This is a genomic window from Paraburkholderia lycopersici (genome assembly GCF_900096975.1).
Lineage (GTDB): Bacteria > Pseudomonadota > Gammaproteobacteria > Burkholderiales > Burkholderiaceae > Paraburkholderia > Paraburkholderia lycopersici.
Genome location: NZ_FMYQ01000024.1, coordinates 1 through 112,755 on the forward strand (window position 1 = coordinate 1; position 112,755 = coordinate 112,755).

The 112,755-nt window shown below is 64.7% G+C and carries 107 protein-coding genes, 2 tRNA genes and 2 pseudogenes (1 of these 111 only partly in view); 86 read left to right on the forward strand and 25 right to left on the reverse strand.

All coding sequences use genetic code 11. From position 1 onward, the window contains the following. Positions 1–139 precede the first annotated feature (139 nt). From hpnI to BLU17_RS22785, 3 genes are read left to right on the forward strand one after another with little or no spacing between them, the layout of a single operon-like run. Positions 140–1,348: a bacteriohopanetetrol glucosamine biosynthesis glycosyltransferase HpnI gene (gene hpnI, locus BLU17_RS22775; RefSeq protein WP_425434134.1), complete on the forward strand. Its 1,209-nt coding sequence runs from the start codon at positions 140–142 to the stop codon at positions 1,346–1,348. A 59-nt stretch (positions 1,349–1,407) separates the two neighbouring features. After that, positions 1,408–2,400: a lysylphosphatidylglycerol synthase domain-containing protein gene (locus tag BLU17_RS22780; RefSeq protein WP_092001667.1), complete on the forward strand. Its 993-nt coding sequence runs from the start codon at positions 1,408–1,410 to the stop codon at positions 2,398–2,400. 26 nt (positions 2,401–2,426) lie between these two features. Continuing rightward, positions 2,427–3,215, forward strand: coding sequence for a metallophosphoesterase (locus BLU17_RS22785; protein ID WP_092001965.1), 789 nt, complete (start codon positions 2,427–2,429; stop codon positions 3,213–3,215). A gap of 25 nt (positions 3,216–3,240) precedes the next feature. On the opposite strand, the gene BLU17_RS22790 is transcribed toward BLU17_RS22785, so the two are convergent. Both BLU17_RS22790 and BLU17_RS22795 read right to left on the reverse strand, forming a co-directional pair. Continuing rightward, a tRNA-Gly gene (locus BLU17_RS22790) sits at positions 3,241–3,316 on the reverse strand. Between the two features lie 5 nt (positions 3,317–3,321). Beyond that, positions 3,322–3,397: transfer RNA gene (locus BLU17_RS22795), tRNA-Asn, on the reverse strand. Positions 3,398–3,938: 541 nt separating this feature from the next. On the opposite strand from BLU17_RS22795, the gene BLU17_RS22800 reads away from it, so the two are divergent. Further along, positions 3,939–5,192: a serine hydrolase domain-containing protein gene (locus BLU17_RS22800; RefSeq protein ID WP_092001670.1), complete on the forward strand. Its 1,254-nt coding sequence runs from the start codon at positions 3,939–3,941 to the stop codon at positions 5,190–5,192. Between the two features lie 21 nt (positions 5,193–5,213). Here the strand turns inward: BLU17_RS22800 and BLU17_RS22805 are convergent, their stop codons facing one another. Continuing rightward, a complete protein-coding gene (locus tag BLU17_RS22805) occupies positions 5,214–6,677 on the reverse strand; it encodes an esterase-like activity of phytase family protein (protein ID WP_092001673.1) in 1,464 nt (487 codons plus the stop codon). 423 nt (positions 6,678–7,100) lie between these two features. After that, positions 7,101–7,424 carry a hypothetical protein gene (locus tag BLU17_RS22810; RefSeq protein ID WP_092001676.1) on the reverse strand — a complete coding sequence of 108 codons (324 nt, stop codon included), beginning with the start codon at positions 7,422–7,424 and terminating at the stop codon, positions 7,101–7,103. Between the two features lie 380 nt (positions 7,425–7,804). On the opposite strand from BLU17_RS22810, the pseudogene BLU17_RS33915 reads away from it, so the two are divergent. The 4 genes and pseudogenes from BLU17_RS33915 to BLU17_RS22825 form a co-directional block, all read left to right on the forward strand. Beyond that, positions 7,805–7,928 (forward strand): annotated as a pseudogene (locus tag BLU17_RS33915) (polyphosphate kinase 2); the annotation flags it as partial. 272 nt (positions 7,929–8,200) lie between these two features. Then, positions 8,201–8,404 carry a DUF3562 domain-containing protein gene (locus BLU17_RS22815; RefSeq protein ID WP_092001679.1) on the forward strand — a complete coding sequence of 68 codons (204 nt, stop codon included), beginning with the start codon at positions 8,201–8,203 and terminating at the stop codon, positions 8,402–8,404. 624 nt (positions 8,405–9,028) lie between these two features. Further along, positions 9,029–10,573, forward strand: coding sequence for a methyl-accepting chemotaxis protein (locus tag BLU17_RS22820; protein ID WP_092001682.1), 1,545 nt, complete (start codon positions 9,029–9,031; stop codon positions 10,571–10,573). A gap of 106 nt (positions 10,574–10,679) precedes the next feature. Beyond that, positions 10,680–10,895 carry a DUF3820 family protein gene (locus tag BLU17_RS22825; RefSeq protein ID WP_092001968.1) on the forward strand — a complete coding sequence of 72 codons (216 nt, stop codon included), beginning with the start codon at positions 10,680–10,682 and terminating at the stop codon, positions 10,893–10,895. A 6-nt stretch (positions 10,896–10,901) separates the two neighbouring features. Here BLU17_RS22825 and BLU17_RS33285 read toward each other — a convergent pair whose 3' ends face one another. Then, positions 10,902–11,048: a hypothetical protein gene (locus BLU17_RS33285; RefSeq protein WP_176929173.1), complete on the reverse strand. Its 147-nt coding sequence runs from the start codon at positions 11,046–11,048 to the stop codon at positions 10,902–10,904. Positions 11,049–11,055: 7 nt separating this feature from the next. After that, on the reverse strand, positions 11,056–12,351 hold the full coding sequence (locus tag BLU17_RS22830; protein WP_092001685.1) for a sensor domain-containing diguanylate cyclase: 1,296 nt from the start codon (positions 12,349–12,351) through the stop codon (positions 11,056–11,058). Between the two features lie 524 nt (positions 12,352–12,875). Here BLU17_RS22830 and BLU17_RS22835 point away from each other — a divergent pair. Continuing rightward, entirely contained in the window at positions 12,876–13,418 is a 543-nt protein-coding gene (locus BLU17_RS22835) for a hemerythrin domain-containing protein (RefSeq protein ID WP_176929174.1), read from the forward strand. 112 nt (positions 13,419–13,530) lie between these two features. Here the strand turns inward: BLU17_RS22835 and BLU17_RS22840 are convergent, their stop codons facing one another. Then, positions 13,531–13,740 (reverse strand): carboxymuconolactone decarboxylase family protein, encoded by a 210-nt coding sequence (locus BLU17_RS22840; protein WP_092001687.1) that lies wholly within the window; start codon positions 13,738–13,740, stop codon positions 13,531–13,533. A 360-nt stretch (positions 13,741–14,100) separates the two neighbouring features. Between BLU17_RS22840 and BLU17_RS22845 the strand changes: the two genes are divergently transcribed. The 3 genes from BLU17_RS22845 (at position 14,101) to BLU17_RS22855 (ending at position 16,984) form a co-directional block, all read left to right on the forward strand. Continuing rightward, on the forward strand, positions 14,101–14,766 hold the full coding sequence (locus tag BLU17_RS22845; protein ID WP_092001690.1) for a dienelactone hydrolase family protein: 666 nt from the start codon (positions 14,101–14,103) through the stop codon (positions 14,764–14,766). 87 nt (positions 14,767–14,853) lie between these two features. Continuing rightward, a complete protein-coding gene (locus tag BLU17_RS22850) occupies positions 14,854–15,567 on the forward strand; it encodes a phosphoribosyltransferase (RefSeq protein WP_092001693.1) in 714 nt (237 codons plus the stop codon). A 94-nt stretch (positions 15,568–15,661) separates the two neighbouring features. Beyond that, positions 15,662–16,984 (forward strand): erythromycin esterase family protein, encoded by a 1,323-nt coding sequence (locus BLU17_RS22855; RefSeq protein WP_092001696.1) that lies wholly within the window; start codon positions 15,662–15,664, stop codon positions 16,982–16,984. A 209-nt stretch (positions 16,985–17,193) separates the two neighbouring features. On the opposite strand, the gene groL is transcribed toward BLU17_RS22855, so the two are convergent. From groL to BLU17_RS22875, 4 genes are all read right to left on the reverse strand, one after another. Beyond that, positions 17,194–18,792 carry a chaperonin GroEL gene (gene groL / locus BLU17_RS22860; RefSeq protein WP_092001700.1) on the reverse strand — a complete coding sequence of 533 codons (1,599 nt, stop codon included), beginning with the start codon at positions 18,790–18,792 and terminating at the stop codon, positions 17,194–17,196. Between the two features lie 169 nt (positions 18,793–18,961). Continuing rightward, on the reverse strand, positions 18,962–21,403 hold the full coding sequence (locus tag BLU17_RS22865; RefSeq protein WP_092001703.1) for a serine hydrolase: 2,442 nt from the start codon (positions 21,401–21,403) through the stop codon (positions 18,962–18,964). Next, complete coding sequence (locus BLU17_RS22870; RefSeq protein WP_245746977.1) at positions 21,358–22,638, reverse strand: putative glycoside hydrolase; 1,281 nt, start codon at positions 22,636–22,638, stop codon at positions 21,358–21,360. Before BLU17_RS22870 ends, BLU17_RS22865 begins: the two co-directional genes overlap by 46 nt. 41 nt (positions 22,639–22,679) lie before the next feature. Further along, positions 22,680–23,498, reverse strand: a complete 819-nt coding sequence (locus BLU17_RS22875) for a polysaccharide deacetylase family protein (protein ID WP_245746978.1) — start codon at positions 23,496–23,498, stop codon at positions 22,680–22,682. A 344-nt stretch (positions 23,499–23,842) separates the two neighbouring features. Between BLU17_RS22875 and BLU17_RS22880 the strand changes: the two genes are divergently transcribed. The 7 genes from BLU17_RS22880 (at position 23,843) to hutG (ending at position 29,804) form a co-directional block, all read left to right on the forward strand. After that, positions 23,843–24,592 (forward strand): IclR family transcriptional regulator, encoded by a 750-nt coding sequence (locus tag BLU17_RS22880; protein WP_092001978.1) that lies wholly within the window; start codon positions 23,843–23,845, stop codon positions 24,590–24,592. A gap of 81 nt (positions 24,593–24,673) precedes the next feature. Beyond that, on the forward strand, positions 24,674–25,429 hold the full coding sequence (locus tag BLU17_RS22885) for a transporter substrate-binding domain-containing protein (protein ID WP_092001709.1): 756 nt from the start codon (positions 24,674–24,676) through the stop codon (positions 25,427–25,429). A gap of 17 nt (positions 25,430–25,446) precedes the next feature. After that, positions 25,447–26,115 carry an amino acid ABC transporter permease gene (locus BLU17_RS22890; protein WP_092001712.1) on the forward strand — a complete coding sequence of 223 codons (669 nt, stop codon included), beginning with the start codon at positions 25,447–25,449 and terminating at the stop codon, positions 26,113–26,115. Continuing rightward, positions 26,112–26,879, forward strand: a complete 768-nt coding sequence (locus BLU17_RS22895) for an amino acid ABC transporter ATP-binding protein (protein WP_092001715.1) — start codon at positions 26,112–26,114, stop codon at positions 26,877–26,879. The genes BLU17_RS22890 and BLU17_RS22895 overlap by 4 nt, the downstream gene beginning before the upstream one ends. Next, a complete protein-coding gene (locus tag BLU17_RS22900; RefSeq protein WP_092001717.1) occupies positions 26,876–27,547 on the forward strand; it encodes a HutD/Ves family protein in 672 nt (223 codons plus the stop codon). Before BLU17_RS22895 ends, BLU17_RS22900 begins: the two co-directional genes overlap by 4 nt. Before the next feature lie 4 nt (positions 27,548–27,551). Beyond that, the gene (locus tag BLU17_RS22905) at positions 27,552–28,970 is read left to right on the forward strand and encodes a formimidoylglutamate deiminase (RefSeq protein ID WP_092001720.1); all 1,419 of its coding nucleotides are present in this window, start codon (positions 27,552–27,554) and stop codon (positions 28,968–28,970) included. A gap of 27 nt (positions 28,971–28,997) precedes the next feature. After that, a complete protein-coding gene (gene hutG / locus BLU17_RS22910; RefSeq protein ID WP_092001723.1) occupies positions 28,998–29,804 on the forward strand; it encodes an N-formylglutamate deformylase in 807 nt (268 codons plus the stop codon). 617 nt (positions 29,805–30,421) lie between these two features. Here hutG and BLU17_RS22915 read toward each other — a convergent pair. Both BLU17_RS22915 and BLU17_RS22920 read right to left on the reverse strand, forming a co-directional pair. Next, the gene (locus tag BLU17_RS22915; RefSeq protein WP_143189322.1) at positions 30,422–31,327 is read right to left on the reverse strand and encodes a hypothetical protein; all 906 of its coding nucleotides are present in this window, start codon (positions 31,325–31,327) and stop codon (positions 30,422–30,424) included. 463 nt (positions 31,328–31,790) lie between these two features. After that, positions 31,791–32,690 (reverse strand): LysR substrate-binding domain-containing protein, encoded by a 900-nt coding sequence (locus BLU17_RS22920; RefSeq protein ID WP_092001729.1) that lies wholly within the window; start codon positions 32,688–32,690, stop codon positions 31,791–31,793. Between the two features lie 112 nt (positions 32,691–32,802). Here BLU17_RS22920 and BLU17_RS22925 point away from each other — a divergent pair, with 112 nt between their 5' ends. The 7 genes from BLU17_RS22925 (at position 32,803) to BLU17_RS22955 (ending at position 40,796) form a co-directional block, all read left to right on the forward strand. Next, positions 32,803–34,050 (forward strand): acyl-CoA dehydrogenase family protein, encoded by a 1,248-nt coding sequence (locus tag BLU17_RS22925; protein ID WP_092001731.1) that lies wholly within the window; start codon positions 32,803–32,805, stop codon positions 34,048–34,050. Between the two features lie 45 nt (positions 34,051–34,095). Then, positions 34,096–34,668 carry a flavin reductase family protein gene (locus tag BLU17_RS22930; RefSeq protein ID WP_176929175.1) on the forward strand — a complete coding sequence of 191 codons (573 nt, stop codon included), beginning with the start codon at positions 34,096–34,098 and terminating at the stop codon, positions 34,666–34,668. A 66-nt stretch (positions 34,669–34,734) separates the two neighbouring features. After that, positions 34,735–35,706, forward strand: coding sequence for a VOC family protein (locus BLU17_RS22935; RefSeq protein ID WP_092001737.1), 972 nt, complete (start codon positions 34,735–34,737; stop codon positions 35,704–35,706). A 199-nt stretch (positions 35,707–35,905) separates the two neighbouring features. Further along, positions 35,906–37,291, forward strand: coding sequence for an MFS transporter (locus tag BLU17_RS22940; protein ID WP_143189323.1), 1,386 nt, complete (start codon positions 35,906–35,908; stop codon positions 37,289–37,291). Positions 37,292–37,364: 73 nt separating this feature from the next. Next, positions 37,365–38,222, forward strand: coding sequence for an alpha/beta fold hydrolase (locus BLU17_RS22945; protein WP_092001743.1), 858 nt, complete (start codon positions 37,365–37,367; stop codon positions 38,220–38,222). Further along, a complete protein-coding gene (locus BLU17_RS22950; protein WP_092001745.1) occupies positions 38,219–39,082 on the forward strand; it encodes an alpha/beta fold hydrolase in 864 nt (287 codons plus the stop codon). Before BLU17_RS22945 ends, BLU17_RS22950 begins: the two co-directional genes overlap by 4 nt. Before the next feature lie 556 nt (positions 39,083–39,638). Beyond that, positions 39,639–40,796, forward strand: coding sequence for a porin (locus BLU17_RS22955; RefSeq protein ID WP_092001748.1), 1,158 nt, complete (start codon positions 39,639–39,641; stop codon positions 40,794–40,796). A 97-nt stretch (positions 40,797–40,893) separates the two neighbouring features. Here BLU17_RS22955 and BLU17_RS22960 read toward each other — a convergent pair. Then, positions 40,894–41,495 (reverse strand): annotated as a pseudogene (locus BLU17_RS22960) (transposase). A 237-nt stretch (positions 41,496–41,732) separates the two neighbouring features. Here BLU17_RS22960 and BLU17_RS22965 point away from each other — a divergent pair. The 17 genes from BLU17_RS22965 to BLU17_RS23045 all read left to right on the forward strand — a co-directional run bounded on the left by BLU17_RS22965 (position 41,733) and on the right by BLU17_RS23045 (position 58,711). Next, a complete protein-coding gene (locus BLU17_RS22965) occupies positions 41,733–43,139 on the forward strand; it encodes an MFS transporter (RefSeq protein WP_092001751.1) in 1,407 nt (468 codons plus the stop codon). A 53-nt stretch (positions 43,140–43,192) separates the two neighbouring features. Further along, complete coding sequence (locus BLU17_RS22970; RefSeq protein ID WP_092001754.1) at positions 43,193–43,993, forward strand: N-acyl homoserine lactonase family protein; 801 nt, start codon at positions 43,193–43,195, stop codon at positions 43,991–43,993. A gap of 13 nt (positions 43,994–44,006) precedes the next feature. Further along, on the forward strand, positions 44,007–44,792 hold the full coding sequence (locus BLU17_RS22975) for an SDR family oxidoreductase (protein ID WP_092001757.1): 786 nt from the start codon (positions 44,007–44,009) through the stop codon (positions 44,790–44,792). Further along, positions 44,782–46,167 (forward strand): MmgE/PrpD family protein, encoded by a 1,386-nt coding sequence (locus BLU17_RS22980; protein ID WP_092001760.1) that lies wholly within the window; start codon positions 44,782–44,784, stop codon positions 46,165–46,167. The genes BLU17_RS22975 and BLU17_RS22980 overlap by 11 nt, the downstream gene beginning before the upstream one ends. A gap of 31 nt (positions 46,168–46,198) precedes the next feature. Further along, positions 46,199–47,122 carry an NAD(P)-dependent oxidoreductase gene (locus BLU17_RS22985; RefSeq protein WP_092001762.1) on the forward strand — a complete coding sequence of 308 codons (924 nt, stop codon included), beginning with the start codon at positions 46,199–46,201 and terminating at the stop codon, positions 47,120–47,122. A gap of 51 nt (positions 47,123–47,173) precedes the next feature. Continuing rightward, positions 47,174–47,500: an NIPSNAP family protein gene (locus BLU17_RS22990; RefSeq protein WP_092001765.1), complete on the forward strand. Its 327-nt coding sequence runs from the start codon at positions 47,174–47,176 to the stop codon at positions 47,498–47,500. Between the two features lie 12 nt (positions 47,501–47,512). Beyond that, positions 47,513–48,400, forward strand: a complete 888-nt coding sequence (locus tag BLU17_RS22995) for an NAD(P)-dependent oxidoreductase (protein WP_092001767.1) — start codon at positions 47,513–47,515, stop codon at positions 48,398–48,400. 22 nt (positions 48,401–48,422) lie between these two features. Further along, the gene (locus BLU17_RS23000; RefSeq protein WP_092001770.1) at positions 48,423–49,853 is read left to right on the forward strand and encodes an aldehyde dehydrogenase family protein; all 1,431 of its coding nucleotides are present in this window, start codon (positions 48,423–48,425) and stop codon (positions 49,851–49,853) included. A gap of 141 nt (positions 49,854–49,994) precedes the next feature. After that, on the forward strand, positions 49,995–50,390 hold the full coding sequence (locus tag BLU17_RS23005) for a carboxymuconolactone decarboxylase family protein (protein ID WP_092001773.1): 396 nt from the start codon (positions 49,995–49,997) through the stop codon (positions 50,388–50,390). A 164-nt stretch (positions 50,391–50,554) separates the two neighbouring features. Then, positions 50,555–51,904 carry an MFS transporter gene (locus BLU17_RS23010; RefSeq protein ID WP_092001775.1) on the forward strand — a complete coding sequence of 450 codons (1,350 nt, stop codon included), beginning with the start codon at positions 50,555–50,557 and terminating at the stop codon, positions 51,902–51,904. 31 nt (positions 51,905–51,935) lie between these two features. Then, the gene (locus tag BLU17_RS23015) at positions 51,936–52,841 is read left to right on the forward strand and encodes an NAD(P)-dependent oxidoreductase (RefSeq protein ID WP_092001777.1); all 906 of its coding nucleotides are present in this window, start codon (positions 51,936–51,938) and stop codon (positions 52,839–52,841) included. Between the two features lie 20 nt (positions 52,842–52,861). Further along, entirely contained in the window at positions 52,862–53,257 is a 396-nt protein-coding gene (locus BLU17_RS23020) for a cupin domain-containing protein (RefSeq protein ID WP_092001780.1), read from the forward strand. 78 nt (positions 53,258–53,335) lie between these two features. Next, positions 53,336–54,127, forward strand: coding sequence for a carboxymuconolactone decarboxylase family protein (locus BLU17_RS23025; protein WP_092001981.1), 792 nt, complete (start codon positions 53,336–53,338; stop codon positions 54,125–54,127). Between the two features lies 1 nt (position 54,128). Beyond that, on the forward strand, positions 54,129–54,323 hold the full coding sequence (locus tag BLU17_RS23030) for a hypothetical protein (protein ID WP_092001784.1): 195 nt from the start codon (positions 54,129–54,131) through the stop codon (positions 54,321–54,323). 11 nt (positions 54,324–54,334) lie between these two features. Further along, positions 54,335–55,048, forward strand: coding sequence for a 2,3-bisphosphoglycerate-dependent phosphoglycerate mutase (locus tag BLU17_RS23035; RefSeq protein ID WP_092001787.1), 714 nt, complete (start codon positions 54,335–54,337; stop codon positions 55,046–55,048). A 110-nt stretch (positions 55,049–55,158) separates the two neighbouring features. Next, positions 55,159–55,845 carry a GntR family transcriptional regulator gene (locus BLU17_RS23040; RefSeq protein ID WP_092001791.1) on the forward strand — a complete coding sequence of 229 codons (687 nt, stop codon included), beginning with the start codon at positions 55,159–55,161 and terminating at the stop codon, positions 55,843–55,845. Positions 55,846–56,164: 319 nt separating this feature from the next. Further along, positions 56,165–58,711 carry a Lon protease family protein gene (locus BLU17_RS23045; RefSeq protein WP_245746979.1) on the forward strand — a complete coding sequence of 849 codons (2,547 nt, stop codon included), beginning with the start codon at positions 56,165–56,167 and terminating at the stop codon, positions 58,709–58,711. Between the two features lie 222 nt (positions 58,712–58,933). Here the strand turns inward: BLU17_RS23045 and BLU17_RS23050 are convergent, their stop codons facing one another. After that, positions 58,934–59,449, reverse strand: coding sequence for a BCAM0308 family protein (locus BLU17_RS23050; protein WP_342713850.1), 516 nt, complete (start codon positions 59,447–59,449; stop codon positions 58,934–58,936). Positions 59,450–59,623: 174 nt separating this feature from the next. Between BLU17_RS23050 and BLU17_RS23055 the strand changes: the two genes are divergently transcribed. The 3 genes from BLU17_RS23055 to BLU17_RS23065 all read left to right on the forward strand — a co-directional run bounded on the left by BLU17_RS23055 (position 59,624) and on the right by BLU17_RS23065 (position 61,570). Then, positions 59,624–59,863: a hypothetical protein gene (locus BLU17_RS23055; RefSeq protein WP_092001986.1), complete on the forward strand. Its 240-nt coding sequence runs from the start codon at positions 59,624–59,626 to the stop codon at positions 59,861–59,863. Between the two features lie 140 nt (positions 59,864–60,003). Continuing rightward, positions 60,004–60,195 (forward strand): DUF2964 family protein, encoded by a 192-nt coding sequence (locus BLU17_RS23060; RefSeq protein ID WP_092001797.1) that lies wholly within the window; start codon positions 60,004–60,006, stop codon positions 60,193–60,195. 34 nt (positions 60,196–60,229) lie between these two features. After that, positions 60,230–61,570, forward strand: coding sequence for a nicotinate phosphoribosyltransferase (locus BLU17_RS23065; RefSeq protein WP_092001800.1), 1,341 nt, complete (start codon positions 60,230–60,232; stop codon positions 61,568–61,570). A gap of 9 nt (positions 61,571–61,579) precedes the next feature. Here the strand turns inward: BLU17_RS23065 and BLU17_RS23070 are convergent, their stop codons facing one another. Continuing rightward, entirely contained in the window at positions 61,580–62,068 is a 489-nt protein-coding gene (locus tag BLU17_RS23070) for a lipocalin family protein (RefSeq protein ID WP_245746981.1), read from the reverse strand. 790 nt (positions 62,069–62,858) lie between these two features. Beyond that, complete coding sequence (locus BLU17_RS23075) at positions 62,859–63,824, reverse strand: ribose-phosphate diphosphokinase (RefSeq protein WP_092001806.1); 966 nt, start codon at positions 63,822–63,824, stop codon at positions 62,859–62,861. Between the two features lie 356 nt (positions 63,825–64,180). Here BLU17_RS23075 and BLU17_RS23080 point away from each other — a divergent pair, with 356 nt between their 5' ends. The 6 genes from BLU17_RS23080 (at position 64,181) to BLU17_RS23105 (ending at position 69,263) form a co-directional block, all read left to right on the forward strand. Beyond that, complete coding sequence (locus tag BLU17_RS23080) at positions 64,181–65,236, forward strand: hypothetical protein (protein WP_245746982.1); 1,056 nt, start codon at positions 64,181–64,183, stop codon at positions 65,234–65,236. Between the two features lie 140 nt (positions 65,237–65,376). After that, positions 65,377–65,805 (forward strand): hypothetical protein, encoded by a 429-nt coding sequence (locus tag BLU17_RS23085; RefSeq protein ID WP_245746983.1) that lies wholly within the window; start codon positions 65,377–65,379, stop codon positions 65,803–65,805. Between the two features lie 168 nt (positions 65,806–65,973). Beyond that, entirely contained in the window at positions 65,974–66,423 is a 450-nt protein-coding gene (locus BLU17_RS23090; protein ID WP_092001813.1) for a CBS domain-containing protein, read from the forward strand. Between the two features lie 140 nt (positions 66,424–66,563). Further along, on the forward strand, positions 66,564–67,853 hold the full coding sequence (locus BLU17_RS23095) for an NAD(P)/FAD-dependent oxidoreductase (protein ID WP_092001816.1): 1,290 nt from the start codon (positions 66,564–66,566) through the stop codon (positions 67,851–67,853). A gap of 13 nt (positions 67,854–67,866) precedes the next feature. Beyond that, positions 67,867–68,424, forward strand: coding sequence for a helix-turn-helix domain-containing protein (locus BLU17_RS23100; protein WP_092001819.1), 558 nt, complete (start codon positions 67,867–67,869; stop codon positions 68,422–68,424). A gap of 560 nt (positions 68,425–68,984) precedes the next feature. Next, positions 68,985–69,263: an HU family DNA-binding protein gene (locus tag BLU17_RS23105; protein WP_092001822.1), complete on the forward strand. Its 279-nt coding sequence runs from the start codon at positions 68,985–68,987 to the stop codon at positions 69,261–69,263. Here BLU17_RS23105 and BLU17_RS23110 read toward each other — a convergent pair. The 3 genes from BLU17_RS23110 to BLU17_RS23120 all read right to left on the reverse strand — a co-directional run bounded on the left by BLU17_RS23110 (position 69,250) and on the right by BLU17_RS23120 (position 71,866). Next, the gene (locus tag BLU17_RS23110; protein ID WP_092001825.1) at positions 69,250–69,450 is read right to left on the reverse strand and encodes a hypothetical protein; all 201 of its coding nucleotides are present in this window, start codon (positions 69,448–69,450) and stop codon (positions 69,250–69,252) included. The genes BLU17_RS23105 and BLU17_RS23110 overlap by 14 nt on opposite strands. Positions 69,451–69,506: 56 nt before the next feature. Next, positions 69,507–71,009, reverse strand: a complete 1,503-nt coding sequence (locus BLU17_RS23115; protein WP_245746984.1) for a sensor domain-containing diguanylate cyclase — start codon at positions 71,007–71,009, stop codon at positions 69,507–69,509. A 479-nt stretch (positions 71,010–71,488) separates the two neighbouring features. After that, on the reverse strand, positions 71,489–71,866 hold the full coding sequence (locus BLU17_RS23120; RefSeq protein WP_092001830.1) for a DUF427 domain-containing protein: 378 nt from the start codon (positions 71,864–71,866) through the stop codon (positions 71,489–71,491). Positions 71,867–72,121: 255 nt separating this feature from the next. On the opposite strand from BLU17_RS23120, the gene ssuD reads away from it, so the two are divergent. The 9 genes from ssuD to BLU17_RS23165 all read left to right on the forward strand — a co-directional run bounded on the left by ssuD (position 72,122) and on the right by BLU17_RS23165 (position 81,093). Beyond that, positions 72,122–73,237: an FMNH2-dependent alkanesulfonate monooxygenase gene (gene ssuD / locus BLU17_RS23125; protein ID WP_092001833.1), complete on the forward strand. Its 1,116-nt coding sequence runs from the start codon at positions 72,122–72,124 to the stop codon at positions 73,235–73,237. Positions 73,238–73,448: 211 nt separating this feature from the next. Then, on the forward strand, positions 73,449–73,721 hold the full coding sequence (locus tag BLU17_RS23130) for a helix-turn-helix domain-containing protein (protein WP_092001836.1): 273 nt from the start codon (positions 73,449–73,451) through the stop codon (positions 73,719–73,721). A gap of 2 nt (positions 73,722–73,723) precedes the next feature. Then, positions 73,724–75,049, forward strand: a complete 1,326-nt coding sequence (locus tag BLU17_RS23135) for a type II toxin-antitoxin system HipA family toxin (RefSeq protein WP_092001840.1) — start codon at positions 73,724–73,726, stop codon at positions 75,047–75,049. 203 nt (positions 75,050–75,252) lie between these two features. Beyond that, a complete protein-coding gene (locus BLU17_RS23140) occupies positions 75,253–76,152 on the forward strand; it encodes a TauD/TfdA dioxygenase family protein (protein ID WP_092001843.1) in 900 nt (299 codons plus the stop codon). Between the two features lie 63 nt (positions 76,153–76,215). Beyond that, a complete protein-coding gene (locus tag BLU17_RS23145; RefSeq protein ID WP_092001848.1) occupies positions 76,216–77,271 on the forward strand; it encodes an ABC transporter substrate-binding protein in 1,056 nt (351 codons plus the stop codon). Between the two features lie 64 nt (positions 77,272–77,335). After that, positions 77,336–78,340 carry an ABC transporter ATP-binding protein gene (locus tag BLU17_RS23150; RefSeq protein ID WP_425434132.1) on the forward strand — a complete coding sequence of 335 codons (1,005 nt, stop codon included), beginning with the start codon at positions 77,336–77,338 and terminating at the stop codon, positions 78,338–78,340. Next, the gene (locus BLU17_RS23155; RefSeq protein WP_092001855.1) at positions 78,337–79,224 is read left to right on the forward strand and encodes an ABC transporter permease; all 888 of its coding nucleotides are present in this window, start codon (positions 78,337–78,339) and stop codon (positions 79,222–79,224) included. The genes BLU17_RS23150 and BLU17_RS23155 overlap by 4 nt, the downstream gene beginning before the upstream one ends. A 217-nt stretch (positions 79,225–79,441) precedes the next feature. After that, a complete protein-coding gene (locus BLU17_RS23160; protein WP_092001858.1) occupies positions 79,442–80,854 on the forward strand; it encodes a YeiH family protein in 1,413 nt (470 codons plus the stop codon). Further along, positions 80,851–81,093 carry a hypothetical protein gene (locus BLU17_RS23165; RefSeq protein ID WP_092001862.1) on the forward strand — a complete coding sequence of 81 codons (243 nt, stop codon included), beginning with the start codon at positions 80,851–80,853 and terminating at the stop codon, positions 81,091–81,093. Before BLU17_RS23160 ends, BLU17_RS23165 begins: the two co-directional genes overlap by 4 nt. Positions 81,094–81,205: 112 nt before the next feature. Here BLU17_RS23165 and BLU17_RS23170 read toward each other — a convergent pair whose 3' ends face one another. After that, positions 81,206–82,126, reverse strand: coding sequence for a LysR family transcriptional regulator (locus tag BLU17_RS23170; RefSeq protein ID WP_092001865.1), 921 nt, complete (start codon positions 82,124–82,126; stop codon positions 81,206–81,208). Positions 82,127–82,320: 194 nt separating this feature from the next. Between BLU17_RS23170 and BLU17_RS23175 the strand changes: the two genes are divergently transcribed. The 17 genes from BLU17_RS23175 (at position 82,321) to BLU17_RS23255 (ending at position 99,502) form a co-directional block, all read left to right on the forward strand. Further along, on the forward strand, positions 82,321–83,457 hold the full coding sequence (locus BLU17_RS23175; RefSeq protein ID WP_092001867.1) for a muconate/chloromuconate family cycloisomerase: 1,137 nt from the start codon (positions 82,321–82,323) through the stop codon (positions 83,455–83,457). Positions 83,458–83,486: 29 nt separating this feature from the next. Further along, positions 83,487–83,777 carry a muconolactone Delta-isomerase gene (catC, locus tag BLU17_RS23180; protein ID WP_092001872.1) on the forward strand — a complete coding sequence of 97 codons (291 nt, stop codon included), beginning with the start codon at positions 83,487–83,489 and terminating at the stop codon, positions 83,775–83,777. Positions 83,778–83,809: 32 nt separating this feature from the next. Then, positions 83,810–84,745, forward strand: a complete 936-nt coding sequence (gene catA / locus BLU17_RS23185; RefSeq protein WP_092001875.1) for a catechol 1,2-dioxygenase — start codon at positions 83,810–83,812, stop codon at positions 84,743–84,745. Between the two features lie 111 nt (positions 84,746–84,856). Continuing rightward, on the forward strand, positions 84,857–86,215 hold the full coding sequence (locus BLU17_RS23190; protein ID WP_092001878.1) for a Rieske 2Fe-2S domain-containing protein: 1,359 nt from the start codon (positions 84,857–84,859) through the stop codon (positions 86,213–86,215). Then, entirely contained in the window at positions 86,212–86,700 is a 489-nt protein-coding gene (benB, locus tag BLU17_RS23195; RefSeq protein ID WP_092001881.1) for a benzoate 1,2-dioxygenase small subunit, read from the forward strand. Before BLU17_RS23190 ends, benB begins: the two co-directional genes overlap by 4 nt. A 40-nt stretch (positions 86,701–86,740) precedes the next feature. After that, a complete protein-coding gene (gene benC, locus BLU17_RS23200; RefSeq protein WP_092001884.1) occupies positions 86,741–87,763 on the forward strand; it encodes a benzoate 1,2-dioxygenase electron transfer component BenC in 1,023 nt (340 codons plus the stop codon). After that, positions 87,760–88,536 carry a benzoate diol dehydrogenase BenD gene (benD, locus tag BLU17_RS23205; protein ID WP_092001888.1) on the forward strand — a complete coding sequence of 259 codons (777 nt, stop codon included), beginning with the start codon at positions 87,760–87,762 and terminating at the stop codon, positions 88,534–88,536. Before benC ends, benD begins: the two co-directional genes overlap by 4 nt. A gap of 3 nt (positions 88,537–88,539) precedes the next feature. Continuing rightward, positions 88,540–89,760, forward strand: coding sequence for a benzoate/H(+) symporter BenE family transporter (locus BLU17_RS23210; protein WP_092001892.1), 1,221 nt, complete (start codon positions 88,540–88,542; stop codon positions 89,758–89,760). Between the two features lie 146 nt (positions 89,761–89,906). Next, a complete protein-coding gene (locus tag BLU17_RS23215) occupies positions 89,907–90,641 on the forward strand; it encodes an ABC transporter substrate-binding protein (RefSeq protein WP_092001895.1) in 735 nt (244 codons plus the stop codon). Between the two features lie 487 nt (positions 90,642–91,128). Further along, positions 91,129–92,289, forward strand: coding sequence for a porin (locus BLU17_RS23220; protein ID WP_092001898.1), 1,161 nt, complete (start codon positions 91,129–91,131; stop codon positions 92,287–92,289). Between the two features lie 222 nt (positions 92,290–92,511). After that, entirely contained in the window at positions 92,512–92,946 is a 435-nt protein-coding gene (locus BLU17_RS23225) for a MarR family winged helix-turn-helix transcriptional regulator (RefSeq protein WP_425434133.1), read from the forward strand. Between the two features lie 51 nt (positions 92,947–92,997). After that, positions 92,998–93,300 (forward strand): hypothetical protein, encoded by a 303-nt coding sequence (locus tag BLU17_RS23230; protein ID WP_092001905.1) that lies wholly within the window; start codon positions 92,998–93,000, stop codon positions 93,298–93,300. Positions 93,301–93,332: 32 nt separating this feature from the next. Next, positions 93,333–94,031, forward strand: coding sequence for a trimeric intracellular cation channel family protein (locus BLU17_RS23235; RefSeq protein WP_092001989.1), 699 nt, complete (start codon positions 93,333–93,335; stop codon positions 94,029–94,031). 41 nt (positions 94,032–94,072) lie between these two features. Then, a complete protein-coding gene (locus tag BLU17_RS23240; protein ID WP_092001908.1) occupies positions 94,073–94,555 on the forward strand; it encodes a hypothetical protein in 483 nt (160 codons plus the stop codon). Between the two features lie 132 nt (positions 94,556–94,687). After that, entirely contained in the window at positions 94,688–95,791 is a 1,104-nt protein-coding gene (locus BLU17_RS23245; protein ID WP_245746986.1) for a porin, read from the forward strand. A 54-nt stretch (positions 95,792–95,845) separates the two neighbouring features. Further along, positions 95,846–98,347 (forward strand): glucose/quinate/shikimate family membrane-bound PQQ-dependent dehydrogenase, encoded by a 2,502-nt coding sequence (locus BLU17_RS23250; RefSeq protein ID WP_092001911.1) that lies wholly within the window; start codon positions 95,846–95,848, stop codon positions 98,345–98,347. Positions 98,348–98,473: 126 nt separating this feature from the next. Then, positions 98,474–99,502 carry a porin gene (locus tag BLU17_RS23255; protein WP_092001993.1) on the forward strand — a complete coding sequence of 343 codons (1,029 nt, stop codon included), beginning with the start codon at positions 98,474–98,476 and terminating at the stop codon, positions 99,500–99,502. A gap of 323 nt (positions 99,503–99,825) precedes the next feature. Here the strand turns inward: BLU17_RS23255 and BLU17_RS23260 are convergent, their stop codons facing one another. Together BLU17_RS23260 and BLU17_RS23265 are read right to left on the reverse strand one after the other, a co-directional pair. Further along, positions 99,826–100,140 carry a hypothetical protein gene (locus tag BLU17_RS23260; protein WP_143189324.1) on the reverse strand — a complete coding sequence of 105 codons (315 nt, stop codon included), beginning with the start codon at positions 100,138–100,140 and terminating at the stop codon, positions 99,826–99,828. Positions 100,141–100,674: 534 nt separating this feature from the next. After that, the gene (locus BLU17_RS23265; protein ID WP_092001917.1) at positions 100,675–101,424 is read right to left on the reverse strand and encodes an IclR family transcriptional regulator; all 750 of its coding nucleotides are present in this window, start codon (positions 101,422–101,424) and stop codon (positions 100,675–100,677) included. Between the two features lie 261 nt (positions 101,425–101,685). Between BLU17_RS23265 and BLU17_RS23270 the strand changes: the two genes are divergently transcribed. Genes BLU17_RS23270 through BLU17_RS23280 form a run of 3 tightly spaced genes read left to right on the forward strand, consistent with a single transcriptional unit; the run spans position 101,686 to position 104,462 of the window. After that, positions 101,686–102,966, forward strand: coding sequence for an MFS transporter (locus tag BLU17_RS23270; RefSeq protein WP_092001920.1), 1,281 nt, complete (start codon positions 101,686–101,688; stop codon positions 102,964–102,966). Further along, positions 102,963–103,922, forward strand: a complete 960-nt coding sequence (locus tag BLU17_RS23275; RefSeq protein ID WP_092001923.1) for an amidohydrolase family protein — start codon at positions 102,963–102,965, stop codon at positions 103,920–103,922. Before BLU17_RS23270 ends, BLU17_RS23275 begins: the two co-directional genes overlap by 4 nt. A 21-nt stretch (positions 103,923–103,943) precedes the next feature. Next, positions 103,944–104,462, forward strand: coding sequence for a cupin domain-containing protein (locus BLU17_RS23280; RefSeq protein WP_092001925.1), 519 nt, complete (start codon positions 103,944–103,946; stop codon positions 104,460–104,462). Between the two features lie 17 nt (positions 104,463–104,479). Here BLU17_RS23280 and BLU17_RS23285 read toward each other — a convergent pair whose 3' ends face one another. Together BLU17_RS23285 and BLU17_RS23290 are read right to left on the reverse strand one after the other, a co-directional pair. Further along, positions 104,480–105,301: a GntR family transcriptional regulator gene (locus tag BLU17_RS23285; protein WP_176929176.1), complete on the reverse strand. Its 822-nt coding sequence runs from the start codon at positions 105,299–105,301 to the stop codon at positions 104,480–104,482. A 152-nt stretch (positions 105,302–105,453) separates the two neighbouring features. Further along, positions 105,454–106,698: an alpha-hydroxy acid oxidase gene (locus BLU17_RS23290; RefSeq protein WP_092001931.1), complete on the reverse strand. Its 1,245-nt coding sequence runs from the start codon at positions 106,696–106,698 to the stop codon at positions 105,454–105,456. Between the two features lie 235 nt (positions 106,699–106,933). On the opposite strand from BLU17_RS23290, the gene BLU17_RS23295 reads away from it, so the two are divergent. The 5 genes from BLU17_RS23295 to BLU17_RS23315 all read left to right on the forward strand — a co-directional run. Next, a complete protein-coding gene (locus tag BLU17_RS23295; protein WP_092001934.1) occupies positions 106,934–107,872 on the forward strand; it encodes an SMP-30/gluconolactonase/LRE family protein in 939 nt (312 codons plus the stop codon). 71 nt (positions 107,873–107,943) lie between these two features. Then, positions 107,944–109,575 (forward strand): thiamine pyrophosphate-binding protein, encoded by a 1,632-nt coding sequence (locus BLU17_RS23300; protein WP_092001938.1) that lies wholly within the window; start codon positions 107,944–107,946, stop codon positions 109,573–109,575. Positions 109,576–109,630: 55 nt separating this feature from the next. Beyond that, a complete protein-coding gene (locus BLU17_RS23305; RefSeq protein WP_092001941.1) occupies positions 109,631–109,873 on the forward strand; it encodes a DUF3311 domain-containing protein in 243 nt (80 codons plus the stop codon). Next, a complete protein-coding gene (mctP, locus tag BLU17_RS23310) occupies positions 109,870–111,426 on the forward strand; it encodes a monocarboxylate uptake permease MctP (protein ID WP_245746987.1) in 1,557 nt (518 codons plus the stop codon). The genes BLU17_RS23305 and mctP overlap by 4 nt, the downstream gene beginning before the upstream one ends. Continuing rightward, on the forward strand, positions 111,423–112,755 hold the 5' portion of the coding sequence (locus BLU17_RS23315) for an aldehyde dehydrogenase (protein ID WP_092001944.1). 170 nt of this gene lie beyond the right edge of the window; 1,333 of the gene's 1,503 nt are visible here — the first part of the coding sequence; it begins with the start codon at positions 111,423–111,425; its stop codon lies beyond the right edge, outside the window. The genes mctP and BLU17_RS23315 overlap by 4 nt, the downstream gene beginning before the upstream one ends.

Here is a 112,755-nt window from a genome sequence, read left to right on the forward strand (position 1 = left end):
TGCTCATGAGCTGGGACATGATGAAGCGGCGTCTGCGCGAAGGCGTGGAGTTCTTCCGCTTCCTGCGCGCGCACGAGGCATGATGGATCGCTTGCGTGCGAGGGGGCGAACGGGCGGCATCGTGGCGATGGCCGTGGTGATGATCGTCGTTGCGTTGGCGGCGGCCGGGTTCGTTCACGCGGAGCTGCCCGGCTTCGCGCGTGTGCTGTTCGAATCGCTCGCGATTCTATGCGGCCTTTGTGCCGTGTTCGGCATCGTCTATACGTGCACGGCGAGCGTGCTGGTCGGCCGCTTCTTCGCGCGCGACGTGGCTGCGCCGCAGCACTTTCCCGCGGTCACGCTCGCCAAGCCGCTGCACGGCGACGAATGGCAGCTCGAGCAGCATCTCGCCAGTTTTTTCGAGCAGGACTATCCGGGGCAAATCCAGTTTCTCTTCGGCGTTCACGATTCGCGCGACGAAGCGCTCGGCGTCGTCGAACGTTTGCGCGCGCGTTATCCCGATGCGCATATCACCGTGGTCGCCGACTCGCGCCTCTACGGGCCTAACCGCAAGATCGCCAATCTCGTCAACATGCTCGAACAGGCGGAGCACGACGTGCTGTGCTTCGCGGATAGCGACGTGCGCGTCGGCCGCAACTATCTTCGCGATGTGGTCGGAGCGCTCCAGCAGCCGGGGGTCGGACTCGTCACAGCGGTTTATCGCGGCCTCTGCGCGCCCGGTTTCTGGCCTCGCGTGGCGGCGGCCCTGACCAACTATCATTTCCTGCCCGGCGTGGTCACGGGACTCGCGATCGGGCGCGCGCGCCCGTGCTTCGGCCAGTCCATCGCCATGACGCGGGAGATGCTCGAACGCATCGGCGGCCTTGCGCAGTTCTCCCATCACCTCGCCGAAGACCACGCGCTCGGCGAAGCCGTGCGGCGCGCAGGCGCCGAAGTCTCCATTCCCTCCATTCTGGTGCGGCACGCCTGCGTGGAAAATACGTTCACCAAGCTCTTCGCGCACGAACTGCGCTGGAGCCGCACCGTGCGCGCGGCCGATCGCTCGGGCCATCTGGGCGCGGTGCTGATGCATCCGTTTGCGCTCGCAATGCTTGCCGTGGCGTTGTCGGGCGGCGCGGCGGCGGCGTGGACCGTGGCCGCCGTGGCGCTGCTCGCCCGCGCGTGGCTCATCTGGAGGATGGATCGCGCCACCGGCGACAAGCCCAGCGGACTGCTATGCTTGCCCCTTTGGGAATTGGTCCAGTTCGCGATTTATGTTGCGAGCTTTTGCTCGTCGGGCGTCGTCTGGCGGGGCACGCGCTTTCGCGTCGACAGGAACGGCATGCTGTCGCCTGTTCAAGAGACCTGAGATTCACGGTAGATGGGGGACACAATGAGACGGGAGCATCCATCAGAGAGCACCCGCAGATGAAGCACATCGGACGTATCGCAGCACTGTTCGGTCTCGCGATCGCCGTGTGGCTCGTGTGGCGCGACCATCCCGCGGCCGTGCTGCAACTGCTCAGAGGCGCGGGTATGGGCCTTTTGCTCGCGGCCGGCGTGCACATCCTGCCGATGTGCGCGAACGCCTGGGACTGGCGCAGCCTCATCCGCACGGCTCAGCGTCCGACGTTCGCGACGATGCTGAAGCTCGTCTGGATTCGCGAGTCGATCAACGGTTTGCTGCCCGTTGCACGCATTGGCGGCGAGATCGTTTCGTTCCGGCTGCTTGGGCGCGCCGGCGTGCGGCCGGCTACCGCGGTGGCGAGCCTTGTCGTCGACCTTCAGCTCACGCTCATCAGCCAGCTCGTCTTTGCGCTGATCGCCGCTGGCTGGCTGCTCGAACATTCGTCTTCCGATACGGCGCGGTTCGTGGGGCGGCTCGCCTGGGGGATCGTGGGCTTCGCGCCGCTGCTGGTGCTCTTCTCGCTCGTGCAGCATGCGCGGCCGTTCGAGCGCGCGGCCCAGGTGCTCGAGCGCGTTACGAGCGGCAAGGTCGTCAATCTCGTGGGCAAGTCCGCGCGTGTCGATCTCTCCGTCAAGCTGATCTGGCGGCAGACCGGCGTGGTCGTGCGCTATCTGCTCATCTGGCAGACGCTGCAGTGTCTCGGATTTGCGCTGGAAATCTGGATCGCGTTGCGCGTGCTCGGCACGGACGCGACGTTCATGCAGGCGTTCGTGATCGAAGCGCTGATCCAGATCGTGAGCAGCGTCGCGTTCCTGGTTCCGGCGAGCCTCGGCGTACAGGAGGGCGGCTTCGTGGTGATAGGCGGCCTGTTAGGCTTCGACGCGCCCACCTGCCTCGCGCTCGCGGGGGCGCGGCGCATACGCGATCTGCTTTTTTATTTGCCGGGGCTGCTTGCATGGCAGGCCGCCGAATACGGATGGCCGTCAAGGCGCCGGGCTGGCGACATTCGCTGAAAGCGCCGCGGGTCTCCCGAATCGACATGCTCATACAGATTGCGTCCGATCTGCATCTCGATGCACTTCAGCACCGGTTTCCCGGCGAGTCATTGCTTGCGGCCGCAGCCGGGGCCGATCTGCTCGTTCTGGCCGGCGACATTCATCTCGGCGCGCACGCCGTGGATATCTTTTCGGACTGGCCCACGCCGGTCGTTTATGTAAGCGGGAATCACGAGGCGTACGGAAGCGAATATGCCGAGGTCGTTGCCGACATTCGACGGCGCTCGGCGGGCACGCGGGTCCATTACCTCGAACGTCGATCGATCGAATTCGGCACCACGCGTTTTCTTGGCTGCTGCCTGTGGACCGATTACGCGCTTTATGGCGATCTCGTTTGCAGCATGGACTACGCACGCGAGGCCAATACCGATCATGCCGCGATTCGCGCCCAGGGCGGTGCGCCGTTCGGCCCCGAGGAGGCGCTGGCCGAGCACCGGCGCGCGGTGACCTGGCTGGAGGCGGAACTGGCGAGGCCCTTCGATGGCAAGACCGTGGTGGTGACGCACCATGGCGTGTCGCCCGAATCGATTCATCCGCGATTTCACGACCATCCGGTCAATGCGGGCTTTCTTAGCGATCTGCGTTACCTTCTGCCGCGCGCCGATCTCTGGATTCACGGCCACGTGCACGATTCGTTCGATTACTGCTTTGGCAATGCGCGCGTGGTCGCCAATCCGCGTGGTTATCCGTTGAATCTCGCCACAGCGCAGAGCGCGGCGCAATTGCAGTGGGAAAACGCAGCGTTCGATCCGGCGTGCGTCGTGGAGGTTTGAACGTGAGCCCCATGGGCTGACGTGCTGGAGCGGGAGACGAGTCTCGAACTCGCGACCTCAACCTTGGCAAGGTTGCGCTCTACCAACTGAGCTACTCCCGCATGTCTGGCTCCCCGACCTGGGCTCGAACCAGGGACCTACGGATTAACAGTCCGGCGCTCTACCGACTGAGCTATCGGGGAATCAAAGGAGGCCGGATTGTACCGGAGAATTTTCGGCTTTGCAGCGATGTCGCGGCGAATCTCGCGGGCGCGGTTCGCACGTGCGCGCTCGAGGTCATTTCGCGGCGATGCGTCGTAGCGTGCGTGCCCCGGTGCGTTGCGCCGCGCACCGTTAGGTTTCGAATGGGCGTGTTTGAAGTCTGCCTTTTCGACCTGGATCGGGTCTGCACCGACTTGCGCGCGGGTCCTCGGCTGGTTCGACTGAGCGAGCAAGGGCGGCGGCGATCACTACAGTTTGAACGAGCGATTTCATGACAATTACCAGGAGGGCTGGGGATCAGGGTAAATATCTGCGAGGCGAATCCATCGTTTCCGCAATGAAAACAATCCAGGCTTCGGGGAACCCGGGTTTAGAGACGGAACAGGCGCCCGAGCGGGGCAGCGCCTGCACAATGCGCGATTCCCGTGAGGTGGCGCCGCGCGGTATCGCGCCGGATAGCCGATACTGAACCCCGCGTTGAATGAAAATCCATCGAAATTCCGAACACGGTAAGGAGGCGTCATGGGTGGGGAAGGCCGGGAAAAGCAGGGCATGTCGTGTGAACGTCTCGCGCGGATCGAGCGTTTTCTCGACGAGAACTACATCGCCACCGGCAAGCTGGCCGGCACCGTTACGCAGATATGGCGGCGCGGCGAACTCACGCTGAACTCGGTGCTCGGCTTCGCGGACCGCGAGCGGCAGACGCCGATGGCCGAAGATTCGATTTTCCGCATCTACTCGATGACCAAACCCGTCACGTCGGTGGCGATCATGATGTTGGTCGAGACGTGCGGGATCGCCCTCGACGACCCCGTCAGCAAGTATATTCCGCAGTGGGAAAAGCTCGGCGTTCACGCGGGCGGTTTCATGGACAGCTTTCAGACGCGCGCCCCGTCACGCCCGATGCGCGTGGTCGATCTGCTGCGCCATACCTCCGGCTTGACCTATGGCTTTCAGCAGAACACCAACGTCGACGCGGCCTATCGCAAGCTGAAGCTGGGGGATATCGCGGCCGAAGGCACGCTGGGCGAGATGATCGAAAAGCTGGCCACGTTGCCGCTCGAATTCTCGCCCGGCGATGCCTGGAACTATTCGGTTTCCACGGACGTGCTCGGCTACATCGTCGGCAAAGTCAGCGGCATGGCGTTCGAAGACTTTCTCAAGGAGCAGATCTTCGATCCGCTGGGCATGGCCGACACCGCATTTTACGTACCGGACGACAAGCTATCCCGCTTCTGTGCCTGCTATGCCATTGGCGCGCTCGGTTCGAAGGTCGTGTCCGCGCAAGGCCCGGCATTGCAGGACGATCCCCGCGTCAGCACTTTTCGCAGGCCGCCCGCCCTGGTTTCGGGCGGCGGCGGCCTGGTCTCCACAGCCGCCGACTACATGCGCTTCGCGCGCATGCTGCTCCGGGGCGGTGAGCTGGACGGCGTGCGGCTGCTGGGGCCGAAGACCGTGCAACTGATGACCGCCAATCATCTGCCGGGCGGCGTCGATCTGCCGCGCCTGTCGCGCTCGATGTTCAGCGAAGCCAACTATGACGGCGTAGGCTTTGGCCTCGGCTTCGCCACGACCATCAACCCATCGGCGACGCTGACGCCTGGCAGCGCAGGCGACTTCTTCTGGGGCGGGGCGGCCAGTACCTTCTTCTGGGTCGATCCGCGCGAAGACCTGGTTGTGGTGTTTCTCACCCAGCTCCTGCCTTCGACCGCGCACCCGGTTCGACGGCAGTTGCGCACACTGGTCTATAGCGCGATCACCGCTGGCGGGGCCTGAAACCCCGCCCGGCGCGCCCCCTCAGTGGCCGCGGCCCTGGCCGTCGTCGTGGTCGTGATGGCGAGGATCGTCGCGGTCGTCATCGCACTGCGTGCGCAGGTTCTGCGGCGTGAATCCCGGCAAGTCAGCCGATGAAAACGCGAACACGAAGAACTGGTTCGGATTCGCGATGCCGTTCGGGTGATGCGTATCGGTAATCGTGCCGAGAAAATCGTTGTCGTTCGCGATCACGAGCGTATGCCTGCGCTGACCGTTCACGATCACGTCCTCGCCGAATGCGAGGCTTTCCAGCTTCGCCGGGATATCGGCCGTCGCAAAGCCGTGTGCGCCCAGCACAGCGACGACGTCGAGGAACAGCGTCTTGCTCAGCGCATAGGGCGCCAGTCCCGCCTCGCCGCTCGTCTGGCTCACGTCCTGCGCATGATCGAGATCGACGAGAAAGATCTTCTTGAACGAGGCTGTCGAGTCGTCGCCGAGGCCGTTGCCGTCGCGTTCGTCCATCAGCAGTTCGTGATCGTTTACGGCGACCACGTCGCTGATGGTCGGATACTTCGGCTTCGCCGTGGTGCCGATGTTGCTGAGCGGATAGGCGAACTGCTGCGACTTGCCCGTACGAAGATCGATGCGCAGGATGCGCGTATAGGCGCCGTTGGTTCCGCCATCCTGCAGCAGGGGGCTTTGCATCGCGCCGAACAGCGTTTTGCCGTCCGGCGAGATGGCGAGCCCTTCCATGCCCTTGTTCGCGACGCGGCCCGAGGTATTCGCGCTGATTTCCGCATTGCCTACCGGGCTCAGCGCGGAGACGGCGAACGAATCGGGCACCTTGACGACATCGATCCGGCGGCCGGTGCGGCGGTCGAAGTGATAGATGTACGGGCCGTACTCGTCGGAGATGTAGACGCTCTCGCCGTCGTTGCTTACGCGGATGCTTTCGGGGTCGAGGCGCGCGTCGAGCGGCCATGTCGAGAGGTGCGCCGGCGCGAAGTTGTCCGAACGGCCCGTAAAGTAATGCGTGTGCTCGCGGGCGTTGAGCGCGGGCACGCCGTTGGGCAGCCCCTGCGCCGCGCCGCTTCCGTAGACGAGGGGATCGTCCGTATGCAGGAGCGTGGTGGCGCGCAGCTCGGGCGTGAGCGAATACGGCAGCGCGGCGCCCGTGGCTGCGGGTCGCAGGCGCAGGCGCAAGGTCTGGAAGCGGTTGATATAAGAGACGGTGTCGTCGACGGCGGCGTTGAACGGGACGGCGTTGGGCCCGCGATCGGGCAGGGCGAGGAACGTTTCGCAACCTGCATAGGCCACGCCCGAGCCGATGCCGCCGAGCAGGTTGCCCGCCACGCCGTTTTCGAGCGGGGCGGCTGTTTGCGTGGCGCGGTCGCCGATCGTCCCGCTCAACTGGCCGGTTGCGATCAGGTCGGCGGCGGCGTGTGCGTAATTCGTCAGCGCGAAAGCGACGATTCCTGAAGTCATCAGACGGTGTATCTGCAGCATGGTCGATCTCCATTCGTTGTTGATCATTCTCGAAGGACGATCCCCGCAGTACTGTCGTGCCCGTCACCCTGCGCATATCGGTGCGAGCCTTCTCCTGTGGCCAAACCCAAAGATAGTCGGCCTCTCTGATGACGCAGGCATGACGCCTGTGCAAGGCGCTGTTCGATCGGTTACGGCTCGTCTGCCGTCGTGATCTACGAGAACGGCGAGAACGGCTGCATCATCCGCCGCAGGGACTGCGAACGCCTGGGTGGATGGGGACCGGCGCGTGGCCGTATGAAGCGCGCCGAGATGAGGCGCCGCCGAACCGATCCCGGCCGGCGCGAGCCTGCCGGCGACGGAGAGAACGAAACGCCGCCCGGACGGCCGCAAGTTCAGGCCGCAGCCGCGCCCCGGTCGCAGCGGAACATCCGCCTCCCCGCTCTATGGCTTGTCGCCTGAAGCGGCGTCAGCCTCCCGCAGCGCCGCTTGTGCGCTGACGAGCAACTTGGCGTCGCAAGCGCGTAATGCATCGTCCAGCGCCTCGAATGCCTTGTCGATTGCATTGCGTGAAGACTTCGACAGACCTCGGGCGTCGATGACGACTTCCGACTCTTTCCTTAAGCGCTTACCCAGTTTCGCTGCGCAGCGACTGTCGAGCGTTCCAGCCGCAACGAAGTTCGCAAGCTGTTCAATCAGTGCCATCAACGTCGCTTCAGTCGTTACGTTGAGGTTTTCTGCTTCTGTTTCGGTCGATCGTTTGCTCATCGTATTCCCCGGTTGGCAATGCGAGGCGGATATGATTGCACACCCATCGTGAATTGTCCGTGGCCGGGCGCAGTCACGGCCGTTCCGTTTTCGGCGTGCGGCGCACGTATCCCCTGCCGCGGATGGGCGTTCGAGCGCGAACCCGGCACCGGTCGGTACGCGGGGCGCGCGTGTCATAAAAACGTCGAGTAGCGGATGCACGCTTGACGTTACGTCAAAAGTTCCAGGTGGCGCACGGCCCCGGACGGCCTGCGCGCCTGTTCGCATGCCGGCACGGCCAATCCGCGGAATGCGACGAAAGAGCATCAGATGGACAGCGACGCCGTCGCGAGGGTCGAATGCGAGTGGTGTACGAGCGAGGCCTATCGATGCGTATGACGGTCAGTCCGATGGATCTGAAAAGCCGCTGGCGGTGGAAACAGTACGCGGGCAAGGGAAGTCATGCTCCAGCGTATGAATATTCCCCAGGCGCCCTGGTGGGTGGTTCAGTCTGTCGACAAGAAGGCGCGGAGCAGCACGAAATGGCGCGCGTTGCGCGGCGCACGCAAGGCGAGAGAGCGTTAGCGACCCTGCGCCGCACGGGAATTTCCTGCTCCGGCTCCTATACTTTTCCCGTTGACACACGTCAAATTTCAAGGCGGTTGGCGACCACCGGATGTGGCGTATCCGCTCCAGCCCGTTAGCCCGTTAGCCCGTTAGCCAGTTTGGCACGGCTCGATGAGTGTTGTTTGACCCAGGCTTGGTCAAACGACAGGACGTAACCCAGGGAGGTTGTTATGGCCAGGAATGACGACACGATGACAATTGTTCGGGAACTCGCCTCTTCAACGAATCAACCGGAGCAACTGGTGTCCCGTATGTACGCCGAAGCCTTGGCCGATTTCAGGCACGATGCAATAATATTGGATTATGTGCCACTCCTGGCGGCGCGACGGGTTCGTGAAAACCTCAAGAGCGCTTCATCGAAATCATCTGAATAAATGGCACGAATCAGTCGGTCAGGCGTTCTGCCGAAGATATTGCGGGCGACTCGCGAAGCTATTGGCTTCCCGGGTACCGCTTCCGGCTGTCCTCCGGGAAACTTCGCGCCGGCCCGGTTTTCGGGCCAGCGCGATCGACTCCCGTCTTTTCTTCTCCCATCCCCGCGCGCTGACATCGGGCGAACACAATCCGCCGTGAATTGACCGGACTGACCGGTGCGATACGCTGTGATTCCGCCGTCCTGGCCGCGTCGGGAATTCACGGTTCCTTTACTCGCATATACGTGCCGTTGCGTAACCATGTCGTGCAAATCATGTTAAACGTCCAGGCGTTACCGGGAAGCATGCATATGCCTGGTGAATGGCGCGATGGTGATTGACAGGCATGCGTTGTCTTCTGTGAAGATGCTCAGGCAGTCTTTCATCAAGCGGCGTTGAAATTATCTACTTTGAAAGGAATACTCATTAATAGCGGATTGGACACAGATAAGGCCGTGGGACCATAAAGAATATTCGCGTGCGGACGATATACGAACAAGTGGGGCGACAAAAAAATCCAGTGTGCCGATAACGTGCGCAAAGTGATATGCAATGCGGCCCGCATTGATCTTTTCGGGGAGGAGTATGCGCAACAACCAGCCAGTCACGCAACGCGAATTCGAAATTCCGGACGATGCAACGTTGATGTCGACGACCGACACACAGAGTTACATCAGCTATGCCAACGCAGCGTTCATTCATGCGAGCGGGTTCTCTCACGACGAGATCCAAGGCCAGCCGCATAACCTCGTTCGGCACCCCGACATGCCTCAGGAGGCGTTTGCCGACATGTGGGCGACGCTCAAAGCGGGCGAGCCCTGGACGGCGCTGGTCAAGAACAGGCGAAAGAACGGCGACTACTACTGGGTGCGCGCGAATGCGATTCCGGTCGTGCGTAACGGACAGACGTCGGGCTACATGTCGGTGCGAACCAAGCCGTCGCGCGAAGAAGTCGAGGCCGCCGAGTCTCTTTACCGGAAATTCCGCGAGCATACGGCGGGCAAGCAAGGCTTCCATAAGGGTTTGATCGTTCGCACCGGCCTGATGGCATGGACGTCGACACTGAAGACTCTGTCCGTGCGTTGGCGTATCCGGCTGGCGCTGTTGACGGCGGCACCGGTCATCGCAGGCGCCGCGGCTTTTGCGGGGCTTGGAGGCGTTCCGTTTGCCGTGTTTGCCGGGCTTGAACTGCTGTGCCTGCTTTTTGCGTCGCTGTGGCTCGAAAAGCAGATTTCCCGGCCGTTGGAACAAGTGCTGGCGCAAGCCCTTCGAGTGGCCTCGGGAGAAAGCCAGAAAGCGGTTCACATCGATCGTGTCGACGAGATCGGGATGACGCTGCGCACGATCAGTCAGCTCGGCCTCATGTTCAGATGGCTTATCGATGACGTGAGCGAGCAGGTCATTACCGTTCAGCGCGCAATCAACGAAATTGCCCAAGGCAACGTCGATCTGAGCCAGCGCACCGAGCAGGCCGCATCAAATGTGCAGCAGACCGCGTCATCGATGGCGCAAATGACCGCCACCGTGAAGAGCAACGCGGAAACCGCCATGCAGGCGAACACGTTGTCCGGCTCGGCGAGCAATGCGGCGGCAAAGGGCGGGAAAGCAGTAGCGGAAGTCGTTAGTACGATGACTGAAATCACTGCGAGTTCGCACAGGATCTCGGACATTATCGGCGTGATCGACGGGATTGCCTTTCAGACGAATATCCTTGCTTTGAACGCGGCCGTCGAGGCTGCACGCGCGGGCGAACATGGCCGCGGTTTTGCCGTCGTCGCCGGAGAGGTGCGGGCGCTCGCGCAGCGTAGCGCAAATGCGGCGAAGGAGATCAAGAACCTGATCTCCGCCAGCGTGGAAAAGGTCGAGACCGGATCGAGCCTCGTCGACGAAGCGGGAAAGACGATGGACGAAATCGTCGCGCAGGTAATGCAGGTGTCGGATCTCATCGCGGAGATCCGGTCGGCGACCGAGGAGCAAAGCGGTGGTGTCGCCCAGATCGACCACGCTGTGAGCGACCTCGATAACATCACGCAGCAGAATGCCGCATTGGTGGAGCAGAGCACGGCTGCGTCGGACAGTCTAAAGCAGCAAGCGATGCGGCTGGTGGAGGCCGTGAGCGTTTTTCGCTGATGCCGGGCAATTGTCGGGGTTCGCAGCTTCCAGTCGTGCTGGATCAGTTGGCCCCATGAGCGTCGTGCCAGGCGTACGGGATCGGAAAGTCGTGCAAAATGTCGCCATGCAAGTCCCAGACCTCGAACGCCTTGTCACCGTCGCCATGCCCTTCGGCAAATACAAAGGCCGGCTCATCGCCGACCTGCCCGGGCACTACCTTAACTGGTTGGCCCGGGAAGGGTTTCCGCGTGGCGATATCGGCCGGCTGCTCGCGCTGATGCACGAGATGGACCATAACGGTTTGCGGGGCTTGCTCGAGCCGCTGCGCAAACGCGGCTAGCGCCAATCAGGTGTCGTTGACCCGGCGCACAAATTCAGCCTCGGCATTGATTTCGCAGTTTTCGCCGATCGTGACGTGCCTGATTTTCAAATTACGATCCTCGATGCCGATCGCCTGGTTCGTCTTTCGAAAGCGCCCCGTCCAGCGAACCACACCGCGCTCATCCAACCTCTACGCGGTTGCGGCCCGATTCCTTCGCCCGGTAAAGCGCCCGGTCCGCGCGCCGCATCAAGGCGTCGACATCGCGCTCGCCAGCCTCACGCGTGACCACGCCAATGCTTACCGTAAAGGGAATTGCCTTGACACGCCATTCATGCTCGAAGTCCTGTTGCTCGAAGCGCTGGCGCAGCTTGTCCGCGGTCAGCCGGGCGAGACTGGCATCCGCGCCCGGCAGCGCCGCGACAAATTCCTCGCCGCCCCAGCGCGCGAACAGCTTGGTCTCGTGCGGAATCGACATGCCGACTTCTGCAAGCACGCGCAGCACTTCGTCGCCGATATCGTGGCCGTAGCTATCGTTGATATTCTTGAAAAAATCGATGTCGAGAATGAACACGGACAGAACATCGTCGGTGTGGAGCACTCTTTCCACGAAGTCCAGAAACTCGCGGCGGTTCGGCAAGCCGGTCAGGGCGTCGGTCACGGCTTGCTTCTTCAGTAAATCCATGAGCTGGGCCCGCTCGGTAATGTCGCGGATGACCGCCGTGAACTCGATCACACCGTCCACCTTGATCTTGGAAATCGCTATTTCGACGGGAATGATCGTGCCGTCCCGGTGCCGCCCATACACGCTGTTGCTTTCGTCCATGCGAGGCGGGGTGACCGACCGCAGGCTCATCTGCACCGAGGCTGCGAACTGCTCCACGTTTCGCGAATGATTGGCGCGGAATTTTTCCGGCAAGAGGATCTCGATCCGCTGCCCAAGCACCTCGGACGATTGATAGCCGAACAGATTTTCTGCCGCGCGATTGAACAGCGTGATGTTGTGCTGCTCATCGATCGTGACGATCGCGTCGTACGCCGAGTCGACCACCGCGCGAAAGCGCGAGGCGCTGACCTCCAGTTCGTGCGTCAGATGCATCTTCGGCGTGTTGTCGAAACCCGTCACGAGGATTTCATGCGCGGTCACGCTGTTCGTGTGTCGCAGCGGTTTGAGCGAGAGGCGCCATCGGTGCACGCCTTCACGAAACTCGTAGCTCTGCTCCAGACCATGCGCATCGGAGGACGTGAAGCAGTTCCGGAGTTTCTCGCATAGCTCGAACCGTGCGCGGTCGGGAAACAGCGTATCGAAGGGGATGGGGAATGTATGCGGATCCGCGCGCGTTCCGCCGGCCATCTGAAGGAACGGATCGTTGCAGGCACTGACGATAAACCCGCCGCGAACATCGCGACCGACGACGGCGACGCAGATCGTCGCGCCGTCCACGTACTCCTGCGATTTGTTAGCCAAACCGGACATAGCCTCACCTTGCGACACCGTAATGCGGCGCCAATTCAAGTAACGAATGGCGTCGCTGACGTCGCCTCATCGTCTATTGTTATCGGCACAGTGCCATGAGCCTTGAGGCCGGAAGACGTGGCGAAGCTCAACCGCTCACAGACGAGGCAGATCCGGCTGTCCGCGACCGGTTCCGCGGCCCGCTACTGGCACCCGGACCCGTTGAAGCAGTTGTTGTGCCGCGCCGGCGAACCAGGCAGTTCAGGTCAATTGGCCGCGGGCCGCTGCCGACGCGAGCTATCAGCCATTCGAACCAGCGGCAGCGCGCTTGCCCGCTATTTTGGCCGGTCTTTCATCGGCGGGTTGGCAAATCAATCGCGCTGTGATTCTTCCCTGAACGATGTATCGTAAATGTATGTTAAGGGCCGGGCGAATGCAAACGACCTCGCGCGGGCAAGCCGAACGGCGGCCTCGAATCTCGCTCGAAACGCCGCGCGGCATGCCATCGGCGTTCTGGCCGACAGGCAGCGACGGAGCAATGTGAAATGAAATCGAACGGTTCGTTGGTCAAGCCCGCAGCCTCGTTCGACGAGCCCGTCGAAATGCTCAAGGCATGTCATGAACGCATTGCCGCTCAGTGCCTCACGCTGGAGAGACTCGCGGCGTACCTGCCTCTACACGGCGCGGATACACAGGCGCAGCAGGCGGCCAGCGCCGTCATGCGTTATTTCGACGTCGCGGGCCCCCATCACCATGCTGACGAGGAACACGATCTCTTTCCGATGCTGATCGAGGCCGGCCAACGCCTGGGTTCGCCGGTGGCCGAACGGATCGCGTCCCTGTCCAGCGAGCATCGATCTCTGGAGGCAGCGTGGGCGCAACTGCGCGTCGTGCTCGCCGATATCGCCCAGGGGAAAGCCAGTTCGCCCGAAACCGTCCGCGTGGACGACTTCGTCGGCGCTTACCGCGCGCACATTGTCTTGGAGGAGAGCCAGATTCTGCCGTTCGCCGAAGCGAGCCTGAGTGAAGAGCAACTGGCCAGGCTCAGTGCGGCGATGGTGGCGCGGCGCACTCATACGCCACGATGACCGCCCCGACCGGGCGCTTCCCGGGAGATGTCGTCGCATCACGAGGGGCGCTGCGGCACTGAACGGCGAACAGAGCCAGAGAAGGCGCACCCGTCTCTTGAGCCTTCCATGTTCACGGGTCCGCTTGTCGGTGGCCGGCGCCGCTGTCGGCTCCATGCGTCCTGGGGTGTCGCCTCATCACGTCGAACGCAAGCGTCGAATGGGCATAGCCGGCGCCCGCGCGCCTCCCGGCGGCCACCCGGATCGCCTCCATGATTTCGCTTTCTGTCGCGTTGGCTTTCAACGCTTCGCGAGTGTGGCTGCGGATGCAGTACGCACACATCGCGGATGTTGCGAACCGGGAGAGCGGAGCGGCCACAAGAATCGAATTGCATTGCCGCTTGACCTTGTCGCCGCGCAGACGGGGGCAGACGGGTGCAGACGGGTGCAGACGGGGGGAAGTCGTTGATACCGAGGCATGCCGCAGGCCATCGGCCCGGCCCAAAAAAACACGGCCAGCGGTTGTCGCCGTCAACGGCGGAGGCAATTGATCGAAGTCAATGGCTGGCGCAGGGCAAGCACGATGATCCAGGCAGGAGGTGTCGCCATTCTGCGCAATGGAAGCGGGATGGCATGGCGCATGCGGATGGCTGTCGCGCGCGGCACCTGTTGCGGAACGCCATTACGTTCCCGGGAGAGACAGATGCAGACCCTGCAGGTGGAGATTCCCGTCGATTACGTGAAGCTTGGCGGGATCCTTGAGATTCCCGATGACGCGCGCGCTGTCGTGGTGTTCGTACACGGCAGCGGCAGCAGCCGGTTCAGTCCGCGAAACCGTCAGGTGGCTGCGGGCTTGCAGCGCGAGGGTTTTGCAACGCTGCTGTTCGATCTGCTGACGCAGGAAGAGCAACGGCACGACGAGCTCGACGCCACCTACCGCTTCAATATCGCGCTGCTGGCGCGCCGGCTCGGCGCAACCCTCGTTTGGCTTCGGCAATGGGCCGACATCGCGTCGTTACCGGTGGGGCTTTTCGGTGCGAGCACCGGCGCCGCGGCTGCGCTCGTCGCGGCAACGGAAACGCCCATCGTGGGCGCCATCGTGTCGAGGGGCGGCCGGCCGGACCTCGCGAGGGCGGCGCTCGCTTCGGTCGGCGCGCCGACGCTGCTGATCGTCGGCGAGCTCGACACCGAAGTGATTCGCCTGAACCACAAGGCCGCCGGGCAGTTGACCTGCGAGCATCGCATGGCGATCGTGGCCGGTGCGACCCATTTGTTCGAGGAACCCGGCGCGCTCGATGAAGTAACGCGCCTCGCCGCGGGCTGGTTCGGGCACTGGCTGTGCGCGGCGTCGTCCGGCACGCAGGCGTAGCGCCATGCCGCGCGCCGATGCGGGCGTCCGGTTCGGGCTTCCCATGCATCGCCGGGGCTGGCGATGCGTTGCTACAGGACATCGACCATGAGTCACGTATTTCGCAATCGCGCCGACGCCGGCAGGCAGCTCGCAGCGGCGCTGGGGCGCTACGCCGGGCGCAGCGACGTCGTGGTGCTGGCGCTGCCGCGCGGCGGCGTGCCGGTCGGCTATGAGGTGGCGAAGGTCTTGCGCTGCCCGCTCGACGTGCTTCTCGTGCGCAAGCTTGGCGCGCCGCACAACCCCGAACTTGCAATGGGCGCCATCGCGACCGGCGAGGCGATCTACCTGAACGATTCGGTGCTGCGCGCGCTTCATGTGAGCGAGGAGCAGATTCTGGATGCCGTCGCGCGCGAGCGCATCGAGCTCGCGCGTCGCGAGTCGGCTTACCGGGGGCAGGAGCCGCCTGCCGCCGTAGAGGGCAAAACCGTCATCGTCGTGGATGACGGCATGGCGACCGGTTCGACAATGCACGCGGCCCTCAGCGCGCTGCGCACACGGCGCCCGAAGCAGATCGTCGTCGCGGTGCCCGTGTGCCCGGCCGGAGCCGAAGCGCGTTTCGAGTCGGTCGCGGATGACTTCGTCCATGTGATGCAGCCGGACTGGTTCATGGGCATCGGGCAGTTTTACGACGACTTCACGCAGACGAGCGACGAAGAGGTGCGAGCCTGTCTCGGCGCCGCGCGCGACTGGCAAAGGAAGGCCACGCGCAGCGACGGTGACGGCGCGCAGCCCCCTTCGCCGGAGGACGGCGCGGCCTGACCTGCATACGGCTTGCGCGGCGCGCCAGCCGCAGCCCGTCGTCGGCAGGCGGGTTTCCTCGCCACTTTCGCATCCCGCATGGAGAGACTTCGTCATGCAGCCATCGACAACCCCCTTCCTCGCCGTTCGCTCGCTGGCTCAGCGTCTGACCGGCGATACGACGGATTACGATGCACTTTTCGAAATGGTGCGCGGCCGCGATCTGGTCCTGCTCGGCGAGGCCACCCACGGCACGGCCGAGTTCTACCGCATGCGCGCGGAAATCACGCTGCGCCTCATCACCGAGTGCGGCTTCGATACCGTCGCCATCGAAGGCGACTGGCCCGACGCCTGGCGCATCAACCGTTTTGTGCAGGGCGACGGGACCGACGACGCCACGTCAGCGCTTCATGACTTCGAGCGCTTCCCCGTGTGGATGTGGCGCAATCGCGAGGTGCACGATTTCATTGCGGCGCTGCGCGAAATCAACGCGACGCGGCCTCAGCGCCAGCGTGTGGGCGTTTATGGTCTCGATCTTTACAGCCTCTACCGGTCCGCGGACGCGGTGATCCGCTATCTCGAGGGCGTGGACCCGGGCGAGGCCGCGCTGGCGCGCGAGCGCTACGCGGCGCTGGACCACGTGCGGGAGCCGCAGGCCTATGGCTACGCGGCGGCGCTTGGTGCGCGGCCCGCCGCGCAGGCCGGTGCGGTGCGGCAGCTTCAGCAGTTGCGCTCGGACGAATTCGACTACCTTTCGCGCGACGGCACCGACGCGCTCGACGCGCAGTTCTTCGCCGAGCAGAATGCGCAGGTCGTGGTCAACGCCGAGGCGTACTACCGCGGGATGTTCAGCAGCCGGCTGAACACGTGGAATCTGCGCGACGCCCACATGGCCAACACGCTGTTCGCGCTGGCCCGCTACCGCGTGCGCCGCGGCGGCAGCGGCAAGGTGGTCGTGTGGGCGCACAACTCGCATCTCGGCGATGCCCGCGCAACGGAGTCGCGGCGGCGCGGGGAGTGGAACCTCGGTCAGATCGTGCGCGAAAATACGCAGCATCGGGCGTTGCTGGTGGGATTCACGACCTATACCGGGCATGTGTCGGCGGCTTCGCAGTGGGATGGCGAAGTCGAGCAGAAATGGGTGCGTCCCGCGCTGCCCGGCAGTTGGGAGCATGTGTTCCACACGACGGGTTACGACCGCTTCTTTTTGCCGATGCAGGACGAAGCCTCGCGCCCGCTCGGCGAACCCATGCTCGAGCGGGCGATCGGCGTGCTGTATCTGCCGCAGACGGAACGGCACAGCCATTATTTCGAAGCCCGGCTCGCCTCACAGTTCGACGCGCTTTTTCATCTCGATGAAACCAGCGCGCTCGAGCCGCTCGAACCGGCAGCCGGCTGGCACAGGCGCGAGGGAAGCACCGAGACGCCTTTGGTGTAGACCAGGCAGCAGCGGCGGGCCGGGCTGTCGTGACCGGCCGGCGACGAAGCAACGCGTCGCCGGCCAGGCTGCTCCAGCCCGAACCGGGCGACTTCGGTGCGCGGGGCATGCGAGCCCTCGGGTTGCGGTCGATCAACCTGCCGCGAATCGAACGTGGCGACCTGCGCTCGTCGCCTGCGTCGCCATGGCCGGCACGCAGGCGCCGACGTTCATTCGGCTCGTTCATCAAGGCCCGGGTTCGCCTGCCGGGCGATCATGCAGTCTGTCGTGAGCAGCAGGGAAGCAATGGATACCGCGTTCTGCAACGCTGTGCGCGTGACCTTCAGCGGATCCACAATGCCCGCCGCAATCATGTCGCCAAACGTGCCGTGGGCGGCGTCATAGCCCCACGCATCCTGCGCGGCGCTGACGGTGTGCACGATTACCTGGGCGTCGGCGCCGGCGTTTTGGGCGATCTGGGCCAGCGGCGCGGCCAGTGCGTCGTGGACGATCTTCGCGCCGGCACGGGCGGTTTCGTCGGCGCCGAAGTTTTCGAGAACCGTTCGCGCGCGCAGCAGCGCGACCCCGCCGCCCGGCACGATGCCTTCCTCGACCGCCGCGCGCGTGGCGTGGAGCGCGTCCTCGAAGCGGTTCTTGCGCTCGTGCAACGCCGTTTCGGTGGCGGCGCCGACGCGAATGACGGCCACGCCGCCCGCGAGACGCGTGAGGCGGCGCGAGAGCGCGTCGCGTTCGTTGCCGGGACTGAGCTGCTCGATGCGCGCGCGCAGCGCGCCAACGCGCTCTTCGAGGCGGCGCCGGTCGCCGCGCGCTTCCACGATCGTCGTGGTGTCGCGGGCGACCTCGACGCGGCGCGCGGTTCCCAGATCGTCGAGCGTGGCGTGCTCGAGCGTGCGGCCGGTTTGCGGCGAGATGACGGTGGCGCCGGTCAGCGTGGCGAGGTCGTTCAGCGTTTCGCTGCGTCGCTCGCCGAACTCGGGCGAGCGAACCGCGCACGACTTCAGCGTTCCGCGCAGATGGTTGACCACGAGCGTCGCCAGCGCCTCGCCTTCGATCTCGTTCGCCACCACGAGCAGCGGTTTGCCTGTGGCGCCGAGCGCTTCGAGCAGCGGCAGCATCTGGGCAATCGAACTGATCGCCGTGTCGCACAGCAGGATGCGCGGCTCTTCGAGCACGACTTCGTGCGCGTCGTCGCCGACGAAGAGCGGCGACGCGAAGCCGTGCTCGATCAGCGAGCCCTCCACGGTTTCCAGTTCGTCGTCGAGCTTCGAGCCGTCTTCGATGCTGATCGCGCCGTCCCGGCCCACGCGCTCGACGGCCTGCGCGACGATGCCCCCGATGCTCGCGTCGCCGCTCGCCGAGATCGTGGCGATGTGGCGCACCTCGTCCGTGCCGGCGCACGGGCGCGCCAGCTCGCGCAACCGCGCGACGACCCGCTGGCCAGCGGATTCGATGGCCCGCCGCAGCGCCATCGGGTCGAAGCCGGCCGCGACGTACTTGTTGCCCTCCACCATGATGGCCTGGGCGAGCGTCGTCGCCGTGGTCGTGCCATCGCCCGCGAGTTCGCTGGTGCGCGTGGCGACTTCGCGCATGAGGCGCACGCCCATCTCCTCGAACGAATCGGGCAGCGCCACGGAGCCGGCCACGACCACGCCCGAGTTCGCGATGAGCGGCGTGTCGCCGGTGCGCTCGACGATCACGTTGCGCCCGCCCGGGCCGAGTGTCACCTTCACGGCTTCGGCGAGCGCGTTGACGCCATCGAGAAGACGCTGGCGGGCCGCCTGATGGAATACGAGAGTCTTGCCAGTCACAATGGGCCTCGCTGTCGTGATCGTTAGGCATACGTTCCGGCACCGTGGGCGCCGGGCCGCTCATGCACCTCTTATTCCATCGCGTCGAGACATCGAGCGGTTGACCTGCATCAACCGGTGCCGGACGGCGCGCCCGCGACGTTCGCGCTGCGCGCGTCCGGACGTTCCTTCAGTACAGCAGATAGCGCATGCGATCCGGCGCGAATGCGCGCGCTTGCTGCCGCGCGAGCGCCAGCGCCTTTGCCGGATCAGCGTCGTGGTCCAGCGCCTGCCAGACTGCGTCGGAACCGATCAGGGCGCGCGTCGCGGCGAAGTCGAAGGTCTGCGGCCAACCGCGGCGCAGCGCCGCGACCAGGGTGAGACCGAGCCCGCCCGGCTCGCGCGCGGCGTCCACGTTGACCACCCGCACGCCGTGGCACAGCACGCCGCGCCAGGCGGATTCGGTCGGCACGAAATCGATCGGCTCGAAGCGCGCACCGGCATTCGCCGCATTCAACGCGGCGGCCAGCGCAACGCCGTCGATCCATGGCGCGCCGATCCACTCGAAGGGATGCGGCGTGCCGCGCCCGACGCTCACGTTCGCGCCCTCGATCAGCGCCACGTCCGGGTAGAGCGCGAGCGCCTGCGGCGTGCGCAGAAACGGCGAGAGCGGCGTCCACGCGAGGCCGGTGCCCGCGAATGCCATCTCGCGGCGGTAGCCGCTCATCGGTATGACATGGAGGTGCGCGCCGATGTGCCGCGCGCCGTTGAAGTAACGCGCGAGCTCGCCAAGGGTCATGCCGGGCTGCAGAGGCAGCGCCGTGTAGCCGGTGAACGACGTGTGCGCGGCATCGAGCAGCGGCCCGCCGAAACGCGCCGCGCCCAGCGGATCGGGGCGGTCCAGCACGAAGACCGGTATCCCGCGCGCCGCAGCCGCTTCGAGCGCGTAGCCGAGCGTCGTCTCGTAGGTAAAGAAGCGCACGCCCGCGTCCTGGAGGTCGAAGACGAGGGCGTCGAGTTCGTCGAGCGCATGCGCCGGAAAGCGCTGGCCGTTTCCGTAGAGGCTGACCACGGGGAGCCCCGTCGCCGCGTCGGTCGCGTCGCCGAACGGCGCGTCGATGTCGCCGTTCAGCCCGTGCTCGGGTGCGAACAGAATGCGCAGCGCGACACCGGGCGCATGAGCGAGCACGTCGACCGTGCGCCTGCCTTCGCCGTCGATGCCGCTCCGGTTCGTCACGAGGCCGACGCGCAATCCCGCGAGCGGCGCGAAACCCTGTGCGGCGAGGACGTCGAGACCTGTCATCACCGGCCCGCGCGCATGCGGCACGACGCGCGCCGCTGCGAGTGTCGCCGCGGCCCACGGCAGACGCTGCACGAGCTGCGCTTCGGACAGCGGCGGCGCGCCGCTTGCCACCAGTGAACTGATCTGCGCGCGCAGGGGCTCGGCGTCACCGCGCGTGCCCATCAGCACACGGTTGCTCAGCACGATCAGAAAGCGGTCCGTGGCGAAGTCGATCCACAGGGCCGTGCCCGTGTAACCGGTATGCTTCAACGCCCCGATCGGAACGAGCCGGTCGCGGTTCGCGACCCCCGGCGCCTGGAGTTCCCAGCCGAGGCCGCGCCATGGCGGCGCATCGATGGGCGAGGCGGGCTGCGCAAGCAGGGCGACGCTCGATGCGCCCAGAATGCGCACGCCGTCGAGCGTGCCGCCTTGCAGCAGCATGCGGGCGTAGCGCGCGAGATCGCCGGTCGTCGAAAAGAGGCCCGCATGCCCCGCGACGCCGCCCATGCGCGCCGCGACCGGATCGTGCACGGTTCCCCTCGGGAGGGCGCTTGTCGGCGCGATGCGCGCGGCGAGGGCGGCGTCAGGCCTGAAGCCGGTATCGACCATGCCGAGCGGCGCGAAGATGTGCTCCCGGCAATACGCGTCGAGGCGTTCGCCGCTCGCGCGCTCCACGAGCTTCGCGAGCACGATGAAGTTCACGTCGCTATAGATCACGCGCGCGCCCGGCGCGGCGTCCGGAACCGCGTCGGCGGCTTCGCGCAGGACGGCGTCCGCATCGGCGGCATGCGTAACCGGCACCTCGGGCGGCAGCCCCGACGTATGCGAAAGCAGCGCGCGCACGGTGATGTCGCCTTTGCCGTGCGCGCCGAAAGCGCGCCAGTAGCGGGCGACGGGGGCGTCGAGGTCGAGCCGGCCCGCCTCCACGAGTTGCAGCACCGCTGTCGTCGTGGCAATCACCTTCGTGAGAGAGGCGAGATCGAAGACGGTGTCCATCGTCATGGGCTCGGGCTGCGGGTCGCGCGTGCGCGTGCCGGCGGCGTAGCGCCATGTGCTCGACCGGGCGTCGCCCGCCTCGATCACGGCGCCGGAAATACGCCTCGCGGCGATCTGTGCGGCGACGATCGTATCGATCCCGGCCGGCACGCGCGGCCCGGGCGCGGGCGGCTCTTCGAAAGGGCGCAAGCCGGCAGGAGGCGGCGCGGCAGCCGCTTGCCTCGACGGGGGCTGCACGGCGCAGCCCGCCAGGGCGACGGCGAGTGCGGCCGCAAGCCGCCATGGCGTGCCGCGGGGTCGCTTGTGCCTCAATGCGGCAGTTGCGCCGGATCGTAGTGATTGCGGGGGTTCCATAGCATCCAGCCGTCGGTGCCGGCGGCATCGGCGGCGTCCACCTGTTCGCGGATTTCCTCGGCGCCGAATTCGCGATGATCGAACGCGTAGTCGCGAAACGCCTGGAGCCACGGCCGAAAGCGCACGCCGGGCAAGCCTGTGCGCGTCTTCGCCTCGGCGAGCGAGCGCCCCACGATCTGGCCCGGCTCCGCCGTCGGGCGATTGCAGCCGGGCAGTCCCCACGTGAAACCCGACGGATAGAGCATCGGCGAGATGTAGTCGAGCGGCGCGCCGAGCTGCTCGAGCTGCTGGCCGATGGCGGTGTCGTCGAGGTTCCAGCACACGTAGCCGAAGATATCCGCGGAGACGAACACGTTATAGGGCGTGAGACGCGCGCGGGCCGCGTTGAGAAAGCCGACGATCGCGGCCGTTCGGTTCGCACGCGTGTTCGGTGCGCTGAACCGCAGGCCCGGCGCATCGGGAAAGCGCACGTAGTCGAACTGGATCTCGTCGAAGCCGATGCGCGCGGCCTCCTCGGCAATGTCGATGTTGTGCGCCCAAACCGCCTGCTGGAACGGATCGACCCATTGCAGCGACTCCCGGTCGCGCCACAGCCGGCCCGCCGCGTCGCGCACCGCCCATTCGGGATGGGCGCTGGCAAGCGGATCGTCCTTGAAGACGACGATGCGCGCGATCAGATAGAAGCCCTGTTCGTGGAGCGTGGCGACGAGCGCGGCGAAGTCGTCGACGTAGGGCGGCTGCACGCTCACGTGGCGGATCGCGCCGATGGCTTCGCGCGCGGCGTCGCGCCACGGCGTGATCCCGCGGTCGCCCTTGGCGTCGATCACGAGCGCGTTGATGCCGTTGCTCGCGTTGAGCGCCACGGCGTCGCCGCGCAGCGTGCGGCTCGTCACGCCGTACACGGAAAGGTAGACGGCCCTGGGCCGGAACGGCTTGAGCGCGAGCGTCACGGGCGCGTTTTCGGCCACGCTCGTCTGCGCGCGCAGATAGCCGGGCGCCCGCGCCGCCACGTTCGTGCCCGGCGCGGGCGCGGCAAACGCGCCGTGCGCGTCCGTGCGCAGCGCGCGGCCGCCGATCGTCACGATGGCCTCCGGTATCGGCGCGCGCGTCTTCGCATCGATGACGACGCCTTGCGGACCGGCCGCCTGCGCGCAAGCGCCGCTGCACGCAAGCCCGAGGGCGAGAGCGAGGGGGGCGCCCCACGAGATCGCATGCCCGAAGGCAGCGGCTTTCATCGCGAACTTTGCGAAAGGTGACATGCGGGACATGGCGGGGCTCAGGGTTGTGGCTGACGAGCGGCGGGATGCTGGCCGAGCAGTTGGCCGAGGCGCGCGGGCGTGCAGGCATCGACCATCAGAAAGCGCGGGATCGCAAGCGGTTGTGTCGAGCGCGCGACGTTGTGCGGCTCGATCGTGAAAGCGGCGCGGTACCCGGCATGCCGCGCGAGCGCGACCAGTTCGTCGTCGTAGATGCCGAATGGCCAGGCGAGCATGTCGACGCGGCCGCCGAGCTGATGCTCGAGCAGGTCGCGCGAGTGCGTGAACTGCGTGAGCGCGAACTGTTCGAAGGCGGGCCCCGAAAGGCGCCGCCGCTCGGTGTTGAAGTTCGGGTGCCACCAGGTATGGGACTGGATGTCGAAGAGTCCGGTGTCGCGAAGCTCCCGCAACTCGGGCCAGGTCATCGCATAGGACGCGTTCGAGATGGCCGAGGGATAAATGAACAAGGTGACCGGAAAACGCTCGCGTAGAACGATGGGGCGCATGACTTCGTAGACCGAGCGATGACCGTCGTCGACCGTGATCGCAATGGCCTTGGGCGGCAGCGTCGCCGACGGATCGTCGATCCACGCGACGATGTCGCGCAGCGGCACGATCCGGTAGCCGTGCGCGCGCAGCCAGGCGAGATGCGCTTCGAATGTGGCGACGCGTACCGTCATCGAATCCGTCGCTTCGTCGGCGAAGCGATGGTAGACGAGGATCGATGCCTCGGGCGCCGCGGGCTCCGCTTCCGCGAGCGCCGCGAACGGGCGCAATGCCGTGGCCATGGCCAGAAGCAGCGTCAACATGCAGCCGAGCTTGCGGTGGAAAGCGCGCATATTCCCGTCCGGTTTTTATGCTTGTTGCTGTTCGCGGGTTGCTGTCGCCAGCGCTCGCCGCGCGTTTTGTGGTTGCCGTGTCTATTCGAACTAGTCCGGCCCGGTTCGCGCTTGATCTGAATCAACGGTGCGATGAAGGGCGAATTCGCGAGGATTTGCGGTGCTGACCTCGGGCGCGTGACGGGAACGCCGCTCGTCTCGCCGGTCGCGACGGCATTCGGCTCGCGCGCTCCCATGCCAGGGAAAACCCCCTCTCTCATATTCTCATCCCGTGGGAATCGTATTTTTGATTTCCGGGAGTGACGTGGCATGCTGAGTGCATCGATTCAACTTTGGTCCTCCAGGTGAAACAGGAACCAGGCGTCACAGGTGCGGAACGGCTGCTGCTGGTGCTTTCGGCACTCGCGAGCCGTGGCAAGGCCATGTCGATGAAGGACATGCTCAGCGCCACTGGTCTCGCGCAGAGCACGCTCTACCGCCAGGTCGCGCTGCTCAAGCGCTGGGGCTTCGTGACCGAGGACGCCGGCTATTACGCGCCAGGGCCGATCAGCCTGCAGCTCGCGCTCGGCTTCGACGTCAATTCGCTGCTCGTCGAAGCGAGCCGTGACGGCATGCTTCAGCTCGCGCGGGCGTCGCAGGAGAGCGTGGGACTCGTCGTCGCGGTCAACGATCAGGTGGTGTGCCTCGAAATGATCGAGAGCCCCCATTCGCTGCGCTGCTCCTTCGAGAAGGGCCGTGCGGTTCCGCTCACGGCGGGCGCGTCGGCCAAGTCGCTGCTCGCGTTTCTGCCCGAAAAGGCGCGCATCGAGTCGCTCGAGCGCATCTTCGCCGGCAATGCGAAGGGCCGCGCGGCTATCGAAGCGGAACTGGAGCAGATACGCGAACGAGGCTACGCGGTGAGCGACAGCGAGGTCGACCCGGGCGTATGGGGCGTGAGCGCGCCCGTGTTCAGGCGCGTCGCGCGCGGGGCCGTTGCGAACGCATCGATCACCTTGATGGCGCCGTCGTCGCGCGTCGCCGGCCGGGAGCCGCAACTCGCCGACTGGACGCTGCGCACCGCCCACGCCATTTCGGCCCGCCTGCAAGCCGGTTGATAGCAGAACGATAGCCATGATGACGGCGACGATCCATGCCGGTGCCTCAAACGTCCAGACAAACCACACAGGAGTCCAACCATGAAACTGCATAAGCTGCTGTCCGCCATGTGCCTTGGCGTCGCGATGTTCGCCGCCGCCGCTCCCGGCACGGCCCGCGCGCAAGCCCAGAACGTGCTCCAGGTCGCGACCGACGCGACGTTCCCGCCGATGGAGTTCACCGAGAACGGCCAGCGCACCGGCTTCGACGTCGATCTCATGAACGCGCTCGCCAAGGCGATGGGCAAGCAGGTCCAGTGGACCGACATCGACTTCAAGGGCCTCATTCCGGGGCTCATCGCGCATCGCTTCGACGCCGCGATCTCCGGCATCTACATCACGCCCGAGCGCAGCCAGGTGGTGGACTTCTCCCAGCCGTACTTCGCGGGCGGCCTCGTTGCGCTCGTCAAGGCCGACTCGCCGATCAAGACGCTCGCCGAGCTCGACGGCAAGAAGGTCACGGTGCAGGTGGGGACGAAGTCGGTGAACTTCCTGCGCGACAACTACCCGAAGGTCACGCGCGTGGAAGTCGAGAAGAACCAGGAGATGTTCGATCTCGTCGGCATTGGCCGCGCCGACGCCGCCGTTACCGGCAAGCCCGCCGCATACCAGTTCGCGCGCACGCGCCCCGGCTTTCGCGTGCTCGACACGGAACTGACGAAGGAAGCTTACGGCATCGCCGTGCGCAAGGACGAACCGCAGTTGCGCGACGCGCTGAACGCGGCGCTCGCGAAGATCAAGGCCGACGGCACCTACGCCCAGATCGTCAGCAAATGGTTCGGAACGGGCTCGAAGTGAGCACGCGGATCTGACCCATGCAACTCGACTTCTCTCCGGCAATCGCCGGTTGGGCCGACATCGCACACGGCGCGCTGGTCACGGTCGAAGTGACCGCCGCGTCGCTCGTGCTCAGCTGCATGCTCGGGCTGCTGATCGGCATCGGCCGGCTCGCGCCGCAGCGGCGCCTCATTTATGGCTTGTGCACCGGCTACCTCATCTTCTTTCGCGGTACGCCGTTGCTCGTGCAACTGTTTCTGCTGTTCTTCGGCCTGCCGCAGTTCAATATCCTGCTGCCCGCGTTCGTGTGCGGCATGCTGGGGCTCGGGCTCTATTCGGCGGCCTATGTCTCGGAGGTCGTTCGTGGCGCGATACAGTCCGTCGATCGCGGGCAGATGGAGGCCGCGCGTTCGATCGGGATGTCGGCGGGTCAGGCCATGCGTGCGATCATTCTCCCGCAGGCCGTCGTTCGCATGATCCCGCCGCTCGGCAACGAATTCATCGCGCTCATCAAGAATTCCGCGCTGGTCTCGCTGCTGACCATCGACGACCTCATGCATGAAGGCCAGAAGATCATCAGCGTGTCGTACCGCTCTCTGGAGGTATATCTCGTGATCGCGCTCGTCTATCTCGTGCTCACGCAGACGACCAACTATGTGCTGCATCGCGTCGAGCGCCGCCTGCGCGCGGGAGGAATGGTTCAATGAGCGCGAAATCCGACCTGATCGTCCGCATTCGCGGGCTGAAGAAGTCGTTCGGCTCGCACCTCGTGCTCAACGGCATCGACTTCGACATCGAGCCTCGGCAGGTGGTCGTGGTGATCGGCCCGAGCGGCTCGGGCAAGAGCACGTTCCTGCGCTGCTGCAACGGGCTCGAGCAGCCCGAGGGCGGCACCATTGACATCTGCGGGCATCGCCTCGTGGAAAATGGCACGATGCTCAAGGACCGAGCGCTCAATGCGTTGCGCACCGAAGTCGGCATGGTGTTCCAGTCGTTCAACCTGTTCCCGCACCTTTCGGTGCTGCACAACATCACCGTCGGGCCGCGCATGTTGCGCGGCGCGTCGAAAGCGCAAGCCGAAGCGGCGGCGCTCGCCCTGCTCGAGAAAGTCGGGCTCGCACACAAGGCGCATGTCATGCCGGCCAGCCTCTCGGGCGGGCAGAAGCAGCGCGTCGCGATTGCGCGCGCGCTTGCCATGCAGCCGCGCGTGATGCTGTTCGACGAGCCGACCTCGGCGCTCGACCCGGAGCTCGTTGGCGAAGTGCTGCAGGTGATGAAGCTGCTGGCTTCCGAGGGTATGACGATGGTGGTCGTCACCCACGAAATGGGCTTCGCGAAGGAGGTGGCCGACGTCGTCGTGGTGATGGACGGCGGGGAGATCGTCGAGGCGGGGCCGCCCTCCGCGATCTTCACCTCGCCGGCGCAGCCTCGCACGCGCAGCTTCCTGCAAGCAGTGCTGTCGCGCGCATGAGCCTCTCGTCCGAAAGCGGCGCAAGCGTCGCATTGCTGCGCGGCGCCGACCTCGCGCCCGCGCTCTGGAAAAATGGCGGCGGGACGACGCGCGAAATCGCGGCGTGGCCCACCGGCGGCCCGTCGCCCGATGGCTTTGCCTGGCGCGCGAGCCTCGCGGACATCGCACGAGCCGGGCCGTTTTCGCGCTTCGCGGGCGTCGACCGCACGCTCATGCTGACCGATGGCGCCGGATTGCTGCTGGACGAAGCGCAGGCCGAAGGGCATGCGCCTCGCGCGACGCACACGCTCGCGCATGCGCTCGAAGCGGCCCGCTTTGCCGGCGAATCCGTGATCGACGCGCGGCTCGTCGCCGGGCCCGTACGGGTTTTCAACCTCATGGTGCGTCGAGGCGCGGCGCGGGGCGCGCTCCAGACGTGGCGCACGGCAGGGCGCCGCAACGTCCGTGCGCAGACGGTGTTGCTGCATGCCGCGCAAGGACCGGTCGAAGCGAGCGTGACCGGCGCCGCCTTCGTGGCGCTCGCGCCCGGCGACACGCTGCGCGTCGAAGCGGGGCAGGGCATCGACATCGAATCGCGCGGACCGGGCGCGCTGCTGGTCGTCACACTCGATATTGTCTTCCCCGGGGATCGGCGAACCCCGCCTGAACCGGCGCGAAGCCGGGCTTGATTTCATGGAAACTCCCACTCACTCGCTCCCTTTGACAAACGCACTCTTCGCGGAACATGCCTGGCTCCCGGGGGGCTGGCGCCGCGGCGTGCTGCTCGAATGGGACGCGGCCGGCACACTGCGCGGCGTGACAGCCGGACTGCCTGAAGCGCCCGCGGGCGTCGCGTGCGCGGCGGGCCCGCTTGTGCCCGGCATGCCGAATCTGCACTCGCATGCATTTCAGCGCGCGATGGCGGGCCTCACCGAATATCGCGCGAATCCCTCGGACAGCTTCTGGAGCTGGCGCGATCTCATGTATCGCTTCGCGGCGCGCGTGACGCCCGACGATCTCGGCGCGATCGCGAGCTGGCTTTACGTCGAGATGCTCAAGGCCGGCTACACGTCTGTCTGCGAATTCCATTACGTGCATCACGCGCAGGACGGCCGGCGATATGCGCGGCCGGCGGAGATGGCGCTGCGCGTGGTCGATGCGGCGGCGGAGACCGGCATCGGCCTGACCATGTTGCCCGTGCTCTACCAGTACAGCGGCTTTGGCGGGCAACGGCCGCGCGACGATCAGCGGCGCTTCGTCAACACGCCCGAGCAGTTGCTCGCCATCGTCGAGTCGTTGCGGCGCGTCCGGGCCGAGCACGACTCGCTGCGCTACGGCGTGGCACCGCATTCGCTACGCGCCGTTTCGCAAGCGTCGCTGCGTACCTTGGTCGAAGGACTGGACGCCATGCTGCCCGGCGCGCCCGTGCATATCCACGTTGCTGAACAGACTGCCGAGGTGGAAGCCTGTCTCGCGGCCGAAGGCGCGCGGCCCGTGCAATGGCTGCTCGATCGCTTCGACGTGAACGCGCGCTGGTGCCTCGTGCACGCGACGCACGTCGATCGCGCGGAGACGCTGGCGCTCGCGAAGCGCGGCGCGGTAGCGGGCCTGTGCCTGACGACCGAGGCGAATCTCGGCGACGGCATCTTTCCGGCTTGCGACTACCTGGAAGCCCAGGGCGCATTCGGCGTCGGCTCCGACAGCCACATCGGCGTGGACTGGCGCGCGGAACTGCGTCTGCTGGAGTACGGGCAGCGGCTCGTCCGGCGCGAGCGTAACGTGCTTGCCTCGGCGCAAACCGCGCAGGTCGCCGACCGTCTTTTCGGCGCCGCGCTGGCGGGCGGCGCGCGCGCGAGCGGGCGCGCCGTGGGCGCACTGGAGGAGGGCGCACGCGCCGACTGGCTCGTGCTCGACCCGCAACATCCGAACCTCGCCCAGCAGGCGCCGCAGACATGGCTCTCGGCGGTCGTGTTCTGCGAGCACGGCGAGACGCCGGTTCGCGACGTCTACGTGGGCGGCGAGCAGGTGGTCTCGCAGCGGCGCCACCGCGACGAAGCACGCCTCTACGCCGGCTATCGCCGGGCACTGAATCATCTCGTCGCCGACGCCTGAGCGCGCGGCCAACCGAACGGGCTCCCCATGACCGACCTCTATTCGCTCGAACGCGGCACGGCGCCGCTGCTGATCTCGATACCTCACCTCGGCGCGCAGATTCCCGCGACGCTGCGCGATGCCTACACGGAAATCGCGCACACGGTCGCGGATACCGACTGGCACCTCGACCGGGTCTATGCATTTGCGAGGGCGCTCGGCGCGACGATACTCGGCGCGCGCGTTTCGCGCTACGTGATCGATCTGAACCGGCCGCCGAACGACGAAAGCCTGTATCCCGGGCAAACGACGACGTCGCTTTGCCCGACCGAGACGTTTCGCGGAGAAGCGCTTTATATCGAGGGGCGCGTGCCCGACGCGGCCGAGCGGCAGCGCCGCGTCGAGGTGTACTGGCAGCCGTATCACGACGCGCTGCGTGCCGAACTGCAGCGGCTGCGCGCGCAACACGCCAACGTCCTGCTGTGGGAGGCGCACTCGATTGCGAGCGTGCTGCCGCGGCTTTTCGAGAACAAGCTGCCGGATCTGAACATCGGCACGCAGGATGGACGCACGGCGGCGCCGTCGGTGCAGGCGGCCGTCGAGCGCGCGGCGGCGGCGAGCGGTTTTACGTGGGTGGCGAACGGCCGCTTCAAGGGCGGCTACAACACGCGTCACTACGGCGCGCCGCAGCACGGGATACATGCCGTGCAACTGGAGATGTGCCAGTCGACTTACATGAGCGAAGCGGCGCCGTTCGATTACGTGCCGTCGCTCGCGCAAAGCGTCGAACCGGTGGTGGGCGCGATGGTGAGCGGCGCGCTGGAAGCCGTGAAGGCGCTGAACGCCGCCGGGTGAATTCGCAGCGCGGTGGGATGCATGCGGTCGTCCTGAGCCGGAACACGGCATCTGTACTTTGCTCTCGCGGATTTTTTGTCAAAGCCATTTCGCGCAATCAGGCCGCGTCTACATCAATGCCATCAAGGACATCCAGCCCGGCGGGGAACTGTTCATCGACTACGCGCTTGAGATCTCTGCGAACGCGCGAATCAGCCAGCGCGTACACCTGTCGCCGCGGCGACCAGGCGTTGCCGCGCAGCCATGCTTGCTCCGATCGAGGTTCGCTCAGCCGAAGCTTCCCGTCAGCGGAGTACGCGGCGACTGGGGAGACGGTGCATCAAGGCGCGTAAGCCTCGGCACATCAGGCGCTATGAACCGCGTCCGACGGCCATAAGAGAGCGCACTGTTGGCGCCACCGTTGCGATGTAAAATGTGTCCAATGCGCCGCCGAACTGCCGGTGACGGCCAAGCAACGGACAATCAGCGGCGTCGCGTAGATCGTCGACAATCCGTCAAATGCCACGAGCACAGTGCTCGCAAGCGAATATGGGGCTGCACAGCGGTTTTGCACTCGGATATCAGTTCCGACAGCTATCAAAACTGATAGGTCAGAGCTGCGCTCAACGGCATTCCAATCAGGCCGTCTCGTGCACGCCGAGCGATGTCGCACCCGGAGGAAAGAAAGGAATCCGGATGGACATGGGCGCGCTCAGGTTCTGCTCAAAGATGTTGAAACGATCGACGCCGTAATACGTTCCATTGGGCGTCGTCGTGTAGTCCAATCCGTTCGCGACAGCCTGTGCGCTCTGCATGAGACTGAGAAACCCCACCGCACTGCCCGCGTTCTGCGTCAGATTGATCTTCGCGCCGTCAAACGCGTACACGTTCGGGTCTTGGTTCGGAATGTCGGTACTGGCGCCCATTTGCCCAAAGAGCTGCATGAAGTTCACAAGACCATCCGCTTGCTTGCTGACTGCGGCGGACTGTGTGGCGTCCAGCGGCTGACCGTCGGCGGCCGCCCACGCAGAATAACCGCCCACCAGGTCTGAGCGAAACGTATTGACGGCCTGAACCAGCGCATCGTTGCCGTTCAGCAGATTCTGCAGCCAGGTCCGGTCGCTGTTGCTGAGGCTGTTGGACGTCACCTTGATCGTGCCGTTATCGGACTGGAAGTCGAATTGTGCATTGGCAAGATCGGGGCGCTGCAGAATGAGCTGCCGCAACGACGTCACGAGCGCTGTAGCGACCGCCTGCGCATCCGCATCGGTGCGGCTATTAGTGTCCAGAGCCTGCCGGTATTTGTCGAGCGTCGTGGCGTCGGCGCTGCCTTGGCTGAGATTGAAGGAAGTCTGACCTTGCAGGGCAGCCGGCATGAGGTCGTTGCTGCTCATCCGCAGGAGCACGCCGAGCGCCTCGGTGTCGATCGGCGTGGCCGGCTGCACCTTCGAAATGGTAACTGGCGATGCCGCCGTGCCGTCCTGCGCGGCAGGCTGAGCGAGAGCCGTTCGGCTAAGGCTGAGGTTCTGATCACCGGCTAACAAGGCCGGACTCGCTGGACTAATAAGCATGCTTATGCGCCCCCAACTCGTTTCTGACTGTTGTATTACGGCGATATTTTTGAATGCTTTAACAAACCGAATCGTTGCATACATCGATGCCCGCCGCCACCGACGCTATCCATAAGTTCCCCAGGTGGTTTGGTGAGTCAGCAGCGCGGCTTGCCAGCCAAAACCCAGTCTAGCCGCGCACCTTGAACGGCAGCTTTGGAGAAGGCCGAAGGTCCGCTACGGGTTGGGTTATGCCTTTCTGCATAACAGGCACACACGAGTCGATCGCCGTCCCGGCCATCTGCCGCCATTCGCCAACCATGTCGTGCCGCCTTCGGGCCGCTGCCTTGCATCAATCTACGGACTTTCGTGATGGGACATACCTATTTCCAACTGCCGGATAAAACCTCGCGAGCATCATCGCCGAACAGTTCGGCAGACCTGCGCGGTGCGGCCATCAAAGCGCATCAATTGTCGCCCGCAATCTTGCCAGCAGCCATTTCTTGAAAGTCTTGACCCTCGGATTGAGGTCTTCGTCCTTGCGGTGAATAAAGTGGTAGCCCTGATGGGTTTGACAGGTATGGGGAAGCGCGCGTACCAGCCTCCCCTCCCGAATATCCCGCTGGAAGAGAAACAAGGGCACCACCGTGAAGCCAAGGCCCGAGATGGCGGCTTCACGCATCATCAGCATTTGCAGGAAGCGTGGGGATTTGCCCAGGTCGGGCATTTGAAGTCCGTTGTGTCCGAAAAAATCCTGCCACGGGTCGTGGCGCGTACCGGCAAAGCTGAGCAAGGGCTGTTTCAGCAAGTCCGCGGGTTCCCGTACCTGGTCCAAGTGCTTCATATGCGGGGAACACACCACCACCATTTCAGCTCTGTCGAGCAAGCTGGTCGAATCGTAGCCTGGCCACGGCGGCGAGCCATAGCGGATATGCGCCTGGATGCGTGGGTCGTTATCGATTTCCCCGAGCTCATGGAGCATGATGTCGATCTGAATATCGGGGTGCCTGGCGCGGAAATCGCTGATGTTGTGCACCAACCAAAGTGAAAAACCGGCGTTGACGGATAGCGTGAGCGCCGGCATGTCCGCACCGGTGCGCAGCGCGTGGCTCGCCTCGGCGATCTGGTTCAGGCCCGCCGTGATCTGCTCGTGATAGACCTTGCCCGCCGGCGTCAGGGAGATCCAGCGGCCGTTGCGCTCGAACAGACGGGCTTCGAGCTGCTCCTCCAGCGTCTGGATCATGCGGCTGACGGCACCCTGGGTCACGTGCAACTCTGCAGCCGCCGCAGTAAAGCTTTGCAGGCGTGCGGAAACCTCAAAATACCTGACCGCCGTGAGAGAAGGAAGAGGTTTCATACCAGTTCGTTTTGCATGAGTTCACTTCATTTTAACGGACAAGTAATCGTTTTAGCTTGCGGACTTCCCGCACCTACACTGTGTCCACTCGAACTACACCAACAGAGACACTATGGACGCAGTGATCGAAACCCAGCCTTTCACGGTTGCAGATGGCGAAGCTTATCGCCAGCGTGCGCTAAAAGCCGGCGTGGAATTTCTGAAGGCAGTCGATGCCATCCTGCCTGTGCTGCGCGCCGGCCGCGAGCAATCCGAGCGCGACGGCCGCGTGCCGGACGCCAGCGTCGAAGCGATGATCGAAGCCGGCGTGTTCCGCAGCTTCACGCCGCTGCAATACGGCGGTCTGGAACTCTCGCCGGCGGACTTTTTCGATGGCCTCATGCGAATTGCGCAGTGCGACAGCTCCGCTGCCTGGATCGCCGGCCAGATTACCTGCCACGCGCTGGAAATCGCCGCGATGGACCCGCAGCTGCACGAGGATTTCTGGGGCACCTACGGCCCGGATGCCCGCGCCTCCAGCTCCTACGCGCCGCTTGGCAAGACCGAGCCGGCTGAGGGCGGCTATATTCTCGATGGCAAGTGGACCTTCTCCAGCGGCGTCGATTTCGCCCATTTCGTGATGCTGGGCGGCGGTGAGCGCAACTTCATGGTGCCGATCGGAGATCTGACCATCGACCATAGTAGCTGGGACGTGCAGGGTCTGCGCGGTACCGGCAGCAAGGCGGTCATTGCGGACAAGGTCTTCGTACCGAACCATCGCATTCACGTGCTTGCGGATGTCATCAACGACAACAACGCCGGCTACGAAGTCCTCAATACGCCGCTGTACCGCGGCGTTTCCTGGATGACCGTGTTCTTCTCGACCGCCGCCAACACGGTGATTGGTACGGCCCTGGAGGGCGTGAGCCTGTTCAAGGAGCAGTCGCGCAATCGTCTGACGAAAATGGGTACCGGGGCGCGCCTGACCGACAATCCGTTCCTCCATCTTAAGTTCGCGGATGCCCTGACGCGGGTGAACGATATCCGCAACCGCACGCTGAACAGCTGGCGCCACGTTTTCGATCAGGCCTGCAACGGCACGCCGGTTTCGCATGTGGATCGCCTGCGTGTGCGCTACGAATCCGCCGACGCGTTCGCCGTCTGCTTCGATGCTTTGCATGACATCTGGCCGTTGGTTGGCGCGGTGGCTTCGCTGAGCACCAATCCCATGCAGCTGATTTTCCGGAATCTGATGGCTGCCCGCGTGCACGGTACGGGCGGTAAGGAATTCGCTGCGGGCTTGTATTCGCGGGCGTTGATGGGCCTGCCGGCGCCCGAATTCAAGGTCCAGGACTTCGCCACCGCCAATTACTGGCGCTGATGGCGCGTACCTCTCCGGCTGACATGAAGGAGCCGAAATAGAATGATGTTGAAACAACAGGTACAACCGGCCGTCGGCAACGGCGGACGGTGGCCCGTGGTCGAACGCGGGCAACCGCTCCACGACAGCCGCGCGTTTCGTCGCTGTCTGGGCCGGTATCCAACGGGCGTGACGGTCGTCACGGCCAGGCATGGTGACAATCTGGTCGGCATGACGGTGAATTCTTTTGCCTCGGTTTCGCTGGATCCGCCATTGATTCTGTGGTCGATCCGGCGCGAATCGAAGCAGGTCGAGGCCTACAAGAACGCCGAGCATTTCGCGGTAAACATGCTCGCGCAAGACCAGATGCAGGTCTCGCAATGGTTTGGCCGGGGCCTGCCGGAAAAATTCGAGCTGGTGTCGTGGGAGGCAGGCCTGGGTGGTGCACCGCTGATCCACGGCGCGGTCGCGCAACTGGAATGCGCGCGCGTTTCGGTGCAGGAAGCAGGCGACCATCTGATCCTGATCGGCGAGGTCAAGCAGTATGCACACTTCGACGGCAAGCCGCTGACCTTCAGTAATGGCGAGTACGTGATGACGCAAGGTTTGCCCGGCGAGCAGACTGCCAGCCCGAACTGATCGGATGGGAGTCGGTGCACCGGGCGTGTATTGGTGCGTCAACTTAAAACAATATAGGAGAGCGAATTGAAAATCGACGAAATCGGCTATGTGGGCATCGACGCTACCAATACGGCCGAATGGCGTACGTTTGCGGCGGATTATGTCGGCTTCGAGGTCCGTGATCTGGCAAACGAGTGCCTCGGCCTGCGGATGGACGACTACGCCTGGCGCATGCTGGTGCAGCCGGCGCAACGCAATGGCGTCGGCTTTGTCGGCATGAAAGTCGAGAGCCCGGAAGCCTTGGAAACGGTGCGTGGCGAATTGACGGCGGCAGGCATTGCCGTGCACGAAAGCAGCGCGGCCGAGCGTGCCGTGCGCGGCGTGCAGCACATGCTGTGGGCGCTTGATCCGGATAAGAATCGTGTCGAGTTTTTTGCCGGTCGAAGTACCGACGAAAGCGAATTCAAGCCGGGTCGCCCGATTGGCGGCTTCCGTACCGGTGCGCTGGGGCTCGGTCATATCGTGCTCGGAACGCCCTCACTCGAGGAAATGGAGCATTTCTACATGAAGTTGCTCGGGTTTGGCCTGTCCGACTATCTGGACACAGAAATCAAGGTGCGTTTTATCCATACCAACGATCGGCATCATTCGCTGGCGCTGGTCAAGACGCCTGTCAGCTTCCTGCATCACGTCATGATCGAATATAAGTTCATGGACGATGTCGGCCGCCTGTACGACCAGGCGCTGACGATGCCGGGCATGATTCAGACCAGTCTCGGCCGGCATTCCAATGATCATATGTTTTCGTTCTACTCCAGAACGCCCGGCGGGTTCCTCCTGGAAACAGGTTGGGGAGGGCGAGCGATCGACCGCGCCACCTGGACGCCCGAGGAGCTTTGGTGCTTCAGCCTCTGGGGGCACGAACGCCGTTGGGAAACGCCAGAAAACCAGGCGAAGCAGCGCGAACAGAACGTGACGGCCGCCAGGCTGGGTTTGCTCGCGCCGGTCGAAATCAATGGCGAAGGTGGATTCGTGAACCGGACGAAGGTCGTTTAAGGAGGCGGTGCGTGCTGGCCTGACGCAAAGCCGCGACATTCTTGATGCGAACGCAACGAAAGCGTCGCGGCTCGACGCTCATTGCAATTCGCTTTCATGATTTTGGCTCATTCAAGCTGAAAAAATATCGCTTTCGAGGGGTGAACGACACCCCGTATGCTGCGTTGACTGCTCCTTAACGTTGACGCAGGTCAAATGGGTGAATACAGCCTGGCAACCGATGGTTAGCGGAGTCGGGGCCAGGGCGAACAGCATCCGCGAGCAGTCAATGCTTATTAAAAACGATATCCGGAGACAGAGCTTCATGAGCAGTTCACTGAGCACGAGAATGACGCCCACCTCGCTGGAGGCAGCGTCGCCCTTAAGCAAGTCCGCCAGCGTCTGGATTGTCTGCGGTGCCGCCATTGGCCTGATGTTCGGCTTCGGCCCGATGTTTTTCAGCGTCGCGGGCGTATTTCTGAAATCGATGGCGGTAACGTTCGGCTGGGGGCGCTCCGACGTCGCGGTGCTGCCGATGTTCTCGATGATCGGGACGGCACTGGGTGCGCCTGTCGTCGGCTATCTCGCTGACCGTCTGGGCTGGAGCAAGGTTCTGGCCGGCGCGATCGTGCTCATGGCGATATCGATGGGCGCGCTTGCCGTCGCCCCCGCCAGCCACGTGTATTTCGCCGTTGTCGGCCTCCTGATCGGCTTCTTCGGGGCCGGAACGACAGCGGCTGGCTATCTGGGCGTGTTGCCGCGCGTCTTCGACAAGCGCCTCGGCATGGCACTCGGATTCGCGATGATTGGAACCGGTGTGGGCGGTTTCCTCGCGCCGGTCGCGGCCAACCGGTTTGGCGCGATGATGGACTGGCGCCAGTGGTATGGCGTGAGCGCGCTGGTCGCGCTGGTGCTCGGCATCGTGGCGCATCGGCTGATGTTCCGGAATCTGCCGGACCAGAAATACTTTGCCGCCGATGTGCAGGCTACCGCCTCGGCCGAGGCCGGGCTCACGCTTCGTGAGGCGATGCGCGGCTATCGCTTCTGGTTGCTCGCGATTGTCATGTTCGTGATGTCAGGCGCGATTCTCGGAGGCTTCGTGCATATCGCACCGTTCGCCAGCGACCGCGGGCTTGGGCATACGGTCGGCGCGGAGGCGGCAGGTCTCGTGGGCGCGGGCCTCGCGATTGCGCGCGTCGGGCTGGGCGTCGTGCTCGACCGGGTGTTTGGTCCGCTCGTGGCCTGTGCCGCCTTTCTCGTCGGGGCGCTGGGCTTCGTGATCTTCGTAACCAGTGCGTCGCACATTCCTTCGATGGTCCTGCTGGCCGCGCTGTTGCTGGGCATTTCGACGGGCTCGGAAGGCGACCTGATTCCGTTCATGGCGCGCCGGTATTTCGGCAAGCGCTCGTTCGGCGCGATTTACGGCTGTCTGTTCGGCGCGGCGACGCTGGGCGGTGCCGGTGGCCCGTTCCTGTACGGCCTCGCGTTCGACCGTCTCCACTCTTATACCCTGGTGCACCAGGCATCGCTGGCAGCCTGCCTGCTCGGTGCGCTGGCGATTCTGCTGATGGGCCGCTATCCGGTGGACAAGGCCGCCAACGCGTGATGGCATGAGCCGGTGCCGCCAGTATGCGGCGCCGGCTCATTGCAACGGCAATCTAATTAAGGATTACATATCAATGACATTGACGAGAGATAACACGTCGAAGTTCGTGCAGGCCGGCGCCATCCGGGTGCATTACCACGAAGCCGGTTCCGGGCCCGTACTGCTGTGTATTCACGGCGGCGCACCGGGCGCTTTCGGCTGGGGGAATTTCGGCCGCAATCTGGCGGCGCTGTCGCGCCATTTCCGCACGCTGATCGTCGATCTGCCCGGTTACGGCAAATCCGACAAGCCGCAGATCGACGGACCGCGCACCAGTTTCTACGCGAACACCTTCCGCGACATGCTGGACGCGCTGGGCATCGACAAGGCACATGTGATGGGCCTGGCAACCGGCGGTTCGGTGGCGCTGAAAATGGCACTCGATTTCCCCGGGCGTATCGATCGTCTGGTGGTGATCAGCTCGCCGGGTGGCCTCTCGCTGTTCCAGCCGATGCCGCCCAGGCCGTCCACGCACAATTACTATGGCGGCGAAGGCCCGAGCATGGAGCGCATGCGCGCCAATCTCGAAGCGCTTGTCTATGACAAGACGATCCTCACGGAAGAGGTGGTTCGCGAGCGTTACGAGGCCAGTATCGAGCCTGAATTCATGAACCAGGCGCCGGAGGGCAAAGGTGGCGCATCGGGGCAGACGCTGGAGCCGCTGTGGCAGGACCTGCACAAGATCCAGGCCGAGACGCTGATCATCTGGGGCCGCAATAACCAGACGATCAACTACGACACCGCCCTGTACATGCTGACCCGGATTCCCAAGGCGCGCGTCCATATCCATGGCAACTGCGGCCTGTGGGTGCCTTACGAAAAGATGGAAGAGTTCAACAGCAATGTCACGGGATTTCTGTCTGTGGATCTGACCGTGAGGCCTGCATCATGACGAAGCACACCAGCATCTGGCAGCACCTCTTCAAGACGCCGCACAAGTTGGAGTGGATCGATGTCGACGGCGTCGGCACGCGCTATCTGGAAGCAGGTCATGCCGACGCACCGGTGGTGATCCTGCTGCACGGCACGGCCGGCAGCCTCGAAAATTTCAGCGCGAATTACGCGGCCTATGCCCGCCATTTCCGCGTCATCGGCCTCGACATGCTGGGCTGCGGTTGGACCGACAAGCCGGATCACGACTATCTGATCAACGATTACGTCGGGCACGTACGCGGCTTCATGGATGCGCTGGACATCGCCAAGGCATCCGTGGTTGGCGTATCGCTGGGCGCCTGGGTCAGCGCGGCGCTCGCGCTGGCATATCCGACGCGCGTCGAGAAACTGGTGCTGGTGGCACCGGCGGGCATCATTACCGATCCGGAAGAAGAAAAGCGCTATGGCGACGCGGTGCGAAAGAGCCGCTCTTCCGCCGCGGCGGAACCGACCTGGGAGATGGTTTCGGGCGCGTTGAAGAAGCTGATGCTGAATCCGGAAACCCTATCCGACGAACTGATCGCCGTTCGCCTGGACATTTACCGTGATCCACGCATGAAGGCTGCTATGCCGCGTCTGCTGGCGTTCTCGCTGGGCGGGCAAGCGCTCAGCGAAGAGCAATGGCGAAGCCTGACTCAGCCGATACAGGTGATCGCTGCGGTGGATGCTCCGAACATGTTCCTCGGCAATGCCTACGCGATCGCCAGGATCGCGCCGAATGCGCAGTTGCTGGAATTGAACGGGTGCGACCACTGGGCTCAGTACGAGCAGCCGGATGCGTTCAACGAGCACAGCGTCGCGTTCCTGCAGGGTGTTTGATTTTCGCTGACTGCTGGCGTCATGCGAGCGCCGCCCGGACCGGAGTGCATACCGCCGTCCAGCCGGGACCGGCGAGGTTTCTTCACGACTGGACAGCCCTGCAGCGAGCACGAGCGTCGTCCGTCGTGGAGCAAGCCGCTGCATCATTTCCTGTTCCGTCAGGGGCAACCCGAGGCTGTTCGTCGGACGGGCGAAGCCGCTACCAGTCTGCCCATGGAGGATGCTGGCTGCGCTGCTGTGGCTGCTCGAGGTTGATCGCGGCGTTCACGATGCCGGAAGTCACGAGGCATTTTGTTGCGCGGCTTACCGTTCTTGCAGATTCGCTTGCCAGGCGCGGGTGGGAAAACGATATCAACGCAGGTAACTGTTTCAGCCCGGGTCTGCCAACGCACATTGGCAGAGCAGACGAGAGCCATAGCCTCGAGGAGAGGACGTACCTGCTCGCGTAGGGTTTCAAGGTACGTGCGAATCGTACACAGCGCATCCAGTTTGTCCATGCTGCGGGTTCAGCGCGTGCTGACCCGCCTGATTACTATTGATGCGAGGAGACGTGTAATTGAAAAAGAAAATATTGGTTGGGGCGATTGCGGCGCTGGCAATGGCTGGTGCCTATGCTCAGAGCAGCGTGACGCTGTACGGCATCATCGATACCGGTGTGACCTATGTGAACAACGTGGCGGGTAAAAGCCAGGTGAGTATGGCTTCCGGCATCAACCAAGGTTCGCGCTGGGGCCTGCTCGGCAAAGAGGACCTGGGCGGCGGCCTGAAGGCGGTCTTCAACCTCGAAAGCGAATTTTTCGTCAACGACGGTTCGCTGTCGATGCCGAACCTGCTCTTCAATCGCCGTGCCTATGTCGGGTTGAGCAGCGATCAGTTCGGCACGATCGTCGCCGGCCGCAATTACGACTTCCTCTACGACTACGTTTCGTACTACACGAACGTGGCGCAGTTTGCCCCGGCCTATGCGTTCCACCTCGCCAACGATATCGACCGCCTCGCGGGCGAGCAGGTGCAGAACGCCGTGCGCTACGAAACGTCGGTTTTCCACGGCGTGCAGGCCGGTGTCATGTACGGCATGGACAACGGCAATTCGGCCGCCACGCCGCACGTGTTGAGCCTCGGTATCAAGTACAGCCCGACCGGTTCCTTTCGCGCGCCGTACTCGTTCTCTGCGGCGTACACGAAGACCGTCGGCGGTGCGACGACGATCGCGGCTTCGCCTGGCACGGGCGCGACGCTGGCGCAGATGGCCTCGGGTGCCGGCTCGATCTATACCGCGGCCGTGGCGGGGCAGGTGAGCTTCGACAAGGTCTCCGTCAATGCTTTGTTCACCTACACGAACCAGGATGGCATTACGCGTCCCGGCCCGATGGTGGCGAAGGTCACCAACGTCTATGAGGCGGGCGTGCAATATCGCCTGACGCCGTTCTGGACGCTGGGCGTGGGCGATGCGTGGGTCGACCAGCACAAGGAAGGCCAGTACAACCAGGCCAGCTATGGCTTCGACTACCGCTTCTCGAAGCGCACCGATGTGTTCCTGTTCGGTACGTGGCAGCGTGCGTTTGGTTCGGCCCAGTCGGCGGGTCTGTTCCTCGCGACGACGCCGGGCTTGCTGAACCAGCCTGCGTTCGGGCCGGCGGCGAGCGCGGTGGCGGGCATGTCGACGAGCCGCGACCAGTTCGCCACGCAGCTCGGTATCCGCCACACATTCTAGAGCGGGTTAGTGGAGTTGACCTTTGTAATACCGGACAGAGGCGGCCTCACTCGTTCGGACAGTCTCCCGGGATTTTCAAGCAGAACGTCCAGGGCAGTCATGCGGCCAACCTGATCGCAGGCAACGTCGCGAGGTATGCCTCATCCGGCGTCTGATCCGCCAGGCTCGAATGGGGCCGTTTCCGGTTGTACAGTTCGATGTAATCGCCTGTCGAGCGCCGGGCGTGACTGACCGACTCGGACACATTCGGGTAGACCTCTTCGTACTTGATGCTGCGCCACACCCGTTCGACAAACACGTTGTCGCGCCAGCTTCCCTATCCATTGGCAGCCAGATGCCTCGGGCCAGCACGGCCTCGGTGAACGCGTTCGCCGTGAACCGGCTGCCCTGATCCGTGTTCCCAATTGGGGCTGTCCGTATCGCGCGAACGCTTCCTCAATGGCCTCGATAGGCGGGGCGAGCTGGCCGATCTTCGCATGTCGCTCCTTCAAACCGACTTGCGGCTCGCTCGACGCCGCGCCGCACGCGCCGAACACGTCGGCAGCACGATCCTGCAACGGCCGCTTCCATTCGGCGATCTGGTTCGGTGCACATCGAACTGCTGTGCCAATTCGGCTAGCGTTCTCTCACCCTTGAGCGCCGCCATCGCCACTTCGCCTTGAGCGCGGCCGGATGCGTCCGTCGGGTTCTCTTCGCCATCTTCCGGGTTCCTTGCCGGCATTATTGCCGGCCCACGCCCCAGGCGCTCCCGCTCCACTTATCCGACTGTCCGAATTTCCGCCGCCACCTCTGTGCGTCCGCTCCAGCGGCCAAAAATAGTCTTCTTGACGGATTGTATGACAGGAATATAATCTGTCAACAAGAGAGCGGTCTGCCATCTGGCAAAGAGCCAGAGGCCGGCCAGCCAGGAAAATCCAACATCACGGAGACAGCATCATGCAGAGGGATGTCAGCATCGGAGCGCGCCTGGACAGGCTTCCCCTGTCCGGCTTCCATTGGCGCCTGCTGGGGCTGATCGCGGCCGGCATGTACTTCGATTCGTTCGACATCTACATCGCCGGCACGGTGCTTGCAGCGATGGTCCATAGCGGCGAGTCCACGCTGGGTCAGAACGCGACGTTCGTCTCCGTCACCTTCATCGGCATGATGACGGGCGCGTGGCTTTCCGGTGTGCTCGGCGACCGGTTCGGCCGCCGCTTCTGCTATCAGTTCAACCTCGGCATTTACGGCTTCGCGTCGATTGCCGCGGCGCTCGCGCCGTCGATCTACTGGCTGATCTTCTTCCGTCTCGTGATGGGCATCGGCATGGGCGCGGAAATCGTCGTCGGATACGGCACGCTCAGCGAGTTCATTCCCGCCAACTGGCGCGGCCGCTTTGGCACGATCCTCAATCTCATCATCAACACGTCGCTGTTTCTCTCGACCTTCCTCGGCTGGCTGATCGTTCCGCAGTACGGCTGGCGCTGGATGTTCGCGATCGCGGGATGCGGCGCGCTGTTCGTCTGGTTCCTGCGCAAGTCGATGCCCGAGTCGCCGCGCTGGCTGGCATCGCGCGGACGCGCCGACGAAGCGCGGCAGATCGTCGAGCGCATCGAGGCGGCGTGCGGCAGCCACGCGGACCGCACGGCGAGCGCCACGGCGTCTCTCACGCGCGAGTTCCATGAGAGCGATTCGAACGACACCGGCCGGCTCGGCGATCTGTTCTCGCGCCGGCTGCTGACGCGCACGATCACGGCCATCACGGTTCTCGTCGCGCTTTTCACCGTCAATTACGCGTTCGTCAGCTGGATACCGACGTTCCTCGTGAAGCAGGGACACAGCGTGTCGAATTCGCTCGGCATCACGGCGCTGATGTTCGCGGGCGGCCCCGTGGGTTCGCTGATCGCATTCGTCCTCGCCGAGCGCGTTGGCCGGAAGTGGGGCATCGTCCTGTTTTCGCTCGTCTGCGCGGGCTTTGGCTTCGCCTATCCGTTCGCGCAGTCGGCGGTGGCGATCACGGCGCTGGGCTTTGCGATCACGGCCGGCATCTACGTGCTGTCGTCGTTCAGCGTCGCCACGTATGTGCCGGAGCTGTTCCCGACGGAGCTGCGGTTGCGCGGCTCGGGGCTGGCCAACACGGTGGGCCGCGCGGTCAGCATCGTCGTGCCGTATGCGGTGGCGAGCGCGTTCATGCGTTTCGGCATCTCGGGCGTACTGACGCTGATTGTCGGCGCATTGCTGATACAGGCGTTGATCGTCGGCGTGTTCGGGGCGGAAACGAAGCACCGCTCGCTCGAATCGATCGCCGCCGACGCCACGGGCGCGCAAGCGCTGGAAGGAAGCGCGAGGGCCGCGGCGGAGTGAAGAACGCCGCAAGCATTTCCACACGGATTACCAGACAAAAGGACACATGAGACATGTCATCGCCCGCTGAGAACTACCGGATCTACGCAGTCAAGTACGCGCATTTCGAGCGCCGCTCAGGCGACAACTTTATCGGCGGCGACGCCCACGACGTGCCGATGCCGCTCGATTACTTCGTCTGGGCCGTGGTGGGCCAGTCGCGCACGTTCATCGTCGATACGGGTTTCGACCAGGCGATGGCCAGCAAGCGCGGCCGCACGATCACGAACACGGTCGAGCGCGGGCTCGAGCAGATCGGCATTCGCGCCGGCGAGGTCGAAGACGTGATCGTCACGCACATGCACTACGATCACGCGGGCAATCACTCGCTGTTTCCGCGCGCGCGTTATCACCTCCAGGACCGGGAAATGGCGTATTGCACGGGCCGCTGCATGTGTCATCACGCGCTCAGTCACCCGTTCGAACCCGAGGACGTGAAGTCGATGGTCGGCCGCCTGTTCGAAGGGCGCGTGCAGTTCCATGACGGCGCCTCGGAGATCGCGCCGGGACTGAGCGTGCATTGGGTCGGCGGACACACGAACGGCCTGCAGATCGTGCGCGTGCATACGCAGCGCGGCTGGGTCGTGCTGGCATCGGACGCTTCGCACTTCTACGCGAACATGCAGGAGCATCGCCCCTTTCCCGTCGTCTACAACGTCGGCGACATGATCGAAGGCTACGAAGCGGCCCATCGGCTGGCGAGCTCGCCGAATCACGTGATTCCCGGCCACGATCCGGCGGTGCTGACGCGCTATCCGGCGCACGACCGCGAGACCGAAGGCTGGATCGTGCGGCTCGACGCAGAAACACGCTGAGCGGGGCGGAACGATGATCCTGAAAGGCAAGAGCGCGCTCGTCACGGGTTCGTCCAGCGGCCTGGGTCTCGCGATGGCGCGAGCGCTGGCGGGCGCGGGATGCGACATCGTATTGCACGGGCTTGAAACGCCGGGGCGGATGATGCGCACGACGGACGAGCTGGAGCATGCGTACGACGTGAACGTCGCATATGTGCAAGCCGATCTCGCGACGCCGGCCGGTGTCGACGCGCTGATCGGCGAGGCGAAAGAGCGGGTGCGCTCGCTCGACGTGCTGGTCAACAACGCCGTCGTCCGGCATTTCGCGGGCATCGAGGCATTTCCGCTCGATCACTGGAACAGTGCGCTCGCGGTGAATCTCACGGCCGCGTTCCGCGCGATCCAGCTGGTGTTGCCCGGCATGCGCGAGCGCGGCTGGGGGCGCATCTTCAACATGACGTCGGTCTACGGCGCGCGCGCCGTCGCCAACCGCGTCGACTACGTGACGACCAAGACGGCGCTGCTCGGGCTCACGCGCTCGGTGGCAATCGAAACCTTGAGTCAGGGCATCACGTGCAACGCGATCTGTCCGGGCTCGGTGCTCACGCCGAACATCGACGGCCGCATCCATGCATTGATGGACGAGCGCGGCCTGAACCGCAGCGATGCGGTGCGCGAATTTCTCAAGGGCAAGCAGCCGACGGGCGAACTCGTCGACGCCGCGCACGTCGGCGAGATGGTCGTGTTTCTGTGCGGGCCGGCGGCCAGCCAGATCACGGGCGCGATGATGCCGATCGAAGGAGGCTGGCTTGCAGGCTGACCGCATCGACGCACACGCGCTGCAAAACGGCGAACTGACCCGCGCGCTCGCGCGCTTCGTTGCGGGCACGCAGTGGCGCGACGTACCCGCTGCCGTGCGCAGCGAAGCGAAACGTTCGCTCGTCAATTACTTCGCCGTCGCGCTGGCGGGCTCGCACGATCCGACGCTCGAGAAGGCCGTGTCCGTCTACGGCCGCTTTCGCGCCGGCCACGGCGCGACCCTCGTCGGCCGCAGCGAACGCACGGACATGCTGAATGCCGCCGCGCTCAACGCGATGAGCGCGAACGTCTACGACTTCGACGACACGCATATCCCCACCATCCTCCATCCGACGGCGCCCGTCGCCGCAGCGCTGTTCGCGCTCGCCGAGTCGCATGCGATGAGCGGCGAGGCGCTGCTGCTCGCGTTCGTGACCGGCGTGGAAGTCGAGTGCCGCATCGGTAGCGCGGTGTCGCCCGAGCACTATCAGCGCGGCTGGCACATCACGTCGACGTGCGGCGTGTTCGGCGCCGCGGCTGCCGCTGCGAAAGCGCGCGGACTCGGCGAAGACGCCATCGTGTGGGCGCTCGGCAATGCGTCCGCGCAGACGGGCGGTCTCGTCGAAACGCTCGGCACGATGTCGAAGAGCATCAGCGTCGGCAACGCGGCGCGCAACGGGCTGCTGTCGGCGCTGCTCGCCGAAGACGGTTTTTCGGGCCCGGCTGCGCCGCTCGAAGGCGAGCGCGGCTTTCTGCGCGTGACGGCGTCGAAGCCGCACTGGCATGCGCTCACGCAAGACCTCGGGCGCGAGTGGGCGCTGCTGAAGAACACCTACAAGCCGTATCCGTGCGGCGTAGTGCTCAATCCGGTGATCGACGCGTGCCTCGATCTGCGCCGCGACGCGCGCTGGTCCATCGACGATATCGAAGCGGTCGAGCTGACGGGCCATCCGCTGCTGCGCGAGCGCACCGACCGGCCCGGCGTGCGCACGGGCCGCGAATCGCAGGTCAGCGCGCAGCATGCCGTGGCCGTGGCGCTGTCGCGCGGCAAGGCGGGACTCGAGGAGTTCACCGATGCCGCCGTCGCCGATCCGTCGCTGCGCGCATTGGCGGGCCGGCTGCGATTCGTCGATGACGCTGCGTGGCCCGTGGAATCGGCGCAAGTGACGATCGTGCTGCGCTCGGGCGAGCGCCTCTCACATCGCGTGCAGGCGGCGCGCGGCAGTCTCGCCGCGCCGCTCACCGACGTCGAACTGGCGGACAAGCTGCATCGGCTCGCGGCCTACGGCCGCTCGGGCGTCGAGGCGCAGCCGCTTGCCGACGCACTATGGAAGTTCGATACCGGGCCCGATGCGGCCGCCGTGGTGCGTCTCACGCGCGCCCGGGACGCGGATTAACGCAGAGACCCTTTCATTTACGAGGATTGTCATGTCGAGTAGTCAGGCATCAAGTCAACAGAGCGGTCGCCTGCTCGGTTTCGTCGGCGTCGGCACGATGGGCCGGCCGATGGCGCGGCGGCTGATCGAAGCCGGTCATGGCCTTATCGTGTACGACCGCGATCAGGCGGCCGTCGCGGAACTGAAGGCGCTGGGCGCGCAAGCGGGCGCATCGGTGCGCGAAGTGGCCGACAGTGCGCATACCGTGTTCACCAGCCTGCCCACGCCCGCGATCTTCAAGCAGGTCGCGCTCGGCGACGGCGGCCTCGCCGGCGGCAGCGCGATCAAGATCCTGGTCGATCTGTCGACGGTCGGCTCGCGCATCGAAAAGGAAGTCGCCGCGGGGTTGCTGGCCAGGGGAATCGAAACCGTCGATGCGCCTGTGAGCGGCGGCGCGGCGGGCGCGGCGAAGGGCACGCTCGCGATCATGGCGGCGGGCAATCCCGCCGCCCTCGAAGAAGTGCGCGGACTATTCGCAGTGCTGGGCAAAGTCTTCGTCGTGGGCGACAAGGCCGGACAAGGGCAATTGCTGAAGCTGCTCAATAACATGCTGTCGTCGACGGCGTTCGCGATCACGTCCGAAGCATTCGTCGCGGGCATGCGCGGCGGGCTGGACCCGGAGGTCATGATGTCGGTGATCAACGCGGGCAGCGGCAAGAACGGCGCGACGCTCGACAAGTTTCCGAAGCACGTGCTGCCGCGCACGTTCGATTTCGGCTTTCCCGTCGGCAGCGTCTGCAAGGACATCGGTCTCGCGGTGGACGAATGCCAGGCGCTCGGCGTGCCGATGTGGGTGGGCAGCGTCGCGCGCCAGGTGTGGAACTACGCCGCGATGCAGGACGGCAACGCGCGCGACATGACGGAGCTCGTCAAATACGTCGAGCGCTGGTCGTCCGTCGACGGACTCGCGGACTGAGCCGCCCCGCTGGCTCGCCATGCGAGCCCGAATCTCACCAAGGAGAATCATATGATCGTTGAAATGCGCATCTATCACTGCGCGCCAACCCGCCTGCCGGCTTTGCTCGATCGTTTCACGTCCACCACGCTGGGCTTTTTCGAAAAGTACGGCATCGAGCAGATCGGCTTCTGGACCACGCTGATCGGCCCCAGCAATCACGCGCTTACCTACATGCTGAAATGGGAAAGCCTCGCCGAGCGCGAGCAGAAGTGGAACGCGTTTCAGGCCGACGCCGAATGGATCGCGAAGCGCGCCGCGACGGAAGCCGCGAACCCGATCGTCGAGCGCGTCGAGAATCACTTCCTCACGCCGACCGCGTTTTCCGCGCTGCGCTAGGAGATCGACGTCATGACACAACCCAGGCGAATTGGTTTCATCGGGCTCGGCATGATGGGCGCGCCGATGGTGCAGTGCCTCGTCAACGCCGGCTTCGACCTGTTCATCGACGACGCCGACGCCGCGCGCGCCGACGCGCTCGCGGCGCAAACGGGCGCGCAGCGTTTGAGCAGGGACAATGCCGCGTCGCTCGACGCGTTGATTACGATGCTGCCGAATTCGGCCATTGTCGAAAGCGTGCTGTTCGGCGGCGGCGCGGACGGCTGGGCGAGCTTGCTCGCGAAGGGCGCCGCCGTGATCGACATGAGCTCGTCGGAACCGGAACGCTCGCGCAAGCTAGGCGCGATGCTCGAAGAGCGCGGCCTCGCGTATCTCGATGCGCCCGTGTCGGGCGGCGTGAAGAAAGCGAAGGAGGGCACGCTCGCGATTCTCGTCGGCGGCAGCGCGCAGGAGCTCGCGCGGTGCAAGCCCGTGCTCGAGGCGATGGGCAAGAGCATTCTGCACATCGGCGGCGCGGGGGCGGGCCACGCGGCGAAGGCGCTGAACAACTACGTGTCGGCGGCGGGACTGGCCGCGACGGTCGAGGCGCTGCACGTCGCGCAGCGCTTCGGCATCGAGCCCGACGTGATGACGGACGTGCTCAACGCGTCGTCGGGCCGCAGCAACACCTCGGAAAACAAGGTGAAGCAGTTCATGCTGAGCGGCACGTTCGCCTCCGGATTCGCGCTGCAATTGATGAACAAGGATCTGAAGATCGCCCGGGCGCTCGCGCAGTCGGTCGGCTATCCCATGACGCTCGGCATGACCTGTGCGGCAATGTGGGACGAAGCCGCGCAACGTTCGACGCCGGCGACCGACCACACCGAAATGTACCGCCTGCTCCGTGGCGATGCGCCCTGATCTTTCTGTTTTGGAACCTGCCATGTCACATGCAGCGCAGTTTTATATCGACGGACGCTGGGTCGAGCCCGCGTCCCCGCGATGGTTCGACGTCGTCGATCCGTCCACCGAAGCGCCGTTCGAGCGCCTCGCACTCGGCAATGCGCAAGACGTCGATCGCGCGGTGGCCGCCGCGCGCCGCGCGTTTCCCGCGTGGTCCGCGACGGGCGTGGCCGAGCGCGTCGCGATGCTGCGGCGCGTGCTGGGCATCTACGAGCGCCGCTACGACGAATTCGCGGAAGCGATGCGCCGCGAGATGGGCGCGCCCATCGCGTTCGCGCGCAGCGGCCAGGCGGCGCGCGGCCCGGCGCATCTGAATGCGCTGATCGACGTGCTCGAACGCTTCGAATTCGAAGAGCAGCGCGGCAACACGCGCGTGGTGCTCGAAGCGATCGGCGTGTGCGGACTCATCACGCCGTGGAACTGGCCCGTGAACCAGATCGTCGTGAAGATCGCGCCCGCGCTCGCGGCCGGTTGCACGATGGTGCTCAAGCCCAGCGAATATTCGCCGCTGAGCGCGCTGCTGTTTGCGGAGGTGCTCGACGAAGCGCAACTGCCCGCGGGCGTGTTCAATCTCGTGAACGGCGACGGTCCGGGCGTCGGCGAGGCGATGGCGGCGCACCCGGACATCGACATGGTGTCGTTCACGGGTTCGACGCGCGCGGGCGTGCTGGTCGCGCAGTCGGCCGCGCCGACGGTCAAGCGCGTCGCGCAGGAACTGGGCGGCAAGTCCGCGAACATCCTGCTCGATGACGTCGATCTCGAAGAAGCCGTGAAGCGAGGCGTTGCCGCGTGCTTCACGAACTCGGGCCAGTCGTGCTCGATCCCCACACGCATGCTGGTGCCGCGCGAGCTGATGAACGATGCCGCGCAGATCGCGAAGCGCGCCGCGCAGTCATACCGCGTGGGGCCGACCGACGAGCCGTCCACGCAGCTCGGGCCGCTCGTCAACCGCAACCAGTTCGAGCGCGTGCAGGCGTTGATCCAGAAGGGCATCGACGAAGGCGCGCGGCTCGTGACGGGCGGCACGGGGTTGCCTGCCGGCATCGAGAAAGGCTACTACGCGAAGCCGACCATTTTCGCCGACGTCACGCCCGACATGACGATCGCGCGCGAGGAAATCTTCGGGCCGGTGCTCGCGATGATGCCGTACGACAGCGAAGAGGAAGCCATCGCGATGGCCAACGGCACCGAGTACGGTCTGGCTGCTTACGTGCAATCGGGCGACATCGCACGAGCCCGCAAGGTGGGCCGCGCGTTGCGCGCCGGCGGCGTGCATCTGAACTATCCGCCCGTCGATTTCAGCGCGCCGTTCGGTGGCTACAAGCGCTCGGGCAACGGCCGCGAGTGGGGCGAAGCGGGCCTGCGCGAATACCTGGAGACGAAGGCATTGGTCGGGTACGGCGCGGATTGAGCGGCGCGCGGGCGGACCTGAGCCGCAAGCGCGTCAAAAAAATTTGCGCGTTTTGATTGTCTGACAATCATTGCGTCAGTCAGTCTGAATGCGCGGAGTCACTGAAACTGAACGAGTTGGGCAACCGGGAGGACCTTGAAGATGGACAGCAACGAACGTTTCGACAAAGGCTTTGAAAACCGCAAGGAAGTGCTCGGCGCGGCGCACGTGGAGAAGTCGTGGGCCAACGCTGACGACTTCAACCGGCCGATGCAGAAGTACGTCACGGAGTGCTGCTGGGGCGATATCTGGGGCGACAAGACGCTGCCTTTCAAGACGCGCAGCCTGCTGAACCTCGGGATGCTCACGGCGATGAGCCAGCATCACGAACTGTCCGTGCACGTGAAGGGCGCGCTGCGCAACGGCGTGACGAAGGACGAGATCCGCGCCGTGCTGATGCAGGCGGCCATCTACTGCGGCGTGCCGCTCGCGCTGGCCGCGTTCCGCGTGGCGACGGACGCGATCAAGGCCTACGAAGCGGAGACTTCGACGGTTTGACGTAGCGGCGCACGCCGCGCCGGCGTGCGCGGGTAGAACGGCGACACGATGCAACACCAACATACACAGACCACGCACCGCACGCCGCGGGCAATCAATGCAACGAACTTGCATGCGGCCGGAGCCGGCGAACGCGCCGGCTCCGGCCGACAAAGGAGACAACGATGAAGACACTCACCGCGACTGACGTCGTACAGTCCGAAGGCGAGCAGACGATCGAAACGAAAAGGCGCAACGCCATCAAAGGCGCGTTCTTTTCCGAGTACATCGACATGTTCGATATTTACCTGCCCGTCGTCGTACTGTCACCGGTGCTGGCGTTCTTCCAGCCGCCGCATCTGTCGGGCGGGATGGAGACGATTCTCGCGTCGCTGGTGTTCATCACGACGCTGCTGGGGCGGCCGATCGGCGCGCTGCTGTTCGGAATGGTCGCGGACCGCATCGGCCGCCGCAAGGCGTCGATCTGGTCGGTGTCGGGCTTCGGCGTCGTCACGCTGCTGATCGCGCTGCTGCCGGGCTACGAGAGCATCGGCATCGTGTCGTACTGGGCGCTCGTGCTGTTGCGCTTCGTCGACGGCATCTTTCTCGGCGGCGGCTATACGGGTGCGATGCCGCTTGCCATCGAGTATTCGAAGAAGGCGCAGCGCGGCTTCGTGGGCGGCTTCATCATCGCGGGCTTTCCCGCCGCGTATGTGTCGATCAACCTGATCGCCATGCTGATGTTCTGGCTCTTTCCGCTCAGCGGCATGCACTCGCCGTATGCGCAATGGGGCTGGCGCATTCCGTTCGTGCTGGGCGCCGTGCTCGCGGGCACGCTGGCCATGTACTACGTGCACAAGGTCGCCGAATCGGAGATCTGGAAGAGCGAAACCGCCGAGAAGGCCGATCAGCCCGAAAAGCTGCCGTTGACGGACCTGCTGCGCGGCAAGAGCGGACGCAGCCTGATTCAGGTGCTGGTCATGATGACGGGCTTCTGGCTCACGCAGAACATCATCACGATCTTCCTGCCCACGGGGCTGCTCGTGAAGACGCTGCATCTGAGCGGCTTCCAGATGACGTCCACGCTGATGATCACCTACTTCGTGCTGTTCTTCAGCTATATCGGCTCGGGCATGCTCGCGCAGGTGATCGGCCGGCGGCGCTTTTTCGCGATCGTCGGTCCGCTGATCGCGACGGTCGGCGCGGCGCTGCTGTATGTGCTCGCGAACGTCGACGGGCTGTCGCTGGCGGCGATCATCGCGCTGGTCTGCGTGCTTGCCGTGCTCGTGACATCGCCGTGGGGCGTGATCGTCACGTACATCAACGAACGCTTCGTCACCGACGTGCGCGCAACGGGCTTCGGCGTGGGCTTCAGTCTCTCGGTGATTATCCCGTCGTTCTACGCGTTCTACATGGACTGGCTGAGCGCGTTCATGCCGTTGCGGCTGACCTCGGTGGTGCTGCTGTGCCTCGGCGGTCTGATCGGCGCTGTCGGCGCGCTGATGGGGCCGGAAACGAAGGATGTCGATTTTTGACGAATGACCTGACTGTAAGGGAATAGCGGAAATGAACAAGGAAAGGATCGGATTCATCGGTCTCGGCAACATGGGCGGTCGCATGACGCGGCGCCTCGTGGACGCGGGCATCGCGGTGCTCGGCTACGACACCGTGCCCGCGCGCGTGGAGGCGGCGGGTGCGCAGGCCGCCTCCACGATAGCGGACGTGATGAAGTTTGCCGACGTCGTGATGCTGTCGCTGCCGGACAGCAAGGTGGTCGAGGCGGTCGTCGAAGGCGAGGGCGGCGTGCTGGCGAACTGCCGCGCCGGACAGATCGTTGTCGACCTCAGCACGGCGGCCGCGAGCTCGACCATACGGCTCGCGCGGCGCTTCGCGCAAGGCGGCGCGCAGTATGTCGACGCGGGCATCTCGGGCGGCGCGGCCGCAGCGGAGAAGGGCGCCCTCACGCTGATGGTCGGCGGCGAAGCGAGCGCTGTCGAAGCGCTCGAATGGGCGTTCGCGCCGATCGCCGCGAAGGTCGCGCACATGGGCGAAAGCGGGGCGGGCCACACGACCAAGCTGCTGAACAACTTCCTGAACGCGGTGAGCCTCGCCGCGAGCGCCGAGGTGATGGTGGCAGGCAGGAAGGCGGGGCTCGATCTGCATTTGCTGCTCGACGTGCTCAACAGCAGCAGCGGCGTGAACTTCGCGACGCTGAACCGCTTTCCGAAGATCGTCGACGGCGATTATCTGGAAGGCGGCCTGACGGGCAAGCTGATGACGAAGGACGTCGTGCTCTATGTCGATCGCGTGCGCGAACTGGGCGTGGTGTCGCTGAACGCGTCGGGGCCGCTCGCGAGCTTCGGCCTCGGCACGGCGCTCGGCTATGGCGATGTGATCAGCAACCGGGTCGTCGATGCGATCGGCGACGTTTCGGGCGGCGTGCGGCTGTTCGAGGGAACGCGGAAAGTTTGACCAGAAGAGGAGAAGCAGTCATGAAGGTTTTTCACGGCAGGGCAGAAGGCAAGATGTCGGAGCAGCGCGGCGAAACGTTCTCGGGTACGGTGTGGGCCGACCCGGTAATGCCGGCGACCGACGGCGTCACGATCAACACGGTGTTCTTCGCGCCGCGCGGCCGCACCTACTGGCACACGCACGAGCAGGGCCAGGTGCTGCAGGTGACGGCGGGCAAGGGCTGGATCTGCAAGGACGGCGAGGCGCCGCAGGCGATCCGCCAGGGCGACATCGTGTTCATCGGACCCAACGAGCGCCATTGGCACGGCGCGAGCGACGGCAGCTACATGGTCCATATCGCCACCTCGATCGGCAAGTCGATGTGGCAGGAAGAGGTGTCGGAGGCCGACTACCCGAAGGGGCTCGACGCACGCTGATGCGGGTTGCGGAACGCGGCGCGGGCCGCGTTCCGCTCGAACAGCCATTTGACCATCGCCATCACGAGGAACGACTGGATGAAGCAGGGAGACCAGCCGGCGCGCGAGCCACGCGAGCCGCAGCAGATCAAGGACGATTTCGTGCGCGTGCACGGCGCCTGGAACGCCGCATGGGACAGCATGCTTCGTCTCGATGCGGGCTTCGTCGACGCCTGCGTTCAGCTCTGCGCGGTGCCGAAGCGCAGAAATCATCTCGACGACAAAGTGCGCGCCTTCATCGCGCTCGCCGCCGATGCGTGCGCAACGCAGCTATACGGGCCCGGCGTCGCGCATCATCTGGAACGCGCGCTCGCATTCGGCGCGACGCGAGAAGAACTGATGGAAGTGCTGGAGCTCATCAGCACGATCGGCATCCATACGAGCAATGTCGGCGTGCCCGTGCTGCTCGAAGTGCTCGAGGAGGAAGGGCTGCGCGCGGGACCGGCGCCGCTCGACGAACGGCGCCGCGCGTTGAAGGAGGCGTTCGAAAGGAATCGCGGCTATTGGCACCCGACATGGGAAGGACTGCTCGAATTCGATCCCGATTTCTTCGAGGCGTATGTCGCGTTTTCGTCGGTGCCGTGGCGCACGGGCGTGCTGAGCCCGAAGATCAAGGAATTCATGTATTGCGCGTTCGACGCGTCCTCGACGCATCTGTACGTGCCGGGGCTCAAGCTGCACATGCGCAACGCGCTGCGCTACGGCGCGAGCGCCGAAGAACTGATGGAACTGCTCGAGATCGTTAGCACCACGGGCATTCATGGCGCGGAGCTCGGCGCCCCGCTGCTCGAGGCGGCGCTGGCGAAACAGCGCGCGACGGCGACGTCCTGACATGCCGGCCGGAGACGACACCGCGAACCGGGTGCGCGGCGCGGCGCGCGAATGCGCGCGGCCATCCGGGACGCCGCGCGCATGCCAGCCGAACTCGACGTACCGGGCGCTCCAGACGTCGCCGCTGTCGCGGCTGGCGTCGAACGGGAACGAGCAGGCGCACGTGCGCACGTCCGCGATTCTGGGCTACAACTAGACGAGGTCGGCATGGCGGATTGCGCAACGCTCGTGGTCCTGCGCCACGCCCAGTCGGAATGGAATCGCACGAACCGCTTCACGGGGTGGATGGACGTCCCGTTGTCGGAGCAGGGCATCGCGCAGGCGACACGCATCGGCGAGCAGATGCGCGCGCTGTCGCTGCGCTTCGACCTGGCCGTGACGTCCGTGCTGAGACGCGCGGGCCGTTCGCTCGATCTGATCGTCGGCGGATGCGGCGCGCCCACGCGGCCCGTGGTGCGTTCGTGGCGGCTGAACGACCGCCACTACGGCGCGCTGACGGGCATGGACAAGGACGCTGCCGCGGATCTGTTCGGCGCGGCGCAGGTGCGCTCATGGCGGCGGGGCTTCGTCGAGGCGCCGCCGCCGCTCGACGCTGAACGGCAGCGGGTCCTCGTCGGGCAATTCGGCGACGCGCCGCTGCCGCACCCCGACGCGCTGCCGCGCACCGAGAGCCTGCGCGACACGCTGGACCGCGTGCTGCCGCTCTGGGAGGACACGGTGACGCCCGCGTTGCGCAACGGCGAGTCGGTGCTGATGGTCGCGCACGGCAACGCGTTGCGCGCCTTGTTCAAGCATCTGGACGGAATCGACGATACGCGGATCGCGTCGCTCGAAGTGGCGCACGCCGAACCGCTCATGCTGCGGTTCGACGACAGCCTGCGCATCGTCTCGCGCGCCGGGCTCGGCTCCCTGACACGATGACGCGAGCCCGGCGCGCGTCCGCCGATGCGGATTTATGCGCGCCGGCCGCTTGAAACGGGCAGCCGTGAAGTATCATATGGGTTGGATTTTTGTCGGACGGGAAGACAATAATGTCAACTGATATGGGGTTGATCCGGCCTGAGACGCTGCGTCACCAGGTTGAAAACGTGCTGCGGCAGGCGATCATGAGCGGCCGTTTCGCACCGGGTGCGCGTCTGATCGAGCGCGAGCTTTGCGAGACGCTGGGCGTGAGCCGGACCTCCGTGCGCGAGGCATTGCGCAAGCTGGAGGCCGAAAAGCTCGTGCGCAACGTGCCGCACAAGGGGCCCGTGGTCGCGGTGATGTCGCGCGCCGAGGCCGTCGAACTCTATGCGCTGCGCGCCTTGCTGGAGGGCTTTGCGGCACATGAATTCGCGCGGCTCGCCAGCGACGAGGCCATCGCGCAGTTCGGCGAGGCCGCGAAGATGCTGCGCGCCGAGGCGACGGCGCAGGACCAGGACGGCGTGCTCAAGGCCAAGGCGGCGCTCTACGACGTGCTGCTCGATAACTGCGGCAACCATCTCGTGAAGGAAATCCTCAACAGCCTTTACTCGCGCGTGAATCTGCTGCGCGCGACGTCGCTGATGCATCCCGACCGGCTGCCGAGCAGCCTGCGCGAAATCGACAAGCTGCACAAGGCGCTGAAGGCCCGCGACGCGGACGAGGCGCAGGAACTGGCCCGCCAGCACGTGTTGAACGCGGAAAAGGCGGCGTTGCGCATGCTGGGCGAGCAGGGCGACGAGGACGCTTCTGAGTGACGCATCGAGGCGTCGCTCCCCTCCATGCTGAGGGCGACGCGCGATCGACCTCCGCGGGGCGAGAGGGCTCGGATCGCGCCCGCGTCGTGAAGGAAGCGTCGTAGCCATCGCGATATTTCGGGCATACGGCAAACGGGGGGGCGGCGCACCGCTCTGCCCGCGCGTTCGCGCGCTGCGGCATTCCCGCTCGCTCCAATCGGGCTGGGCCATTGCGCCGCGTTCAACGGCGAACGTGTTTGCACGGAAATCGTGCCGAAAGCAAGGAGCGAATTGAGCCGGCCTCCATCGCCTGACCGTAAAGCCTGACGTCGATCAATTGATGATCGTCACCGTGGCGCAGTATCACCTGCATTCCGTGCCCACTTCCTACATCGCCATGTCCGCCGCCGACTCCCTGCAGGTCCCCGTTGACCGACTGCGCCGCACCGCCGACGCGCACCTGTTCGACTTCGCGACGACGGCCGAACTGTCCGACCCGGACGGCATTGTCGGACAGCGGCGCGCCGTCGATGCGATCCGCTTCGCCATCGAAATGACGCACGACGGTTACAACCTGTTCGTATTGGGGCCGGCTGGCGCGGGGAAATACACCGTCGTCGAACAGTTCCTGAGCAGCCGGGCCGCAAAAGAGCCCGCGCCCGACGGCTTCTGCTACGTCAACAATTTTTCCGAGCCTCACAAGCCTCACATACTGCGGCTGCCGCCCGGCAGGTCGTTCGGACTTCAGCAAGACATGCGCCAGCTCGTCGACGAGTTGAGGGTCGTCATTCCCGCGGCTTTCGAAAGCGAGGTGTACAGCGCACGCGCGGCGCAGATCGATACGGAATTCGCTACGCGCCAGGAGAAAGCATTCGTCGAGCTGGGCAACGATGCGATCGGACAGCAGATCGAGCTCATTCGCACGCCCGTCGGCTTTTCGCTCGCGCCCACGCGGCGCGGCGAGGCGCTTACCGAAAAGGAATACGACGAACTGCCCGCGAGCGAGCGCTCGGAGATCGACGCCCATCTGGCGCAGCTACGCGAGCGGCTCGAAAAGCTGCTGCGCCAGGTGCCGGTGTGGCAGAAGGAGCATCGCGACCGGGTGCGCGCGCTGAACCGCGAAACGATGACGCAAGCCGTCGCGCACTTGATGGACGTGCTCATGCAGCGCTACGCGGATCTGCCCCAGGTGCAGACGTATCTGGAAGCCGTGCGGCTCGACGTGCTCGACAGCGTGGGCGATTTCCGCCGGCCGCCGGACGGCGAACCCCCCGGCGGCAACGGGGCATTCGCGCGCTATCAGGTCAACGTGCTGCTTGACCACGATGCGCGAGGTGGCGCACCCGTCGTATTCGAGGATTTTCCGTCCTATCAGAATCTGATCGGGCGGGTCGAGCATCGCGCCATGCTCGGCACGCTGGTCACCGACTTCACGCTGATCAAGCCCGGCGACCTTCATCGCGCGAATGGCGGGTATCTCCTGCTCGACGTGGACAAGGTGCTGCGGCAGCCCTTCGCATGGGAGGGACTCAAGCGCGCGCTGCTCAAGCGCGAGATCCGCATCGAATCGCTTGCGGAGATGTACAGCATGGTGAGCACGGTTTCGCTCGAACCGGAGCCCGTGCCGCTCGACGTGAAAGTGATCCTGTTCGGCGAACGCTGGCTGTATTACCTGCTCTATGAGGTCGATCCCGACTTCTGCGAGCTCTTCAAGGTGCCGGCGGACTTCGAAGAGGACATGCAGCGCGATCCGGCGAACCAGTTGCTGTATGCGCGTCTCATTGCGGCGGTCGCGCGTCGTCAGCGGCTGCTGCCGTTCGGGTGCGACGCCGTATTGCGGGTGATCGAGGAGCAGGCGCGCCACGCCGGCGACGCGGACAAGCTCTCGCTCCATATGCGCACGCTCGTGGACCTGTTGCGCGAATCGGATCATGCCGCGCGCCAGCACGGCGGCGGGATCGTCGGCCGCGGGGACGTCGAGCGGGCGCTCGAAGCCCAGGTCGCGCGCTGCGACCGCGTGCGCGTGCAACTGCTGGAGGAGACCGTGCACGGCACGCTGCTCATCGATACCAGCGGCACGAAGGTGGGGCAGGTCAACGGACTGTGGGTCGCCCAGATGGGCGGCTACACTTTCGGTCAGCCAGCGCGAATTACCGCGCGCACGCGGGCTGGCGAGGGAGAGGTGATCGACATCCAGCGCGAGGCGAAGCTGGCCGGCGCGGTTCATTCGAAGGCGGTGATGATCCTGTCATCGTTTTTGACGGCGCGATATTGCGGAAAGCGGCCGGTTTCACTTGCAGCGAGCCTCACATTCGAGCAGACATACGGAACGGTGGAAGGCGATAGCGCTTCGCTCGCGGAACTATGCGCGCTGCTCTCGTCGCTCGCCGACATTCCGCTTCGACAATCGCTCGCTGTGACGGGCTCGGTGAATCAGCAAGGCGAGGTGCAGGCAATTGGCGGCATCAATGAAAAAATCGAGGGTTTTTTCGATTTGTGCTGCGCACGCGGGCTCACGGGCGATCAGGGCGTCGTCGTCCCGCAAGCGAATGTCAGGCATCTCATGCTGCGCGAGGACGTCGTCGAGGCGGCGGCGGCCGGCCGGTTTCACGTCTATGCCGTTGCCAGCGTCGACGACGCGCTGGGTCTGCTGACTGGCATGACGGTCGGCCGCAGCGACGCAGAAGGGAATTTCCCGGACGGCACCGTGAACGCGTGCGTATGTGCGAAGCTGGCGGCGTTCGCCGACGCGCGCCGGACGTTGCAGTCGCCACCGCATTTCATGATCGGCCGGCCGCGCTGGCATCCGGCGGCAAAAGCACGCGTCAGTATTGCCGCGGCGCCGCGTCGTCACGGCAGGCACAAGCCCGACGGAACCCCGGAATGAAGCGGGCAGCAAGCGGGCAGCGCGCGGTTTGCCGTGAACGACGGCTCGTGCCCGGCGCCCGGCCGTTCGGCTCGACCATACTCTCCTCGCGAGCCTGCCGAAGCGGCGCAACATCCGGGACACCATCCGGCTCACGGCCGAGCGCAATCGCATCGCGGTTGCGCGTATCGGCGCATGCACCGACGCCTGGCGTCGTCGTGATTTGCGCCTGCCTTATGGCGTCTAGCGTCGCCAGTAGGCTCGAAGCAAGTTCTCATCCTTGCCGTATTTCAGGTCCAGCGTTCCGTGGAATGCCGCCTTGAGCGCCGAAGCCAGGTTGCGGGCAAGGTGAATGCCGGTCGTGGTAACAACCGTTTTGCCGGCCTCGTCCTCGATGGCGATGATTCGCTCCAGGGCATGTTCGGCGCGCGTCTGTTCCTCATGATGACGCAGAAGATGGACCAGTTCCTCGCGATGCTGCGTCGCGAAGTCGCCTTCGATGTAGACGTAACCCGCCGGCTCGCTGTCGGCAATGCGATGGCAAGCTGGGCAAACGACCTCATGCGCACCGGGCGGCCGCGTAGCCCATTGCCAGCGGCCTTCGTGATACACCGCGCCGCAGGTCGGACATACGGATGGCTCGGGCAGCTTGTGCTGCATCTTGTATGCGTCATGCCCCAGATCCGGGAACACGTTTTCGTGACTACCGGCCTTGAATGGCTGATCTTTCGATTTCATGTGCGTTTGCCTCCGAACCATGTGTGTCAGTCAACAGTACCCCCGCAAGGCCGACGTCAATTGACGTGCATCAACGCTCCGGGGCTCCGCGAAGGAAGAATGGAGCAACCGATGAGGGATGGTCGTGGCGTTAGCGCAGTCCTTGCATCGGCGAATGATCGCGGAAGCGATTCCGGTGGCGCGATGGAGGTAGACATGATCAAGAACGTTGGTACTGCTGAAAACATTCGTATGGAGATTCTGCGCAGAGTTCAGGGAAGCGCTGATCTTGGAGATAGTTGCCGTGATTGCGACATCCCGGTTCCGCGCAAAGTCGATCCAGCGGGGAACGGCGGTTGCAATTGGGTCATCGACGAGCTTCGGGTTGCGCAAGAATGCGTTTCGCCTTTGAAAGCCGTGATTGCGGAAATGATGCGCGAATATGATCTGGCCTGAGATCGCGCACGCCGGACGCCTCCTGCGATCTTTGCGATCCGATGCATGGCGCAGTGACGCCGGCGGCAAGTTGGCAGGAGAAAACAAACCCGGCGGAGAGCGACATGCCCAGCCTTTTTCCCATGCCGTAGGTGTGTATCATGATCCGTTCCGACCTCAGAATCGTGTTCGCCACGATTGCCGTTTTCGCCGCGCTGATCGGGCTATATCTGGTGCTCGACGGTCTCGTGTTCGACGCCTGGGCGAAATTTCGCTACGGGGCGGCAGCGCTGATTGTTGGCGTGGCTGGCTTCGTTCTGCTGCTCAATCCGGGGCCAGGCGACCATGCGTAGCCCGATGGCCGTTGCCAACGGGCGGAGAGCTTCCATGAACGATATCGACAGCGTTCTGCTCACTGACTTGTACGAGCTGACCATGCTCGAAGCCTGGCACGCCGAAGATGCGAACGAAGTGGCCAGCTTCGAGTTCTTCGTGCGGAGGCTGCCTTCCTCACGCAACTTTCTGATGGCCGCGGGTCTGGAGCAGGTCATCCAGTACCTGGAGACACTGCATTTCAGCGCCGCCGATCTGTCAATGCTCGAGGCAACCGGGCGTTTCAGCGCGCCTTTTCTCGCTTCGCTCGAAGACCTGCATTTCACCGGGACGGTCGAAGCGATGCCCGAGGGCACGGCTTTTTTCGACGACGAACCGATCCTGCGCATTACGGCGCCCATGCGCGAAGCCCAACTGGTCGAGAGCCGCGTCATGAACCTGTTGCATTATCAGACACTGGTGGCGAGCAAGGCGGCGCGTGTCGTGCTGGCGGCCGCTGGCAAGGAAGTCGTCGACTTCGGGCTTCGGCGGGCGCACGGTGCCGAAGCCGGCCTCCTCTCGGCGCGAGCCAGTTATCTGGCCGGGTTCGCCGGCACGGCGACACAGCTTGCGGGCGGGCTATGGGGCATTCCCACGTTCGGGACGATGGCTCATTCGTATGTTCAGGCGCACCACAGCGAACTCGAAGCATTCGAACGCTTCGCACGATCGCAGCCGCGCAACGCCACACTCCTCCTCGATACCTACGACACCGAAGCCGCTGCCCGCAAAGTGGTCGAGCTTGGACGGCGGCTGGCGCGCGACGGCATCGCCATCCGGGGCGTGCGCCTCGACAGCGGCGATCTTGCCGCGCACGCTACCCAGGTGCGCGCGATTCTCGACGAAGGCGGCATGCACGACACGACGATTTTCGCGAGCGGCAATCTCGACGAGTACCGCCTGCGCGATCTGATGGAATGCGGCGCTCCGATCGACGGGTTTGGCGTGGGCACGCGGATGAACACCTCGGCGGACGCGCCTTACCTCGATTGCGCCTACAAACTCGTCGAATACGCGGGCGAGCCGCGCCGCAAGCGCTCGGAGGGCAAGGCGACGTTGCCTGGGTGCAAGCAGGTTTTCCGCCGCCGCGATGCGGCAGGCCGTATCGAAGAGGACTGTCTCGCACTGGCGTGCGAAACCCTGGAGGGCGCGCCGCTGCTGGGCACCGTGATGCGCGACGGCCAGCGGTGTGCGCTGCCGGCGCTCGACGAGCTTCGCGCCCATGCCGCGCGCGAGCTTGCGTCGCTGCCGGCGCGCCTGCGTGGGCTCAACCCGGCTCAGCCATTTCGGGCCATACGCTCCGCACCGCTCGAAGCGCTCGTCGCCCGGATGGATCGCGCGGCCGAGGTGTGCTGAGGCGACAGATCAGCGGGGCGCCATGAAACCGGGCTGGCCGATCTGTTCGGGGTGTTGCGGAACACGCCGCAACCGTTCGGTGCGAATGCCCATTCCCGCGAGCCGGCTGACCAGGCTGGCATACACATCGTCGTCCATGTCCGGCGTGCGGGACAGGATCCAGATGGGGCTGCCACCCTCCTCGCAACGCACGGTGTAGCGGTATTCGGGGTCCACGTAGACCGTGAGGACCACCACGGTGATCGGCCACAAAATCGTGACTCGCCATTTTCCGCCGCCGCTGCCCGGCACGACGCTCGCGACCAGCGTGCCTCCCGTCAGCGGCTGGTCGAAGCCGTAGCGTCTTCCGAAGTAGTTGTCGTCGATCCTGCCGTCCTTGCGCAGTTTCCAGTCCGCGTAGCTGCCAACGTAATCGCGTTCGCTCAGGTAGGGCACGGTGGCAATCGTGTACCAGCGGCCCATGTAACGCTTGAGGTCGACCGGCACAGGCTGCAACACAGGCGGCGACGCTTCTCTTGCGACCGCATCGGAAGCGTTGCTCGATGAGCGTGTTGCGCAAGCTGCGAGGAAATAGACGCATACGGCTACTAGCGCTGGGCGCACGAGCCAGGCGAGGGCGGGTTGTGTCCCAGATATGGAGCGGGCAGTCTCCAGATCATCAGACGAGTCGCTCAACGGTTGCATCGTATTTTTGTTGCGGCCGTCATGTGAGGCATGCGGGCTGCGCGAGGTGCGGACGGCCACAACGGCGACCGCCCGCACTCGACGTGCCCGAAAAGAAGGGGCGCCACGTTTTACGATCGGACTACCGTCAGGTAAGCCCCCGCGACACGGTTGCAGGCCCGATCGGTACGCGCGTCGCATGGCCGGGCCGCACACCGGGGCGGGAGGGCCGCCTCACAACCGCGCTTCGAGCACGGCGTGACGGGTGCATTCTCCTATGCCCAGGCATAAACGGCCTCGCGCGGCCAGCGAACGTGCGCTCCCGTAACTTGCCGCTGCCGGGACCGCTTGAAGCGCAAAAACGTGGCGCTTGGTAACAGGATGGACCACGGCGCGCCGCACTGGCTGACCTATGTCAATCATGTCGCGGTTCGCGAGCATGTTAGCTGTACGGGTTCGAAAAGTTGTGCGGTGTCGAGATAACGCCGTTCCATGGCCTTGTGTACCCCCGGAGGAATGGGCCGCGGCGCTCACGGTGGCTCTGCGAATGGAGCAGGGCAGCCGGATCGGGCGGGCCAACGGTCTCGCTTCGGAGACGATCTGAAACGCGCGCAGCTCTGCGATGCTATGAGGCGTCCGCATGCATGCGAGCGATTGCCTCCGCAAATAGCGGCGTGCTGTCGAGCACGGTGAGGCGGTCGAGCAGCGGGCCGTCCGGCACCCGCCATGGCGCGACGCTGTCCGTCACGACGATGCTCGCCAGCGCGCCGCCGCCCAGTTTCGCGCAGGCGTCGCGAAGAAATAGACCGTGTGTCGCGGCTGCGTGCACCTCGGTGGCGCCGAGCGCGCGGCAGTGGCCCGCGACCTGCGCGAGTGTCGTTCCCGTGCCGATCAGGTCATCGACGATGATTGCGCAGCGCCCCTCCAGATCGCCGACGATCGGCTTGCCGGTGACAATGCCGCCCGCGCGCAGCTTTCCCGCGAATGCCGCCTCGACCGGTCGGCCGAGCAGCTTCGCGAGCCGCCCGCGAAAATCCTCAGCGCGCCGCACGCCGCCTGCGTCGGGCGAAACGACAACGAGCGCCGTATCGCGCAGGTGTGTCGCGAACCACTGCGCGAGCAGCCCGTTCGCTTCGAGATGCTCGGTGGGCACGCGAAACGCATTCTGATATGCCGCCACATTGTGGACGTCGAGTGTGACGAAGCGCGTCGCACCGACAGCCTCGAAAAGCTGGGCGACGTAGCGGGTGGTCACGGGGTCGCGCGGCTGCGAGCGCCGGTCCTTGCGCGCGTAGCAGAGGTAGGGCGCGACGACGTTTACGCGCGCGGCCGCGGCGTCCCCCAGCGCGCCCACGAAGAAGAGCAGTTCGCACAGCTTGTCGTTCACGGTGTGGCCGGGCTCGGCGTAGAGCGAATGAATCACATAGACGTCGCGCCCCCGCACGCTTTCGAGCGGTCGCAACTTGTGCTCGCCGTCCTCGAAGGGGCGCCACTCGTGTTCGGCCAGCGCGACGCCGAGCGCGGAGGCCACGCGCTCCGCGAACGCGTGCGAGCTTGGCGGGGAAAAGAGCATCGGCGCGGTGTTCGTCATGAGGGCTCCCGGTGCGCGAGCGTCATGTTTGGCCCTCGGGCCGTGCGCCTGCGCTGAATTTTTATCGTGGGTGAGATCGGTGACTTCGCGCTTGATGCATGTCAATCGGGACGGCGAGGCGCGCTTCGGGCGCTTGCTGATCTGAGTCAAGTGTCCAGCAAGGCGAGCGGCAGAAAGTGATCGTCAGCCCGCCGCTTGCAGCCGCCTGGGAAGAGGGGCGCGGCAGGCACCCACCCGGAGGAAGGAGCCTGTTGATGCCTGTTGCTCATGCAGCCCGGAAATTACCTGCGCGCAGGCGGGTTCGCTCGCGGCGGCTATGGCGCCCGAGCCGTGTGCCGCGCCGGACGGCGCACGACATGCTCGAGCGTCTGCGCTCGCCGGATATCTGGCCGGACAAGGTACGCAGTGTGAACGTGATCGAGACCCACCTCTCCTGGGTGTTTCTCACCTCGCGCTTCGCCTGGAAAATGAAAAAACCGGTTCGGCACACCGGCTCGGATCTGCGCGCACTCACCGCTCGCGAGCGCGACTGCCGCAGGGAGCTCGCGCTCAACCGCCGGCTCGCGCCCAACGTGTATCTGGCGGTGCTACCGCTCACGCTCGACCGTGCGGGCGCGCTCGCGGTGAATGGCAGCGGCCGCGTGATCGACTGGCTCGTGCAGATGCGCCGTCTGCCGGCGTCGCGCATGCTCGACCGTGCACTGGCCGCTCACACGGTGAGTCGAGAAGATTTGCGCGCGGTCTCGATCACACTTGCCGCGTTTTACGGCGCACGGCCACGGCTCGCTATCGACGCCGCGCAGTATCGGCGTAACCTCGGCGACCTGATCGACGCCAACGAGCGCGATTTGTGCGACCCGGCGCTGCAGCAGGACGCTGCGGCGGTCGCGGCGCTTTGCGACAGCCAGCGCGACGCCATGGCGCAACTGCGGCCGTGTCTCGAGCGGCGCGTGCGCGATGCGCGCATCGTGGAGGGCCACGGTGATTTGCGGCCCGAGCATGTGTGCCTTGTCAAGCCCATACAAATCATCGACTGCCTGACGCTCTCGAAGGTGCTGCGCACAGTCGATTGCGCGGACGAAATCGCTTATCTGGCGATGGAGTGCGAGCGGCTCGGCGCAAGGCAGGCCGGCCGCATTTTGTTGCGCGAATGGCGTCAAGCCAGCGGCGACCGGCCGGAGGCGGCGCTCGTGCACTTCTATCAAAGCCTGCGTGCCGCAGTGCGCGCGCGGCTCGCGGCGCTGCATCTGCGCGAGAAGGCATATCGCGGCTCGCCGCGCTGGACCGAGCGCACGTGCCGCTATCTGCAGCTTGCCCGGCTCCATCTGAAACGTTGCAGGCGGCTGCTGGATGCGCGCACCGGACCGCTCGTCTCGACGCAGCCGGACGCGGAGGAGCGGGCGCTTGACTGACGTCAATTCGATGGGGCTGCTGACGGATGAGGATTTCAGTGTCCCATCTCGTGCAGTGGATTTCCTGGAGACTTCCGATGGACGAAGCTGGCTGTTCTCTTCGGCGTCGCTGGCCAAAGCGATGCTTTCAAGGCGCGTGCATGTGTCTGATGCTCGCAATCGGCACGACCTGGCTCGGCGCGATATACGACTTCCCGGTGGACGCGGGCGTCATGGCGGGCATGAATGCGCCCGAGTGCTCACGCGTGCGCGCGCTGCCTGCTGGCTCGCGCCTTGCCGCCGCACTGCCCGACAGCGATAGCTGCTTCGCCTTCTTCATGTATCGCACCTCGTTTCCCAATGCGGCAGACGACGTGGCGTCGTACAGGACCTGGGTCCAGCAACAGCGCGTTAGCGAGTTCTGGCAACTGTTCGGATATGTCCTCGCATTGTGGTTCGTTTTGCTGTGCATCGTCGCGATTGGCGCGGTGGCCGTAAGAGGGCTTGTTCGGCGTCTGCGTCGCATCTCGTCGGGCGGTGCCGATGCCGCTTCCCAGAAACCGGGCGGCCGCACGCGCGGCTGCCCGTGAGCGTGCGAGACCTTTGTGCGGCATGGCATTACCTATGGACTGCGCGTTCAGGCTGGCTCCGTTGACGTGCATCAAGCCGCGCGAGTCTGGCAAATCTAGTCTCATTCGACGAGGGGAGTGCCGATGCAACGCGCCGCCCCGCCCCGCCCCAGGAACAGGAGGACAATCATGCACATTGGAAAAATCAGCACCCAGCCCGTCGAAACCTGCACGGGCGATTGCAGCGCGCTAACGTTGGCCGAGCGCATGCGCCACACCCATGTGGGCGACATCGTGGTGGTCGAGTATCGCAATGGCGAGGCCGTGCCGGTTGGGCTGGTGACGGATCGCGATCTCGTTGTCGCAGTGATGGCGAGCGGCGAAGATGCCGACCAGTTCACGGCGGGACAGATCATGTCGCGCGGACTGATCGTGGTGTCGGAGACCGACGAAATCGGTGTGGCGCTCGACGAAATGCGTCGTTCGGGAGTGCGCCGCCTGCCGGTCGTCGACGATTCGGGCCGCCTCACCGGCATCGTCGCGCTCGACGATATCGTGGAATACCTCGCCTCGTTGCTCAGCGGTATCGCTGAAGTCAGCAAACTGCAAAGAATGGAAGAGCAACGTTTTCGCACGTAACCATAGATAAGCCCTCCCCGTAAACCGGAGACATTTCGCTTCCCGCACTACGCCACCAGGGTTGCGCCGATTTGCTTGCATGAAATTGCTATGATATTTTTTCATGAAATTTCAAATGCAAATATTCACGGACGCTCCCTATGTTTGCCGAATCGACTTGTCATATCGAGAGCTACTACGCCCGTCAATGGCAAGGCGCGCTGCCCGAGCGCCCCGCACTGGCGGGCGATTGCCGCGTGGACGTGCTGGTTGTGGGAGCAGGCTTCAGCGGCCTGCACACCGCCTTGCGGCTGGCGCTGGCCGGCCGGCGCGTAGCGGTCGTGGAAGCGAGCCGCGTGGCGTGGGCCGCGTCAGGACGAAACGGCGGGCAGGCGCTCCTCGGCTGGTCGTGCGACATGCCGCCGTTCGAGCAGGCGTTAGGCGTCGAGGGCGCGCGCGAACTGTGGGACAGCATGCGCTGGGCAGCCGCAGAAGTGCGCGAGTTGCCGGCGCGGCACGGCTTCGACATCGACTACCGGCCGGGCAGCCTTTGGGCGGCGGTCAGGCGTTCGCGCGTGGGCATGCTCGAAGCCGCGCGCGACGAGGCGGCGCACAAGTGGGGCTACGATGGTCTGCGCTTCATTCCGGAGGCCGAGATGCCGGAGTGGATCGGCAGCCGCCGTTATCGCGCGGCGCTCTACGATCCCGAGGCGGGGCATCTCGATCCGCTCAAGCTCGCGCTCGGCCTTGCGGCCGCCATCGAGCGCGCGGGCGGCGTCATCTTCGAGCAAAGCCGCGTGCTGACGTATCGCGAAACCCCAAATGGCTATGTGGCGAGCACGCGCGAGGGCACGGTGCGCGCCGCGACACTGGTGCTGGCCTGCAACGCCTATATCGACCGGCTCGACAGCGAACTGTCGAGCCGCGTGCTGCCCGTGGGCACCTGGCAGGTCGCCACGCGCAGGCTCGACCCCGAGCTTGCGCGATCGCTGCTGCCGCGCAACAGTTGCGTGATCGACAATCAGTTCGTGCCCGACTACTTTCGGCTGAGCCCCGATCGCCGCTTGCTGTTCGGTGGCGCATGCACGTACCTCGGCGGCATACCGAAGGACATCGGCGCAGCGATCCGACCGAGTCTCGAGCGAGCGTTTGCGCAACTGCGCGGCGTCGAGTTCGAGTACGCGTGGGGCGGTCATATCGACATCAGCATCCGCCGCACGCCCGACGTGGGCCATGACCGCAATCGCTACTGGCTGCAAGGCTTTTCCGGACACGGCATCCTGCCGACGCTCGCGGCGGCGCGCGCCGTCGCCGATGCGATTCTCGGCGAGACGCGCTTGCTCTCGCTCTACGAGCGCATTCATAATCCGCGCTTCCCGGGCGGCGAGCGCTTCGCCGCGCCGCTCGAGGCGCTGGGCAAGTTGTGGTATCGCCTGCGCGATGTGGTGTGACGGAGAAACCGCCATGGACAGGCAGGACGAAATAGAAGGCCTCGCGATCCTGATTCGCGATCTGCGCAAACACAAGAAGGTGACGCTCGCCGATCTCGCGAGAAAAATCGGCCGCTCGGTGGGCTTTCTTTCCCAGGTCGAACGCGGCCTGTCACGGCCCACGGTGGCCGACCTCACGGCCATCGGCGAAGCGCTGCAGACGCCCACCACCTATTTCTACAGCGTGAGCATGCCGCGCACGTTGCCGTGGGTCACGCGGCCCGGCGAGCGGCGCACGCTCTACTATGGCGGCGGCATTACAGACGTGCTGGCGTCGCCGAGCATGTCGTCGGGTTTTTCGATGCTGGAAAGCCGGCTCGATCCTGGCGCGACGAGCGGCGCGCGTCCCGTGTACGACAGCGACGAACAGGGCGGCTTCGTACTGGAGGGCGAACTGACCATCTGGCTGGAGGACAACGACGAGCCGGTGACGCTGCGCCCCAACGACAGCTTCCAGTTGCCGGCGCGTTGCCGCTTTCGCTACGCCAACCTTACCGACGAACCGGCCCGCGTGCTGTGGGTCTTTACCTGAGCCGGGTTGCCAGGTGGGAGCGCATTGCCTCGCCTTGCTTCGCCCTATCGGGTCAATAATATGCATGGCTAATTAACTGCGCCGCGGGCCGCGCAACGCCTTGTCGTCTTTTGCGTTGTGCGACTGAAAGGAGCGATGGCGAGCGGACCGGCTCCCACGCCGGCCTCAATCGCAACGCCGGAAGTGCGCTCCGGCCCGGGTGGCTGCCCCGGTCCTCGCGGCAAACGCGATGCGACGGCCTGGATGAGAAGCTTCTTTTTATAACTTAATCAATGCCGATTCCGGGCATAGGGCGTGCGCCAGGCGCACGAATCGTTCCGGCGCTGACCGCGCCGGGCGCGCATATTGTCGTTTTTGTGCCTATTTGCCGGTTTTTTACGTGGTTTTGTCTACACGCTGACTTCGTGGTGTGCTATGGATTCGCTTTCCGCCGAACAGGCGCGGAGCGCAAGACATGTGCCGGCCGGCGGGTGAACGCGTTTCCATATGCAACGCGATTTGCCTGTTTCGCCCGCGTGAGGTAGGGTATGCAGGTTTTCTCAACTCAACACAGGTAGCAGATGAACAAACAGGAACTCATTGACGCAGTCGCCGCAAGCACGGGCGAGACCAAGGCAGCCACCGGCGCAGCTATCGACGCGATCCTCGACGTCGTCACGCGTGCGGTCACCTCGGGTGACTCGGTGCAGCTCGTCGGCTTCGGCTCGTTCTCGACCGGCCAGCGTGCCGCTCGCGTGGGCCGTAACCCGGCCACGGGCGAAGAGATCCAGATTGCCGCCGCCAAAACGGTGAAGTTCACCGCCGGCAAGGCATTCAAGGACGCCGTCAACGCGTCGTGATGCGACGTCCGCCGTCATGGCGGATGTGCGTGCCGCCGGCCTGGCCGGCGGGCAATTCAAGCGGCGCGGCTTTGGCCGCGCGCTGCATCACGCCAGGAAGGCGGTTCGCATTCGGGCGCGTGGCGTCGAGCCGCGTGCCCGAACGTGCGAGGCGGGGCAACGCCCCGGCAAGCCGGCATGCTCCCATGCCGGCCGCTTTTTTTCTTGCCGCTTTTCATACGTTGTCCGAAGCGTTTGCGTGTTTCACGCGTCGCGCGCGGTGTCGGCTTCCAGCGATACACGGCTGTTTTCGTTGCGACGGCGCTTGGCTTCGTACATCGCCGCATCGGCCTGGCGCAACATCGCTTCCACGTTTTCGCCTTCTTCGCAGCTCGCAAAACCCATCGAAAAACTCAGCTTCGGTCCGCCGTAGAACTGGTTGTTCAGTTCGATGAGCTTGCTGATGCTGTCCATGATGTTCTCGGCATCGCGCTCGTCTGCGCCGGGCATCAGCACGGCAAATTCGTCGCCGCCAATGCGCGCAGCCTGATACGGCTTCTGGATCGCCTTTGCAAGCACTTCGCCCGCGCGGCGCAGCAATGCGTCGCCGGCGGCGTGCCCGAGCTGGTCGTTCACCGTCTTGAGGTTGTCCATATCGACGACGATCGCGCTCACCGGGAACGGCCCCTTGCGCTCCAGACGATTGAGTTCGTCCACGTAGAACGAGCGATTCTTCAGCTTCGTGAGCACGTCATGCTTGCCGAGGAATTCCAGGTAGGCCTCCGCTTTCTTGCGCGCCGTGATGTCGGTGAGCGCGAGCAGCACGAGATCCCATTGCGCTTCATGGCCCGGAAACACGGAAAACTGCAGATGCACGTTGATTTCGCTGCCGTCGAGCGCATAGTTCATGACTTCGCGCTGCTGAAAGAGGCGGCCTTCCCATAGATCGAGCAGTTGCTCGCGGAAATGCGGGCGCATTTCGTCGCGGAACACTTCGGGCAGGCGCGCGAGCAGCGTGGCCTTGTCGGGCGCGCGAAACATGCCGAGCGTGTAGTGGTTCACGTCGAGCACCTGGATTTCGCTCATGCAACGCTCGACGAATTCGGGGTGAACGTCGGTGAAAGTACGAAAGTCGACGATGCCTTGCTCGCGTACTTCGTCGAGCAGTTCGCGAATGGCCGAGAAGTTTTCGACCCACAGCGAAACCGGCGCGTGCTCGAAAATGCCGAGCGCGTATTGTTCGCTCGCGGCTGCGCGATGGCGCGCTTCTTCGAGCGCCGAGACGTCTTCGATCGCCACGAGCACGCGGCTCCAGTCGGCTTCATGGCCCGGCAGGATCACGCCGCGCAGCAGAATGTCCATGCGCCGGCCGCGCAGCGTGTAGTTCACGCTCTTGCTCTCGAAGGTGGCATGGCCGGCCCACATCCGTTCGAGTTCGCCCACGTGCGCCTGGAACATGTCGTCGCGCAGCACCGCGGGAAGATGCGCGGCAAGCTCTTCATAGTCGCGCGCGCCATAAAGCTCCAGCGTATGCCGGTTGACCTTGAGCACGCGGATGCAGGACGAACATTCGGCCACGCGGCGCGGATCCTCTTCGAGAAAGCGCCGCAGGTCGGTGACGCCGGCCGCGCGCCAGCGCTCGAAGAGCGCCCTCAGCTGGCTATAGTCTTCGAGCCACAACGAAGTGGGCGTCACGTCGAAGAAGTCGAGCAGGTCGACGCCCATGTTGGCAAAGCTGGCCGCTGTGGCCGGGGTGCCTTGTTGCATGTTGGTTGGATGTAAGGGAGCGGGCTTGCGGCGGGCTGCGCCGCAGGAATAACCGAATCCTGGCACACCTTGGGGCGCATGTGAGCGTCGATCATGCAGATGCAACGCCGCTGCGGCAGCGGATGTGACCGATTAGTCGTGCAGTAAACCCCTGTGAATAACGGCAGGCTCGCAGCCGGACTTTAGGGTGGCTGCGCGCGGTGCGAGGCTGCGCATCGGATGGCGCGCGGCCATGAGGCGATGAAAGGGGCGCCCCATGACCGCCTGTGAGAGCGAAGCGCTGAAATTCGCCGGCTAGTGCAGGGGGGCAGGGGAGCAGGGGATCGAACAGCGCATGCGTCGCGCTGAAGTCGATTGGCGTCGATCCCGTGCCCGGCGGCTTCCTGCATTTCATCGAGGAAGCGGAGTGCTTCGGCAAGCGCGAGCCGCGGCTCGAAACGGCTCGACGCGCGTTTTAAGGCGCGCCGGTGCGGCGCTTCTCAGGCTAGCGTTTCGATCGAATCGACGCGGTCGGGGTAGAACGCGAGATGGTCCTTGATTGACGCCACGGCTTCGTGCGGCGTCTCGTAGGTCCAGATCGCGTTCACGGCGCGCTCGCCGCCGGGTGTGATCGAATAGTACGAAGCCTCCCCCTTGTACGGGCACCAGCTCTTGTGCGCCGTGCGCGAGAGCATTGTCATGTCGGCGTCCTCGCGCGGCACATAGAACACCGCGGGATAGTTCGCCTCGCGCAGCACCAGGGCGCGCCGCGTGTCGGCGACGACGCGGCCGCCCGCTTTCACCACGACGCGCGCGTGTGCCGCTTCTGTCGTGATCGGATGATCGGGGCCGGGAATCTTGACGGTCCTTGTGTCCATGACGGGTTCCTCCGGGACGGGTGGGACGATTCGACGCGCCATGCGTCGCGGCGCGCTGTTGCCGGCGTGCGGGCGCATAGTCGAATACATCATATGCAATTGCCGATTAACTGGTAGGGGAAAGCGCTGCGTGCTGATTCAATGAGCGAACGACCCCGCTCGACGCACGGGCGGCGAAAGTTACGCGATAGCGCCATGCGCGTTCGCACTTCATGTCTTCATTCGCACCTTCATTTACCCGCTGCAGGATCACTGATGAGTCTCGACATTTTCTGGTTCTTGCCGACTTCGGGCGACACCCGCTACCTCGGCAAATCCGATTTCGGCCGCGCGCCGACCAACGCTTATATGCGCCAGATCGCCGTTACCGCCGAAGAACTCGGCTACGACGGTCTGCTCATTCCCACAGGCAGCAGTTGCCTCGACCCTTGGGTGACGGCTGCGAGCCTGGCGCCCGTCACGCAGCGCATCAAACTACTGGTCGCGTTGCGGACTTCGCTGGGCGGACCGACCGCCTCCGCGCGCCAGGCGGCCACGCTCGACCAGGCGCTGAACGGCCGCTTGCTGCTCAACGTCGTGCCGGGCGGCGACGCCACGGAGCTTGCGGCAGACGGCATTTTTCTCGCGCACGACGAGCGATACGATGCCGCCGACGAGTTCCTCACGATCTGGCGCGACCTGTTGCGCGGCGAGACCGTGAACTACGAAGGCAAGCATCTGCGCGTACAGGGCGCGCAGAATTTTCACGCGCCGGTGCAGACGCCGCATCCGCCGCTCTATTTCGGCGGTTCGTCGCCGGCGGCGCACGAACTGGCGGCGAAGCACGTGGACGCTTATCTCACCTGGGGCGAGCCGCCCGAGGCCGTGGCGCAGAAGTTCGCTGACATTCGCGCGCGGGCGGCGCGCCATGGACGCACGCTCAAGCTCGGCGTGCGCCTGCACGTGATCGTGCGCGAAACGAACGATGAAGCGTGGGCCGCCGCCGAGCGCCTCATCAGCAAGCTCGACGACGAGGACATCCGCCGCGCCCAGGAAAACTACGCGCGCATGGATTCCGTGGGCCAGCGCCGGATGGCCGAGCTGCACGGCGGCAGCCGCGACAAGCTGGAAATCAGCCCGAACCTGTGGGCAGGCGTGGGTCTCGTGCGCGGCGGCGCAGGCACGGCGCTCGTGGGCGACCCGCAGACGGTGGCGGCGCGGCTCAAGGAGTACGTGGATGCGGGCGCGGACAGCTTCGTGCTCTCCGGTTATCCGCACCTCGAAGAGGCAATCCGCTTTGCTGAACTCGTGTTCCCGTTGCTGCCCGGCAAGAAACCGGTGACGCTGCGCGACCAGAACCTGACGGGCGGCGCGTTCGACGTGCGCGCGTGAGCAATGGCGGGCCGTGCGCAAGTGAGCACGGCAACGCGCGAAAACCGGGTTCCCGGCATGTTGTGAGGCACAGGCAGAAAGTGCGCAGCGTGCCGGCCGCTCGGTCGTTGATTATTCCTGTGAGCGATATTCCAGATTTATTCGTGTGAGCGATATTCGCAAGATATTCTCCACAGGCATATAATCGGTTTATGCCTCACAGGAATATCCCATGAAGATCATCGTCCAGACGCCCGGCGGGCTCGGCGAGATTCTGCAATCGGCCCGCAAGGCGCGCGGCATGACCCAGGCGCAGGCCGCGGCGCATCTCGGCATCGGCCAGCCGCGTCTTTCCGCGCTCGAAACCACGGGCACGGCAGGTCTCTCGCTCGAACAGATGCTCGCACTCTTCGCGCTCTACGAGCTCGAGCTCTGCGTGCAGTCGCGCGAAGCGCCGGCCACGGGCAAGGGCGGCTCTGCTGGCGCGGCCGCGCCGGAGTGGTAACGATGGCCCGCAAATCGCATTCGCGTGCGCTCTCGATCTGGGCCAACGGCGAGCGCGTGGGCACGTGGAGCCTCACGCCCACCGGCGACACCGAGCTGCGCTACGACGACACCTGGAAGCGCTCGGCCCTGGGCCGGCCGCTTTCGCTTTCGCTGCCGTTCGGCATGGGAGACGCACCGCTGCGCGGCGAGCGCGTTCGCCATTATTTCGACAATCTCCTGCCCGACAGCGAGCCAATACGGCGCCGTATCGCGGCGCGCTTTCGCACGGACACGCTCGATGCCTTCGACCTGCTCAAGGCTGTCGGACGCGATTGCGTGGGCGCGGTGCAGTTGCTCGGCGAAGACGAAACGCCGGGGCGCGTCGACAGGATCGAAGGCACGGCGTTGAGCGATGCCGCCGTCGAACGCTTGTTGCTCGAAACGGCGGGCGCGCTGCCTGGCGGCGCGCAAGAGGCCGACGATCTGCGTATTTCGCTGGCGGGCGCGCAGGAGAAAACCGCGCTCTTGCGCCACCGCGGTAAATGGTTGCTGCCGCGCGGCGCCACGCCCACCACGCACATTCTCAAGCTGCCGCTCGGACTGATCGGTCATCGCAAGGTGGACTTCAATACCTCGGTCGAAAACGAATGGCTTTGCCTGGCATTGCTGAGGGCCTACGGATTGCCCGCTTCGCAGGCGCAGATCATGGCGTTCGGCACGCAGAAAGTGCTGTGCGTCGAGCGTTTCGATCGCGCGCGCTCGCGCAGCGGCGCGTTGCTGCGCTTGCCGCAGGAGGACTTTTGCCAGGCGCTCGGCGTGCCGCCGCATCGCAAATATGAAGCGCACGGCGGGCCGGGTGCGCGCGAGATCGCGGGCCTCTTGCGGCAGTCGCTGCAGGCGCGCGACGACATCGAAACTTTTCTCGCCGCTCAAATCGTATTCTGGATGCTCGCCGCGCCCGATGGCCACGCCAAGAATTTCAGCATCCGCTTGATGCCCGCTGGGCGCTTTCGGCTCGCGCCGCTCTATGACGTCATGTCGATCTGGCCGGTGGAGGGCGATGGCGGCAATCAGTGGTCGTGGCACAAGGCGTCGCTGGCGATGGCGGTGTGGGGCAAGGCGCGCCACTATCGCATGCGCGACGTGAAGCGCGCGCATTTCGACGCCACCGCCCGGCTATGCCACTACGGCCCCGATGCCGCGCCGCTGATCGAGCGCGTGCTCGAACGCACACCCGGCGCGATCGCGGAAGTGGCGTCCGCGCTGCCCGAAGGCTTCCCGGAGCGCGTGGCCGAGCGGCTCTTCGACGGCTTGCGATTTTCGGCGGAGCGACTCGCGGCGCAATGATCGCACGATGCCGCGCCCTGGCGCATCAAGGCGCACCAACGCGGAGAGGCGCGGCGACGGGAATGCAATGACACGCTCATGGCCCTGTATGCCTTAGCAGCGGCTTTATGCCTTGAACGGATAAACGTATCGGATTTGCTTCGTTGTCAGCTCTGGCGAGCGCACGTAGATTGAGCACTTTGGTATTCCGTAAGGCAAACCGCGTGACTACGACCGCTTCTGCTGCCGAGCGCACCGCTCAAGATGTGCAACAGCATTTCGACATCCGCGTCTTCGATGCGCCGCTGGGCGCCGAGGTGATCGGCCTCGATCTCGCGAAGCCGCTTGGCGAACAGGATTTCGCGCGCCTGCACCGCGCCCACCTCGATCATCACGTGCTGGTCTTTCGCGATCAGCACATCACGCCTGAGCAGCAGATCGCCTTCTCGCGGCGCTTCGGGCCGCTGCAGATCCACGTGCTGCGCCAGTTCGCGCTGCACGGCCATCCCGAGATCCTGATCGTCTCGAACATCGTCGAAAACGGCAAGCCGGTGGGTCTTGGCGACGCGGGTCGCTTGTGGCACTCGGACCTCTCTTACAAGGAGAAGCCGAGCCTCGGCTCGATGCTGCACGCGCAGGAACTGCCCGCGGAAGGCGGCGATACGCTGTTCGCCAACATGCATCTCGCGTGGGACAGGCTGCCCGCACATCTGCTCCGCGCGGTCGACGGGCGGCGCGCCGAGCATACCTATCTCGCGCGCTACGCCGAACTGCAGGCGCGCAGTTCGTGGCGGCCGAACCTTTCCGCCGAGCAGATCGCCCAGGTGAAGCCGGTCGTGCATCCGGTGGTCCGCACGCACCCGGAAACGGGCCGCAAGGCGCTCTTCGTGAGCGAGCACTTCACGACGCGTATCGTCGATTTGCCCGAGGACGAAAGCCGCGCGCTGCTCGACGAGCTGTTCGCGCACAGCGTACGCCCGGAGTACCAGTACCGGCACGTCTGGCGCGAACACGACATGGTGTTCTGGGACAACCGCTCGCTCATGCATCTCGCTGCGGGCACGCCCGACCATCTGCGTCGCAAGCTCTATCGCACCACGATCGAAGGCGACTCGCCGTTCTGAGTGGCGCGGCCCGCGCGGCTTGTCCGCCGCGCGCTTCCAGCACGAAAATCACGGGGTATCCGCATGCCGTTTCCACTTCGCGCCGCGCTCGCACGCGGCACGCACGCGTTGCGCCGCGTCGCAGCGCTATCCGTTTCCGCCGCGCTGGCCGCGGCCGCGCTGGGTGCCGCGCAGCCGGCGCGCGCCGAGGGCGCGATCCGTATCGCCGAGCAGTTCGGCGTCGTGTATCTGATGCTCAACGTCGCGCGCGACCAGCACTTTATCGAGCAGGAGGGCCACAAGGCCGGGATCGACATCAAGGTGGACTGGGTGCGGCTGTCGGGCGGCGCGGCCGTCAACGATGCGCTGCTCTCGGGCGCAGTGGACATCGCAGGCGCGGGAGTCGGCCCGCTGCTAACCGTGTGGGACCGCACGCACGGGCGCCAGAACGTGAAGGGCGTCGCCTCGCTCGGCAACCTGCCGTATTACCTCGTGAGCACCGATCCGAACGTGAAGACCATTGCGGACTTCACGGGTAAGGACCGCATCGCGGTTCCGGCGGTGGGCGTTTCCGTGCAGTCGCGCGTGCTGCAGTACGCAACGGCGAAGCAGTGGGGCGACAAGCAGTTCGATCGCCTCGACAAGCTCACGCAGGCCATTCCGCATCCGGACGCGGCCGCCGCGCTCATTGCCAACAGCAGCGTGATAACGGCGCATTTCGGCAATCCGCCGTTCCAGCAGCAGGAACTGGCGGCCAATCCCAAGGCCCATATCGTCCTCAACTCATACGACGTTCTCGGCGGCCCGAGTTCGGCGACGGTGCTGTACACAACGGAGAAGTTCCGCGACGAGAACCCGAAGACGTATCGCGCCTTCGTCGCGGCGCTCGCCGACGCAGCCCGTCTCATCTCGGCGGATCCCGAGAAGGCGGCGGACATCTACATACGCGTGAACGACTCGAAGATCGATCGCAGCCTGCTGCTGAAGATCCTGCGCGACCCGCAGGTGCAGTTCAAGACGGCGCCGCAGAACACGCTGGGCCTCGCGCAGTTCATGTATCGCACGGGCGCAATCCGCAACGAGCCGAAGTCCTGGCGCGATTATTTCTTCGACGACCCCGCCACGGCCGGCGGCAGTTGAGCATCCCCGCTGGAACGGCGTAATCCATGCTTATGCGTCGCCGTGTATTGAATATGTCGATTCATTGGTTGGGATGCGTCGCGGCTGCCCGTATGTTGGCGTTTTATCCGCTGGATTTCCAATTGTGAACGTCAACACGTCCGGATACTGGGAGCAAACGCCGCTCGCGCGTCGCGGGTCGAACGCCGCTTCGGCGCCGGCCGGCGACGCCGAAGCGGGCTTGCGGCGCGGTCCGGCTGCCGCACCGCGCCGCGAGGCGGCGTCCAGTCAACGGCTGCTCGCCATCGAGGGCGTGAGCCTCGAGTACCGCAACCGCGAGCGCATCGTGCGCGCAACGCACGAAGTGAGCTTCGACGTGTACGGGAGCGACCGCTTCGTGCTGCTCGGCCCCTCGGGCTGCGGGAAGTCCACGCTGCTCAAGGCGATTGCAGGGTTCATCGAACCTGTGTCCGGAACCGTCGCGCTCGACGGTCGGACAGTGCGTGGCCCCGGTCCCGATCGCGTGGTCGTGTTTCAGGAGTTCGACCAGTTGCCGCCCTGGAAGACGGTGGTCGAAAACATCGCCTTCCCGTTGCGCATCGCGCGCAAACTCTCGCGCGGCGAAGCGCGATCGCGGGCCTTGCATTATCTCGACAAAGTCGGCCTGGCCGCGTTCGCCGACGCTTATCCGCACACGCTTTCAGGCGGCATGAAGCAGCGCGTGGCGATCGCCCGCGCGCTCGCCATGCAACCGCGCGTGCTGCTCATGGACGAACCGTTCGCCGCACTCGATGCGCTGACCCGGCGCAAGATGCAGGAAGAGTTGCTGCGCCTGTGGGAGGACGAACGCTTCACGCTGCTCTTCGTCACGCACTCCATCGAAGAGGCGCTGGTGGTGGGCAACCGCATTCTGCTGCTCTCACCGCATCCGGGACGGGTGCGCGCGGAACTCAACAGTCACGTCTATACGCATGCGAGCACCGGCGACGACGCCTTTCGCGCGAGCGTCGCACGCATTCATCGCATGCTGTTCGATACCGAGGAGGGCGCCCCAGCCTTGGCCGGAACGGTCGCGGAGGGTCGCGCATGAGCACGCCGAACCGCGCATTGCCTCCGCTGCCGCCCGTGCGCGCCGAGTACGAGCACGCGCTGCAACCCGCGCCGCCCGGCGGCGACTCGGTTACGCTGCCGCTCGCGCGGCGTCTCGCCGACGCAAGCTGGCTCCGGCGCACGGTCATCGCGCTCCTGCTGATCGCGGCGTGGGAGATCACCGCCCGCATCGTCGATAACGACCTGCTGGTACCCACGTTCGGCGCTACGCTCGCGGCATTCGTCCAGGGCATCCTGAGCGGCGAACTGCTCGAGAAGACCGCCATCTCGCTGTCTATGCTGTTGCGAGGCTATGCGATCGGGGTGGTGCTCGCTTTCGCGCTCACGGCGCTCGCGGTGTCGACGCGCACGGGCCGCGACCTGCTGTCGATGCTGACAGCGATGTTCAACCCATTGCCGTCGATTGCGTTGCTGCCGATCGCGTTGCTCTGGTTCGGGCTCGGTACCGGCAGCCTCCTCTTCGTGCTCGTTCACGCGGTGCTCTGGCCGCTGGCGCTCAACATGTACACGGGATTTCTCGGCGTGCCCGCCACACTCAGGATGGCGGGGCGAAACTACGGGCTGACCGGGCTGCGCCACGTCACGCTCATTCTCGTTCCGGCAGCGTTGCCGTCGATCATCGCGGGACTGCGTGTGGGCTGGGCCTTCGCATGGCGCACGCTGATCGCCGCCGAACTCGTGTTCGGGGCAAGCGCGGGGCAGGGCGGGCTGGGCTGGTACATCTTCCAGAACCGCAATGAGCTCTATACCGACCGCGTGTTTGCAGGGCTCGCAGCCGTCATCATCATTGGGCTGCTCGTCGAACATCTCGTCTTCGATACGCTCGAACGCCTGACCGTGAGGCGCTGGGGCGTGCAGCAATGACGGCGGCGCCGACCGGTGCTGCCGCCGCGCCGGGAGCCGTGGCGTGATGCATTCGGGCACCGCGGGCGTGCGATATATGCAAAGACGAATAAGTCATTTTTAATTCAATCCGACGGACTCCATACTAAATATCACATGCGCGCGGCAACGGGGCCGACGCGCGGGTTCTCCATCAACGTCTGCAAACAACGATCAACAATCAGGCAGGGGGCAGATCATGAGTCATACATCGGTTGCCGGTAACGCCGGCAATGGCGCGGCCGCCGTGCGGGAGCGCCGCCGGCCTTTTGGAACCGAGGATTGGTGGGCAGTGGCCGTGGGGCTCTTCGCGATCGTCGTCGCATACGCACTGTTCGCTTCGGGCGGCAGTATCAAGACGCTCGCCGTGGCGCCGGCCCGATGGTCGGATTTCGGCGCGCTGGCTCACGACTTTGCCGCGCACGCGGGAAACTATCTCGCGCTTTTCGCCGCATTCGCCGTCGTTTTTTCCATCGCGATCGCGGCGCTCGGTTTGCCGGTCGTGCGGTTCATATTGGGATTCGCGGTCGTATTCGTGGTGTCGGCGTTGATCTTCGCGCTCGGCGCGTGGAGCCAGGCGAGCCGCTACAACCTCGAACCGCCGCTGATTGCGCTGGCGTTGGGGCTAATCGTTTCGAACGTGTTCGCGGTGCCGGCGTGGCTCGCGCCCGCATTGCGCGTGGAGTTCTACATCAAGGTCGGCATCGTGCTGCTCGGCGCAACGCTGCCGCTCACGCTGATCGTGTGGGCCGGACCGGTGGCCATCGGACAGGCGACGATCGTTTCGCTCGCGACGTTCTTCGTGATCTACGGCGTGGCGCGCGCATTGAAGATCGATCAACGCTTCGCGGCGGTGCTCGGCGTGGGCGGCGCGGTGTGCGGCGTATCGGCGGCCATCGCGATCGCTGGCGCGGTACGCGCGCGCCGCGAGCAGGCGTCGGTGGCGATTACTCTCGTGGTGGTCTGGGCCATCGTGATGGTGTTCGCATTGCCCGCGCTCTCGCGTGCGCTCGGACTGCCAACAGGCGTCGCGGGCGCGTGGATCGGCACCTCTGAGTTCGCGGATGCCGCAGGCATCGCGGCTGCCCAGGCATACGGCGACTTCGCGCGCCACACGGCGGGCGCGGTGGCCGGCGCGCCTGACGCCTCGCTGCAGGCGTTCGTGTTGATGAAAGTGGTGGGGCGCGACATCTGGATCGGCATCTGGGCTTTCGTGCTTGCGATCGTGGCCACCACACGCTGGGATCGCGAGGAAGGTGCCGAGGTCGAGGCGAAGACGAGCGCGAAAGAGATCTGGACGCGCTTCCCGAAGTTCGTGATCGGTTTCGTGATCGCGTCGGCGCTGGTCACCTGGGTCGCGTCGCACTATACGCTGGCCGAATATCGCAGTGTCGTCACGCCTGCGTTCGTTGCGCCGATCGTCGCATTGCGCACGTGGGCCTTCACGTTCTGCTTTCTCAGCATCGGCTTGACAACGCGCTTCGGTGCGCTTTCGTCGACCGGACTCAAACCGCTGGCGGCATTCACGGCCGGGGTGGTGGTGAACGTGGCGATCGGCTACGCGCTTTCGGTGCACGTGTTCGCGCCGTATTGGCTCACGCTCGGACAATGAGCGCCGACGACCGGGCTGCGGAAGCGGCCGGCGAGCATCCGCCCGTTGCCGGGCAATGCATGCGCTGCGTGCATTGGGCCGATGACCTCGTGCTGCTCGAAGCGCGCATAGCGGGGCTCGCTTCGCTGGGTTCGGCTTACGGTGCGAGCATTGGCGCGAACCGGTTGTGCCTGCGCCTCGATCGCCTGACGCTGCCCGGCGACCGTTGCGGGGCGTTCGAAGCCGCGAAGCGCCGTTGACATCGTGGCGTAGCCTCGCGCGGGTCATGGATGCGCGTGCGAAAAGCGCACACAGGGCACGATTCATCCGAGGCCAGCCCCGGCCGTGTCGTGACGATGCCGCGGCACCTCGTCACGATTTCGTTTTCTTCGCCGGAAGCCACGCTTGCGGCTCGGCATACATTTCCTTGACCAGCTGCTTCACCAGATCGACGTAAACCGAATTGTCGTTGACGCGGTGATTCAGGATGATCGGTGAAGTCGCATGGTCGCTGTCTATCAAACGATAGTGCACGTCCTGACGTATTTGACGCGCTGACGCAGGGATCACGCACACGCCGAACTCGGCCGCGACCAGACCCAGCGCCGTCTGAATTTCCCGCACCTCCAGTACTTCGCCCGGTTGCACACCATCGCCGTGCAACACGTTCAACACCTGATCGGCGAAACCGGGACGCGGCTCCTTCGGATAGACAATCAGCTTTTGTCCCGCCAGTTGCTCAATGGGTATCGGCGTCGATTCCGTTGCCATGTCGGACCCGATCGGCACGACGACGGCAAGCGGCTCTTCGCGAAGGACGATGCCTGCCACGTTGGGGTCGCTATGGCGCACGCGTCCAAAGCCGATATCGATCCGGCCTTCCTTCAGCGCCTGAATCTGCTGAACCGACATGAGCTCGACCATCTGGATGTCGAGTTCCGGCGCGTGCTGACGCAGCTTGCGCATGAGCGTTGGCAATCCTGAATATAAAACCGAAGCGACGAAACCGATCGACAGCACGGTGCGATGGTGCAGTCCCACGTGCTTTGCGGCCGTTTGCAATTGCTCCACGCGCCCGAGAATCTGCATCGCCTGCTCGTAGACGAGACGGCCTGCGTCCGTCGTGCGAACCGGGCGCGTGTTGCGAATCAGAAGCGGCACGCCGATCTCCTGTTCGAGCAACTGAATCTGCCGGCTCAGCGGCGGTTGAGCAATGCGAAGCTGCTCTGCGGCGCGCGTGAAATTGCGCTCGCGGACAACGGCGACGAAGTAACGAAGCTGGCGGAGGTCCATGGTTCGATCCCAAAAGAAGCATCCCATTCTCGATACTCAGAGAATATGATGCGCCGCAATATCGGCTTTACTGTGGCCGGTTAAGGCGATTCTATATTATAAAGGTATCGAACTGGATTCAAATAGTATTGGACTCCACGAATCTGCGGCGTGTATAAAACGGCCATATCTTCTTCACTTCCGCAGCATTCGACATGACCTCCGCAACGATCGAACGTATCGAAACCCGGCTGATAGATCTGCCGACGATTCGCCCTCACAAGCTATCCGTCGCCACGATGTACGGGCAAACCCTGATGCTGGTGAAGGTGTATTGCAGCGATGGCGTCGTAGGCATCGGCGAAGGTACGACGATTGCCGGCATGGCCTATGGCCCCGAAAGCCCGGAGGCGATGAAGCTCGCGATCGACGCCTACTTCGCCCCGGCGATGATCGGCAAGGACGCCACGCAGATCCAGGCGCTGATGGCGCACCTGGGCAAGCTGGTGAAGGTCAATCACTTCTCCAAATGCGCGCTGGAAACCGCGCTGCTCGACGCGCACGGCAAGCGCCTCGGCGTGCCCGTGAGCGAATTGCTGGGTGGCCGCCGCCGCGAACGGCTGCCGGTCGCCTGGACACTGGCTTCGGGCGACACGGCCAAAGATATCGCCGAAGCCGAAGCGATGCTCGAAGCGCGCCGTCACAAGATCTTCAAGCTGAAGATCGGCGCGAGGGAGATCAAGACCGATATCCGGCACGTTGCCGAAATCAAGAAGGCCGTGGGCGAGCGGGCCGCCGTGCGCGTCGACGTCAACATGGCGTGGAGCGAGACGCAAGCGGCATGGGCGATCCCGGCGCTGGCCGATGCGGGCTGCGAACTCGTCGAGCAGCCGGTCGCATCCGCCGCGGCGCTTGCGCGGCTCATGCGCCGCTTCCCGGTGGCATTGATGGCCGACGAAATCCTGCAGGGCCCGGAAAGCGCGTTCGAGATCGCGAAGAACGGGGGCGCCGATGTGTTCGCCATCAAGATCGAACAAAGCGGCGGGCTGTTCGCGGCGCAGCGCGTGGCCGCGATTGCCGACGCCGCGGGTATCGAACTCTATGGCGGCACGATGCTCGAGGCGGCCGTGAGCACGATCGCCTCGGCGCATCTGTTCGCGAGCTTGGCCAGCCTGCAATGGGGCACTGAACTGTTCGGGCCGTTGCTGATTACCGAAGAAATCCTGACGACGCCGCTGGATTACAGCGACTTCGAGCTCACCGTGCCGAAGGGCCCGGGTCTCGGCATTGAACTGGACGAAGCCCGGGTCAGGCGTTTCACCCGCGACGGGCTCATGAAAGTGACGAAGTGACGCCAGCAAGAATCTAAAGGACGCTGACCATGCTTTTCCACGTACGAATGGATGTGAACATCCCGGCCGACATGCCCGCCGATGTCGCCAACGAAATCAAGGCGCGAGAGAAAGCGTATTCGCAGGAGCTGCAGCGCAGCGGCAAGTGGCGCCATATCTGGCGAGTGGTCGGCGAATACGCGAACTACAGCATTTTCGACGTAGAGAGCAACGCAGAGCTGCACGACATTCTCGCCGCCTTGCCGCTTTTTCCATACATGAAGATAACGGTCACGCCATTGTGCCGCCACCCATCGTCCGTTCGGGACAACGACGCTTGAGCGGATTTCCCCCAATACAAGGAGACAGAGTCATGAACACAAAAGTATTCGAAACGAAGGAAGTGCAGGACCTTTTGAAGACCGCCGCCAATCTCGACGGCGACAACGGCAACGCGCGTTTCCAGCAGATCGTCCATCGTCTGTTGGGCGATCTGTTCAAAGCCATCGACGATCTCGACATTTCGCCCGATGAAGTGTGGGCCGGCGTGAACTATCTGAACAAGCTCGGCCAGGACGGTGAGGCGGCGCTGCTGGCAGCCGGCCTCGGCCTGGAGAAGTACCTCGACATCCGCATGGACGCCGCCGACAAGGCGGTCGGACTCGAAGGCGGCACGCCGCGTACGATCGAAGGGCCGCTTTACGTTGCGGGTGCGCCGGTGCGCGAGGGCGTATCGCGCATCGACATCAACGCGGACGCGGATGCGGGTCCGCTCGTCATTCATGGCACGGTCGCCGACCTCGAAGGCAAGCCGCTCGCTGGCGCCGTGGTCGAATGCTGGCATGCGAATTCGAAGGGCTTCTATTCGCACTTCGACCCGACCGGCGCGCAGGACGACTTCAACCTGCGCGGCGCCATCAGGACGGGGGCAGACGGCAAGTATGAATTCCGCACGCTCATGCCGGTGGGCTACGGCTGCCCGCCGCAGGGCGCAACGCAGCAACTGTTGAACGGGCTCGGCCGCCATGGCAACCGCCCGGCGCACGTGCACTTCTTCGTGACCTCGGAAAGCAGCCGCAAGCTGACCACGCAATTCAATATCGAAGGCGACCCGCTGATCTGGGATGACTTCGCCTACGCGACGCGCGAAGAACTGATTCCGCACGTAGCCGAAAAGACCGGCGGTACGGCGATCGGCCTGAAAGCCGACACGTACAAGGACATCGAATTCAACTTCACGCTCACGCCGCTGGTCCAGGGTAAGGACAACCAGCTCGTTCACCGCCTGCGCGCTTCGGCCACGGCGTAACGGTTCGCGGCAGCGGTAGTAACGATACTGCCGCGGCCTCCCTCGAAATAATCATTCGACACCGATGCAGGGACTCCGTGCCGCGTTTGGAGTATGCATAGGAGAGCTAACATGTCAGCTATCATCGACAAGGCCAGTGACCTGGATCACCTGCTGTCCACCGCCGTGCAGGACGACAAGCAAACCGGTATGTTCCGTTGCCGCCGCGACATCTTCACGAACGCCGACTTGTTCGAGCTGGAGATGAAGCACATCTTCGAGAACAACTGGGTGTATCTGGCGCACGAAAGCCAGATTCCGGACAACAACGACTACTACACCACGTGGCTTGGCCGTCAGCCCGTGGTCATCACCCGCGACAAGACCGGTGAACTGAACGCCGTCATCAACGCCTGCGCGCACAAGGGCGCCATGCTGTGCCGGCGCAAGCACGGCAACAAGGGCAGTTTCACGTGTCCGTTCCATGGCTGGACGTTTTCCAACACCGGCAAGCTGCTGAAGGTGAAGGACGAAAAGACCACCGAATATCCCGTGCAGTTCAACAAGAACGGCTCGCACGACCTGAAGAAGATCGCGCGCTTCGAGCGCTACCGCGGCTTCCTGTTCGGCAGCCTCAATGCGGACGTGCAGCCGCTGGAGGACTATCTCGGCGAAGCGAAGATCATCATCGATCAGATCGTCGATCAGTCGCCGAACGGTCTGGAGGTGTTGCGTGGCAACTCCTCCTACATCTACGACGGCAACTGGAAAATGCAGATGGAGAACGGCTGCGACGGCTACCACGTCAGCACCGTGCACTGGAATTACGCCGCAACCATGGGGCGTCGCAAGGAAGACGGCACCCAGGCAGTGGACGCCGCCAGCTGGAGCAAATCGGTGGCGGGCGTCTATGGCTTCGAACACGGCCACATCCTGCTGTGGACCAACACGATGAATCCCGAGGTACGGCCGGTCTACAAGCATCGCGAGGAAATCAAGGCGCGCGTTGGCGAAGTGCAGGCGGAATTCATCGTCAATCAGACCAGAAATTTGTGCCTCTATCCGAACGTGTTCCTGATGGACCAGTTCAGCACGCAGATTCGCGTGATTCGCCCGATCAGCGTGGACAAGACCGAAGTGAACATCTTCTGCTTCGCGCCGAAGGGCGAGAGCGCGGACGATCGCGCCACGCGTATTCGCCAGTACGAGGATTTTTTCAACGTCACGGGCATGGGCACCGCCGACGACCTGGAAGAGTTCCGCGCATGCCAGGCCGGTTATGCCGGCACCACGGCGATGTGGAATGATCTTTCGCGCGGTGCGCCGCTGTGGGTCGAAGGACCTGACGAAAACGCGAAGAAAATGGGCATCAAGCCGATCATTTCAGGCGAGCGTAGTGAAGACGAAGGCCTGTTCGTGGTCCAGCACGAGTACTGGGTGCACGCCATGCGCGACGCGCTCAAGAAGGAACAGGAAGGAGCGCGGGCATGAGCCACGATTACCGGAAAATCTGCGCCACGCTATACCGTGAAGCGCGCCTGCTCGACGATCGCCAGTGGGAGGCGTGGCTCGCCTGCTACGCCGGGGATGTCACGTACTGGATGCCGGCGTGGGACGACGACGATCAACTCACGGACGATCACGAGAGCCAGATCTCGCTGATGTACTACCCGGATCGCGGCGGCCTGGAAGACCGCGTGTTTCGCATCAAGACCGAACGCAGCGGCGCTTCGATGCCGGAGCCGCGCACGAGCCACAACGTCACGAACGTGGAAGTGCTGGCCGAGCGCGACGGCGAAGTGGATGTGCGCTACAACTTCCACACGCTCAATCATCGCTACAAGATCACGGATCACTTCTTCGGCACGATGTTCGTCACCTTGCGCCAGGCCGGCGACGACTTCCTGATCTCATACAAGAAGATCGTGCTGAAGAACGATTACATCCGGCAGGTGCTCGACGTCTATCACGTTTGACGTCGGCAGTCAGTTTCAACATGGGAACGAAGGAGACACCATGTCCAGCTACAAGATCGCATTGAATTTCGAGGACGGTGTTACCCGTTTCATCGAATGCAAGGCGGGCGAGAAAGTTCTCGATGCGGCCTTCCGCGCCAGAATCAACCTGCCGATGGACTGTTCGGACGGCGTGTGCGGCACCTGCAAATGCCGTGCCGAAAGCGGCAGCTACGACCTCGGCGAAGACTATATCGAAGACGCCTTGACCGAGGACGAAAAGGACAGCGGCCTCGTGCTCACCTGCCAGATGGTGCCGCAAGGCGATTGCGTGATCGCGGTCCCCGCATCGTCCGCCGTATGCAAGACGGGGCAGAGCAGGGTTGCCGCAACGGTCTCGAAGGTCGAGCAGCACAACGACGCGGCCGTCGTACTCGAGCTTGACGTCGATGCGGCCGGTCCGGTGTTTCTGCCAGGGCAGTACGTCAATATCGACGTGCCCGGAAGCGGCCAGCATCGTTCGTATTCCTTTTCGTCCGCGCCGGGAGAATCGAAGGTCAGCTTCCTGATCAAGAAGATTCCCGGCGGCGTGATGAGCACGTGGCTCGAAGCCGCGCGGCCCGGTGCGAAGCTCGATTTGACCGGCCCGCTCGGCAGTTTCTATTTGCGCGACGCGCAGCGTCCGCTGCTGTTCCTCGCAGGCGGCACCGGTCTCGCTCCCTTCCTCTCGATGCTGGAAGTGCTCGCCCGGACGCGCCCGCAGCAGAAGGTGCACCTGATCTACGGCGTCACTCGCGACCTCGACCTGGTGCTCGTCGAAGCCATTGACGCTTACATGGCGAAGTTGCCGAATTTCAGCTACGCCACGGTCGTCGCCGACGCGGACTCGAATCATCCGCGCAAGGGCTGGGTCACGCAGCACATTCCGGCCGCCGCCCTGAACGACGGCGATGTCGACGTTTATCTGTGCGGCCCGCCGCCGATGGTCGACGCCGTGCGCAAGTATTTCGACGATGAAGGCGTGAAGCCCAACAGCTTCCACTACGAGAAGTTCACTCCCAACGTAGTCCAGAAGGCGGCATGAACATGCAACGATTCTCGGGCAAGGTCGTAGTCGTCACCGGAGCGGCTCAGGGCATCGGCCGCGGCGTGGCGCTGCGAGCGGCTGCCGAAGGCGGCAAGGTGCTGTTCGTCGATCGCGCGGATTTCGTGGCGGCGGTCGCGGCCGAGGCGCAGGGCGCCGAAACAGCGGGATTCGTCGCCGACCTCGAAACATACGAAGGCGCGAAAGCGGCAATGGATTTCGCGGCTCAACAGTTTGGCGGTATCGACATCCTCGTCAACGGAGTGGGTGGCGCAATTCGCATGCGGCCGTTTGCCGAATTCGAGCCGGCGCAGATCGACGCGGAAATACGCCGATCGTTGATGCCCACGCTTTACACGTGTCACGCCGTGTTGCCGCATCTGCTTGAGCGCGGGCGCGGAACCATCGTCAATGTTTCGTCGAACGCCACGCGCGGCATTCGTCGCGTGCCGTATTCGGCGGCCAAGGGCGGTGTCAATGCGGTCACGCAGTCGCTCGCGATGGAATACGCTGAACACAACATTCGCGTGGTCGCCACCGCGCCGGGTGGAACCGATGCGCCGCCGCGCCGCATTCCGCGCAATGCGACCGGCGACAGTGAACAGGAAAAGGTCTGGATGAGCGAGGCCGTCGTGCAGGTCACCGAATCGACGTTCTTCAAGCGCTACGGCACCATCGACGAACAGGTCGCTCCAATCCTGTTCCTCGCGTCCGACGAGGCGAGCTACATCACCGGTTCCGTGTTGCCGGTGGCCGGCGGCGATATGGGTTGACCCATGAGCGCCGTGTCACAACTCGCAAAGGACGCTTCGCTGCCGGCAATCGTCGCCGGCGCGGTCGCCACGCTGATTTCTTTCGCCGGCCCGCTCGTGCTGGTGTTCCAGGCCGCGCAGGGCATGCCGCATGCCCTGCTGGAGTCTTGGGTATGGACGATCTCGATCGGCTCCGGCTTTCTGGGAGTCGTGCTCTCGCTGCGTTATCGGGTCCCCGTTGTCGTCGCGTGGTCCGCGCCGGGGTCGGCATTGCTGATAACGCTGCTGCCCACGGTGAGCTTTCCAGAGGCGGTCGGCGCTTATCTGATTGCCAGCGTGGCGACGTTCGTGATCGGCGTGAGCGGAACCTTCGACAGGATCGTGTCCAGGCTGCCTGCGGGCATTTCGGCGGCGATGCTGGCCGGCATCCTCTTCGGTTTTGCGGCGAAGATGTTCGTCGTCCTGCCCGCGCAACCCGTGATGGTCGGCGCGATGTTTGTCGTGTTCTTCATGGGGCGCCGGTGGTTTCCGCGTTATGCGGTGGTTGGGGTGCTCGCGGTGGGCGTGTTCGTTTCCGTTCTGGGCGGCAAGCTCACCGGCCATGTTCCTTCGTTGCAGTTCACGGCGCCAACGTGGACCACACCGCGTTTCGACTGGCAGGCCGGCGTCAACATCTCGCTGCCGTTGATGGTGGTGGCGCTCACGGGGCAGTGGGTGCCCGGCATGGCGGTTCTGCGCAATAGCGGCTACGCGAAGCCGTCGGCTGGGCCGCTGATCGCCTGGTCGTCCGCGGTTTCGGCGGTGCTCGCGCCGTTCGGCTGCCACGGCCTGAACCTGGCCGCAATCACTGCGGCGATCTGCACAGGCCACGAGGCGCACGCAGAGGCGGAAAAGCGCTACGTTGCAGGAGTTTCCGGCGGAATCGTCTATCTCGTTCTCGGCTGTATCGCTGCGACGGTGCTATCGCTGTTTGCGATGCTTCCAAAGGAACTGATCGCCGCGCTCGCCGGACTTGCCTTGTTTCCCACCATTGCCGGCGCGCTGGCTGCATCGATGAGCGATGTGCAGGACCGCGATGCCGCATTGGTCACCTTCATTGTTTCGGCATCCGGAATGTCGCTGTGCGGATTGGGCGCTGCATTCTGGAGTTTGCTGTTCGGCCTTGCGGCCCATGCGTTGCTGCGATGGAAGCTTGCTCGCCGGGCCAGCGGTAAATTGCCGACGCGCGCGGAAGCACAGCCCTGAGCCGCTCCGCCTGCGGCTTCGTGGGGCTACGACTGCACGGCCTGGGATCGGCTGCGTGATATGCTCGGAGCCGCTCCATACGCCGCCGTGATTATGTTGCATTGACCGGCGCGTAGCCGTGAAAACGCGTTATCAACCGGACTACCATGAATATCGATCCCGCTGTCGTCAATGTATTCGCGCCCACGGGCACCTTGCGCGCCTCCATCAATCTCGGCAATCCGATTCTTGCGAATCGCGATCCGCAATCGGGCGAGCCGTTCGGCGTATCCGTCGATCTCGCACGGGCTTTCGCGCAGCAATTGGGCGTGCCGCTCGAACTCGTCGTGTTCGATACGGCCGCCAAATCGGTCGAAGCCGTGAGCGACGAGCGCGCGGACTTCGGTTTCTTCGCGGTCGATCCCAAGCGCGGCGAAACGATCGCATTTACGGCGCCGTATGTGCTGATCGAAGGCTTCTATCTGGTGCGCGACGAATCGCCTGTACACACGAATGCCGACGTCGATCAGCCGCATAACCGGGTAGTGGTGGGCAAGGGCAGTGCGTACGACCTGTTTCTCACGCGCGAATTGAAGGCCGCTCAGATCGTGCGTGCGCCGGCTTCGCCCGCCGTCGTGCCGACCTTCCTCGCAGAAGGACTGGATGTGGCCGCGGGCGTGAAGCAGCAACTCGAAGCGGATGCCGCGAAGGCCGGCGGCTTGCGCCTGCTCGGCGAGCGCTTCATGGTGATCCGCCAGGCCATGGGCGTTGCGAAGCACCGCGGTCCGCAGGCCGCAACGGTGCTCTGCGCGTTCGTCGAGTCGATGAAGGCATCAGGATTTGTCGAAGCGGCATTGAAGCGCCATGGAATCGAGGGCGCGTCGGTTGCGCCCGCTGCGTAAGTGCATCGATAAACAAAAACTGCTTAATATCAGAATCAGCCCGTCCTGAAGGCCGATTTCCGCAGCGATTCTCGCGATGGATAATCGGTCTTTCTCACCGCGTTTAAAGCGCACTCTGAAAGCATTGTGTAATTTTAGAGGCGGAATACATACCCCGCACATTCCCGGAAGCGCGTCGAGCCTTGTCCGACGGGGTTATGCCAAGGTGTGCCTTTATCGCCACGCCATCTGAATTTCGACACCATTTTTATTTTCGGCGCCCTATGATGCGGGTGTCGATTCGCGCCGCACTCGCAGCACGATTTTCATTTCATCATTGCATTTATCACACCGATGAATTGCGTAATTCGCAATAATCGTCGGCGGATTTCTTTTGCCTTTGCAATGTGCACCGAAATGGAAGTTGCGCTTATGAAATTGCACATCAATGGTGCCGGCTGCCTGAATCCGATGCATTGACCCACCGCTTAATCCGGAGCCTGAAAACATGAAGAAATCGCTAATCGCCGCGGCCATCCTGAGCGCCTTCGCCATTTCGGCGCATGCGCAAAGCAGCGTCACCCTCTACGGCCTGATCGATACCGGTCTCGTCTACACGAACAACCAGCTTGGCCACAGCAACTGGCAGATGAACACCAGTTCCACGCAGAACACGGTGTTCGGCCTCAAGGGTTCGGAAGATCTGGGCGGCGGTTTGCATGCAATCTTCAAGCTTGAACAAGGCTTCCTGCTGAACAACGGCGCGCAGGCATTTTCGGGTCTCGGCTTCGGCTCCCAGGCCTGGGTGGGCCTGCAAAGCGACCCCTACGGCACGCTCACGTTCGGCCGCCAGTTCGACGTGATGAACGACCTCGTGGGGCCGCTCACGGCCGAATTCAACACGTGGGGCGGCAACCTCGCAGCGCACCCGTTCGAAAACGACAACCTCGCCGCGAATTCGGTGGTCGCCAACAACTCCGTCAAGTACGCGAGCCCGACCTGGTACGGCGTGACGTTCGAAACGATGTACTCGTTCAGCAACAAGGCCGGCGACTTCGCGAACAACCGCTCTTACGGCTTCGCCATTGCATATAGCCAGGGCCCGCTGAACCTCGCAGCCGGCTACCTGCAGTTCAACAACGCGGGCAATGGCAGCGGCGCGGTCACCAGCGGCGACACGAGCGCGAACTTCCTCGCGGAGCGCCAGCGCGTGTGGTCGCTCGGCGGCAATTACACTTACGGGCCGGCCACTGTGGGTCTCGTCTGGAGTCACTCGCAGATCGACAACGTCGCCGGCGTCTACTCGTTCGGCACGGGCACCTATCTCGGCGCGAACGACAGCGCCGCCGGTTCGCTCGCCGGTTCGCTGCGCCTCGACAACTTCGAGGCCAACGTGAAATACGCGCTCACGCCCGCATGGAGCGTCTCGGGCGCGTACACGTACACGCACGGCGCGTACAACGGCACGAACCCGGGCTGGAACACGGCGATGCTGCAGACGGACTACGCCATCAGCAAGCGCACCGACTTCTACCTTGAAGGCGTGTATCAGAACGTGCACGGCGCGCCGGCCGACTCCGTACTCTCGCACGCGATGCTCAACACGCTCTCGCCGTCGTCGACCGATACGCAGGTCGCCGTCACGGTTGGCATGCGTCACGCGTTCTAAATCGCTTCCCTGCGCTGACTCCGGCGGGCATCTGTCCCCGCCGGACGTTTCCCCATGCGCGGCAGGCTTCCGTTCAGGTGGAGGCCCGCCGCGCAGTCGTGTCTGCATGTCTTCTGCGCACACCCACGCCCGGGATAGTTGAAATTTTCAACTAGTTCACTATACTGGCGACCAGTTTGCCGGCTGGCTGGCCGGCCGTGCGGGCTTACGAAGCCGGGGAGTGTGCCCTTGTATTCCGATTTCCTCACGTTCAGGCTCGATCAGACGAGCGCACTGCTCATGGAGCGTGCCAACGCGGTTTATCGCGCGCGTTGGGATCTCGACGTGCGCGCCATGCGCGTGCTGCGCATGATCCGCGCCGAGCCCGGCATCACGCCCAAGGCCGTATCGCAACGGGCGCTCATCGAAAAGACGCTGCTTTCGAAAACGCTCGGCGAGCTGGAATCGCGTGGCCTGATCGGCCGCGGCACGCACATGTCGGACCGGCGCAGCGTCACGCTGCGCGTCACGCCCGAGGGCGCGAAAGTCGCGAATGCCTCGGAAAAAGCCGGCTCGAAGCTCGAATCCGAACTCGCGGCCGTGCTCACCGAGCACGAGCGCAAGACGCTCGACCAGTTGCTCGCCAAGCTCGCGCAGAGCCTGATCGAAGACGTCTGAAATCGCGGCCCCGCGCAATTGCACTTTGAAATACGCATGAAGGAGTCGTCCATGCCGAATCTCGTCGAGACAGTCGCGCCCGCCATCGGCGCGCTGTTGCACGAGCCCGAACCGCGCCACGAGGAAATGCACCGGCATCCCGGACTGTCGATGCGGGAATGGCGCACCGCCTCGCTCGTGCCGCGCCAGGTGCGCGTGACGGGCGGCGCGGCCGTGCTGTGCAATGGCGAAGCGCCCGCCGCGATGCGGCATGCCGGCGTGCACGCGCCGGTGCTCGACCCCATGCGCGCCGGCTTCGATGCGATGCCCTGCGCGGCCGCTGCGCGGCCTGGCCGCGAAAGCGAGGCCGCGTGAGCATGGAGCTGGGCGCGCACGTTGGCGCGCATATCAACGCGCATGCGGCGTATACGATTCTCGATCTGATCGGCACGTTCGCGTTTGCGATCTCGGGAGCCGTGGCCGCGAGGCAGCGACGGCTCGATCTTTTCGGCATCGTCGTCGTGAGTTTCATGGTGGCGTGCGGCGGCGGCATCATCCGCGATCTGTGCATCGGCGCGGTGCCGCCCGCGGGGCTCGCGAACTGGGCCTATCTCGCGGTTTCGGTGCTGGCCGCCGGGCTCACCATCGCCGCGTATCCGCAGGTGCGGCGGCTGCGCCATCCCGTGCTGCTGTTCGATGCGATCGGGCTCGGGCTCTTTGCCGTCGCGGGCGCGCAGAAGGCGCTCGCGTATAGTCAGAGCGCGGAGCCGGCCATCATTCTCGGCATCGTGAGCGCGGTGGGCGGTGGCGTGATGCGCGACGTGCTGCTTTCGCGCGTGCCGGCCATTCTCGATCGCGAGATCTACGCTTCGGCTGCGTTGCTCGGCGCTTCGGTCCAGGTGGGCCTCACGTATGTCGGCTGGTCTGCGTTCTGGACGCCGTGGGTGGCCGTGATGTCGTGCGTGGCGCTGCGTCTTGCCTCGCTCTATTACGGCTGGCGTCTGCCGGTTTTCCACGCCGCGCGGACGCAGACGCAGCCAGCGGCGCAAAACGGCGGCGACGCGAAACGCGCTCGACAGGCGGATTCGCGGCAGGATGCGCGATAGCCTCGGCACGCCGTGTGCCGGCAGTTGCCACGCACTCTTCGATGCGCCGCGCCGATCTTCGGGCCGAAGCGCTATGGACATTCGACAGCGTCACATCCTCACTCGCCTGGATTGCCGCCGCGCCGGCCTGCGGCTCGCCGGCGCGGAATCGCGCGACTGAGGTCTTGCACGCGCGCCGTACTGCCGAAGCTGCCGCTTTTTTCCCTTTTTACCTGCACTGTGCGTATGGTGCGCGGTTCGCCATGCGGCCACCGCGCCATCACGGGGCGCCGCGTTGGCGCAAAGGCCTCGCGCCGGCAGGCGCGCGACGCTTCGCAGTGCGTTCCATAGTGAACTTCGCGCCGAGTCTCGCCCTGCTGCCCCGCGCGATGCATCGCACATGGCGCGACGCGGCACGCAATGTGCGCATCGTCGAGCTGGCCGTCACCCGTCGGGTCAAATGCCATCTTTGCGTGCTGCATGATCGCCGAGCGCCGACCAGCCAGAAAGCGGTATTCTGCACGACGCGCTATTCTTTTTTTTAGTACGCGATGCGTCCGGCGCAGGTCATGCGGCCCGATGCGCGCGGCCGGGCGCGGTGGCTTCTCTGCGCGTCATTGCACGTTATTCGCCCGGCACGGGCCGGACCAAGAAAGAAGACTCCACAGGGAGTTGACGTGAAAACGACGCTTGGCGCAGTGCTGCTGCTTGCCGCCAGTCCGGCCGCGAGCGCACAAACGAGTATCACGCTGTACGGCCGCATGGATGGCGGCATCGAATACCTCAACCACATCGCGAACGGCAACGGCGGCAGCTCGAGCCGCTGGAGCGCCGAAGGCGGCGACTGGGGCACCAGCATGCTGGGCTTCAAGGGCACCGAGGACCTCGGCGGCGGCACCGCCGCGATCTTCAACCTCGAAACCGCATTGCAGATCATGAACGGCACCACGGGTGGCGGCCGGCTCTTTTCGCGCCGCGCCTACGTGGGCCTGAAGAGCGAGACGTGGGGGCAACTGCAAGCCGGCCGTAATCTCTTCATCGACAGCGACGGCGTGTGGGCGTTCGACCCGTTCGTTCAGCAGGCGGTGTCGTCGGCCTCGCTCGTGCGCGGCCGCAACTGGCAGCAAACGAGCAACAACGTCGAATATCACAGCCCCGTGTGGAATGGCTTCGACGTGCAGGGACAATATGCGTTCGGCAATCAGCCGGGTGCCTTCAACAGTGGCGCAGAGGGCGAGTTCGGCCGTTCGGACGGCATCATGCTCTCCTGCCATTCACCGCTTTTCGACGTGCGCGGCATCTACGACGAACTGCGCGATTCGAGCGGGCGCTTCTCCAACATCTTCACGGCTTCGCGCGAATACTTCGTGGGCGGCAACCTGCGCGTGCGGAAGTTCAAGATCCAGGCCGCGTACACGCATTACTCCGCGCCCGATTCTCCCCCCGGCATTTCCGATACCGCCGATCACTACTGGCTCGGCGCGACTTATCAAGCCACGCCGAGGTGGGCCGTGACGGCCGCGGGCTTCTATATTCATGTGGGCGAGGGCGGCGGCGACGTCGCGCACGACCCCGCGAGCCACGCCACGCTCTACGCGCTCGGCACGACCTGTAACCCGAGTGCGCGCACGTTTCTCTACGGCACGGTCGCGTATGTGGACAACAGCGGGAACGGCACGTTTTCGGTATTCGCCACGCCGCGCGACGCGAGCGCGCCGACCAGCCCCATGTCCGGGGAATCGCAGACGGGCGCCTACGTGGGCATGATGCATCTGTTCTGAGTCAACGTTTTTGCCGCTTTTCGCATACGGCATTCTTCGAGGAAGGTTGAGATCATGGCCAGACTATCGAAACCGCTGGGCGTCATCGGCGTCATCTCCATGCTGTTCACGCTGCTCACCGCGATCTATCTGCTGGTCGGCGGTGCGTGGCTGGTCTCGCTCGGCGGCTCGCCGTATTACGTCGTGACCGGCGTCGTGCTGCTCATCTTCGCCTGGCTGCTCTGGCGCGCGAGCCCCACCGCATTCGTGCTCTATGCGATCGTGCTGATCGGCACGGCGATATGGGGGCTCTGGGAATCGGGTCCCGACTTCTGGGCGCTCGTGCCGCGCTCGGGCGTGCTCGTGGTGTTCGGCGTGTGGCTGCTGGTGCTCATGAGCTGGCGTCTCGAGCGCCCGCGCCAGTTCGGGGTGGTTTCGCTCGTGGTCGGGCTTCTCGTCTGGGGCGCCGTGCTCGTCTATGCGCATTTCAACGATCCGCAGCAGGTCAACGGCTCGCTGGCGGCCGTGAGGGCCACGCCCGCGCCGAACCCGGAAGGCATCCAGCCTTCCGAGTGGCCCGCCTATGGCCGCGATCAACAGGGCACGCGCTATTCGCCGCTGCAGCAGATCACGCCCGATAACGCGCACAACCTCCAGGTCGCCTGGACCTTCCGCACGGGCGACGTGAAAGGGCCCAACGATCCGGTCGAGATCACCAACGAAGTTACGCCGATCAAGATCGGCGACCTGCTTTACCTGTGCTCGCCGCACCAGATCCTGTTCGCGCTCGACGCGCAGACAGGCGAGCTCAAATGGAAGTTCGATCCGAAGCTTCAGCCCGATCCGTCGTTCCAGCACGTCACTTGCCGGGGCGTGTCGTTCATCGATCTTTCGGCGAGCGCGGCGCCCGCGAGCGATGCGGCGGCAACGACAGCCGCGGCGGCCGCTTCGGCGCTCGAGGCTGCCGCGCCTGCAAGCGAAGCCGCATCCGACACGCAAGCCGCTGCGCCCGCCAGCGAAACCATGGCCGCCGCCGCGCCCGCCGCCAACGGCGCGTGCTCGCGACGCATCCTGCTGCCGGTGAACGACGGCCATCTCTACGCGCTCGACGCGCTAACGGGCGAGCGCTGCGCGGGCTTCGGCAATAACGGCGATCTCGATCTGCAACATGCCATGCCGGTGACGACGCCGGGCATGTACGAACCCACGTCGCCGCCCATCGTCACGAGCAACGTGATCGTCGTGGCGGGCGCGGTCGAGGACAACTTCTCGAACCGCGAGCCCTCGGGCGTGATACGCGGCTTCGACGTGCGAACCGGCAAGCTGCTGTGGGCGTTCGATCCGGGCGCGGCCGAGCCGAACAGGATGCCCGGCCCGGGCGAGCACTTCTCCTGGAACTCGCCGAACTCGTGGGCCCCGGCCGCCTACGATCCGAAGCTCGACATCGTCTATCTGCCGATGGGCGTGAGGACGCCGGATATCTGGGGCGGCGACCGCACGCCCGATATGGAGCGCTACGCCAGCGGCCTGCTCGCGCTGCATGCTTCGACGGGCAAGCTCGCGTGGTTCTACCAGACGGCGCATCACGACCTCTGGGACATGGACATGCCCTCGCAGCCCACGCTCGCAGACATCGCCGACAAGGACGGCAAGACCGTTCCCGTGGTATATGCGCCCGCGAAAACCGGCAACCTGTTCGTGCTCGACCGCCGCACGGGCGCGCTTGTCGTGCCCGCGCCCGAAATGCCGGTGCCGCAGGGCGCCGCGCCCGGCGACCGCGTCTCGCCCACGCAGCCGTTTTCGCAGCTCACGTTCCGGCCGTCGAAGAACCTCACGGACGCCGATATGTGGGGCGCCACGATGTACGACCAGCTCGTGTGCCGCGTGATGTTCCACAAGCTGCGCTATGAAGGCACGTTCACGCCGCCTTCGCTGCAGGGCACGCTCGTGTTCCCGGGCAATCTCGGCATGTTCGAGTGGGGCGGGCTCGCCATCGACACCGACCGGCAGATCGCCGTGGCGAACCCGATCGCGCTGCCCTTCGTCTCGCGGCTGATTCCGCGCGGGGCGGGCAACCCGCAGGAGCCGCAGCCGGGGGCGAAGGGCAGCGGCACGGAGGCGGGCATCCAGCCGCAATACGGCGTGCCTTTCGGCGTGACGCTCAACCCGTTCATGTCGCCGCTCGGCCTGCCATGCAAGCAGCCCGCGTGGGGCTACATCTCGGCGATCGATCTCAAGACCAACCAGATCGTCTGGAAAAAGCGCATCGGCACCACGCGCGACAGCTCGCCGATTCCGCTGGCCTTCAGGATGGGCATGCCGATGCTGGGCGGCCCGATGGTGACGGCGGGCGGCGTGATCTTCATCGGCGCGACCGCAGACAACTACCTGCGCGCGTTCGACGTGAACGACGGCAGGCGGCTCTGGCAGGCGCGTCTGCCCGCCGGCGGCCAGGCCACGCCGATGACGTACGCGGTCAACGGCCGCCAGTTCGTCGTGATCGCGGCGGGCGGGCACGGCTCGTTCGGCACGAAGCTCGGTGACTACGTGATTGCCTACGCGCTGCCGAAGCAGTGACGGCACGCCGCGCCGGGCGCTTGCGGTTTCGCGATTCTTCCGGTGGCGGCAGGCGCGCGCATGGCGCCTGCCGCTTTTCATGCAGCCTGCACCGCCGCGTTCGCGCGCTTCATTCGCTATTCCTGTATGAACCGAACATTGCGCGCGGCGCGCGCCTGGGCGATCGTGTCGATCGTCATGTCGCACACGACGAGCGCACACGCGCAAAGTTCAGTCACGCTGTATGGGGCGCTCGATACGAGCATCGAAATCACCAATCCGGGCGCGGGATGGGTCGCGCGCATGGACTCGGGCGCGTATCGCGGCTCGCGCTTCGGAATGCGCGGCGTCGAAGACCTCGGCGATGGCATCAAGCTGCTGTTCGAGCTCGAAAACGGCTTTGGCTCCGCCGACGGTACCCTGGCCGTGGCCGGCACGGTCTTCAACCGCCAGGCATGGATAGGCGTGGGCACGCCGTGGGGCGCGGTGCGCGTGGGGCGGCAATATTCGCCGATCTACATTCCGTTCAAGGGCCAGCTCGACGCGTTCGGTGCGGGGACCATCGCGTCGGGCCTCGACAATCTTTCGAAGATCACGCCGTACGAAAGCAATGCGATCACCTATCTCTCGCCCGAAATCTACGGCTTTTCGACCACGCTGATGGCCTCGCTGCGCGACCCGTCCACGGACGGCAACGGGCTCTCCGGCACGGTCGAAACCTTCGCGTGGCGGCGCGGGCCGTTTCGCATCTCGTATGCGCATCAACAGCAGAACGGCGACGGCGCCTTGCGCGCGAACCTTGGCGGCGTCTCGTACGTATTCGGTGCGCTCACGGGTTTTCTCGCGTATTTCAACGGCGACGGCGGCACGCCGCGCTATCACAACGACGGCATTTCGGTGTCGGCGCGCTATGCGGTGACGTCGCGCTTTCGCGCGTCGCTCGGCTATACGTGGCTGCGCGACCGCTCGGGCGGCGACGACGACGCGGACCAGTTCAGCGCGGCCTGCGAGTACGATCTGTCGAAGCGCGTGTTGCTCTACGCGAGCGCGGGATGGCTGCGCAATCACGGCCAGGCGGCGTTCACGCTGCGCGGTGTGAACGTCACGGGCCTGCCGCCTTCGTGGCCTGGCGCGCCGGTGCGCGGCGTTCAGATTGGCGTGATCGATCGATTCTAACCGGCCGGATAGTGTCGACTCCCGCCGCATACCCCTGGAATCGGCAAGCGATTGCGGTTACCTGCTTGCCGACGGCAACGAAAGTAGCGGTAGAGGGGGGGCAGCGCGCGGTCGATCTGCCGAACGCGTCGAGCAACGCGTCGAAACCATCGTCGGCTATGTGGACAGTTCACACCCGGCGCCCGCGCGGGCGATCGCGCTAGTCGAAGGCCACGCAGAGGCGCTCGATCGGTACGGCGATCAGAATGCAGGTCGAAAAGGCGAGTCCAAAGGTGAAGGCCACGGAAGCGGTCGCGCCGCACCACGCAATGAAGCCGCGTGCGTCACGCTTTTCCTTCGAGGCGTAGGCAATTTTTCGCCAGGCGCGGCCTGCCGCGAAAGTGATGACGATCGCGACCCCCGAGCGCGCAGACTGAAGCGATGCCCAGAATGCGATGCGTGTCGCGCCATGTCGGGGCATCTTGCGCCACGACGTCGGCGCAGGCCGTCGAAACGAGCGTGACGCCGAGCGCGAGGTGCAGCAGCCAGATCAGCGGTACGGCGCAAAGGCCGAGCCAGACGGCCATGCGCTGGGCGCGGGTTGGCTCGGGGCGCAGATCGGTGCGGGCTGGTCGCCCGGACGAACGGGCGGAGGTCATTGGGCTCTCCTGTGAGACGTCACGATGTGGGAGCCGCAGGAGGTGTGCCCGGGTCGGGTTTCTTTTGTTAACACCAATCGACGCGCTTTTACCTCGCTTCCCGGATCATGGCTGCGGATGCGGGCGCGGCGGCCATCCGCGTTGCATGAACAGCGGCGCGTAGAGCGCCACATTGTCGAGGCTCTACGCGAAGAGGACGGGCACAAGGCAAGACACGCGGCGGATCATTCCCTCCGCTCGAATGCGCGGGTAGGCGTCGGCGTTTTCGACATCTGTCGCGCTACACGATCTGTAATTGGCCACCAACCGATTTACGCCAAGCGCAAGCGGGACAAGGCCCATGAGCCTTGACACCGAGATCGGCAAGGCGAGGCCGGCTGTCGCGAATGCGGGCCTGTGGCCCGGCGTACGGGCAGGCCAACATGCCATAGTCGTCTACGCTCGATGCGAGGAAAGCCAGCAAGACGGATGTCACTGTGCCGAAGCCGGCAGAAGGCGCGCCCAACGCTGTCATGGTCATGCGCCTCTGCGGTTCTACGCCTGCGCGGCCCCCACCTCGACACCGAGCATTTCACGCACGGCACTGCGCATCAAATCGACCACCTCCTGCACGCGTGAACCGAGCCGGTCGGTCGGGCCGGAAATCAGCAGTGCGTAGTGCCGGCCTGGCAGCGGGAGTGCCATGGCGATCCCCATGAGGCCCGGCGAGTATTCCTCGATACCGAGAAACCATCCTTGCTCGACGGACCGCTCGATTTCCGCCTCGACTTCGTCCGGCGTCATGAGGGTCTTGGCCGTGTAGTGGATATATTCCGCTCTCCTGAGAAATGCGAGCCGTTCGGCGCGAGGACGCTGCGAGAGCAGTGCGCGTCCCGCTGCCGTGGCATGCAGCGGGACGCAGTTGCCGACCTGCGTCGTGAAGCGAACGGGATAAGGCGACTCGCGCACGCCGACGAACATGGCCTGCCCGGCATTCGGCGCCGCCAGAGCAGCGGTTTCGGCCGTCGCGTTAGCGAGGTGTTCGAGCAAGCCTTCCATTTCGAGCGGCGGGGTGTCGCCGATGCGGATGGCGTCAAGCAGTTCCGTCCAGCGCGGCGATGGGTACACGCCCGCCTTCGGACGTGGCTCATAGAGATAGCCAAGCGACTTCAGCGTGGAGAGCAGATTGAACGTACTGGAACGTGGCCACTTCAACGTTTCGGAGATTTCCGCGAGCGCTGCGGGGCGCTTGATCTGGGCGAAAAACTCCAGCAGTTCGAGTACCTGGGCGGCTTGCCTGACCATCGATGGTTCACTCTTTCAATTGAATTGGGGAGGTTGTACGCAGTTTACCGTCGCCGCTTTTCGATAACTGCATCGACATTTTCGTTGAGGACCTTAATTTCCGGGCGTGCCAAAACGCTTAGGGGTTCATACCTGGGGACAATTTGTTCTTGTGTGTGAATAATAACTCCGCCGGTAGCCGTGTTCAAGTGCGCTGCCACGCGCGTCAGAGAGCCGCGCCTCAGTGGTGGCGCTTTGTGCCGGACCTTCACGGAGAGCGAAATGAAGCTGGCGAAAACGCAGGAATTGCCGCAGTCGAGTTCATGGTGGACCCCGGCCTGGATCGCGCGCCTCGACCCGCGGGGCAAGAAGGCGTTCGCGGCCTCTTTCGGAGGATGGGCTATCGACGCGTTCGATTTCATGATCTTCAGCTTCGTGATTTCGGCGCTTGCGCGCGGCCTCGCCATCGACAGGGGGAAGATCGGGCTGGTCGGCACGGCGACCTTGCTCGCATCGGCGGTAGGTGGATGGATTGCGGGGATGCTCGCCGACCGGTTTGGGCGCGTGCGAATGCTGCAGGCGACCATTCTCTGGTTTTCTATGTGTACGATCCTGATCGGCTTCGTGCAGAACTTCGAGCAGCTTCTTGCGCTCCGCATCCTTCAGGGCCTGGGCTTCGGCGGCGAATGGGCGATCGGCGCGGTCCTGATCGCGGAAACCGTCCGCTCGGAAGATCGCGGCAAGGCCGTGGGTTTCGTGCAAAGCGGCTGGTCGCTTGGCTGGGGTGCGGCGGCGATCGCCTACAGCGTGGCGTTTTCCCTTCTGCCAGAGCAGCTAGCCTGGCGCTCGCTGTTCTGGGCCGGCGTGTTTCCCGCGCTGATCGTGCTCTTCGTGCGGCGCAACGTCGAAGAGCCCGACATCTTTCTTCACGCGCGCGCGAAGCAAAGAATGTCCGGCGAAAAGTCGAACCTGCTGGCGATTTTCTCGCCGCCGCTCGCCATGACGACCCTCAAGGCCTCGGCGCTCTGCACAGCGCTTACGGGCGGCTATTACGCAATGTCGACCTGGCTCCCCACGTTTCTCAAGGTCGAACGCCATCTCTCCGTCCTCAACACCGGCGGCTACCTGATGGTGCTGATCGTCGGTTCGTTTTGCGGATTCATCGCGGGCGCGTATCTGGCGGATCTGTGGGGCAGGCGGCGGACCTTTATCGCCTTTTCGCTGGCGGCGGCGGTGTGCCTGTATGTGTATCTGAAACTGCCGCTGACCGATGCGCAGATGCTTGTCCTGGGCTTCCCGCTCGGTGTGACATCGTGCGGCGTCTTCTCCGGCATGGGCGCCTATCTGAGTGAGCTGTATCCCTCGCACGTGCGGGCTTCGGGCCAAAGCTTCTGCTACAACTTTGGCCGCGGCATCGGTGCGTTATTCCCTGCGCTGGTCGGCTTTCTCAGCGAATCGTCGTCACTCGGCAGCGCGATCGCGATCTTCGCGGGCTTCGCCTATGCCATTTCGGTGGTGATGGCGGTCATGCTGCCGGAGACAAAAGGGCGGCCGTTGCAATGAATCAGCGCACAGGCTGCGATATGGCGGATATCGGTTTTCCCATGCCGCCCGGCGCGTGCGACTGTCATACGCACGTGTTCCCGAACGATGCGCGTTTTCCATTTTCGCCAGCCAGAAAATATACGCCGCCGTTTGCGGGTGTCGAAGAGCTCTGCGCACTGCTCGAACGCCAGGGGCTCGAACGCGTGGTGATCGTGCAGCCGAGCGTGTACGGGGCAGACAACTCGGCGACCTTGCATGCGGTCGAGGCGATGGGGCGGCGGCGGGCACGAGCAGTCGCGGTGATAGACGGCGACGCGTCGAGCGCGCAACTCGACGCGCTTCACGCTGCGGGCGTGCGCGGTGTGCGTGTGAATCTGGAGATGCTGGGCGAAAGCGACCCCGGGCGGTGCGGCGCGTTATTGCGACATACCGCGCGGCAGATTGCGGGCCGCGGCTGGCATATGCAGATCTATAGCCGGCTCGAGGTTGTCGCCGCTTTGAGCAGCGCGATCGCCGCGCTCGATGTACCCGTCGTGCTCGATCACTTCGCGCGAGCGCGCGCTGGCGAAGGGTTGGCGCAGCCCGGCCTCGAAGCCATTTTCCGGCTGATGAGCGAGGGGCGCCTCTACGTGAAGCTGTCTGCGCCATACCTGTGTATGCAAAGCGACGCGGATCGCACCGGCCTTGGCGCGATTGCCCGCGCGTTCATTGCGGCCAACGCGGATCGCGTCGTCTGGGCAAGCAACTGGCCACACCCCGACGCCTCGCATCATGGCAAGCCGGACCTCACGCGCATCAACCCGCCCTGCGCGGTGAACGACGGCGAACTCTTGAGCCTGCTGGGCGAGTGGGCGCCCGACCCTGCACTACGGCAGCGCATCCTCGTCGACAATCCGGCGAGGCTCTATGACTTCGACGACGACCTTGCCTGCGCCAATGGCGTCGGCAACTGCGGCACATCGGCCGCCGAGTGAATCTCATTCAGGAGCCAGGACATGCAAACCTTCGAATCCGCCCCGTCTTCTTCCACCATCGTCCGCAGCACAGCCGAATGGCTCAGCGCGATGGCCGAGCTGGAAAAGCGCACGAAGCCGACTTGCTTCCATGCCTGCGCCCAGTTGCCGGAGCAGGGCCGCACGAACATCGTGCTGGGCGCGACGCGCACGCTCAGCGTGGTCCTGAAGACGTACGCGAGCGGCGGCGAGAACGAGTTGCACGCGCACACGAACGAAGATCACTTGTTCTACATCCTGCAAGGAAGCGCGACCTTCCGAGGGCCCAACGGGGAAGTGCGGGTCGTGTCGAAGAATGAGGGTATTTTGTTGCCGCGCGGCTCGTTCTATTCGTTCTGTGCGGACGAACGCGAGCCGCTCGTCATGCTGCGTGTCGGAGCCGTGGCGGATGCGTCGACCGACCCGCTCGCGCGCGTCGGTATCGACAATCTGCCGCTTGATGGCTTTTCCGAAGCGAACAAAGAGGTACCGCTGATCCTTGGCGACCGCTGGTTCGCCTGAGTCGTTCGGGCTACACGTCAGCGTGTTCGGCGCAACGTCATGGAAAACGTGAAGCTGTCGGCGGGATAGTGGGCGATCGACACTTCGGCGGTCTTGCCCGAGGCGATCCGGAACGTGCGGATCACTTCGACCGACGTTTCGCCCGGCTCGGTGCGCAGCGTGGCCGCCGCCTGCGCGGGCATTGGCGAAGTGCGAAGCGTCTGCTCCACCTCGACGATGCGCTCACCATAAAGCGTTTCGATCAGCTCGAAGATCGGCCCCTTGTTGTGGGCGAGCAGGCGCGCGACACCGGCATAGTCTTCATGAACGAACACTTCCATCCAGCAGGCGGCTGTTTTGTCATCGGCGGGAAAGCGAAAGCCTTCGATACGCAGCCACTTTTCGCCCACGTTCGCGCCAAGCTGCTGCGCGAGCGCGGCGTTCGCCGTCACCACCTCGACGGAATCGATCTGGAACTGCAGCGCGGACACGAACGAGAACAGGTCGTTGATCGAATCGATCTCGTGAACGTAGGCACCGCTGCCAGCGGCGGGGCGCACGACGGTGGTCGGGGCGCCCTGGCGCGACGCGATCAGGCCGTCATCGCGCAGCCGTCGCAGCGCTTCGCGAATCGTATGGCGGCTGACCGAAAAGCGATCGGCGAGCAGATCCTCGGAAGGCAACTGCGTGCCGACCGGATGAACGCCTTTGAGAATTTCCTCTTTCAGGGTGGAGACGACCTGAACATAGAGCGGCTCCGAACGCGCCCTGGCGCCGCCCGCGCGTTTTTCCGGGGTGCGTGCTCCCGTTGCGCGTTCGCTCTTTGCTCTGGCGGCCGATGATGCTGTGCGCTGACCCAACGATTTCCTCCTTGCCGAAAAGGCGCTGTGGAACTTTACCACGAGGGGCGCGTCGTTCCGGCCGGTTCGCCAAAGTGGTCGCGCTGGCGTGTTCGAGCGCACGGCCGGTGCGTTTCGGCGCGCGTCGCTCCGGCATCGGCTTGTGTCTCGCGTTAGCTCGTGACCACCGCGCGAGCCTCGGTGCGGTTCGTTTGCGGCGCTGGCGCAGGAGCAGTCGAGGCGGCTTCGACTGGCTTCGCGGTCGGTGTGTTACCGCGCGCCGACTCCAGCCAGGCTTCATTCAGCTCGCTCACGCGCGGGCAACCCAGTTGGCCGCAGACGAGATCGAGTTCCTGCCGAAGGATCGAGAGCGCACGCAGCGCGCCCTCGGTGCCACCCGCACTCACGCCATAGGCCGGCGCGCGCCCGACAAGCGTGAACTGCGCGCCGAGGCACAGCGCGGTTGCGATGTCCGCGCCGCGGCGAATGCCGCTGTCGAGCATGACCGTGACGCGATCGCCTACCGCCGCCACGACCTCGGGCAGCACGTCGACGGGCGCGATCGAACGGTCGAGCTGGCGGCCGCCATGGTTCGACACGATGATGCCGTCGACGCCTGCGGCGACTGCTTTCAGCGCATCGTCGGGATGCATGATGCCCTTGAGCACGAGCGTCCCGCTCCATTCGCTGCGGATCCGCTCGATCGTCTGCCACGACTGCGCGGTCGGCACCTGCTCCGCGTAAAAGCTCGTGAGCGCACGCGCGTTCGTGCCGGGCGGCGCGTAGCGGCGGTAGTTCTCCATATACGGCAGCCCGCTTGTCAGGTATTCGATCACCCACGCGGGATGCCGCGCGGCCTCCAGCATGACCGGCAGCGTGGGCTTGTACGGCCTCACCCAGCCGCTGCGGATGTTGCGCTCACGCTTGGAATGCAACGGTACGTCGACGGTGACCACCAGCGTCATCAGCCCGGCGTCGGCCACGCGCCTGAAAAGATCGCTCGCCATCGCTTCGTCGCGGCATGGGTAGTGTTGATACCAGGATTTGGGCGCCACGCGAGCAATTTCCTCGATGGACGCGGTGCTCGCGCCCGAGATCACGAACGGTACATCGGCCTGCGCGGCCGCCTGCGCGAGCATCAGGTCCGCGTCGGGCCGCACCATCGCAATCATGCCGGTGGGCGCGATACCGAAAGGAGAAGCGTAGGTCTGCCCGAACAGGTTCACCGACTGATCGCGGCGGGAAATGTCCACGAGATAGCGCGGAATGAATTTGTGCCTCGCGAAGGCGGCAGCGTTCGAGTCGAGGCAAGCCTCGTCTTCGGCTCCCCCTTCGAGGTAGTCGAAGATTACCTTGGGAAGACGCGCTTTCGCGAGCTTGCGAAGGTCGTCGATGCTCAAAGCCTTGTGAACTTTCATGGTTTGCCTCAGGAAGAATCGCATCGGATGCGGTCGTTTTGATCTCGCCGAAGTCCGGCGACCTGTACGTATAAGAACTGAGTGTTTGGTGAGTGAATTCTGTCACGCTCGTAATTAAGCCGCAATAAAAAGAACATTTAGGTGTTTATCCCAATGCGATTGGATGCATCGATAGAACTAACATGTACGTACAGCTTTTCAATCGATCATCAACTTTCCTTTCTGAGGACATCTCATGTTCGCACCGCCTCCTGCCGTTCAAGCCGAAGAGTTCGTACGGATACCTTCCGAATTTCACGTTAAGGGCCGTCGCTCGACGTGGGTGGACGTGCAGCTTCACGGCGCGGACGCGCCGGCATTCCTCGAAGGGCCGTCGTTCGATCGCGAGGGCAATCTCTGGGTCGTCGATATTCCCTGGGGGCGCCTGTTCAAGATCACGCCCGACGCGCGCGTGAGCTGCGAACTGGAATACGACGGCGAGCCGAACGGCCTGAAGTTTCATCGCGACGGGCGGGCCTTTATCGCCGACTGCAAGAACGGCCTCATGGTGTTCGATCCCGCCACGGGAAAGATCGAGCCGTTCCTCGAACGCGCGCTCGTGCAGCGATTCAAGGGGCTCAACGATCTCGTGTTCGCGTCGAACGGCGACGTCTATTTCACTGACCAGGGCCAAACGGGCTTGCACGACGCAACCGGCAAGCTGTATCGACTCGATCGCAACGGGCGCCTCGACTGCCTGCTGGGCAACGTGCCGAGCCCGAACGGGCTGGTGCTGAACGAGAAGACGAATACGGTGTTTCTCGCCGTGACGCGCGACAACGCAATCTGGCGCGTGCCGCTTGTGCGTGACGGCCTGGTGACGAAGGTCGGCGTCTACGTGCAGATGTCGGGCGGCGGCGGCCCGGACGGCGTTGCGCTTGCCGCCGACGGGTCGCTGGCCGTTTGCCACGTCGGCCTTGGCGCGGTCTGGATCTTCGGCCCGACCGGCGAGCCCGTCCTGCGCATCAATTCCGCGCACGGCAACATGACAACCAATTGCGCGTTCGGCGGACCGCAGAACAAGCGCCTGTTCATTACACAGGGCTGCTCGATTCTGGTGGCGGATACGCCGGTCGCCGGCGCCCGGATGTACTCGCACGCCGAGGAAGACGCGGCTCACGCGCCGGGACACTAACCGCTCGCCGCCAGCGCCGCAAACCAGGGCGCCCGTGTCGGGCGCTCGTCACTTCGCAAGACTTCGATTCAATGAAATCGCCAAAGAACATCGCACAACTTATCGCCGACGCGGGCAAGCGTCATGGCGTCCGCCGCATTTACGGCGTGCCCGGAGGCGGCAGCAGCCTCGACATCATCCAGGCGTTCGCCGCGCTCGACGTCCCGTTCGTGCTGGCCCATACGGAGGCCGCGGCCGGCATGATGGCGGCCGCCGAAGCCGAGGCGAGCGGTCGCCTCTCGATTGTCGTGACGACGCAGGGGCCGGGCACGGCAAGCGTCGCCAACGCCATCGCCCAGGCGAGCCTCGACCGCGCGCCGGTGCTGCTGATTACGGATGGCTGGACTAGCCGGCAGGCGCAAACGGATTCACACCAGGTATTCGATCAGCGCGCGCTGCTCAGCCCGCTCGTCAAGGCGCATTCGCGCCTCGAAGGCGACGGCGTCGAAGCAGAGATCGAGCGCCTCATTGCACTTGCCCATACCGAGCCGTGGGGACCGGTATACATCGAATTGACGGGCGAGAATGCGCGCAGGACACTCGATGCGTGCGCAACGACTGGCGATACGGCCGCGCCGCAAAAGGATGCCAATGCCGCGCCACGGCACGACGAAATCGCGGCGGCAACGGCGCTGATCGAGTCGGCGCGCCGCCCGGTCGTCATCGCTGGCCTCGAAACCCGGCTGCCCGAAGTCGCATCGAAGCTGCGCGCGTTCGTCGAGCGGCTCGATTGCCCGCTTTTCACGACCTATAAAGCGAAAGGTGTCGTGCCCGACGATGCCGCCCATTCGGTCGGCCTGTTCACGGGCGGGGCGCTCGAGCGCGAATGCGTCGGAAGTGCCGACTTGATCGTGCTGTGCGGGCTGGACCCTGTCGAGCTGATCGGGCGGCCATGGGGATATGACGCGCCGGTGCTGGATATCGGGCCCGTCGAGCATCGGCCGCATTACGTCGTGCCGCGCGCCACGGTGCGTTCGCCGATTGCCTCCGCGCTCGACGCACTAGCGGACGCGGGGCGCGCGCCTGGCTGGGAGCCGGGCGAGATCGCGCGACACAAGGCGCGCATGCGCGCGCGCCTTGCCTACGCCGGGCATGGCTCGGGACTCACGCCGGAGCAGGTCGTGACCCGCGCGTACGCGAGCGCAGAAGATCTCGACGCGCGCGTGACCGTGGACGCGGGCGCGCACATGTTCTCCGCGATGGCGTTCTGGCGCGCGCGGCGCGGCGCGGACGTGCTCATATCGAACGGCCTGGCGTCGATGGCGTTTGCACTGCCGGCCGGCATCGCGGCGAGTCTCGCATCGCCCGGCCGGCAGGTCATCGCCTTCACGGGCGACGGCGGCTTGCTGATGTGCATTGGCGAACTGGCCACAGCGGCCAGGGTGGGCGCAAAACTCTGCATCGTGGTATTCAACGATTCGACACTCTCGCTCATCCAGATCAAGCAGCAAGGGCGCGGGATGACGCGCGACGGCGTCGACTGGCCGCGCCAGAATTTTGCCGCGATCGCGCGCGGCTTCGGTTTGCCGGCCTGGTCCGTCTCGACGCCCGAGGCGTATGAGGCCGCGCTCGAGCGCGCGTGGGAAGCGCGAGGGCCCGTGCTCATCGACGCGCAGGTCGATCCGGGCGGCTATCTGGAGCAGTCGAAGGCGCTGCGCGGCTGAACGACTCGAACGCAGGCATACGGTCAATAACAAACAGGAACAAACAGGAGACTTCATGAATCGCACATCCGCTGCCGGAAGGTCCAGGGCCGGCTGGTACTGGGCCTTCCTCGTCCCGCTCGCGCTGGTCGTTGGCGTGCCGCTCTACAACCGCGTGGAGCCCCGTCTGTGGGGCATCCCGTTCTTCTACTGGTCGCAACTGTTATTCGTGATTGTCGGGGCGCTGGTGACGGGGCTTGTCTATTGCCTCACGCCCAACTGCGGCTCGACGATGCCGCAAGACGGAGAAACGCCATGAACGTCGTCGCCACCTCGGTGTTCGTTGCGCTTTTCCTGTTCGTGACAGTGGTTGGATTCATGGCCGCGCGATGGCGGCGCGGCAACCTCGACGAGTTGCACGAATGGGGACTGGGCGGCCGCCAGTTCGGCACCGTCGTGACCTGGTTCTTGCTGGGCGGCGACCTGTTCACCGCGTTCACCGTTGTCGCCATTCCGGCGCTTGCGTTCGGCACCGGCGCAATGGGCATGTTCGCCATTCCGTTCTGCATCGTGCTGTTCCCGTTCATCTTCATCATATTCCCGCGGCTCTGGAACATCGCGAAACAGCACGGCTACGTGACCGTGGCGGACTTCGTGCACGCGCGCTACGGCAGCAAGACGCTCGCGCTCGCCGTTGCCGTAACGGGGATCGTCGCGCTGATGCCTTATATCGCGCTCCAGCTGGTCGGTCTCGAAGTGGCGATCGGCGCGCTCGGTTTCGATACGACGGGTATTGCGGGCGATATTCCCCTGACCATCGCCTTCGCGCTGCTCGCCGCCTATACGTGGAAGTCCGGACTGCGCGCACCGGCGCTGATCGCGGTGGTGAAAGACATGCTGATCTACGTGACGGTCATCGCGGCCGCGATCATCATTCCGGGGCAGCTTGGCGGATTCGAGCACATCTTCGCGGCCGTGCCGCAGTCGAAGCTGTTGCTGCACTCGCCCACCGCGACAAGTCTCGATCAGTACAGCGTCTACGTTTCGCTCGCGATCGGCTCGGCAGTTTCGGCGGTGCTCTATCCTCACGCCGCCACGGCGCTGCTCTCGTCGAAATCCGGCAATACCGTGCGCCGGAACATGGCGCTGCTGCCGATGTACACGTTGCTGCTCGGCTTCATCACGCTGCTGGGCTACATGGCGATCGCGGCGGGCGTGCGCGACATGCCTGAGTTCGCGCGCTTTTTCACGGCGTATGGCGCGAACTTCGCGGTGCCCGCGCTGTTTCTGCACTTCTTCCCGTCGTGGCTGGCAGGGCTCGCGTTCGCAGCAATCGGCATCGGCGCGCTGGTGCCTGCGGCCATCATGTCGATCGCGGCCGCGAATCTCTATACGCGCAACGTGCATCGTGCGTTCGTCAATCCGCATATGACGGGCGCAGACGAAACACGCGTGTCGAAGCTCGTCGCCGTGGTCGTGAAGATCGGCGCGGTGGCGATCATTTTCGCGCTTCCCGTGCACTACGCCACCGACTTTCAGTTGCTCGGCGGAGTGTGGATCATCCAGACGCTCCCGGCCGTGCTCTTCGGTCTTTTCGGCCGCAAGTTCGATCACCGGGGACTGCTGGGCGGCCTCGTGCTGGGTCTTGCCAGCGGAACGTGGATGGTCGCGCAGATGCATTTCAAATCGTCGGTCTATCCGCTCCAGTTCGGTGGCTATACGGTTCCGCTTTACTCGGCCATCTGGGCGCTGATTCTGAACATTGCTGTGGCGTGGGTGGTTAGCGCGCGCTTGAGAATTCTCCGCCCGGCGGGATCGAGCGATGACGGCCAGCCGGGCAGCGGCACGAAGAAAACCATGGAGGGTGTATGAACAGTATCGATCCGCAGGCCGGTCGCCCGCGCTACGGCAACTACATTGGCGGCCGGCACGTCGCGGCGCGCGAAAGGGAAAGCTTCCTCTCGATCAATCCCACGACCGGGCGCGAGTGGGGCACGTTCGCCTTGTCGACGGCGGCAGATGTCGACGATGCCGTGCTCGCCGCGAGCGCCGCGCTCAAGGGACCGTGGGGGCGGCTTTCGGCAAGCGCGCGCGGGCGCCTGCTGATTGCGTGGGGCGAGAAGATCGCCGGGCACGCGCTGGCGATCGCCACGCTGGAGACAGAGCAAAACGGCAAGCTGCTCGCCGAAATGCAGGCACAAGCAAAGATCGTGAAGGACTGGCTGTTTTACTTCGGCGGCCTGGCCGACAAGGTGGAAGGCAGGGTCATTCCGCTGGAACGCCCGAGCGTGCTCAATTACACGCTGCGCGAACCGCTTGGCGTCGTGGGTGTGATCGTGCCGTGGAACTCTCCCACGCTCATCACGATCATGAGCATGGCGCCTGCGCTCGCAGCGGGCAACACGGTCGTGCTCAAGCCCTCGGAAGTCACGTCCGCGTCGGCGTTCGAGCTTGCGCGGCTTGCGGAAGAGGCCGGCATACCGGCCGGTGTGATCAACGTCGTGACGGGCGCGCGCGAATCGGGCGACGCCCTCGTCACGCACCCGGGCGTTGCCAAGATCATCTTCACCGGCAGCGAACCGGCTGGCCGCAGCATCGCCGCGAAAGCGGGCAGCCGGCTGGCGGGCTGCACGCTCGAGCTGGGTGGCAAGAGCGCGAATATCGTGTTCGAGGACGCGCGGCTCGATCAGGCCGAAGCCGGTGTGCTGGCGGGCATTTTTGCGGCGGCCGGTCAGACCTGCATCGCGGGTTCGCGCGCGTATGTGCATCGCTCGATCTATGAGCCGTTCGTCGAGCGGCTGGTCGCGCGCGCGCGGCAGATCCGGCTCGGCAATCCGCTCCTGGCCGACACGCAGATGGGCCCGGTGGCGACTTCGGCCCAGTTGAACAAGGACGTGACCATGGTCGGCCACGCGCAGGAGGATGGCGCCGAGCTGTTATGCGGCGGCAGGCGCGCGACCGTGCCCGGCTACGAAGACGGCCTTTTCTTCGAACCGACCATCTTCGGCGGCGCAACGCGCGCGAATCGCATCATGAACGAGGAAGTGTTCGGTCCGGTGCTTTGCGTGACGCCGTTCGACGACGACGAGGAAGTCCTCGCCGAAGCGAACGGCACGCGCTTCGGCCTTGCTGCGGGCATGTGGACGTGCAATCTCCAGCGGGCCCACTCCTTCGCGAAGCGGCTTGAGGCAGGCACCGTGT

What these genes read in the sequence shown, in the direction of transcription:
- hpnI (WP_425434134.1), top strand. Translation starts at nt 140, where the DNA reads ATGATCGTCGTTGCGTTGGCGGCGGCCGGGTTCGTTCACGCGGAGCTG.
- BLU17_RS22780 (WP_092001667.1), top strand. Translation starts at nt 1,408, where the DNA reads ATGAAGCACATCGGACGTATCGCAGCACTGTTCGGTCTCGCGATCGCC.
- BLU17_RS22785 (WP_092001965.1), top strand. Translation starts at nt 2,427, where the DNA reads ATGCTCATACAGATTGCGTCCGATCTGCATCTCGATGCACTTCAGCAC.
- BLU17_RS22800 (WP_092001670.1), top strand. Translation starts at nt 3,939, where the DNA reads ATGGGTGGGGAAGGCCGGGAAAAGCAGGGCATGTCGTGTGAACGTCTC.
- BLU17_RS22805 (WP_092001673.1), bottom strand. Translation starts at nt 6,677, where the DNA reads ATGCTGCAGATACACCGTCTGATGACTTCAGGAATCGTCGCTTTCGCG.
- BLU17_RS22810 (WP_092001676.1), bottom strand. Translation starts at nt 7,424, where the DNA reads ATGAGCAAACGATCGACCGAAACAGAAGCAGAAAACCTCAACGTAACG.
- BLU17_RS22815 (WP_092001679.1), top strand. Translation starts at nt 8,201, where the DNA reads ATGGCCAGGAATGACGACACGATGACAATTGTTCGGGAACTCGCCTCT.
- BLU17_RS22820 (WP_092001682.1), top strand. Translation starts at nt 9,029, where the DNA reads ATGCGCAACAACCAGCCAGTCACGCAACGCGAATTCGAAATTCCGGAC.
- BLU17_RS22825 (WP_092001968.1), top strand. Translation starts at nt 10,680, where the DNA reads ATGCAAGTCCCAGACCTCGAACGCCTTGTCACCGTCGCCATGCCCTTC.
- BLU17_RS22830 (WP_092001685.1), bottom strand. Translation starts at nt 12,351, where the DNA reads ATGTCCGGTTTGGCTAACAAATCGCAGGAGTACGTGGACGGCGCGACG.
- BLU17_RS22835 (WP_176929174.1), top strand. Translation starts at nt 12,876, where the DNA reads ATGAAATCGAACGGTTCGTTGGTCAAGCCCGCAGCCTCGTTCGACGAG.
- BLU17_RS22840 (WP_092001687.1), bottom strand. Translation starts at nt 13,740, where the DNA reads ATGTGTGCGTACTGCATCCGCAGCCACACTCGCGAAGCGTTGAAAGCC.
- BLU17_RS22845 (WP_092001690.1), top strand. Translation starts at nt 14,101, where the DNA reads ATGCAGACCCTGCAGGTGGAGATTCCCGTCGATTACGTGAAGCTTGGC.
- BLU17_RS22850 (WP_092001693.1), top strand. Translation starts at nt 14,854, where the DNA reads ATGAGTCACGTATTTCGCAATCGCGCCGACGCCGGCAGGCAGCTCGCA.
- BLU17_RS22855 (WP_092001696.1), top strand. Translation starts at nt 15,662, where the DNA reads ATGCAGCCATCGACAACCCCCTTCCTCGCCGTTCGCTCGCTGGCTCAG.
- BLU17_RS22865 (WP_092001703.1), bottom strand. Translation starts at nt 21,403, where the DNA reads ATGGAACCCCCGCAATCACTACGATCCGGCGCAACTGCCGCATTGAGG.
- BLU17_RS22870 (WP_245746977.1), bottom strand. Translation starts at nt 22,638, where the DNA reads ATGAAAGCCGCTGCCTTCGGGCATGCGATCTCGTGGGGCGCCCCCCTC.
- BLU17_RS22875 (WP_245746978.1), bottom strand. Translation starts at nt 23,498, where the DNA reads ATGCGCGCTTTCCACCGCAAGCTCGGCTGCATGTTGACGCTGCTTCTG.
- BLU17_RS22885 (WP_092001709.1), top strand. Translation starts at nt 24,674, where the DNA reads ATGAAACTGCATAAGCTGCTGTCCGCCATGTGCCTTGGCGTCGCGATG.
- BLU17_RS22890 (WP_092001712.1), top strand. Translation starts at nt 25,447, where the DNA reads ATGCAACTCGACTTCTCTCCGGCAATCGCCGGTTGGGCCGACATCGCA.
- BLU17_RS22895 (WP_092001715.1), top strand. Translation starts at nt 26,112, where the DNA reads ATGAGCGCGAAATCCGACCTGATCGTCCGCATTCGCGGGCTGAAGAAG.
- BLU17_RS22900 (WP_092001717.1), top strand. Translation starts at nt 26,876, where the DNA reads ATGAGCCTCTCGTCCGAAAGCGGCGCAAGCGTCGCATTGCTGCGCGGC.
- BLU17_RS22905 (WP_092001720.1), top strand. Translation starts at nt 27,552, where the DNA reads ATGGAAACTCCCACTCACTCGCTCCCTTTGACAAACGCACTCTTCGCG.
- hutG (WP_092001723.1), top strand. Translation starts at nt 28,998, where the DNA reads ATGACCGACCTCTATTCGCTCGAACGCGGCACGGCGCCGCTGCTGATC.
- BLU17_RS22920 (WP_092001729.1), bottom strand. Translation starts at nt 32,690, where the DNA reads ATGAAACCTCTTCCTTCTCTCACGGCGGTCAGGTATTTTGAGGTTTCC.
- BLU17_RS22925 (WP_092001731.1), top strand. Translation starts at nt 32,803, where the DNA reads ATGGACGCAGTGATCGAAACCCAGCCTTTCACGGTTGCAGATGGCGAA.
- BLU17_RS22930 (WP_176929175.1), top strand. Translation starts at nt 34,096, where the DNA reads ATGTTGAAACAACAGGTACAACCGGCCGTCGGCAACGGCGGACGGTGG.
- BLU17_RS22945 (WP_092001743.1), top strand. Translation starts at nt 37,365, where the DNA reads ATGACATTGACGAGAGATAACACGTCGAAGTTCGTGCAGGCCGGCGCC.
- BLU17_RS22950 (WP_092001745.1), top strand. Translation starts at nt 38,219, where the DNA reads ATGACGAAGCACACCAGCATCTGGCAGCACCTCTTCAAGACGCCGCAC.
- BLU17_RS22965 (WP_092001751.1), top strand. Translation starts at nt 41,733, where the DNA reads ATGCAGAGGGATGTCAGCATCGGAGCGCGCCTGGACAGGCTTCCCCTG.
- BLU17_RS22970 (WP_092001754.1), top strand. Translation starts at nt 43,193, where the DNA reads ATGTCATCGCCCGCTGAGAACTACCGGATCTACGCAGTCAAGTACGCG.
- BLU17_RS22975 (WP_092001757.1), top strand. Translation starts at nt 44,007, where the DNA reads ATGATCCTGAAAGGCAAGAGCGCGCTCGTCACGGGTTCGTCCAGCGGC.
- BLU17_RS22985 (WP_092001762.1), top strand. Translation starts at nt 46,199, where the DNA reads ATGTCGAGTAGTCAGGCATCAAGTCAACAGAGCGGTCGCCTGCTCGGT.
- BLU17_RS22990 (WP_092001765.1), top strand. Translation starts at nt 47,174, where the DNA reads ATGATCGTTGAAATGCGCATCTATCACTGCGCGCCAACCCGCCTGCCG.
- BLU17_RS22995 (WP_092001767.1), top strand. Translation starts at nt 47,513, where the DNA reads ATGACACAACCCAGGCGAATTGGTTTCATCGGGCTCGGCATGATGGGC.
- BLU17_RS23000 (WP_092001770.1), top strand. Translation starts at nt 48,423, where the DNA reads ATGTCACATGCAGCGCAGTTTTATATCGACGGACGCTGGGTCGAGCCC.
- BLU17_RS23005 (WP_092001773.1), top strand. Translation starts at nt 49,995, where the DNA reads ATGGACAGCAACGAACGTTTCGACAAAGGCTTTGAAAACCGCAAGGAA.
- BLU17_RS23010 (WP_092001775.1), top strand. Translation starts at nt 50,555, where the DNA reads ATGAAGACACTCACCGCGACTGACGTCGTACAGTCCGAAGGCGAGCAG.
- BLU17_RS23015 (WP_092001777.1), top strand. Translation starts at nt 51,936, where the DNA reads ATGAACAAGGAAAGGATCGGATTCATCGGTCTCGGCAACATGGGCGGT.
- BLU17_RS23020 (WP_092001780.1), top strand. Translation starts at nt 52,862, where the DNA reads ATGAAGGTTTTTCACGGCAGGGCAGAAGGCAAGATGTCGGAGCAGCGC.
- BLU17_RS23025 (WP_092001981.1), top strand. Translation starts at nt 53,336, where the DNA reads ATGAAGCAGGGAGACCAGCCGGCGCGCGAGCCACGCGAGCCGCAGCAG.
- BLU17_RS23030 (WP_092001784.1), top strand. Translation starts at nt 54,129, where the DNA reads ATGCCGGCCGGAGACGACACCGCGAACCGGGTGCGCGGCGCGGCGCGC.
- BLU17_RS23035 (WP_092001787.1), top strand. Translation starts at nt 54,335, where the DNA reads ATGGCGGATTGCGCAACGCTCGTGGTCCTGCGCCACGCCCAGTCGGAA.
- BLU17_RS23040 (WP_092001791.1), top strand. Translation starts at nt 55,159, where the DNA reads ATGTCAACTGATATGGGGTTGATCCGGCCTGAGACGCTGCGTCACCAG.
- BLU17_RS23045 (WP_245746979.1), top strand. Translation starts at nt 56,165, where the DNA reads ATGATCGTCACCGTGGCGCAGTATCACCTGCATTCCGTGCCCACTTCC.
- BLU17_RS23050 (WP_342713850.1), bottom strand. Translation starts at nt 59,449, where the DNA reads ATGGTTCGGAGGCAAACGCACATGAAATCGAAAGATCAGCCATTCAAG.
- BLU17_RS23055 (WP_092001986.1), top strand. Translation starts at nt 59,624, where the DNA reads ATGATCAAGAACGTTGGTACTGCTGAAAACATTCGTATGGAGATTCTG.
- BLU17_RS23060 (WP_092001797.1), top strand. Translation starts at nt 60,004, where the DNA reads ATGATCCGTTCCGACCTCAGAATCGTGTTCGCCACGATTGCCGTTTTC.
- BLU17_RS23065 (WP_092001800.1), top strand. Translation starts at nt 60,230, where the DNA reads ATGAACGATATCGACAGCGTTCTGCTCACTGACTTGTACGAGCTGACC.
- BLU17_RS23075 (WP_092001806.1), bottom strand. Translation starts at nt 63,824, where the DNA reads ATGACGAACACCGCGCCGATGCTCTTTTCCCCGCCAAGCTCGCACGCG.
- BLU17_RS23080 (WP_245746982.1), top strand. Translation starts at nt 64,181, where the DNA reads ATGCTCGAGCGTCTGCGCTCGCCGGATATCTGGCCGGACAAGGTACGC.
- BLU17_RS23085 (WP_245746983.1), top strand. Translation starts at nt 65,377, where the DNA reads ATGTGTCTGATGCTCGCAATCGGCACGACCTGGCTCGGCGCGATATAC.
- BLU17_RS23090 (WP_092001813.1), top strand. Translation starts at nt 65,974, where the DNA reads ATGCACATTGGAAAAATCAGCACCCAGCCCGTCGAAACCTGCACGGGC.
- BLU17_RS23095 (WP_092001816.1), top strand. Translation starts at nt 66,564, where the DNA reads ATGTTTGCCGAATCGACTTGTCATATCGAGAGCTACTACGCCCGTCAA.
- BLU17_RS23100 (WP_092001819.1), top strand. Translation starts at nt 67,867, where the DNA reads ATGGACAGGCAGGACGAAATAGAAGGCCTCGCGATCCTGATTCGCGAT.
- BLU17_RS23105 (WP_092001822.1), top strand. Translation starts at nt 68,985, where the DNA reads ATGAACAAACAGGAACTCATTGACGCAGTCGCCGCAAGCACGGGCGAG.
- BLU17_RS23110 (WP_092001825.1), bottom strand. Translation starts at nt 69,450, where the DNA reads ATGGGAGCATGCCGGCTTGCCGGGGCGTTGCCCCGCCTCGCACGTTCG.
- BLU17_RS23115 (WP_245746984.1), bottom strand. Translation starts at nt 71,009, where the DNA reads ATGCAACAAGGCACCCCGGCCACAGCGGCCAGCTTTGCCAACATGGGC.
- BLU17_RS23120 (WP_092001830.1), bottom strand. Translation starts at nt 71,866, where the DNA reads ATGGACACAAGGACCGTCAAGATTCCCGGCCCCGATCATCCGATCACG.
- ssuD (WP_092001833.1), top strand. Translation starts at nt 72,122, where the DNA reads ATGAGTCTCGACATTTTCTGGTTCTTGCCGACTTCGGGCGACACCCGC.
- BLU17_RS23130 (WP_092001836.1), top strand. Translation starts at nt 73,449, where the DNA reads ATGAAGATCATCGTCCAGACGCCCGGCGGGCTCGGCGAGATTCTGCAA.
- BLU17_RS23135 (WP_092001840.1), top strand. Translation starts at nt 73,724, where the DNA reads ATGGCCCGCAAATCGCATTCGCGTGCGCTCTCGATCTGGGCCAACGGC.
- BLU17_RS23145 (WP_092001848.1), top strand. Translation starts at nt 76,216, where the DNA reads ATGCCGTTTCCACTTCGCGCCGCGCTCGCACGCGGCACGCACGCGTTG.
- BLU17_RS23155 (WP_092001855.1), top strand. Translation starts at nt 78,337, where the DNA reads ATGAGCACGCCGAACCGCGCATTGCCTCCGCTGCCGCCCGTGCGCGCC.
- BLU17_RS23160 (WP_092001858.1), top strand. Translation starts at nt 79,442, where the DNA reads ATGAGTCATACATCGGTTGCCGGTAACGCCGGCAATGGCGCGGCCGCC.
- BLU17_RS23165 (WP_092001862.1), top strand. Translation starts at nt 80,851, where the DNA reads ATGAGCGCCGACGACCGGGCTGCGGAAGCGGCCGGCGAGCATCCGCCC.
- BLU17_RS23170 (WP_092001865.1), bottom strand. Translation starts at nt 82,126, where the DNA reads ATGGACCTCCGCCAGCTTCGTTACTTCGTCGCCGTTGTCCGCGAGCGC.
- BLU17_RS23175 (WP_092001867.1), top strand. Translation starts at nt 82,321, where the DNA reads ATGACCTCCGCAACGATCGAACGTATCGAAACCCGGCTGATAGATCTG.
- catC (WP_092001872.1), top strand. Translation starts at nt 83,487, where the DNA reads ATGCTTTTCCACGTACGAATGGATGTGAACATCCCGGCCGACATGCCC.
- catA (WP_092001875.1), top strand. Translation starts at nt 83,810, where the DNA reads ATGAACACAAAAGTATTCGAAACGAAGGAAGTGCAGGACCTTTTGAAG.
- BLU17_RS23190 (WP_092001878.1), top strand. Translation starts at nt 84,857, where the DNA reads ATGTCAGCTATCATCGACAAGGCCAGTGACCTGGATCACCTGCTGTCC.
- benB (WP_092001881.1), top strand. Translation starts at nt 86,212, where the DNA reads ATGAGCCACGATTACCGGAAAATCTGCGCCACGCTATACCGTGAAGCG.
- benC (WP_092001884.1), top strand. Translation starts at nt 86,741, where the DNA reads ATGTCCAGCTACAAGATCGCATTGAATTTCGAGGACGGTGTTACCCGT.
- benD (WP_092001888.1), top strand. Translation starts at nt 87,760, where the DNA reads ATGAACATGCAACGATTCTCGGGCAAGGTCGTAGTCGTCACCGGAGCG.
- BLU17_RS23210 (WP_092001892.1), top strand. Translation starts at nt 88,540, where the DNA reads ATGAGCGCCGTGTCACAACTCGCAAAGGACGCTTCGCTGCCGGCAATC.
- BLU17_RS23215 (WP_092001895.1), top strand. Translation starts at nt 89,907, where the DNA reads ATGAATATCGATCCCGCTGTCGTCAATGTATTCGCGCCCACGGGCACC.
- BLU17_RS23220 (WP_092001898.1), top strand. Translation starts at nt 91,129, where the DNA reads ATGAAGAAATCGCTAATCGCCGCGGCCATCCTGAGCGCCTTCGCCATT.
- BLU17_RS23230 (WP_092001905.1), top strand. Translation starts at nt 92,998, where the DNA reads ATGCCGAATCTCGTCGAGACAGTCGCGCCCGCCATCGGCGCGCTGTTG.
- BLU17_RS23240 (WP_092001908.1), top strand. Translation starts at nt 94,073, where the DNA reads ATGCGCCGCGCCGATCTTCGGGCCGAAGCGCTATGGACATTCGACAGC.
- BLU17_RS23250 (WP_092001911.1), top strand. Translation starts at nt 95,846, where the DNA reads ATGGCCAGACTATCGAAACCGCTGGGCGTCATCGGCGTCATCTCCATG.
- BLU17_RS23255 (WP_092001993.1), top strand. Translation starts at nt 98,474, where the DNA reads ATGAACCGAACATTGCGCGCGGCGCGCGCCTGGGCGATCGTGTCGATC.
- BLU17_RS23260 (WP_143189324.1), bottom strand. Translation starts at nt 100,140, where the DNA reads ATGACCTCCGCCCGTTCGTCCGGGCGACCAGCCCGCACCGATCTGCGC.
- BLU17_RS23265 (WP_092001917.1), bottom strand. Translation starts at nt 101,424, where the DNA reads ATGGTCAGGCAAGCCGCCCAGGTACTCGAACTGCTGGAGTTTTTCGCC.
- BLU17_RS23270 (WP_092001920.1), top strand. Translation starts at nt 101,686, where the DNA reads ATGAAGCTGGCGAAAACGCAGGAATTGCCGCAGTCGAGTTCATGGTGG.
- BLU17_RS23275 (WP_092001923.1), top strand. Translation starts at nt 102,963, where the DNA reads ATGAATCAGCGCACAGGCTGCGATATGGCGGATATCGGTTTTCCCATG.
- BLU17_RS23280 (WP_092001925.1), top strand. Translation starts at nt 103,944, where the DNA reads ATGCAAACCTTCGAATCCGCCCCGTCTTCTTCCACCATCGTCCGCAGC.
- BLU17_RS23290 (WP_092001931.1), bottom strand. Translation starts at nt 106,698, where the DNA reads ATGAAAGTTCACAAGGCTTTGAGCATCGACGACCTTCGCAAGCTCGCG.
- BLU17_RS23295 (WP_092001934.1), top strand. Translation starts at nt 106,934, where the DNA reads ATGTTCGCACCGCCTCCTGCCGTTCAAGCCGAAGAGTTCGTACGGATA.
- BLU17_RS23300 (WP_092001938.1), top strand. Translation starts at nt 107,944, where the DNA reads ATGAAATCGCCAAAGAACATCGCACAACTTATCGCCGACGCGGGCAAG.
- BLU17_RS23305 (WP_092001941.1), top strand. Translation starts at nt 109,631, where the DNA reads ATGAATCGCACATCCGCTGCCGGAAGGTCCAGGGCCGGCTGGTACTGG.
- mctP (WP_245746987.1), top strand. Translation starts at nt 109,870, where the DNA reads ATGAACGTCGTCGCCACCTCGGTGTTCGTTGCGCTTTTCCTGTTCGTG.